This window comes from Nitrosospira sp. CT (assembly GCF_059489795.1).
The window spans coordinates 1-115,343 of the sequence record NZ_JCAHZJ010000017.1 but is presented as its reverse complement, the minus strand read 5'-3'; the positions used below and the strand labels follow the sequence as shown (position 1 = coordinate 115,343).

The window sequence follows — 115,343 nt, the reverse complement described above, 5'->3', positions numbered from 1 at the left end:
AGGCGGTAAGTTTCCGTATCATCGTCGGGCCTACAATAAACGAGATTACCAGCGCGGTGAGCGCGGCCAGAACGGTACGCAATGTAATGTAACTGAACACATTGAACAGGCGGATGTCGCTGGCAAGCCATTGAGCAAGCTCTAGCAGCATGACAGGCATCCGTGTGAAATATTCCGGGATTTACCAGAATCTCCGAAGACGACCATGACGTCCATAACCTGATTCACGATCCGTAAACTCATAACCCGGATTCCAGACGCTTTACGACTCGCTCCATCTGCATGAAACGCGATCCTTTGATCAGCAGGGTGACGTCCGGCCCGGGCAGCGTTTCTATATCGGCCAACAGATCCTCCATTCTTCTGAAATGGCGGGCTCCGCTGCCGAATTTTTCCGCCGCGTACGCACTCAAATCTCCCAAAGCCATGAGTTCATCTATCCCCGCAATTCTCGCTTCGTCACCGATCTGTTCATGAAACTCTCTTCCTTTGTCGCCCAGTTCTCCCATATCCCCCAGCACCAGAACTTTTTTACCTTCCGCCCTTGCAAGCACCGCCAGGGCCGCCCGTACCGAGTCGGGATTGGCGTTGTAACAATCATCGATCAGCGTTGCGCCGCGTACACCGCATTTTCTTTGCATTCTTCCTTTCACTCCGCCAAATGCGCTCAATCCGGACGCGATCGCCTTCGGAGACACACCGACGGCCACGGCCGCAGCCGCAGCTGCCAGCGCATTTCGCACGTTATGTTCGCCCGGCACCTGCAGAGTCACCTCCTCGACCCCTTGAGGTAAAATCAGTGTTATTTGCGCGCCGGAAAAAGCCAGTTTGTAGCCTGCGCTCACTTTTGCCTTGCTCTTCAGACCAAAATCGATTATCTGCCTGCCACCCGCACATTCACGCCACAGCCCATTGTGCGGGTCATCTGCATTGATAACCGCTATTCCCTGCCGGCTGAGTCCTTCGAAGATCTCACCCTTTGCGCGGGCTACTGCTTCAACTGACCCAAGTCCCTGAATGTGCGCATCCCCGGCATTGGTGATGAGCGCCACCGAAGGCTTTGCAAGGCGGGTAAGGTATGAGATTTCGCCCGGATGGTTCATGCCCATCTCTATGACGGCATAGTGATGCCGCTCACGCAATCGCAAAAGCGTGAGCGGCATGCCTATATCGTTGTTGAGATTGCCCTGGGTTGCCAACACGGCATCCGGAGCGTCCGTCTCCACCCCCCCCGCTGGCTGCTCCACGGCGCGCCTTAAAATGGAGGCGATCATCTCCTTTACGGTCGTCTTGCCATTACTTCCCGTTACTGCGACCAGCGGTATGGTGAAGCGCTCGCGCCAGTACGCCGCCAGTTGTCCTAATGCCAGCCGTGTATTCTGCACCTGTATCAGGGGAATCCCGTATTCCTGATTCCCGGTCAGCCTGTCCTGCTGCACCAGGGCCGCCGTTGCGCCCCTGTCCCGTGCCTGGACGATAAAATCGTGACCATCGAAGTTGGGGCCAACCAAAGCAACAAACAGATCACCCCGCGCAAGTGCGCGGCTATCCGTGCTCACCCCTGTGAAATCGATCTTTCCCGCAGCCGGTCGATCATGCTGGGCTCCGGCAAAGGTTGCGGACAGAACCTGAGCCGCCTCCTGCAAACTCATCATATTCGCGCCTGCGTCTTCTCCGTCATCAATGCTCTTCTCGCGACCTCTGCATCGCTGAAAGGAAACTTTTTACCACCTGCCTCCTGCCAGGTTTCGTGCCCCTTACCTGCGATCAATATGACATCGCCCTTATGTGCGCCCTGTATCGCGCGATGAATCGCACCGGTCCGATCCTTCTCGATGCGATGATTGGCGGCAGCTCCAACGGCGATGTCCCGAATAATGGAATCCGGATCCTCGCTTCGTGGATTGTCACTGGTGATGATGGCTTCGTCAGCCAATCGGGTCGCCACTTCCCCCATCAGGGGACGCTTGCCTTGATCGCGCTCGCCCCCGCAGCCGAATACGCAGACAAGCCTTCCTGATCCCGTCTCCGGCTTGCCGCCAGGGAAACCGGCATCCACCGCTTCCCGCAGCGTGGTCAATACCTTTTCCATGGCGTCCGGGGTATGGGCGTAATCCACAACGATGAGGGGTTCATCTCCCTCCCCACCTATCTGCTGCATGCGCCCTGCTACAGGCCGGATTTTTTGCAAGGCTCGGACCGCTTCTGGGAAAGCAATACCGCTTGCAAGCAGGCTAGCGAGCACTCCTAATAAGTTGGAAGCGTTGAAGCTGCCCAGCACTTCCGTTTTAAATTTCAGACATTCCGCTTCAAATTCAATGTCGAATTCCAGTCCCGCCATGCTTGCCCTGAGATTGCGACCCCATACCCTCCTGAATGAGCCAGGATTGGGGGGTGCGATTGCTGTATCGGTAAACCCATAGCCGATCATGCCGATTCCAGTTCCTTCCAGATCGTGCAGAAGCTGCATGCCAAAAACATCGTCGAGGTTCAGCACGGCATACTTGAGCCCGCTCCAATGAAATAATCGCGCCTTGGCAGCTGCGTACACTTCCATGGTGCCGTGATAATCGAGGTGATCGCGCGAAAGATTGGTAAGCATGGCAACTGCAAACGTTGCTCCGTTTATCCGTCCTTGCACAATCCCATGCGACGAGACTTCCATTGCCACGCATTCCGCGCCCCGCCGCAAAAAATTAGCTATTTTAGCTTGCAATAACACTGAATCGGGGGTGGTATTTGCAGAAAATTCCATTTCTCCGGGAAAACCGGCTCCCAGCGTCCCGATGACCGCGGCTTTACGATCCAGTGCAGCCATCGCCTGGACAATCCAGTGGCTGCAGGAGGTTTTGCCGTTCGTTCCCGTCACTCCGATCAGCCATAGCTTTTGTGAGGGATGGTCATACAAATAGTCTGCGATGAATCCCGCCCTGGATTTCAAATCCGAGACGGGCAGATTAGGTGTTTTCCATTGCGGATCCCACGCAAAGCTGTCGCATTCCCACACTACTGCGCGGGCACCCCGCTCTATCGCTTGCGGAATGAATTTACGTCCATCCGTCTTTTCTCCGGGATAGGCCAGAAAAGTATCCCCCGGCTTCACGGTGCGGCTGTCAACCGCAAGATGCTCCCTCCTGGCCCCGAGCCGGTCAAGCGCATGGAAATCAAAGCCGGCTTCGGAGCCGCCGGGACATTCCGATATCTTCCTCCCCGACCTGGGACTCATACATCACCCTTGTTGTCCTTAGGCGGAGCGGCTGTCAGGGACGTCGTAGTGCCGCCCGGCGCATCGTGCGGCACATTCTGCATGTGCAGGATGCCGTGCATCACCCGGCTGAAAACCGGCGCCGCCACCGTCCCTCCGTAATATTGTCCAGCTGACGGCTCGTCCAGCATCACTGCAATGACATATCTCGGATTCGAGACGGGCGCATAACCGACAAAGGTCGAAAGATAGCGGTTTTTTGCATAGCCTCTGCCTTCCAGCTTGTGCGCGGTTCCAGTCTTCCCCGCCACCCGATACCCGTTGACCTGCGCCCGCGTAGCGGTACCGCCTGGTTGCACCACCATCTCGAGCATACGGCTCACGGCCAGCGCTGTGTCGCGTGAAATCGCGCGCTTGCTGACGGGAGCCGCGTCGAGCTTCAGCAGCGATACCGGTTTTATTTCACCTTCCGCAGCAAAAATCATATAAGCGCGAGCAAGCTGCATCAGGCTCACCGCAATGCCGTGACCATACGACATGGTCGCCTGCTCGATAGGACGCCAGGTTTTATAAGGCCGCAGCTTGCCGCTCACCTCACCCGGAAAGCCGGAGCCAGGCAACTCTCCGAATCCTGCTCCATTCAGCATTTCCCACAGTGCCTGCGGCGGAAGCGACAGCGCGATCTTTGCTGAACCGACGTTGCTGGATTTCTGGATCACCTGGGTGACAGTCAAGGCCTCTGTCCTGTGCGCATCGCGTATGGTCGCCTTACCTATGGAGAATGAACCCGGCGCGGTTTGAAATACAGTGTCGGGGGTGATTCTCCCTGCTTCCAGCGCTGCCGCCACCGTAAACGGCTTGAGTGTGGAACCCGGCTCGAACATATCGGTGACAGCCCTGTTACGCGACTGCGCACTATTCCTGTTGGAGCGGTTGTTCGGGTTGTAGGTCGGGAGATTCACCAGGGCCAGGACTTCGCCAGTCTTCACATCGAGCACCACCAGGCCGCCGGCCTTGGCCTTGTGAGTTTCCACCGCCTGCTTCAATTCACGGTAGGCGAGGTATTGTATTTTGCTGTCTATCGACAGCGCCATGTTCTGTCCCGGCTTCGGTGCGCGGATGCTTTCGACGTCCTCGATGATATGGCCTTTGCGGTCCTTGATGACTCGACGGCTTCCCGGTTTTCCGGCAAGCTCATCCTGCCAGGCCAGCTCAATACCCTCCTGCCCCCTGTCGTCCAGATCGGTGAACCCGAGGACGTGCGAAGTCAGGTCTCCCGCAGGGTAGTAGCGCCGGTACTCGCGCTTGAGAAATATGCCGGGGATTTTCAGTTCGACGATGCCGGCCGCCACGGGTGGCGACAAATGCCGCTTCAGGTATACGAAATCACGCCTGGACGCTGCTCGGGAACCCTGGGAAACTCCTGTCAGACCATCCAGGCGCTTGTTAAGCTCATCCTCATCCATATCCATCAGAGCCGCGAGCCTGCTTAACTGCTGGGGAGTGGCAACCATATCCTGCGGGCTCAGCCATACGGATTCCACGGGAGTGCTTATCGCCAGGGGCTTGCCGTAACGATCGGTGATCATTCCCCGGTTTGCGTTCATTTCAAGCACACGGCCATAACGCGATTCGCCCTTCTGCTGCAAAAACCCGTTGTGCATTCCTTGCAGATAAGCAGCGCGTCCTGCCAGGCCAGCGAATCCAAGCAACAATAAACCCACCAGGAGGCGTGAGCGCTTCGCGGGCAGGATAACAAGCGGCTTTTGATTGGCTTTCATGATTTCGATGCTTCCTTGGAGTCGGTCGAATCGACAGGTTCCCCCACGGGATGACTCAGGGGTATGGTCTGGATAAGCTTGGGGTCCGGCAGGCGCATCTGCAGCTGCTCCGTGGCAATTTTTTCAATACGGGCATGCGTCGCCCAGGTGCTTTGCTCAAGCTGCAACTGCCCCCATTCCTCCGCCAGCTGCCGCGCCAGCTGCTGCTCCTTTTCCAGTTCCACAAACAGCTTGCGCGCCTTGTGCTGTGAAGTCACAACACCCAGCGCGCAAGCGACGAGAATTAAGGTCAACAAAATATTTATTCTGATCACATCGACCTCTCATCAACCAAAAACGCGCAACGAGATTCCCCTAAGTGGTGTTTATCCGCTCCGCCACGCGCATTATCGCGCTGCGGGCACGAGGATTGCATTCGATCTCCGCCACGCCGGGCCGCACCGCCTTCCCGACCCTCTGCAGATTTGCTCTGCTGAAACGCCGCACCTCGTCGGCGCGCAGCGGCAAGTGCTTCGGCAGTTTGTCGGGATTCGCTCCTTCACGTATGAAACGCTTCACTATTCTATCTTCCAGCGAGTGAAAACTGATGATGACCAGCCGGCCACCCGTCTTCAGCATCTCGACACACTGCGGTAAGGCAAGCGACAGCCTCTCAAGCTCCTGATTGAGGTAAATCCGGATGGCCTGAAAGGTACGCGTCGCCGGATTCTGTTTTGGCTCACGCGAGCGCGCGGGTATGGCCGCTGCCACGATCGCGGCAAGTTGACCGGTAGTGACGAGAGGTTGTCGCGCTCTAGCCTTAACAATCGCTCTTGCAATCTGCTTAGCAAACCGCTCTTCGCCATATTCTTTTATCACCTCTTCCAACTGGACTTCCGACGCCGAAGCCAACCACTGACCTGCTGTCTGCCCCTCTGTTGTATCCATGCGCATATCGAGCGGTCCCTCCATGCTGAAACTGAAGCCGCGTGCGGCGTCCTCGAGTTGGGGTGACGACACGCCCAGATCCAGTAATACCCCATCGACCTGACCGACATTCAACTGCCGCAGCACCTCCTGCAACCTGGAATAACTGCTGTGAACCATGCAGAAGCGTTCGTCTCCAAAATTCCGCCCAACCGCACAAGCGGCCGGATCCCTATCGAACGCGATCAGTCTTCCGCTCTTCCCCAAGCGCTCCAGTATCAGCCGACTGTGTCCGCCCCGACCAAATGTCCCATCCACATATATCCCATCCGGCTTGAGTGCCAGCGCTTCCACCGCCTCCTGTAGCAGAACAGTGGTGTGCTTCCCTACCTCAGCCACAAAATTACAGTGAAAAACCTTCGAGTTCTTCGGGAATGCCGTCTCTGAACACGAGCGCGTTCTCCATCTGCAGGTTCCATTTTTCGCTGTCCCACAGCTCGAATTTCGCACCTTGTCCCACCAGAACCACCTCTTTGTTCAAGCCCGCAAATGCCCGCAGAGAGGGAGGCACAAGAATGCGACCGGCACCATCCATCTCCACATCGCAGGCATTGCCAACGAGAAGCCGCTGCAAACTGCGGATTTGTGGATTAAAGCTGGAAAGACTGTTGAGCTTTTGCTCTATGGGCTCCCATACGGGCTGAGGATAAATCAACAAACACTTGGATGGGTCGGCAGTGACAATCAGATGACCGGCGCAAAGGGATATGAGCGTCTCCCGGTATCTTGTAGGCACGGCGAGTCTACCCTTGTTATCCAGACTGACAGGTGTCCCACCGCGAAACATTGCTCCCTTTCTTTACTTTACGGAGGAAAACTGCAGAAAATCGTCTCCCACTTCTACCCACTTTTACCCACTGTAGTTAAAAAAAAAGCCAAAGTCAAGGAAGAGAATGAGGGATTATAAAAGGTAGGGGAGTATGGGAATTTTCGGCCTCGACTATAGGAAAAGATAAATGTTCCGGTTGCAAGCTGCCGATGGGAGAGGACTGCATTCGGGCCGGTAACACCTCCGAACGACTTTTATACACGCTTGCTTTTGTTGCGTGGCCGTCTATAAATACATTGTCTGTCTCGCGTCCACACCTGCATGGAGGAATGATGAGCATGACGAAGATGCCAGGCTTTACCGCCGAATTTGCCGTCAAGCATCAATTTGCAACTCGGGTTTCTACTGTAATTTCCACACTGTAGCTCGATTACAGTCAACAGAAGAGGAGTCCGAAATGAAGCTTAAACGGGTTGGACACTGCTCAGTCATGGGCGGGGTATCAGAGGGCTGACAGCTTTGCTGAATTACGCTCATTTCCGCAATGCCGATATGACTCCTGGGACGCCTGCTATCAACCCGAGAACACGCCGCAATTGATCCACGTTGCCAATCCTGATCACGAACTGCAGGGTCGCATTCAGGTCGCGGCTATGGGCGCGGGTAGCGACGACATCAATTTTTTCGCGCGACAGAACGCTCGAAATGTCGTTCAGCAATCCTTGACGATCCTGCGCCCGAATCTCCACCTCCACGGCGTAACTCGCATCTTTGGATAAATCCCATTGCGTACTGACGAGGCGCGCCACGCTTTCTCCTGACAAGCGAGAGACATTGGCGCAACCCGCCCTGTGGATGGTAATTCCCCGCCCGCGGGTGACAAAACCGATGATGGGATCAGGGGGTACAGGCTTGCAGCACTTTGCCAGTACGGTAAGCAGCTTATCGACCCCGACGACGAGTACGTCTCCCTGGAGTTCCGAGGTGAGGGTCTGTTTTTTGATGACTGGCGTTTCGGGAACGGACAGGCCAGGTTCGGTCTCTCCGTTCAAGAATGCCGATAGCTGGCGCGCGTTGATATCCCCCCTTGCAATGGCTGCAAGAAAGGAATCAAGTCTGGCAAATTTGAACTCGACTGCCAGCTTATCCAAGCTCATCGCAGTCATGCCGTGGCGCTGCAGTTCCTTTTCCACCAAAGCCCGGGCTTGTGTGAGGGAAGCAGTACGCATTTCACTGCTGAACCACTGCCTGACTTTCGTCCGGGCGCGCTGGCTCCTGATATAACCCAGGGCAGGGTTGAGCCAGTCGCGGCTGGGCCCTCCCTGCTTGATCGAAATGATCTCCACCCTTTGCGCATTTTGCAGCGGGTAATCGAGGGGCACCATGATGCCATCCACCTTGGCACCCCGGCAACGGTGCCCCAGCTCGCTATGCACATGGTATGCAAAATCCACGGGAGTGGCTCCCTTGGGCAGTGCGATCACCTTCCCTTGCGGCGTCAGTACATAGACCGAATCTTCAAACAGTGCAACCTTGAAATGCTCAGCCAGTTCTCCCGCGTCCTCCACATCATTTTTCCACTCCAGTATCTGCCTCAACCAGGCGATCTTTTCCTCATACCGCGCGTCTCGCTTTGCACCTTCCTTGTAGCGCCAATGCGCAGCGACCCCCATCTCCGAATGACGGTGCATCTCATGGGTCCGGATCTGAACCTCGACCACTTTGTCTTCCGGACCGATTACCGCAGTATGCAGTGATCGGTAATCATTGCCTTTCGGCTTGGCAATATAGTCATCGAACTCCTTGGGGATCGGCACCCACAGATTGTGCACCAACCCCAATGCCGCGTAGCAATCCCTGACTTCGTCCACGAGAATGCGAACGGCACGGGTATCCTGGATTTCCTTGAAGTCCACCCCCTTGCGATTCATTTTTCTGTAAATACTGTAAATGTGCTTGGGACGTCCTGTGACTTGAGCCTTGATCCCGGCCTGATGCAGTTCGTTTTGCAACTTGTCAACCACCAGCGCGATATACTGCTCCCTGCTGCGGCGGGTCTCCTCCAGTAACGTGGCGATTTTTTTATAGCGTTCGGGTTCAGTGATCCGAAACGACAAATCCTCCAGCTCCCACTTCACTTGCCACAGCCCCAGTCGATTGGCGAGAGGCGCGAAAATGTTCAGGGTGACCTCAGCGGCCTCCCATCTTCCGGCAATATTGCTGGCAACGACGTAACGCATCGTCTGCAACCGGTCGGCCAGGGCGATGATCACGACCCGGATGTCCTCCGCCATCGCGAGCAGCATCTTCCTCAATACTTCAATCTGCGCGCTGCCGTTCCCGATATTGTCCGTGCTGCTTGCTGGTCGCAACACCTGGATTCGGCTGACGCGCCTCACACCTTCCACGAGATGAACGACCGTCGGACCAAAAGCGGTTGCCAATTCTTCTTCATACCCCTCCAGATACCCCGGAACTGCATGAAGCACTCCTGCTGCCAGCGTATCGCTGTCCACCCGCAACCCGGCGAGAATCGCCGCGACTCCATCTACATGCGAAGAGAGCAATTCACCGTTAGGCAGGCTTTTATCCATATAGAGCGGCTCGCAAAAAGCCTGCGCGCCCCGGAGCAGATCGATTTCTGCCGGGGAGAAGATTGAACCCGGGGACTGGAGCCGTAAAGGTTCGTTCCCTTTTCCAGAAATGAGGGAGAAAGCGTTCATGGAACGGGTGTGGTGAGTATGGGAGCAGCCTTTTTCAACCGGGTCCTCGTGTCCTTTCATAACTGCTTTATCTTTATTTCCGGTTAAAACGTTGTTGAATCGTGCCAATAACGCATCCGCCGCACGCGCCATCGCTCCACGGCAAGGTCATTACCGGCAAAGCGCAGCAATATGGCGCCATCGGTGTCGCTGCGCAACAATCTGCTTCCCGCCGATCGATACCGCTCCGCGACTTCCTCCTTCGGATGGCCAAAACGGTTGCGGTAACCTACGGTAAATACTACCAGCCACGGGTTCACCTTGCGCACGAACTCCTCGGTGGAAGAAGTTTTGCTTCCATGATGAGGAGCGATCAATACCGTTGAGGAGAGCGCCTCCCCATAACGTTTGAGCAATTGATATTCGGATTTTTTCTCGATATCCGCCGGCAGAAGCACGCTGCCATGCCGGGTGGTAATTTTCAACACGCAACTCAAGGCATTGCTCTTGAGGCGGAAGTCATTGTAGCTCTCTTCCATCGGATGAAGCATGTCGAAGCGAACGCCATCCCATTCCCATGACTGTCCCGCCTTGCACCGACGTCTGTTGAGAGCGGCCTGTTGCATGGGATGATCGTCGCGCAACGATGAGACGAGCCATTCCACGGGTACCGCTTGCAGCACGGACAGCCCTCCGCCGCTGTGATCCGAATCGGCGTGTGTGACGATCATTGCATCAAGATGCCTTATCCCTTCCCCGCGGAGAAAAGGAACGATGGTGCGGCTCCCGCTATCGGCCTCGGACGTGAAGGCCGGGCCAGTATCATAGAGCAGTGCGTGCTTTTCCGTCCGCGCCAGTACCGCCAGTCCTTGACCGACATCCAGCACGGTCAGCCACAGCTCTCCCTGCTCCGGTCTTGGGAGAGGCAGCAGAAACATCGGCAACAGGGCGATGAGACCGAGCCAGCGAGCAGGGAAACCGGTACCGAGGCCGAGCCGCCAACCCCACTTCCCAGGCAGCAGCGTCCAGAAAATGCCTGCCGCCCCCACGGCTACTGCCCAGAAAGGAGGAGCTTGCTGACTCCAGACGGCCTGAGGTGCATCGCTCAGCCATTGCATCACGATCATGCAACCGTCCAGCGCTGTATGCGCCGGTATCAACAGAAAATCGAGGGGCGGCAAGGTTGCCAGCAGAGTTAGCGGCACCACGACAAGACTCACCAGTGGAATCGCCACCGCATTGGCGATTGGGGAAACCAGCGATATCTGCTGAAACATCGCCAATAAAAGAGGTATCAAGCCCAGGGTTATAGCCCACTGCACCGTTGCCCAACTACTCAGCCAGTGCGGTCTGCCGACGCGGCCGACAGATACCAGCATGATGACCGCCATGGCGCCAAAAGATAACCAGAAGCCGGGTGAAAGCACTGCCCACGGATCGAGAGCTACGACTGCAAGCAATGCCCATGTCAGGATGGTAGTCATTGCAATGGAACGGCCGAGCCATAGGGTAACGGCCACCGCGGCAAGCATATAGAGCGTGCGTTGTGCCGGGATCGCAAAACCGGCCAGCAGCGTATAACCGAACGCTGCCACCAGCCCGGCTATGACTGCGGCTTTCCTGGCTGGCAGCCGCAGCGTGAAATGATAGCTTCTGCACCACAGCCAGTATGCCATCGTAAATACAAGGCCAGACAGCATGGTGATATGAAGACCAGATATGCTGACGAGATGGTTTATTCCGGTCCGCGTGAATATCTGCCACTGCTCATGCGGAATCGCCCGCTGATCCCCTATCGCCAGCGCAACCAGGATACCGGCATGAGCATGGCCGGGCAGCGTGGCAATGAAATTATCGCGGATATCCTGACGCAAACGCTCGACATGATAAGCGGGACGCCCCACCACTTGCTCCAGGCGTCTATTTTCGTCATCCTTGCGCACATAGCCTGTGGCTCGAATGTTGCGCTCCAGCGCCCACTGTTCGAAGTCGGAAGCATGCGGATTGGCGGTTCCATGGGGGCGCTTGAGCCGTACAGTAAGCCGCCAGCGTTCCCCAACATTGAGAGAAGGTGTTGAAGGCCTTGGCGTAAAGCCACTTCCACGCTCTTTATACCAGGAAAGAGAAATGCGCGCTGGCACGATTGCGCTTTCCGTCAAGACCTGCTCCACATCGAAAGTAAAGCGAACACTGTTCTCGCCGGTTTGCGGCAACTCTGCGACTACGCCAATTATCTGTATATCCTTCCCTTCCCATTCGTGCGGAAACACGTCGCTCAAGCGCCATTGCGCAAAAGCAGCCGCCCAGAAAAAACCGGCTCCCAGGAAAAGGCAAACCCCAAACATCTTGCTGATGCGAGCAAAAACAGGAGGGCGGCAGCGAAATAGCAGAATCCCGCACACCATGCCGGGGAAAAGAACCCATGCACCTGCAAGCGCCGGCAGCACCGGCTGCTGTTGCAGCAACACTACTCCGGCCACAAATGCCAGAATACAAATTCGCATCAGCGATTTCCTGCCATTAGTAGAACATACGGACGACTGCTATCCGGGATAAAAATCGTCGGAGAAGTCTGAGAAAACAGACAAGGCCAGTGGCAGCGTCCCCTTCACAAATGCCTTTTCATCGCACGCAGAATTTCATATGCCCGTAGCTTAGGCTGACCAACTGGTGTATGTTTGTATCAAGGAACCCTGTCGCTGGGCGAACCGGAGGATTTATCGAAGTTCCTTGGCTCCTGTCCCTGTATATATTTCATGCCACCCCTGTGTTTCGAAAATTTTTCAAAAAATACCTGCCTTCCCATGAAACCATCCGGCACAACCGGTTTGTTGCACTTTTTGGAGAGCGACTGCAGCATCACAATCTCTGGCATCTGCATCGGAGGTCAGTCGCTGGCGGCTTTGCCGTCGGATTGTTCACCGGCCTTATCCCCGGGAGCAATCCTGTGCAATTCTTTTTTGCCGCATTATTCGCCGTTGCCTTCAAGGTCAACCTTCCCGTAGCAGTCATAACGACGCTTTATTCGAATCCCTTTACCATTCTGCCGATCTATGTGGCTGCCTACGAAATCGGCGCTTTTGTAACGGGAGGCACGTCGAACGGCATGCCCGAGGTGGGATTGCACCTCATGGATAAAAGTATCAGCGAGTGGGGGCCTGCCCTGATCGACTGGGTCGTATCACTCGGCAAGCCTTTGCTGGTCGGGATGTTGCTGCTGGCTCTGTTACTTTCTTCAACGGGCTATTTTGCAGTGCGCGCCGGGTGGCGTTTGTTCGCGATTTATGAATGGCGCAAGCGCGCAAAACGACGCAGACAGAAGAATGAGCAGAGTATGGGTGGAATGGATGAAGATAGCGGATAGAGCAAAGCCGCTACGGCCATTCAGCTGATACCGGAATGGAGCTGATAGGGCTCATGGAAGCTGGAGAGGGACAACCTGCACGGGCGCCACTCCCTGCGCCTCAGCTAGTCAGGATACCATCCTCCAGGTGCAGGGTTCGCCCGGCTTTTTTGGCGAGATCGGGATCATGTGTGACAATGACAAGGCTCGCGCCGGCATCATGATTGAGTTCGAGCATCAGATCGAACACTTCTCCCGCGGTGCGCCGGTCGAGATTGCCCGTAGGCTCATCCGCAAGCACGCACGCTGGCCGGGTCACCAGTGCACGCGCCACGGCGGCCCGCTGGCGCTCGCCTCCCGAAAGCTCTCCAGGAGTGTGTGTCAGCCGATGTCCCAGACCGACCTGCTTCAGAACCCCGCGAGCGCTGTCGTAGGCTTTGGCCTTGGCCGTCCGACGGATCAAAAGCGGCATGGCCACGTTTTCCAACGCGGTAAACTCAGGCAGCAGATGATGAAACTGATAAACGAAACCGAGTGACCGGTTACGCAACTCGCATCTCTCTGCTTCACCGATGCCAGCAATTTCCTGTCCCATGATGCGAATTTCGCCCCCCGTAGGAACATCGAGGCCCCCAAGCAGGTGCAGCAACGTGCTCTTTCCCGAGCCTGATGCGCCGACGATAGCGACGGTATCTCCCTTCCCCACCTGCAGGTCTATTCCCATCAGGACCGGCACTTCAATCTGGCCTTGATAATAGCTCTTTCGCAGACTGCGGCAGGAAATGATATTGTCACTCATACCGCAGCGCCTCGGCAGGATTGATCTTCGATGCGCGATAGCTCGGATAGAGCGTTGCCAGCAGCGTCAGCACGAAGGAAACGACAGCGACGGCGATCACGTCATCGAGTTGCAGGTCGGAGGGGATTTCGCTGATATAGTAGACTTCCCTGGACAGGAACTGCACGCTGAACAGGCGTTCTATCATTGCAATGACTGCCTCTACGTTGTAGGCAAGCAACACGCCGCCGATCACGCCCAATGTGGTACCAACCACTCCGATCCAGGTTCCCTGCACGATAAAGATTTTCATGATACTGCGTGGACTTGCACCCAGCGTGCGCAATATCGCAATATCCGATTGCTTGTCCGTCACGGCCATCACCAGCGTGGAGACGATATTAAACGCAGCGACTGCAATGATCAGCGCGAGAATGAGTGCCAGCATGCGTTTCTCGATTTGTATGGCACGAAAATAATTGGCGTGCTGGCGCGTCCAGTCGGTGATATAGACGTCGGTGGAAATCAGCGGCACGAGCTCCTGCGCGACTTGTGGCGCCTTGAAAAGATCATGCAACTTGAGGCGAACGCCTGACACCTGATTTTCCATGCGATACAGCTTTTGTGCATCTGCCAGATGGATGAGCACCAGCCCGGAGTCGTATTCGAAATGTCCCGCCTCGAATACACCGGTAATGGTGAACTGTTTGAGGCGCGGAATGATTCCCGCGGGCGTCACCTGTCCCTGCGGCGAAATCAATACGACCTTGTCACCCGTAAAAACCCCCAGCGCGCGGGCCAGCTCGCGGCCGATGACCATGCCAAACTCTCCCGGTGCGAGGTTTTCCAGTCTGCCGTCTATCATCATCCGTCCGAGATCCGCCACATGATCTTCCATTTCAGGCAGGATGCCTCGCACGGCCACGCCGCTCACGGACTGATCGAACGAAATCATTCCCTGGGCGCCGATGTAGGGTGCAGCAGCCTCCACCTCGGGATGCCTCTGCGCTTCTTCCGCAACTCTCCGCCAATCCGTCAGCGTGCCGTCCACCCCGCTCACCTGGATATGAGACGCGACACCAAGGATGCGCGAGCGGACTTCTTTCTGAAATCCGTTCATAACCGACATAACGGTAATGAGCGCTGTCATCCCAAGCGTAATACCGAGCAAGGAAATGAGAGAAATGAACGAGATGAAGTGATTGCGGCGCTTGGCGCGGGTGTAACGCAAACCGATGAAGAGTTCGTACGAGGACACGGATCGATATAGCCTGATTACGACGTAACTGCGAAGTTTGCCACATTCTGCTCAGGGTTAACAGGAGAGCTTGAGTGTAGGGGCCAGAGACCGCGTGCGAACGCCCCCTACATGCCACAGCACTAGTGCCCTGAGCCAAGTCTGGCCGCCGTCGAAACTGCCCTGCCTGCTAAAACTCCCCTCTCAGGCCAGCGACGAGCGCCCTGCCCGGCAATGGCGCGAAGTTCTTCAGGAAAGAGGTGTGCACGCGCATTTCTTCATCAAGCAGGTTTCTGCCCTGGAGGAAGATTCGAATGCCGTTGGAGCGCGTCTTCTTGATGCGGTAACTTACCTCCATGTTCACCATCGTATACCCGGGCGTGCTTGTCTCCAGTGCCGCCAGATCATTCTGGCGCATCACGCGGGTTGCACTTATATTCGATGTCCAGGGGCCGGTTCTGTGATTGAATTCCAGGCCGAAGCGTAACGGCGTGATGCGCGGCACGTTGCCTCCGTTATTGAGTTTTCCCCGTACGTAATCTGCGAACAGGCGCAGGTCGATTTCGTTCGGCTTCAACGTGAGAACGGTTTCTGCTTCGGCGCCGTAAAATCGGGCCCCACCTTGTGCAAAGTTCTGTACCAGAAACTCGCCCGCGGGGTCCAGTGTTCCTTCCTGATCCACCCGATCAGCTACACCGTCTCCATTCGTGTCTGCACTTCGGACGAAAATATAATTGCCGATCCAGTTATGGAATATATTGATCTTCCACGTCACCATACCACTGGTCTTGCGCAATGCCAGATCGACATTGTTTGTGGTCTCGCTTCTCAATCCATTACTTCCGCTCTGGAAGGTGGCGGTTCCATGGTGCGCGCCATGAATATACAGTTCCTCTGTCGAGGGCGCCCGCTGACCACGAACCCCGGTCAGCGACAATCCGTAGCCATCCAGGAATTTCCATAAAACCCCGGCGGAGACATTGTAGAGACCAAAGGAACGTGAGGGATGGCTATCTTTGGGATTCTGGGCGGCGTACTCGCCACGACCGCCAAGTTCCAGGCGCCATCTATTCCAATTGCGTTCTTCCACCAGGAACACGCCTATCGAATGCGAATTGGTAACGGGTACCACGGTCTCCTCGCCCAAGGCAGAAAAATGTCGATCACGAAACTGCACGCCGAATACGCCTTTCCAGTTTGCCACAGCAGAATGCGAGAGTTCGGCGCGGCTCTCCAGTCCCTGGTTCTTGAAACGGGTCGCAACCTCACCAGTGCTTTCGATTTCGCTGTGCTTATAGTCGTTGTAACCCATGCGCACCTTGAGCTTCTCGAAACCGGCCATGGGTTTGTCCAACTCCCCCGCCAGATCATAGCGCGTCTGTTTGAGATCGATCTTCGAGCCTTCCGGTCCGGGGATACCATATTCGTTGTCCATTCGGGAGATCGAGCCGCCTACAAAGCCTCTTTCCCCGACATACGAGCCACCCCCTGACAAGCCGCCGGAATTGATGGCGCTGTTCTCGACAATTCCTTTCCGGCCGCCGGGATCACTCTCATTTGCGCGCCCCGGAATATGGTAATCGTCGGTTTTGCGCTTGAACCCTCCCACGCTCCATGACGCCTGCCCGATACTTCCGCTTGCATTGAAGGCACCGGCGCGCTCCTCGGTAGCGGTATTCCCACGCGCTTCGATATTGCCTTTTATCGACTTGAACAGTTGTTTTGGAATACGACCGTTCACGACGTTGACCACGCCACCCGACGCACCGCTGCCGTAGAGCAGGGTTGATGGGCCCCGCAGGATTTCTATCTGCGATGCATTGAGAGATTCGGCAGTAACAGCGTGGTCCGGACTGATTGAAGAGATATCGAGCGTACCGATGCCGTTCTCCAGCACTCTGACGCGTGGCCCATCTAGGCCGCGAATAATGGGACGCCCGGCGCCCGGTCCGAAAAAACTCGATGTCACACCCAGTTCATGGGAAAGGGTATCCCCCAGGCTGGCTTCGCGTTTCCTCCGCAAATCATCCCCCTTCAATATAGAAACGGGCTGGGCTATATCCAGCTCAGTGCGGTCCTCAAAAGGGGTTGCGGTAACAACTACGGGATTGAGTACCTCAATTTTTTCCGCTTTTTGAGCTTGGACGGAGGCTGCATCGAGCGCGAGCAGCGTTGCCATCGCCAATGCAGCGTATGACCTCGGTCCTCCATGTGCACGGAGAACAGGTCCGCACACAAAATCACAATTTGTACAACTCATGTTGATTGCTTAAATCTGGCAGGGAAACGGGTAATCAGAGTGACGCGACTTTACCGCCGCAAAGGGGCGGCAGATATGGTCGGATGCTGATCACCCTGGATAAATATCGATTTACTGGATTACTGGATATCTGCCCGATCGATCGTACACACCTGACGATCTCGATCAGAATCTCCTTGCGGAATACCGCCCAGTGGCCCTCAGTGATCTTGTGTACCCTATGTGCGTCAAGCTTGCGCGGGGGGACCGCGCGTGGAGTAAGGGGTATAAGAATTGAAGAAAAGAGGCTGTGATTTTCGATAAAGACGCGCCTGACGTCTTGTCTGACTCGAAAATACAATTACAAGGATAGAGAAAATAATGCTGAAACCTGTCAGCGCAAGGCAGTCGAGACAAAGCCGGTCATTGTCAGCCTCGCCCTCCGCCTCGTCAGCCCCAGGAGGAATTACACTTTCGATTGCGGCACTCTCCATCGTTTCCAGCTCTGAAACGATGAGGCTGGAGGTGATTTCCCCGACGTGAGTCAACGCATGCACCGCCTGAAGGACGGGCACCCATGCCAGCGTGAGCGCGAGCACCAGAACCAAAAATAACTGCTTACGCAACATTATCAACCAACCGCTATTCATCCGGCGCCTTTACTGCACCCAGAAACGATTTATCGATCAGGTACATTCGGCACACAAGCCTTTAACAGTCAGCTCAACTTCCCGCGAGCGGTAACCTGCCGGCAGCTCAAATTCATGCGCAGTCTCGAAGTCATCGAGACAGACTACCTTTGTGCAACGCAAGCATTCAAAGTGAGCATGTGGCTGGGAATATTCATGAATGTTGGCACGAAAACGCCAGACTCTATCCGCACTCACCAGCCGATGCACAAAACCTTTCTCATTCAGCCACTCCAGCACACGATAGAGCGTGACCCGATCAAAGCGGTGTTCTCCCTTCAATCGCTCTTCAATTTCGTGATGCGTGACAGCCCGGCGTTCCGACAGTAGCATGGCAAGGATATGAATCCGTCCGGGGGTGATACGCTCCCCGCAGTGACGGATCATCTCTTCGGCTTTTTTCTGAAGATTAATCAATGGATTTGTGTATTTGCAACAGAGTTGCATTTACTATAGCTGAAAAGGCAAGCATTTGCAATCTCGTGCGGCGAGGCCGGCATATATCGTCACATTGCCTTATGCATTGGGGGCAGGACAGTTGTAACAAAAGCGATGGACCAGGACGCATCCTTTTTTTACTGCTTGCGAGCATGCTTGCCCACATCGTTTCTGGATGTGCATTTGCTTCTGCATACACGACGTACAGGGGAACGCCCTCCAATTATCGAGTGCTACTGAAGGGACTCAAGCCGGGCGACCACCTGCAACTCGCGCCAGGGGATTATAAGGAGGGGTTACCAGTCCACCATCTTCATGGAACGCCGGATGCGCGCGTCACGATTAGCGGGTCCAACGAAAAAAACCGACCGATCTTCCTGGCGCGACCGGACTACAGCACCATCAGCATCCTCAATTCCGGTTATATTGTCATTCGCGATCTGGACATCGAGGGCAATTTCTTTTATCAGAATCCGCACGAATCATTGTTCCAGGGTGAAGGTAACATTGCTCTGTACAATAACGGTTTGTAAATCATTTGGGTGATGCGGTTCGCATCCAGCCTCACAATGACACGCCTCGATCGGTCAGTGTTTTCCACAACACGGTCTTAGCGAAAGGAGCGGGCATCAGGCTGATCCATCGCGGATTAAGCTCAGGGTATCCCCAATTTGTTGATTCAAATATTTTTTTCGCAGAATCGCCCATAAACAGCGCATTCACGGGAAGCAATCTGGTTGGCTGCCAATACTAGAAATTAAACCGGAAGGGCCTTAATGAATATAGTCCGGATCACTTTGTGCTTGTGCTCGATCGCATCGTTGATTAGCCGATATGGGAACTGAAGTGTTGAATTCTCCAACGGAAAGGCGCTCAGGTTCCTTTCACATCAGCCGCAGCCAATTGGTTTTGTACGCGCTTATCTACTTGTTTTTCGTGGTTTACGGGAGCTTGGTACCGCTGGAGTTTCGATACCGACCGCTGGCTGAGGCGTGGGCTACATTCCGCGACATCAGTAGTATGAGTCTTTCCTTCAGCTCACGCACAGACTGGCTAGTTAATATCGCTCTGTTTATTCCTCTTGCATTTTTACTGACTGGCGCATTAGGGATGCATACACACAGGGTGATTACAGCCACGGTGGTTGTGTGTGGTGTGCTTGCCATTTGCCTGGGATTAAGCGTCGCGATTGAGTTTACCCAATTGTTCTTTCCACGCACATCCTCACTGAACGATATCGTCGCGCAAACCATCGGAGCAGGGCTGGGCATAGCAGCATGGATAGCATTCGGGCCACGGCTGTTAGCCTGGTTTATCAGCTGGCGCAGTGCTCACGCCCCGCTGGACATATGGAAACGATTACTTTATTCGTACCTATTCATATTGTTCGGCTACAGTCTGTTGCCCTTGGATCTTACTATCAGCCCGATTGAGATTTTGCACAAGTGGCGTGAAGGGCGGGTGATATTACTTCCTTTTTCTTTTGCTTTTGCAGATCCCGTGGAAGCAATATTCGCCTTGGTCGTGGATACAATAGTATGGATGCCTGCCGCATTCTTGTGGTACCTCGCGTTTCCGCAGAGTTGGATGCGCACCTGGTTGTCATTGGTCGGAACCGCAGCAGTGCTCGAGTTTCTGCAGCTTTTCGTATATAGCCGGGTAAGCGATATGACCGATATATTAACCGCAGCAATCGGCGCGGCGATAGGGATTTCGCTAACGGGACGAGTGTCCAGGATCGGCGTAAGGAAAGAAATGCAGCCTCTATTCCATCCTTCATGGATGTGGCTTTTGTTAGCGTTGGTGTGGTTATTTGTGCTAGCCGCGATATTTCTCTACCCGTTTGATTTTCGGTGGGATCAGGAGTTCCTAGCGGAGCGTTTGCAAGGCGCTCGCAAAGTACCCTTCGAAGTATATTACTTTGGTACAGAATACCGCGCAGCGACCGAATTGATGCATAAGACAGGATTCTTCTTGCCTTTGGGCGCGCTATTGGCATTGGCAGTAATGCCGATCCAGGATTACGTGTGGAGACGATATGCAGGTGCGGCGGTGATAGCCGCGATCGGTCTCGCGGCATTCGGTATTGAAGCAGGACAGTTGTTCATACCCGGCAAGAATGTGGACGTAACAGATTGGGTACTTGAGGTATTGGGAGGTAGTATTGGTTTCGCCATAATTCGATATGTGTACCCGCTTCTGTCTCATACTGACCGTAAGACTATAGCGTCGCCACCGCGCGTGCTGAACGCGATGAACGCGAATCTAGCACCCCGCCGCAAGCAGCAGGATATCAGCACACTCTTTACAATCCGCTGGCTTTCAGCCAGCCTTCGCCCCAAGGGGTGGGGAATTGAACCTGCAGAGATTAATAGCACCGGAGGGGATAGCGCTCGACAGCAATCGTGGCGAGCGCTCGTCGTACTGGGGACGGGGATTGGAATATTGGCAGTGGCCGTTTGGCTCGTTACGCGCTCGAATCTGATGCCTTATAACGTCCGCGAACTGATTGACGAACGCCATCCCTTTCTGTCATCAATATTGCTTGCCGGTTCAATTTACTGGATGATGGGTTTTCCGGTGTTGATTGTACGATTGTTAGCCCGAGGTGAGCTTTATCTGCTCAGCTTGCCGCTCCTTGCTCTAATACATGGACTGGTCGCGTGGCTACTCCTTCGGTTTGCGGTACCAATCGAGAGTATTCATGACATTGTCGGGTCTCCGGTTCTGGATTGGCCTTGGGAATGGGAAATGCTCGGCCGCTTTCTGGCACTATTCAGCTGCTGGACAGTAGCAGCCACTGTTGGCGGAATAATCGCCGCATGGCGCGTCTTGCCGGGTAATAGATGTTCATTGTTAGGATGGACAATTGGCGCCTGCCTACTTATTCCGTTTTCATACTACTTCGTGGTAGAGGCAGCTGCCACCGACAACCTGGTCGAGCTGATAGCCGGCAATGGCAGTGTCGGGTCGTTTCTCCTGATCACTCTGGCCGTCGCATTAATAAATTTCGCTGGAACGAAAGCTGCTTTGGCGTTGATGCAGACTTCCACCCATTGGATGGGAGCGATGACATGGATGCTTGTGTCAGGAATTCTCTCATACCTTGCCCTTTATCTCGGCTTGGAGCAGGTTATCATCAAGTACGGGCGGGTTTTTTCCGCAATGCAGTTTCTGCTTAGCAGTGACCGTGCACAGCTTGCGGGTCCAGGTGAGTTGTTGCTCCGATACGCCGTGGTGTATGTAGGCATAGTCGTAGCAATGGCGTTTGTGCAGAACCCGATATGGCAATGGCTTACCCAGCTATTGTCTCGAGCGAGGAGGATCAGTGGAATCACTCCTGCGGACAACCGCTCAGCTTGAACTCCCTGCCCCGCCCCCATTCCGGAGCGAACTGCTCACGTCTGGCAAAGTTGAGGAGCGTAGATTCTTAATGAGCCGCAGTGGCGAGATGGGCCTGTGCATCGCTATCATTTTGAAGCGAGGATTGCACGGAGATGAAGTTACAATCAAGCGACTGCGTGTTGAGATCGACCCGCAACCCGTTACCCGGTGAGGATGGGATAAAATTCAGGCTTTCAAGCACTTGCTGTGCAGGAATATTGCGCCCCGTGGGTTTGAAATTAACCCACAAACTCTGTGGCTTTTGCGTACGCGGCTTGTTCACCAGATAATTGAAGAAAGCCTGCTCGATGAATCTCCCTTGCACCCGGCAGGATAGCATGAAGTCTTCGACGCGTATCTCGCTCTCCTCGACCCGGACGATGCAAAATCCAACGACACCATAAGAACCGTAGTTATCCGTGCAACGCAATACATATTTTTCTATTTCCTGGTTCGCCAGAATAGGCAGGATCTCGCTCCTCTGATACTTGCGCCCCGAGAAATTCAGTTGATTCGTGCGCTGCACGAGTTCGGACACACGCTCCAGATCGTCCTCCGTATAAAGATCGACGAAGAGCTTTATTTCGCATGCTGCCAGGAATCCGAGATAATCTGAACCAAACTGGGTCGCACTTTTCCTGCGCACGAATTCTTCGCGATAAAACTGGCTGCGCTTCCTCGCATCCTCATTGGTGGACCCCTGATAGCGCGGATTCGAGAAAAGATCGGCGATTTTCTCTGCGTTCACGCAGGTGACACCCTTCAAGGCCCGTGATACTTCTTCCAGTTCGAATGGATTGTCGTCGATGAAAGCAAAGGTATCGAGTCCTATATTGAGTTGCTCCGCTATTGCCTTGATATTTTCGCTCTTGGGAAGCCAGTTGATCTGGGGATACAGAAAGTAATCCGCTATGCTTAACTCTTTCAGCCGCCGCCACGCACTAGGTTCGTCATTCTTGCTTGCGATACTGAGCAGGATTCCCCGTTCGTTGAAGAAGCGCAGCAACTCGGGCACCTTTGACCGCAAACCAACCTCTTCATTCTCCAGCAATATCCCATCCCACATGGTATTGTCGAGATCCCACACTACGCACTTGATTTTTGGTTGACTGGAACTCTCTACTTTTACCGTTTCAGAGCGAACAACAAAATCAGCAGTGAGAAACACGAGGCGTGCAGAGCCTTCCCCATCGGGGATAATGGCGATGTCAAACGGAAGTCCGCATTCCGTAATTCTCGAGAATTGCTCGCGCTGGAACTCATGCCGCGAATAGCCGGTCGGCAATATCACCGAAGCCCGGAACGGAGGAGGAAGCTGGCCCGAAGAAAGCTTGCTCACTCCGCTTGCAACTGACATGCTCAATTGAATCCGTACCGAAATATCCGCTGGGTTGTAGACTTCCAGCAGGAAGAGATCCGGCTGCTGCCTGGAATTTGGATCATTCTTTCGATGCAGCCAGCGGCCGAAGCGTTCGAGAAGCGCTTGCTCCAGGTAGGACCAGCGAGCGTCACCTGTGACTCGGTGGACAAAGGCACCAACAGCGTTGAGCAGCGGTGCCGACAAACCGACTATGCGTTCAGTCCACAGGGTTATAGCGGACGGCAGCAGCAAAGTATTGCCTCGAGCCTCGATTTTGCCCCATTTCTTGAATGAAATCTCCGCGCCATAGCCACGCGCTGATGGAAAACGAGGATTGCGATACATCCCGTATGTCAGGCGGCGGCACCGCGTATCGGGCCGGCTTTGATAAAGATCGCAACTCGTAAAACAACTCGGAGCTGCGCATTCCACACAATGCTCACCCCACATAAGCAGCGACATTTTTTCGATATCGCGAACCGCTTTGTAAGACGATTGAGGAGCCAGCTCGCGATCCTCGTGCAACTGCTTTTCGTATTTATCGAATTCGAACATGACGCAGGTTTACCAAATCATCCGGTACGTCGCCGAGGAATGCGAAATCATTTCCGGCGGCAAATGAATGATTTTCCCAAGGGCGCGTATGCCATGTAAGGAATGAAGGATATGTCCCTTTCCTTCTGCAAAAAATCCGAAAGGGCTTTCTGCTCGCCCTGTTCCGGATCGGCTTTATAGTTATAAAAGTCGTCGAAACAGACGATGGAGCCATTTACAAGGTACGACTGGATAAAATCGAGTACCTCGACCGTGGAATCATAAAGATCGCAATCGATATAAACGATTGCAGCTTTGCGTCCCCTGAGCCGCTGATGCGCAGCGTCATTTAGGCTCTCGCTGTAAAAACCTTCAACCAGCTCGTACTCGCAAGAGTGAACTCCCCGTGATTTTAGAATCGACTCGAATTCGGGACGACTGCAGGTAAACTGCCCTTTATACCAGATGTTATCGGCATGAGCTCCCGTATCAGGCAAACCCTGAAAGGAGTCAAAACCCCATAATTTCATGTCGTGCCTGCGATAACGATGCTTCATCCTGTGCGCGTACCCGAATGTCTTTCCTTTCCATAACCCAAATTCGAGGTAATCACCGTGAACTTCATTGATCTTGATGAATTCAAATGCCTGGCTCAACATTCCAAGCTCGGTCATACGGTTGTCAGATCGGTGATCCAGCACTTCCATTATGCGAGCGAACCACTCCATGTCTATAATTTTTTTTACAACGTTTCTTATCATAATCTGAATAACTTCGATTTATAACGCCAACTTCAGATCACCGAATAGGGCATGCTCGACACGAGTCCTACCCACTTTGCTCGGAAGAAGGCCCGTTTCGTTGGAGATGAATATTCTTCTGTCATTATGAGCAAGGCTGATATTCGCGATATTTTTTATAAACGCTTGAGTATATGAAAGGACATGTCCGGTTACAAAAACTTACCTTCCTGATCGTATCAGTCGTTTTAGGGACGCCTTGATACCTAGTCGTTCCAACCTATCACCTGTAAATTTACTGAGACTGTCGACTGCTCTTTGCATCTGGAGCAGGCACATGTTGTGCAGGGTGTCCCGGACAAAAAAAACATTGGCACACTGAACACTGCCAGTGGCAAACAGCTTTTTATGCTCTGACTGCCCCTCGGTGAAATCAAAAAAGCGGAAAATTTTTTCTTCGAACAGATACTCCAGGGCAAACCATTGCAGAACAGTGCCTACAGAAAAATTCATATAATCTGGATCATATCCGAGATATGCGTAGAGTACGATTCCATTTGATATCGGGCAGTAAAGATATGAGACGGCCCTATCCTGATGGAAAAGAAGGAACGCGCGAACGCGATCCTGTTGAGCCAGCCGTTCCATTTCCTTGCAGAATTCTTCGGAATCAGGCAGCCCCGCATCAAGCAATCTTTCCTGGTAGGTTGTCCTGGATACAGTGCGGGCCAGCCGAAAGAATTCGGTCATTTCGCCAGGAGACCTGTAGACTCTCCAAGAGAGGCTGCCACCGCAATGCTCTGTGTACTTCCGTATTTTGCGGCTGATAGTCGAGCGTGTCTTGGAGGAAAACTTCCCTTTGTATTCCGCGAACGACTGCTGCATATCGATGTAATAGCGGGGATACTGGGCAGGTACATAACACAAATAGGTCCCCTGCCGCCGTAACACGGGTTGCGATCGAGCAATGCGCAGCGACCGTAGCAGGAAGCCTTGGCTTCCTACTTGTAAAGGATCAGCGGGCGCTGTCGGCTCAGCTACAGGAGGTGCTTCATCGTCAAGTCCCACTTCCCGCACTTGCAACCATAACCTTGGGGCTAGCAAGGTCTTGTCACCGAGTTGGATCTTTATCGGCACCTGTTGACAGTGCCATATCTGATTCAACGAAGCCTCCTGAGCAAACCCTGTTCGAGGATTCTGAATCCTGTTTTCCAAACTGGGGAAGTAAGTGGAGCGGGTTGCAGGGGAACAGACACAGGCATCAGGCCATGAAAACCACGTACGCGAAAACAATCCCGATGCCGGTCAAGGAAAGAGCAAAGTTTATGAAAACGCTCTATTACAATTTCGTCCGGACGGTCCATCGCCGGGTTGAGCAATTCGAAATTGTGCGACAGGATAACAAAAGCTTTCCGTCCGGACTCCAGCGACTGCCAGAGAAGGCCCTCCATCTCCTGATATGAACATGCAGTCAACTGGGCATGCCGCAATCCGCCCAAGCCCCCGTCAAAAACGGTCATCGGATATTCGTACACCCCTTCGCATTCGATAGGCTCCACCAGCGGCATTTCAGGACTAACATCGCTATCCTGTCCGAGCATGCTCGCGTTGTAACTGCTATCGAACGTAATGTGGTTTGCATTCAATGCGCGCAATGTATCCCGGTTGAAGCCAAAACCTCCCGCACGAAACGCGTTTACACGCGGCGCTCCTGCTGACTCGATCAACTGCACTCCTGCCTGTATCAGGATTGTTTGTTCTTCCAGTGAAAAATAGCGCAGATACTGTCTTTTGCGGCTCACATTGTCGAGCAATGGCTGGTTTGATTCATCTACCCATTCGGTATGGAGATGCAGCTGTATCTCATGACCTTCTTCCCGAATGAGGCCAAGAATTTCCACCAGCGGTTCAGTGCCAAACCGCGTCGAGAACAGGGGTTCAACAAAAAATACCCCGGTCAATCCGTAGTCCCGCAACTGGCGCAACTGGTACGGCAGGCCATAATCCCCTTTACGGGTAGGACCATAGATATATCTCCGGAACGCTCCCGGGAATTTGGCGTCGAGGTCCTCCCAGCCATTGCACCATACCTCGACGTCAACAGTAAGGAATACATCCAGCATCGGACCACTCGCGGAATTTAACAGCTATCGAATATCGAACAAGCAGACCAGGATGAGCCATCGGGCGAGAGAATAGGAACGCTTGCCTGTCACAGGGTTTCTCCTTCTGCCCCGATCTGCCCGCAAATCTCGGTTCCGCCAACCTGCTCACGCAAAATGAACCAGCCTCAGCCCTTCCCTGGAAGCGTGCACTTGCTCAGCATTAAGCACGTGGCGCAGAAACGATTCAAACATCAACAACGACCATAGGGAAGCGCTATAGTCGCGCCGCCCCGACTGGTGCTGGTCCAACATTTCTCTTAGAAATGCACGACTGAAGAACCCCGTATCCGCCAGAACGGGTCCGAGCAGCGCATCATTTATCCGCTGGCGCAGGGGGCCGCGAAACCAGCTTGCGAGCGGAACCGAGAATCCCATCTTGTCGCGATAAAGAATGTCGTCTGACAGGTAGGGTTCCAGAGCTTTCTTGAATACATATTTGCCTTCATGCCCGCGCAGTTTGATGGATGCGGGAAGCCCCGATATCCATTCGACCAGCTCGTGATCCAGCAGAGGCACGCGTACTTCCAGGGAATGCGCCATGCTTGCACGATCTACCTTGGTAAGAATATCCCCCACCAGGTATGTTTTCATATCCAGGTATTGAACACGGGAAAGAGGATCTGCCACCGGACATTTATCCGCATGCCTGCGCAGGATCTCCACTGCTCCATACCCCTGAAGCTCACGCTTGAAGGATTCGCTGAACAACCGGCGCCTCATGCCGTCTTTCATGATCGAAACACTGTGAAAATAGCCTTCCACGGAATCTCTCGCGAGAGCTTCAAGGGTGGATTTTGCACGCAAAACTTTCGGCGCCCAATCCGCTTTGGGATACAGGTTCCCGAGCAGGCCGAACAGGGGTTTGCGAAGCCCCAACGGCAGAGCGGATCGCATTCTCTCCTCATAGAGGTGCCAGCGGTAACGACGATAGCCCGCAAGATTTTCATCACCCCCATCCCCTGATAAAACAACAGTGACCCGCTTCCTGGCCAGTTGACAAACCCGGTAGGTAGGCATGGCCGAACTATCCGCGAAGGGCTCGTCATACAGTGAAGCCAACCGGTCTATCAGGTCAAAATCGTCCTGGTCAACCTGACCTACCTGATGATGCGTATGATAGTGGTCCGCCACCTTTTGCGCATATTGAGATTCGTTGAAAGCAGGATCGCCAAAAGAAATGGAGCAGGTATTGACGGGATCATTCATGAGACCCGCCATCATTGCCACCACCGCGCTCGAATCCACGCCCCCGGACAGAAAAGCCCCCAAGGGCACTTCGGTCATCAGATGTACGCTCACCGACTCACGCAGCCGAGCAATCAGCTCTTCCCGAGCTTCCTCCAGACTCAGGGGAGGATGCATCGTAAACGGAACATCCCAGTAGGATTGAGGCTGAGATACGGTTCTTGCCCGGCTGATCTTCAGAGTGTGCGCTGGTGGAAGCTTATATGCTTGCTTGAATATGGTTTTTGGTTCCGGCACATACCCATAGGCAAAATAATCTTCAATGGCATGAACGTCCATATCCCGGATAAAGCCAGGATGGGCAAGAATTCCCTTGAGTTCTGATGCAAAAACGAAGGTGCCATCATCAAGCAGGCTGTAGTAGAGCGGCTTGATGCCAAGCCGGTCTCGCGCGAGAAACAGGGTCTCCTGATTCCGGTCCCACAAGGCGAAGGCGAACATGCCGCGGAAGCGATTCACGCAGCGTTCACCCCACTCTTCCCAGGCATGAACAATGACCTCGGTATCACAATGTGTCCGGAAGGTGTGACCCCGGCTGGAAAGTTCTTTGGCAAGCATCTCGAAGTTATAGATTTCGCCGTTGAAAACCACCACCACGCTACCATCTTCATTGAAAAGCGGCTGCTGGCCACTGGAAACATCCATAATCGAAAGACGGCGATGCCCAAAACCCAGCCCCGGTTCGATGTGAACTTCTCCTTCATCCGGACCGCGGTGTACCTGAACCTGATTCATTCCCAGAAGCAGTTGCCGGTCGATTGGCCTTTTGCCGCGAGTATCGAACAGACCCACAATTCCGCACATGTTATTTTTCCTTCCGCCTGTTATGCCCGACGTAACACTTTGTCATAGACTTCAAGATATCCGGACATCATGGCTTCTATACTGAACCTTGTCTCGACCTGCCTTCGGGCGGCGCGGCCGTGTTCTCCCAACAGCTCCGGATTTCTGTAATATTCCTGCATGGCTCCTGCCAGCGCAGTTGCCGATCCTGGCGGGACCAGCATTCCTGTCATGCCTTCCTCAACCAGTTCCGCATTTCCTCCCACCCGGCTCGCGACGACAGGCAAACCTGTCGACATAGCTTCGAGAATGGTATTGGAAATGCCCTCTCCGAGCGAAGGAAGCACAAACAGATCCATGCTGCGCATGAGCTCAGGGATATCGTCCCGTTCACCAGGAAACCAGGCAAGTCCTTCGACTCCCGCTTCACGTACCTTTTCAATACACCGCTGCCGGGTACTTCCCGCCCCGACAATCAATAACCGAAGCCTTTCGTGAGCAGCTGGCATTTCCTTCAGCAAAAGTAAAAATGCTTCTATCAGGCCGAGGTAATTCTTCACCTCTGCCATGCGTCCAACGCTGCCAATGACAAATGTATCTTCCCTGAAAAATCCCGCGACCGCTCCCTGAACCATATTGTTCTCCCAGCGTGTGCTTTTACGCGGATAAAAGCGTCGGCTGTCTACGCCATTGTAAATTTGATTGATGCGATGCGGCGCTGCCCGTACCGTATCGACAAGCCAGCTTTCGAGATCCCTGCTGACAGTAATGAAGTGGTCTACAAACGGACGAATGGCTTTTCTCAACAAATTATATTTGCAGTTTTTGCCATGCAGATCGAACATATCCCGCCCATGTTCGCCATGCACCCTTGCCCGTGCTCCCGCAAGGGCTGCAATCACCTGGCCTTCCATGGCGGCCAGATTACGCGTATGTACGATATCGGGCTTCAAGCGCCTGAGTGCCCTGAAAAGATCGATATAAAGCTTGAAATCGTGTCCATCGCGCTTGTTTAACGCGATAACCTCCACGTCCTCGCTGACAATCCTGCTCCTGAAGTCCGAATACCCCTTCAGGCAAACTATGGCATGCCGGTAGCGATCCGCCGGAATATGATTGATGAGATTGACCACGCCATTTTCCAGTCCTCCCACCCCCAGATGATAAATCACGTGAACAATGAGAGGGGGCTGCTTGACGTGTTCCGCCGGATTCAGGCGTAGCCGGTTGCTAGCGATTTGCTGCATTTCGAAGCGCACCCGTTATTGCGGGCGCAGTATCCGTAATAAAATCCTGGAGCACTGAGGCCGCTTCATCGACGCTATCTTCGTATCGTGTTGCCACGATGATCTCAACCGCATCGTCACCTCTCCCCAGCAGCTTGTTTCTAGCCAGCATAAGCTTGGCCCAATACGGATTTGCGGTTTCCTCACCCCCTATCCAATACCACCTCCATGCAAGCAGTGATATTGAAGGAGAGTGCAATCGGTTCTGTTTGACGATTTCTTCCTGCGAATCAAGGGAAATCGTACGCATATCTTCACCGGCGTCATGCCATTTTGATCCCTTTTCTGGCACAAGAACATTTTCGGAATTGATCAATTCAATACCCTGCTTCTGGTCACGGTAATAACTGATGTAAAGATCCACCGATCGTCCGTTATTCCGGTAATTTCCCAGGAACTGCGCAGTCGAACCCGTATATATTGGTTTCCAGTCTGAAAGGAGTTCGGGACTAGCTTGCCATTTGCCGGAGGCATCTAAGACATGGATTTCCACTTCTTCCGTACCGTAGGAAACCTTCCTTTCCAGCCACTCCGCGTATATCGGCCAGATGACGGCTATGGATAAAACCGCGCCCGCGGTGATTGTTGTCCTTAAAGTGGAATCGCCCTCTGGATTGCGGTTATTTCCCGTCGAGACCTGCGCTGTGAAGCGGGCGCTATCAAACCTGTTCTCATCTTCACGCCAGAAAGATCCGATCCAGAATAGTATCAACATCACAAAGCCAAAGAATATCCATCCGTAAATCAGGTGGTCGATGCCCACAGCGAGCTGCATATCGCTTAGGTGGCCGGTCATTACAATCAGATAGGCGCGGATACCGTTGGCAAGAATCGGCACGATCAGAGACAGGGCAATAAATATCAACCGACGGGTGAGGCTCCGATAGGTCAGGTATGCGTAGAGGGTTCCCAGCGTAAAGGATGCAATCAGGTAGCGCAGACCGCTGCAGGCTTCAACCACGGACCAGTTGCCGCTGGGAATGGTAAAAAAACTGCCTTCGCGATAGACAGGAATTCCTGTCACCTGAAGCGCTGTTACGGTAAAGTCCGCAGTAAAGTTTATCAGCGGCGGTATGAATGCGTCGCCAAAAGGTACGGCGAGCAGGAGGTAGGCTAATGGAAAGGCCAGTGCCCATGCTATCTGATTTCCCAGGATTGCCCAGACTGCGGCGGAAATCATCGCTATCACCATGAATTGCGTAAATACCTGGACACTCGCCAGTGTTCCCAGAAGCCAGCTGAAACCGAGAATCGCAAGCACGAAAAGAACTTTGGGGTTGGGGCGAGCAAAAAGGGTGCCGAGATGCTTGCGCTGCCCCCAGATCAGGTAAGCGCTGAACGGAAAGATCAGAAACCCATGAGCAAACGTATCCGATCTGCTCCAAATGGAAATCATGGACCAGGTGGTTTCATGATAAGCAATGAGAATCGCCACAATGACACCGAGCGCAAGCAGAGCGCCTGCTTTCGACCCCTCATGCTCCAGTGTCAATGAGGGTCCGGGGGCGACATCTTGGCGGACTGGGGTATTCATATGCATCGTTCCACTCGAAATTCTCTCGGGCAATAGTAGTACAAGGAATTCTGCCTAAACTGCCTGAGGTTGTGACAGGAGTCTGTCGATACGTCCCAAGCCGTTTTTCCAGCTGTAGTCTTCCAGCACGCGCATCCTGGCAGCTCGACAAATTCCAGGATGCGCGCTGTTCTGGAGAAAGGAGATAACTCGACGGGCAAAGTCTTGTTCATCAAGAGCAACCACCAGTTCCTCCTCCCTTCGTGCGTGAATGCCTTCCGCAGCTGACGGAGAGGCTATCACGATTTTCTCCATGGCCATTGCCTCCAGGATCTTGTTTTGTATTCCACGCGCAATGCGCAATGGCGCGACCACCAGCGAGGCGTGCGCCAAATAGGGCCGCACATCGGGCACAGATCCTGTTACCCTGATGCCGGGAAATGCTGCGAGAGCCGCTACGGCACTGGACGGACGCGTCCCGACGATATAGAACTCGACTTCCGGCAGTTTCGCACGGATCGCCGGAAAAACAGATCGTGCAAACCAGGCGACTGCGTCAATATTGGCCCGATAATCCATTGCGCCAGTAAAAACAAGAATGTGCTTCCCCTGAGGATAAGGATTGAGATAGATATTTTGCGGCGAGAAATAATTGGCATCGACGCCATTATTGAAATGGGTCACTTTTGCCGCAGCTTCGGGTAGCAATTGATGGAACAGGCCCGCTTCTGTCTCGGAGACGAAAGTGGCGCTGTCGAACGTGCGTGCGACCTCTTTTTCATAGCCCAGCAGCAGTCGGGATTCTCTTCGGTACATCCAGTTCATCGGCCAGCCTGCTGACCTCGAATATTGCATCCACTTGTCCGAATCGATATCGACAAAATCGATAATCCGGCGGATATGGCTAACACGGCTTACATATTGCGCCATTCCGGAAGAAAAGATCAGGATATTCTCAATGGGTCTCGTGTCAAGGACGCGATTTACCCATGCTTGCAACCTCGAATTCCAATAGTAGGGAAGAGTAAGGGGTTTCCTGCAAAGCAGTCCTGAGAGGCTTCGCACCCTGGCCATCCCTGGATGAAGATTGACGAAACAGGTTTCCCCGCAGAGGTTTCTTACTTTCTCGATATATTTCCGGTCTCCTTCATCATCGATAAAGGTACCGAGATGGACGCGATGGTGTTGTGCCAGGTGTTCCAGCAGATGATAGGACCGGATCTTGTCTCCCTTATTCGGGGGATAAGGAATTCGATGAACCAGATAAAGCAATTCCCGCATGAATCTAGCCCAGATTTCTTACGATGTGCGGACCAATGAGGTTTGCCAGCCCCAGTGGCAGTTTCTGCCAGGCTTTGATGAAGAGCTGATACTTGGGATTGAGGGGATTATGATCCGGTACTTCCTTTGCCTGATAGAGTTGATACTCATAGTGCAAGGGCTGCGGTTCAAATCCCCAGTTCTTCTTGAAATCGAAAGAGCCTGATCCGCGTTTGCTGCGGCCGAAATCAAAAACCTTGTACCCCTTTTCGCACGCTCGGCGCATCAGTTCCCAATACATGAAATCATTTCCCGCCACCTCGCGCGCTTCCCCGGTACCGCCTCCATAGTAGGGCAAGACTTCGTCCCGAAAATAAAAGCTCATCACCGCGGAGATGGTGCGGTTATCCTTTACGATTATCATCAGTTCGCAATCTTCCGCAAACACTTCTTTGAGCAGACGGAAATACTTCCTCGAAAAAACCGGGGTACCAAGGCGATGCACGCTGGTCGAATAAGCTGAAAAAAAGCGTTCTATATCCTGATCAACGACACTTTCCAGTTCTGCCTTGATACCTTTTCGCACCATTGCCCGCTGCTTGCGTGGAATGGCGCTCATGTTCTGTTCAACTTCGGACGCTATCTCCTTGCGAAAGGTGACATAAAGGTCCTTTCCATGCCAGTCAGGGTGATGTGGTTTCAGATTCCTGTATTCGAGATAGTCTACCTGCAACTCCTGGGCCAGCTTCTGGGCGGACTGGTCAAGCGCATACCGGGCAGCTTGCGAATTGGCAGCAATTCCCCCATATACGCAGAAGGGCAGAGAGCTCAGTGAATGACCAAACAAGCGGCTATTGATCTCCACCAGGGGAAGCACTCCCTGAATTTCCCCTCCGGATTCGGCGTAAAGGAACCAGGTTTTATGACCAAAAGCGCGTTCAATGACAGTTTGCCAACCTGCCCGGTGAAAGAAGGTCGCTTCCCGACAGCACGATACGAAATCATCCCATCGCTTAACTTTCCCCCCGGAAAGCAGGTTTACCGACAAAGCGTCAGTTGGGTGCGGAGACTCAAAATTCACATTTGCAACTGAATACGCTGGGGAACTCATGCATCTTCCAGAAAAATTCTATCCATCCGATCCCATCTGAAGTCGCGAACTAACGCTCTGAGCCGGTCTTCCATCCGATGGAGGTTGTGATAGTGGCGAAAGCGCGTTTTCATGCTAATCCCCTTCTGGCGTGGTTGCTGATGGTCTATTTCCCATGGATGGAAATAGAAGATTGCAGGACGCTCCTCGAAACGATTCAACCTCTGCAGAAACCAGCGGGAGACAGGGTAAGGCCATAACCGGAAGTAGCCTCCGCCACCCGCTGGGAGATTTCTCTGGAACACTCGTATCGTTGTAATCGGGATTTCCAGCAGCATGTTGCTGCGGGGGTAATAGGCGAACCGCGGAGCATCGGGAACTCCATAGTGATCATGGCGGATCGGATAGATGCTGGAACTGTAACGGTAGCCCGCATCTCCGAGCAGATCCAGAGCCCATTCATTCTGACGTCCTATGGAGAAACTCGGCGCCCGATAACCGAGTACGGGTTGCCCGGCAATATCTTCCAGGAGTGCCTTGCTGCGGACGATATCCTCTCTGAATTCGTCAGCGTCCAGCTCCCAAACCCGCTGATGACCCCACCCGTGACTCGCAACCTCATGGCCCTCTGCAACCAGCCGCCTCACCATAGCGGGATAACGCTCCGCAATCCAGCCCAGGGTAAAGAACGTTGCTTTTACCCCTCTCTCGTCCAGCAATGAAAGAATGCGATCGATATTATTTTCTACACGGCAGGAGATGGAATTCCATGAATCTCTCGGAATATGAGCTGCAAAGGCGGAAACCTGGAAATAATCCTCCACGTCGATCGTCATTGCATTTCGAATGAGGTCAGGATTCATTTGAAAAATCTCGTATAACTCGAATAGCAATAACTGTGCCGAACGCGCCGCATCCTCGTAATCTCGCCCTCATGCTCATCGGCATTTCTTGATCGACTATGTTGGATCGTGCATAGGGGGCGCATAGGGCAGATGTGCCTCTAGCGGAGCCGCTTGTTCACGTCAGCCAGCGAGAGTACCTGTTTGAGCAGGCCCATCAGGGAAACAACAGTTTCCTCCAGCTTGGCAACCCGGTTGCTCATCTCCTCGAGGTCGGTAACGAACTGCTCTTCCTTCAAGGAGGAAGTTTTATCTCCCGAGAATGGTTCGGTCTCGACTTCAACCGCATCAAACTCCTGCTGGATATCCCGGATCACCTCGTTCACTTCAGATACTCCGAAATGCTGCAGCTTTTCGAGATAGCCCATCAACAGGAGGCGATCGCACAACGCATTGATCCTCCTTGGAATACCCCCGGTATAGTGATATATGGCGTCAAAAGCATCCTCATCAAACCCGGGATTTCCGCTCCAGCCCACAGTCTTCAATCTGTGCTCAATATAGGATTTCGTTTCCGCCAGGTCCATGGGGCCAAGGTGATAGGTTGCAGTGATTCTTTGCCGTAACTGCCGCATATCATTACCAAGGAGGGTTTTCCTGAACTCTGGCTGCCCGAGAAGAAATGTTTGCAACAGAGACTTGTTATCTCCCTGAAAATTGGAAAGCATCCTCAGTTCTTCCACAGTATGGGGGGAGAGATTTTGCGCCTCGTCCACCACTAAAAGCGCGCGCTTACCCTGCTGCTCGCACTGTCGAAAGAATTTTTCGAGTGCGATGAGCACAGGTGTCTTCCCCGGGTTCCCCTGCGTCAACGGCAACCCAAACGCCGCCGCGACCATCCTCAATGTGTCATCAGAATCCAGGCTGGTATTGACAATTTGAGCAGCAACGATCTTTTCCGGCTCCAGTTGTCGAAACAGATTACGGACCAGCGTGGTTTTCCCCGCGCCCACTTCTCCCGTAACGACAATGAATCCCTCCGCTTGCGCCAACCCATATTCAAGGTAGGCCATTGCGCGGTTATGTCCTTTGCTGCCGAAAAAGAAATTTGGATCCGGACTCAGCTGAAATGGCTTGGCTTTGAAGCCATAGAATGATGTATACACTTCTTATTCTATTCTGCTAGAAACTCATGTTCACAGAGGCTATTACTGCATTCTCACGATAATGTCCTGCCTGATTGGAATCTCTCTCATTGCGCCGGTATTCAATCGCGCCATTCAAATTGGGCAATATCTGTGGAAATTGTCTCGACACCCCCACTCGGACAAGTCGGAGGTCGTCTTCTCTACCCGTACCAAGAAAACTGAATCGCGTGTATGCGAAACTGAGATTAGCTCTTGTAAGCTGGGAAAACCTGTAACTCCATAGCGCATTTCCTCCAGTTTGGCGCGTGTGCCTCAGTAAGGCTGCATTTGCTGCTCCGATCAAGTCGGTGTCTACATCATCTGGTGAGTAGGCCTGACGTGTCATATCGAACCCCGTCAACACAAGTGTATTTCTGACCCCATTCAAGGCAACAGACGCCTGCAGCCGTTTCTGCAGAAAGAGCCGGTTTGTAAAAAAATTGGTAGGACTTAGAAAAGAACCAGAGAAATTGGGACCTAGTAAGATGTCGGTATTTTGTTGAATAGTTTCCGGAGGAAGATTGGGAAATTGCGCTCCAATCAGCTGGTTTAGCGAGTCCGTAATGCCCGTGCCACCAAGCATGGACTGCTGGTTGAAGGTAGTAATATCTTGGGTATAGCTGAAATTCCATGTTGTGAGGCGGGTCCGATGGCGGGCTTGGGCAAAATAAGTATCTCCGAAGAATCTTTTTCCGGCGTTCGCCACTATGTTTGTTCTTTCGCTTGGCATCCATTCAAAACCTGCCGTCCAGGTAGGGCTGGAAGGACTTCCCCGGATTGATAGAAAACTGTTCCTTTCGTAACCACCTGTCGCTGTCAGCCCGAACCTTGGGGTAAACATGTAACGAAGACTGCCGATAGAACGCTCCAGTTCTACTGTTCGACCCGTTTGGTCGAAATGAATCATGGTGTTACTGTAGCTCAAACCCCAGTGAAACTTGCCGAAATCGGTGCCGCTATTCACGCGAGCAGAAAAGCTGTCGGCCTGGCTGTTTCGAAGCAAGTTTGCGTTTGAACTGACTATGTTGTGGGCATAGCGTAATTCAGTTGAAGCAAAATTCTTGAAACGGTGGCGGATGTAGGGACTGACATTAAATGTTCTGACATCAGCCCTGTTGCCTGTGACATTCACATTATCGATTGCCTGAGGACCGGACAACGAGATATTCTGCTGGGAGATTGCGGCCATCCCATCCACGAAAAAAAAATCTTCCATCAGCTCGGCAGTTCCCCTGGCATTCAACTGATGCCTGATCCTCGTCAGATTGGAGTGTTCCGCATAGATGAGGTTGTTCATCGTATAATTTGTATTCAGCTTGAATCGCGGCCCTATGCCGGTCAGTAAAATACCTGGATTAATTTGAGTGATAAAATCACTCCCCCCCGAGCCCAATCTCAGATTATCAGTATAGGTTTCTCTCAAGCTCATACGGGGAACAACAGTCCATTCCGCCGCACAGGAAGATGGCAGAAAAGAAGAAAATAGCAGCAGAGCCAAGGCCGTCGAGAGAGCGAACTGGAATAATGAGTCCCCCGAACGCTTAATCTCAGGCACTTTCATGGTAATAGTAGCCGTAGTATTCGCCGCCAGAGAATATTCTAGTCTTGTTGTAGATCAGGTTCACGACGTCACACGACTCAATTTGTCGCAGTGTTTCTCTGACGGCCTGCTGAGAGGTGGTTTCCGCCTCGACTACCAGGACAATCTGCCCCATCTGGGTTGCCAGTACACGCGCCTCGCTTGTCAGCAATAAGGGCGGGGAATCAAAAATAACGACACGATCAGCATAACGCTCTGCAAGCTCCTTCAATAACTCACCCATATTCCGACTCGCGAGAAGTTCTGTGGAGTGTGAATGCCGCCTTCCTGCGGTAAGGAGCGTGAGTTTCTCGATATCAGTCTTGATCAGGACATCCGACAGGCTAAGATCTTCATCCACGAGAATATCCAGCAAGCCCCTTTCTGTTCCTACACCCAGGATTTTTGGGATCGAGGGCCGCGCAACGTCCGCGTCAACCAGCAAAACTGTGCGGTCCATTTCCATCGCAATGCTCATTGCGAGGTTGACAGTGCAAAAACTTTTTCCTTCGCCAGCAAGTGCGCTGGTAACCATGATGAGATTGCCATTCTTGATCATGCCCGGCCCTTTATTGAAGGCATTGGTCAGCAACGGCCGCTTGATCACGCGAAACTGCTCCGCTATTTGGGTTCTTCCCTGATCGGGGGTGACGATACCATACTGACGCATTTTGACCAGGTCAAGGTTTACCCGATTTTGTGTGATAAACGTATTTGGTGGAACTTTTTGTTCAACCTCTTTTGTCTCGGTAACACCGCTACTGAGCTTCTGATCAGGATTTACCGAAACCGATGGAGGTACTTGTGCGCTCGCCAGTACCCCTTTTTCCAATTTGCCTACAGCCTTTTCAATTATGCTCACATGCTCTCCCGTTCTGTTCCGAGATCCCCTGCGCTCTGGTTTTATAGAATTACTGCACCTAACCGGGGAATTGTGACAGGAATGGTGGTTAAAGAGATATTAATTAAATGATTCTGCCACACTGCTGAATTCTGGAATTGATTCAGTCGCCGGCCTGAAGTATTAATGAAAAAAATTGGGCTGGAGCCATACAAACTTCATCAAAATAGATTTTAAGGCAACAATCAGAGATATGAGGACCTTGCGCCGGAACAGGTTTCCGTCATCAAAACTTCCAGCACCGACTCGATGGCTTTCAGAGTACGAATCACGCCATCTTCAGCATAAGAGCCCCGTACAAGCCTAACAGGGAGAGCAGGGATAACCCGAACGCATAGAGACGCTTTCTGCGCTTTACCTTTTCCGCATCTGTCCAGATCATCGGAATTGAACCCAGTATCGGCTTGCCCGAAATTTCCCGCAGACTGATCTGGCTGTGGAAGGTGGGCCGAACCTGACTGATAACGAAGGCTATACCAATCCCTGCGAGCAAAGAGCCGAGGAAAACAATGGAAAAAAATTTCCCACGGTCCGGGCCAACGGGTCTATCAGAAACTGTCGGGGGATCAATGACACGGAATGACACCAGATCTGTGGTGGAACCCAGATCTCCCGAGATTTTGGCCGATTCCCGCCGCTCAAGAAGTTTCTCGTAATTCGCCTTGTTTACCTGGTAATCGCGGTTGAGCTGGGCAAGCTCGGCTTCAACCTGTGGCACAGCGTTGCTCAAGGACTTCAGGCGCTCGTAGCGGGCAGTGTACTCTTCTACCCGAGCGTTCATGGATGCTACGTCGGCTTCCGCATCCGCCAGCGCTACATTGAGTTGCTGCAGCATCGGGCTATAGTTTCTGCCCGGATCCGAGCTATTCCTCGTCAGCTTAGACTCTTCGATCTTGCGCTCCTCAAGCTGGGCAATGAGGCGTTTCGCTGCAATAATATCCGGGTGCAACTCTGTATAGTTCATTCTGAGCGCATCAAGGTTCTTGCTCAACGCTTGGATTCGAGAATCGAGTTCCACATTAACTATCGATGAGGCTGCCCCCTCCTCCCCCTGATCCACGAGGAGAACCGGTTCATCACCCGTGATCTGACGTTTGATCGCGTCCCTCGCCTGCTGCGCCTCGCGCAGTTCCAGCTTGGTTTTATTGAGATCTTCTATCGCCTGGGACAGTTGTGAATAATAATCGTTGCCTTGTTGCGGCATCATTCCGATGTTCTTCTGTTTGAATGCCTTGAGATTATTTTCCCCTGTAATCAACTTCTCCTCATAAGATTTAATCTGCTCATCAATGAAGCGAATAGCCGATGAAGAATCCTGGGTCTTGTTTCCAAGCCCTCCTTCAACAAAAAGCGTCAGTAAAGATTGGACAATGTCTTTGGCAAGTTTAGGGTTCTGATTACTGTAGGCAATAGTAAAAAGATTATCTCGCCCCGTGGTCCCCAGCTTGATCTTATCCATGAGCTCCTTCACGAGCCTGTCCTGATCCTTGCTGTCTTTTGTCTTGATATCGAGATCCACCATGCGAATGACTCTTTCCACGTTCGGGCGACTGATCAGAGTACGGCTCATGATGGAAACTTGCTGCTGCAGATCAGGCGACACTGTCATGCCCTGCAACAGGGGCTTCAACACATTTTGCGTGTCGACATAGATTCTGGCGGAAGCCTGGTAATCATCGGGGAGTTTATAGACAATGATCCAACCGGCGACTGCGACGGTCCAGGCTACAGCCACAGCGATCCAGCGATACTTCCATACCCCTTTCAGATAAACCAGCAGCTGGGTTGTCAACTCCTCCATATTGTCAAACGGTCCTTAGAAATGCGGTCAATGATGGGGAGGGTGAACGCACTCCCGTTGTCTTGGAATAGTTTCTAACCAGGATTCTCGTTATCCCGGGTATTACGTCTCGCTGCTTCATGGAGTGGTGAAAAATAGATGGAGAGCTTATCGAATAGGGCGGATGTCTTGTCTCATGGTAGCCGAGGGAGGAATAGAAGTCCGGGTGGAATAAGACGCTATTTCTATCCCTGTTCCTGGAATGATTTTTTTCATTTCAACTTATCCGGTAATGAAAACCTTATACCTTATCGGAATGCCGTTACAGGAGGATTAAGTCGTCACAGTGGAATTTCACAGATCAGAAATAACTTTCCGGTATGACAAGTACATCTCCCTGCTTCATGGGTACGTTGGCCGTCACATCCCCATCCCGGATCAGATCGTCCAACCGCACGCTGAACTGATGCTGCTTCCCGTCCACGTTACGTACTATCCTGGCGCGATTACCTGCGGCAAAGTCAGTAATACCACCTACCGCAATCAGGACATCCATCAGCGTCATTTCCTCCCGATAGGGCAATGCCTGAGGCTCGGCTGCTTCCCCTATCACCCGGATCTGCTCGGAGTATGGGCCTATAAATTCTGTCACCACAACGGTGACGACCGGCTGCTGGATGTACTTCGACAATGCCTCCTCGATATCTCGCGCAAGCTGCGTCGAGGTCTTTCCGCTTGCCGGCAGATCCTCTACCAGGGGGGTGGTAATCTTGCCATCGGGTCGAACGGGCACTGCCATGGAAACTTCAGGGTTACGCCAGACAATGATATCGACATTATCTCCCGGACCGATCAGGTAATCGTGTGCAATGGGTTTCTCATCTGGATTCAGGGATGGATATGTTTTGCAACCCCCAAGGGAAAAAAGGGGAAGTACAACAGCAAAACAAGAGAACCATGTCACGGTACGGATACGAAGGGCGTTCACTGAATTTCCTTTTTTGTTGATTAGAAAATGCCTGAGTCGGAGAGGATTATTGACCTTAATGTAAAATAAAGATGCTATAAGTCAATACACCTGTCAAGACAGTATTCATGTGCCCGCAAACAGCAATATAACTCTGCATCGTACCGTATTTCAGCAAGGCCGGGGTTTGGAAGAATACCCGCAATATCGGTGGCCGACGACCCAAGCTTCTCGATTCAGCCGTTGCAACATTCCTCCGGTTCATCCATACGCTCGAACATGTCGCGCATTCTATCAACTTGAGGAGCGGGAGCGAATTGGACTTTAGTACACCCTTACGGCACAGTATGTTAAGTTCCGTACAAAACGCAAATTATTTTTTCGGGATCGACGCATCTTCGATAAAAAGCGACAGAGGGCGCTCCTGCTGATGCAACGCCCAGCGTACGTGTTCGCGTATCAGAGACGAAGCGTCATCCAGGCGCGCCCGCAATGCCTGAATGACAGGCTGGGAGAATGGCGCATTCCCCAGGCCGACAGCCAGGTTACGCAGCCATTGCTCATGTCCGATGCGCCGAATCGGACTTCCGGCAAGCCGTGCCTCAAACTCCTCTCTGCTCCACTCGAACAATTCGATCAGAGACGCGCTATCCAGGCCGTTTCGCACGGAAAAATCATCTTCATTGGTAATTGCCGCAAATTTATTCCAGGGGCAGACGAGCTGGCAATCATCGCAACCATATACCCGATTACCGATCAAAGGCCGCAAGGGTTCGGGAATACTGCCCTTATGTTCGATAGTAAGATAAGAAATGCAACGTCGCGCATCCACTCGATAGGGCGCCATGATCGCTTGCGTCGGGCAGATATCGATGCACCTCGTGCAACTCCCGCAGTAATTGCCTATGGGGTTGTCCAGGGGCAGTGGCAGATCCGTAAACAATTCGCCCAGAAAGAACAGGGATCCCGCGTCACGGGAAAGCAGCAGAGTATGCTTTCCGCGCCAGCCAAGGCCCGATTTTTGCGCCCATTCAACTTCCATTACCGGCGCGCTGTCGCTGAATACACGGTAATTCAGGTGTCCTGTTTCCGCTTCGATTTTTTCCGCAAGTTTTTGCAAGCGTCCGCGCAGTACCTTATGGTAATCCCGACCCAGAGCATAGCGCGATATGAACGCGCTAGTGCCATCCTGGATGACCTGCCAGCTGTCCTTTGCGACCGGTGTATAATTCATGCGCACGGAGATCACTCGCAGCGTCCCGGGAACGAGTTCGGCAGGACGAGTACGCCGGGTGCCGTGCCGTGCCATATAATCCATCTCCCCGTGACAACCCTGGTCCAGCCATTCGAACAGGCCTGTCTCCGCCTGCCTCATGTCCGCACTTGCATCGGCAATGGAAACCTTCTGAAAACCGAGCTTCTTCCCCCATTCCTTGATGAATCTGGCGAGTTGCGGAAGATCGACAGTAGAGTCAGGAAGATCTTGCAAAGGTTCCGGGGATAGTTCGGTGGATGAGTCTTTACGCATATTCATATCCTGCCGGGCTCTGATATTCACATCATACCGGCTCTGCCGCCATTCATCACCTTGATAGCCCTTCACCAGACCTGCCATCTCGCCGATGAAACCGCTACCCTGGCACTCGGAACTGCAATAGCTCCGGCATTGCGCCCGGGCCTTGTTGTATTCCTGCAAGGCGAACTGGGAGCAGGCAAAACTACATTTATGCGCGGCATATTACGCGGGCTTGGTTATCTTGGAAAAGTGAAAAGTCCCACCTATAATTTGATTGAACTTTATAAAATTTCTAGGTTATACTTGTATCATTTTGATTTCTATCGTTTCAATAACCCCAATGAATGGGAAGAAGCGGGCTTTCGGGATTACTTCAATGCAGACTCGATCTGTCTCGTGGAATGGCCGGAAAAGGCAGACGGACTATTGCCCCAAGCCGATTTGAAATTTATATTCAAGGTTACAGAAGGGGGGCGTGATGTTGAAATTCAGGCGGACACGGAGGCCGGCAAACTGTGCGTGAAACGATGGCAAATCTCATCGAGGAACAATACGCTGCGTTGAAGGGGTGGCGCCCACAGCCTGCTCCTTCAGTCTCACAACCCTTGAACTCAATCCGTTTCTCCTCTATTCGAAACCGCCTGGCAGCTGGGGCATGCCTGTCAATCACGGCGCTCCTGTTATCGTCATCTGCCAGCTCTGTCTGTGCTGAAGAAAAGATACGCATCAGTTCCGCCCGTATCTGGCCATCCGAGGAATACACCCGTCTTACGCTTGAATCCGCTTCCGCCATTCGCTACACCCTCACTACGGTAAAAGATCCGGATCGCGTCGTCGTTGACCTTGAGGATGTCTCACTGACACCGGAACTGAAAAAGCTGATAGACAAGATAGATCCCGCGGACCCCCACATTCACGCCGTGCGCTTCGGCCGCTTCAAACCAGACATATTGCGGCTGGTACTTGACCTGAAAACCGAAGTCGAACCGCAGGCATTTGTCATTCAACCCGTTGGAACCTACGGACATCGACTTGTCCTGGACATCTACCCTGCTATCCCCCCTGATCCGCTGATGGCCTTTCTGAACAACAAGGACAAAGCAGGATACATACTGCGGGACGAGCCAAACATTGGCAGCAATGTCAGTTCAAGGACCGAAATCGAGACTGCACGGAGCAGTGAAGCGGCAAGAAAAAACACGCCGGAAATGATCCGTCTCGCCACTGTCGTTATTGATCCCGGGCATGGTGGGGAGGATCCGGGCGCAATAAGCCGACGCGGTACCAGGGAGAAGAACATCACTCTGGCCATCGCCAGGAAGCTGAAAGAAAAGATAGACAGGGAGCCGAATATGCGGGCGGCCCTCACCCGTGATGGAGATTATTATATTTCACTGTCGCAGCGGCTGGTAAAAGCCCGCAAACTGAATGCGGATTTATTCGTATCGGTGCACGCGGATGCTTTTAACAAACCGCATGCCCGTGGCTCGTCGGTGTTTGCTCTTTCAGAACGGGGCGCCACTTCGGCGGCTGCGGGATGGCTGGCAAAAAAAGAAAACGAGGCAGACCTGGTCGGCGGCGTCAACCTCAATATCCAAGACCCCATTCTCAAGCAGACTTTGCTGGATCTGTCCCAGACAGCAACGATCAATGACAGTCTCAAACTCGGCAAAGCAGTCCTCTCCAAGATAGGCAACATCAACCATCTGCACAAGGCGGAAGTCGAACAGGCAGGCTTTGCCGTCCTCAAGTCTCCCGACATTCCCTCGATCCTGGTCGAGACGGCATTCATCAGCAACCCGGATGAGGAAAGGAAGCTGAGAGACCATGGCTATCAGGACAAGCTCGCCTCCGCTATACTCGCGGGTATCAAACGCTACTTCGCCGACAATCCTCCCCTCTCGCGTTCGACACTGGTTTCCCTCGATTAGGCTCCGCTTTTTCTTTCCGGAGGGGCTTTCTGCAGCCTCTCCTGCCGCTGCCTGCGCCGCTTCTTGCTTCTGGCTCATGATCACGATTTGATTGTCCAGAATGTGGGTCAGGTGATGCAGTGTTCCGCAGTCCGAACTATTCTGCCAGGAGTTAAAGCTGAATGATTGAAAATAATGGAAAATAAAACGGCAATTCCAGAAGCAGCAGATCATTTAGCAGATCATTTGGGAACGTCTTCTATGGTTCCCAAATGAAACCCGAGTTGCCCGCGACGCCGTTCCTCGAAATAACGGTTCAGCGGTTCGCGTATCACGCGGAATGCGAGTGTGTCCCAGGGAATTTCCGCCTCCTGAAAAAGTTTGACGTCGAGACTCTCGACTCCTGGTTTGAAGTCAAGATCCAGGAGTCGCGCCCGAAACAGCACGTGCACCTGGTTGATATGCGGCAAGCTATAAATCGAATATAGTTCGCCCATCTCCACCCGCGCGTTTGCCTCTTCCCGAGTCTCACGCTCGGCTCCCTGAACCAGCGACTCGGAATTTTCCATGAAGCCGCCGGGCAATGTCCATAAGCCGTGCCGCGGTTCAATCGCGCGCCGGCAGAGCAGTATCTTATCCTCCCATTCCGGAATACAACCCACCACAATCTTCGGGTTCTCGTAGTGAATAATACTGCAAGTGGAACAAACATGACGCGGCAGCGTGTCGCCTTCAGGGATACGCAATTGCACAGGCATGCCACAGTTACTGCAGTATTTCATCAACGCTGATTTTAGCTAACCTGTTCAGGAAAACGTTATTTTCAAAGGACAATTTTGCATCTGAACGGGGTAAAGATGCAATCCATTGCAGAATATATCTGCTTCCTTCCGCACCTGCCCGCATTATCCTTACATTAATCCCTCGCATCTTTTCTGAATGGGACGCTATCCTCCAGAGCTTGGATGTAGCGATCAATGTCCCGCGTTTCCCGCTCCAGGTAACTTCCTATTGCAGCAGCAAATTCAGGATGAGCCAGCCAATGGGCCGACCAGGTTCGCACCGGCAGGAATCCGCGGGCAAGCTTATGCTCGCCCTGCGCGCCGCCCTCAAATAAAGAGAGGCCATTTATGATGCAGTACTGGATGGCTTGATAATAGCAGGTTTCGAAATGCAGTCCCGGCACGAATTCCCTCGCGCCCCAGTAACGTCCATACAACGTGTGCGAGTTATGGATATTGAAAGCAACGCCGATCGGCTGTCTGTTTTGCAGCGCCAGAATCAACAGGATGTTTTCCGGCATGCTTTTGCCGAGCCGGATGAAGAATTCCAGATTCAGGTAGGGTCTGGAGTGGTGCTCGCGGTATGTATTGTTGTAGCAATCGATAAAGAAGTTCCAGCGCTCCTCGTCCACATCATTTCCTGACAGCCATTCGAAGTGGATACCCAGGTCCTGTACCTTGCGCCGTTCCTGCCGGATCTTCTTGCGTTTGCTGTAACTCATTCCTTCCAGAAAATCCTCGAAATTTTCATAACCTCCTCCCGGCCGGTTCTTCCAGTGAAACTGGACGCCGCATCGCAACATCATCCCTGCTCTCTCCATTTCCCGCGCCTCATGCTCCAGGGGAAACAGGCAATGTAACGACGACATGCCTGCGCCGGCGTTTCCGTTTCGCGCCATCGCAAGAGCGGCTGAAACGAGCAATGCGCGCTGTTCGGAAGTCTGAGCAAGCAACCGCTTTCCGCTGACGGGACTAAACGGTATGGCACTCAGGAGCTTGGGGTAATAATCATATCCGGCGCGTTCATAAGCGTTTGCCCACGCCCAGTCGAACACATACTCTCCATAGGAGTGGTTCTTGAGATACAGTGGCATCGCACCCTGCAAAATGCCTCCCTCCCAGAGAGTAATAAACCGGGGTAACCATCCCGTTCTTTTTGAAGCGCATCCAGCTTCATGCAACGCTGAAAAAAATTCATGCCGCAGGAACGGGTCATCGCCCGCCAGTGCATTCCATGCGGGAATAGATATATGCTCGAGAGAATCCGTTACTTTTATTTCCAATTTGCCAATTCCGGGCCGCTTTTCCCGGGTGGGACACGTGCCCGGAGCTCGTTCTGGTATCATGTAAGCATAAAGACAGAACAGCTCAATTGACCGTCCAAATGAAGCTCGCCATTGCTCAGATCAATTGTACAGTCGGCGACCTTAGCGGCAATACCCGAAAGATCCTCGATTATGCCAATCAGGCAAAAAATGCGGGAGCCAGACTGGTCGTAACCCCCGAACTCGCCTTGTCCGGATATCCCCCCGAGGACCTGTTATTGCGCGACGGCTTCCGGCATGCATGCCAGAAGGCGCTTACAGAGTTGGCTGGCAGGATAAGCGATGTCACCGTTGTAGTCGGACATCCCCATCTCGCCGCGGATAAACTGTACAACGCTGCGTCGGTAATATGCAACGGTAAAATCATCGCTACGTACCTGAAGAATCTTTTGCCCAACGATACCGTGTTCGATGAGCGACGTTACTTCGAACCCGGCTCGCACCCCTGCGTGTTCGAGCTGGATGGAATCAGATTCGGCATCAGCATTTGCCAGGACATCTGGCAGGAAGGTCCGGCTACACGTGCAAGAGAAGCTGGTGCGGAAGCGCTGCTGGTGCTGAATGCTTCCCCTTATCACATGAACAAACAGGCATTGCGCTACGATCTGGTTCGGAAACGCATCGATGAAACGGGACTCTCGATTGTATATGCCAATCTTATCGGGGGCCAGGATGAACTGATATTCGATGGTGCATCTTTCGCCATGAACGCCAGAGGCGACGTGACTCATCAGTTCGATGCGCTCGTGGAAACACTCGGGGTGCTCGAATTGAAGGGAGCCGCGCCCGTAACAACAGAAATCGCACCGCTTGAAAGTCTGGAAGCGAACGTTTATAAAGCGCTTTGTCTCGGAGTAAAGGACTACATAGGAAAAAACCGTATTCCTGGCGTATTGCTGGGACTATCAGGCGGCGTGGATTCGGCACTCACCATGACGATTGCAGTGGACGCACTGGGTGTGGACAAAGTAAAAGCAGTGATGATGCCCTCACAGTTCACCACCGACATAAGCTTGCTGGACGCCCGCGCTATGGTGCAAACATTGGGAGTGGGCTATACCGAGCTTCCCATCGAACCGGTATTTGGAGAATTCAAGGATACGCTTGCCAGAGAGTTTGCCGCATTGCCCCAGTCTGGTGTCCCGGACCTTACCGAGGAAAATCTGCAAGCCCGGATACGCGGAACTTTGCTGATGGCACTATCCAATAAATCCGGCTCCATCGTACTCGTCACGGGCAATAAATCCGAAACGGCGGTGGGCTACTCCACTCTATACGGAGATATGGCAGGTGGCTTTGCCGTCTTGAAAGATGTCACCAAAACGATGGTATACAGGTTATGCCAGTACCGTAACAGGTCTGGAAAAGTGATTCCGGACCGCGTTCTCAACCGCGCCCCTTCAGCGGAATTGCGTCCAGATCAGACTGACCAAGATAGCCTTCCGCCTTATGCAGTTCTGGATGCTATTCTGGAAGAATACGTGGAACATGATACAGCGCTTGAGGAAATTCTACGCATGGGCTATGACGAAAGGGATGTACGTCGCGTCATACATCTGATCCGGCTGAATGAATACAAGCGGCGGCAGTCTCCGCCTGGCATTCGCGTGACCTCCCGCGGATTCGGCAAGGACTGGCGTTATCCCATAACAGCGCGATATCAGGACCAGTTTTAGGAACGGTCTGGAAGAAGTGCGCAAAAGACATGTCAGCGGATTAAAATGGCGGTATGCGGCGGACACGGAAGCCGCGAAGAAAAGGCCTCTTATGGCTTTATGATCAACATGATGAATAAAAGGAATGCTTCATGAAAAAAATCGAGGCTATCATCAAACCTTTCAAACTGGACGAGGTATGCGAAGCGCTCAATGAAATCGGGATAAGCGGACTGACAGTTACCGAAGTGAAAGGATTTGGAAGGCAAAAAGGCCATACCGAGCTATACCGGGGTGCAGAATATGTAGTGGATTTTCTGCCCAAAATAAAGATCGAAATTGTAGTGCTCGCGAAACAGGTTGACAGCGTTATTGAGACCATTATCAGTAGCGCGCGCACCGGAAAAATCGGCGATGGCAAGATTTTTGTCACTGATATCGAACAAGTCGTAAGAATACGCACGGGCGAAACGGACGAAACCGCCGTCTAGACTCTCTGCTCATGATGGTTCGCTTGAAGATCGAGAGTGGCCCGCTGGTGCAGCGAACCGGGATGACAAACGACTGATTCTATACTCAGCAAGAGAGAAATCGGCGGTCACATAGCTGAAACCAGCATAAGCCAGTCCCATTCATCCAGAGGATTGAATCTGCCCTTGCACTCTCCCTGATTCCTGCCCCCGCCCGCTCCTGCTCCTTCCATTGCGTCCCGGTATACTTCGCCCTCGCCCCTGTCACGTGGAACTTCACGTGGGAAGCAGTATCTTACCGACCATGAAATTGCGCCACATAATGTTTTTTTTGCCGGCACTATTCACGGTGAATGTCCATGCCGAAGGTCTGCCTGACCTTGGCGATGTATCTCAAGTATCCATATCTCCAAGAGAAGAACGGGAGCTCGGGCTGAAAATAATGTCCGAGATCCGTTCGGACCCCAGCTACCTGAACGACGCGGAAATTGACGGCTACCTCACCCATCTCGGTAGTCGTCTGATTTCAGGCTCCCGTGAGGCGCGTCCCGAGCAGGAGTTCGAGTTTTTTGCCCTCCAGGATCCGGCTCTCAATGCATTTGCATTACCGGGAGGTTTCATGGGATTCAATAGCGGCCTGATTCTCGCAGCGCAGTCGGAGTCCGAGTTGGCAGGAGTGATGGCACACGAAATCGCGCATGTCACGCAAAAGCACCTGGCACGCATGATCGCCGGGCAGAAGTACAGCATGCTGACTTCTCTTGCCTCGATGGCGCTCGCTATCCTGGCTTCTCGCGCCAATCCCCAGGCGGGTCAGGCTATTCTCGTGGCCTCGCAGGCAGGCCAGATTCAGAAACAATTGAACTTCACCCGGGAGCATGAAAAAGAGGCGGACAGAATCGGCCTGAATATATTGACGGGGGCAGGACTTGATCCACGAGGTATGGCCGATTTTTTCGAGCGCATGCAGAGGGCAACCCGCTTTCTTGAAAACAGCGCTCCTTCATATCTGCGTACTCATCCCGTTACATTCGAACGCATCGCTGACATCGAAGGCCGTACGCATGGCTTGCCCTACCGGCAGGTACCAGACAGCCTGGATTTCCAATTGGTGAGGGCCAAGTTGCGAGCCTCCATAGAAAAACCCGCCGACGCAGTGAAGTATTTCGAATCGATTTTACGTGAAAAACGATACACCAATGAGATGGTGGAACGGTACGGACTCGTAACAGCCCTGCTGCGGAGCAGGGAGTACGAGCGCGCGGACAAGGAACTGGTGCGTCTGTATGACAGCTTACAGCCCGAGGGCACGGGGGAGACCCTCCAGGATCATCAACTCGGGACTTCCATTCGGATTCAGCGCAGAATGACTCCCTCCAGTCCCATGATAGAAACCCTGGCGGCCCGTGTCAAACTCGCAGCCGGGCAGACTGCCGAAGCGTTGGATATCTATCAAGCCGCACTATCGATATTCCCGCAGCATCGCGCATTAACCTACGATTACGCCGAGGCGCTGCTGAGCAAAGTCAGTGCGCAGGATGCGCTCGACTTCATCAACCGGCAATTGCAGTTCGACCCGAATGACGTGCGCCTCTATAGATTGCAGGCGCAAAGCCATGAAGCGCTGGGGAACATCCTGCTGCAACATCAGGCACTGGCGGAAGTTTATTCACGCCAGGGTAATTACCCTGCAGCAATCGAGCAGTTGCAGATCGCGCTTAAAACAGATGATGGCGACTTCTACCAGATGTCGAGCGTGGAAGCACGTCTCAGGGAATTGCGTGAACTGGCTGCCAACGAGTCCAAAAAAAAATAGAACCCGTCAGGTTCGATTTTACTGGCCGGAAATAGATATCCACCCGTCCTTGTCTACCGCTGTCTCCCTTTATAGAGGATACTCTGGCAGTTTAGAGGACGCTCGTGCAGAAGGGAATTCGCGGATAGCCAAACTCCCGCTCCCTTGATAAAATCGAATTCTTCCCATGCATAATCCATGGATCATCATCAAACTCAGGAACAACCATGACAAGACATTTTGGCCCAACTAAAAACATTGGCACCTTCTATCCACCGCAACGCATCCTGATGGGACCGGGACCTTCCGACACACATCCCCGGGTTCTCGCGGCAATGGCTCGTCCCACGCTGGGCCATCTTGACCCCGTATTCACGGACATGATGGAAGAGTTGAAAAGCTTGCTGCGATATGCCTTTCAGACTTCCAATCTCCTGACCTTCCCGGTTTCAGGCCCGGGCTCGGTCGGCATGGAAATGTGCTTCGTCAATATGGTGAGCCCTGGCGACAAGGTGATTGTATGCCGCAACGGAGTGTTTGGGGGACGCATGATCGAGAACGTTCAGCGTTGCGGAGGCACCGCTGTGGTGGTGGAAGACAAGTGGGGTGCCCCGGTTGATCCACAGAAGGTGGAAGATGCCTTGAAGCAGAATCCGGACGCCAAGGTTGTCGCTTTCGTTCACGCGGAGACCTCCACCGGGGCCCTGTCGGATGCCAGAACACTTTGCGAAATCGCCCATCGCCATAATTGCCTCACTATCGTCGACACGGTCACCTCCCTTGGCGGCTCTCCGCTAAAGGTGGACGAATGGAAGATTGATGCCATCTACTCGGGTAGCCAGAAATGTCTGTCATGCCCCCCCGGCCTGTCGCCCATCAGCTTCTCGGAACGGGTGGTTGATCTCGTCAAAAGCCGCAAAACCAAGGTGCAAAGCTGGTTCATGGACCTGAACCTCCTGTTCGGCTACTGGGGAAGCACGCGCACTTACCACCATACCGCCCCTACCAATGCGCTCTATGCCTTGCACGAATCACTGCTGATGTTGTATGAGGAAGGGCTGGAGCATTCCTGGGCCCGTCACCAGCGTAACCATGAAGCACTCAAGGCAGGGTTTGAAACACTCGGGATGGAATATCTCGTGGAGGAAAACTCTCGTCTGCCGCAGCTTAATTCGGTCCACGTGCCCTCCGGAATCGATGAGAAAGAGGTGCGCCGCAGATTGCTCGTTGACTACAGTCTCGAAATCGGCGCGGGCCTCGGGGATTTTGCAGGCAAGATCTGGCGTTTCGGCCTCATGGGCTATTCAAGCCGGATGGAAAACGTCATGCTGTGCCTGGGTGCTTTGGAAGCGGTATTGTCCGATATGGGTATGAAAATCGAACACGGAGCAGCGGAAGCAGCAGCACATCAGGCTTATGCCGCTCATCCGTTGCCAGTGGAAAGTAAAAAGACCGCCAAGGCAGCGTGATTGCAGGATAGGTGGAGGAAGTGCGGCCCCATCCCGGATTGAGGATGGGACCGCGCCAGATTTCCATCAATGCTACTACAATTTACTCCATTTCCAGATCAGTCCCCCACCTAGTCACCGTCTTCGCTCACACCATCACCGTGCTCTCCGCACTACCTTCGTTGCTCGCTCATAGCTTCTCGTGATCATTCGATCTGAAAATGGGGTGAACTACAGTCCCAATCTTTGCCAAACGGTTGTCGTTAGTCCTGCTGAGTTCAACGTGTAGAAATGCAATCCGGGCGCACCAGCATTCAGTAGTCGATAGCACAGATCGGTAACGACATCCAGGCCGAAGGCGCGTATGGAAGCAGAATCATCTCCATAACCTTCCAGCCGCTTTCTGATCCACCGTGGTATTTCCGCCCCACAGGTATCCGAGAATCTGGCAAGCTGGGAAAATCTATTGATCGGCATGATGCCGGGAACCACCGGAATATTGATGCCCATCGCCTCGCACGAATCGACAAAGTCAAAATAGGCGTCCGCATTGTAGAAATACTGGGTAATGGCCGAGTCTGCGCCGGCCTCGATCTTGCGCTTGAAGTTCTTCAAGTCTTCCTGAGCATTTCTGGCTTGCGGATGGTACTCCGGGTAGGATGCTACATCGATATGAAAGGCGTTACCGTACTCGCGGCGAATAAAGGCTACCAGTTCGTTGGCATAGCGAAATTCTCCTCCTTGCGCCATTCCCGAAGGCAGATCACCCCGAAGCGCAATCAGATGGCGAATACCGCTGCTGCGGTATTGCTCCAGCATGGCGCGGATATTTTCCCGGGTTGCACCAATACAGGAAAGATGGGGTGCCGCGACCAGGCCTTCTGCCTGAATTTCGAGCACGGTTTCCAGGGTACGATCGCGTGTCGATCCTCCCGCACCGAAGGTTACCGAGAAGAATTTCGGTTTGAGTTGCGCAAGTTGCCTGCGCGTAGCGCGCAGTTTCTCTATTCCTTCCACAGTCTGCGGCGGAAAAAATTCGAAGCTGAATGTGGGAACAAATTTTTTCTGTGATTCCATGGCGAAGCGGAAAAGTGCGGGAAGGGTAAAAAGGCGGTGGTCTAACCACCTTTTTCCTTCACCGCGCTAAAATCCAAACCTGAAAAAAATCAATAACGGTACATTGCCGGCTTGTACGGTCCGTCAATGTCCATATTCAGGTAGCTCGCCTGTTCTTCCGTCAGTCTCGTAAGTTTGACGCCCAGCTTTTTGAGATGTAATCGCGCTACTTTTTCATCCAGATGCTTGGGTAACACGTAGACGTTTTTCTGATAGCTGGCACCATTCTGCCAAAGCTCCATTTGTGCCAGAACTTGATTGGTGAATGAAGTCGACATGACAAAAGAAGGGTGTCCTGTTGCACAGCCAAGATTCACCAGCCGTCCCTTTGCCAGCACAATGATGCGGCGGCCAGTAGGAAAAATGACGTGATCGACCTGCGGCTTGATATTCTCCCATGGGTACTTCTGAACCGAGGCAATATCGATTTCAGAATCGAAGTGGCCAATATTACATATGATTGCCTGGTCTTTCATTCGCACCATATGATCATGGGTGATAACTCGCAGATTGCCGGTGGCAGTCACGAAAATGTCCGCCTGATCGCAGGCTTCATCTAGGGTGACGACGCGATAGCCTTCCATTGCCGCTTGCAGTGCGCAAATGGGGTCAATTTCCGTTATCCACACGGTGGCTCCAAGACCGCGCAGGGACTGAGCACAACCTTTGCCGACATCACCGTAACCACACACTATGGCAATCTTTCCGGCAATCATGACATCGGTCGCCCGTTTGATCCCGTCAACAAGAGACTCGCGGCACCCGTACAGATTGTCGAATTTTGATTTGGTGACGGAATCATTCACGTTGAATGCCGGAAACGGCAACTCACCTTTCTTTTGCATTTCATACAGACGATGGACGCCGGTAGTGGTTTCCTCCGTCACCCCTCTGATATTGGCGCGCCGGGTGGAGTACCAGTTCGGGCTGACGCTCAGGCGCTTGCGAATGGCGGCAAACAAGGCCTGCTCTTCTTCGTTGGCAGGACTGGCGATGACAGACGGATCTTCCTCCGCCCTGCTGCCAAGGAGAATGAGCAAGGTGGCGTCGCCGCCATCATCCAGAATCATATTGGGACTGCCATTACCCTCTGAGGTATCCCCTTGCCATTCAAAAATACGGTGGGTATATTCCCAATACTCCTCCAGAGATTCGCCCTTATGGGCAAATACGGGAATGCCTTCCGCTGCAATGGCGGCGGCGGCATGGTCCTGAGTCGAGAAAATGTTGCACGAAGCCCATCGTACTTGAGCGCCTAGCTTGGTAAGCGTTTCGATCAATACCGCAGTCTGAATGGTCATGTGCAGGGAACCGGCAATGCGTGCCCCTGCAAGAGGCTTGGCACCGGCATGCTCTTCCCGTAGCGCCATCAGACCCGGCATCTCCGTCTCGGCAATGGCGATTTCCTTGCGCCCCCATTCCGCCAGGGACATATCGGCAACTTTATAGTCGGTGAAGCCCGCGGACGCGGAAGCAGTACTGAGCACAGCGTTCATAAGATTTTCTCCTGAAAATGAACGAGCGCCGTTGTAGCGATCCTTCCTTGCCGAGCCTCGCGGGACAATGCCCGTTGCAGCGCTCCTCGGTCTGGAAGGGTGGGTGATGTGATCTTAAGCCTGAAGACTGACCGGTTCGGTTTCCGCGGGTTCAATTCCCGCTTCCTCGCGCAATTGTGCAGCCTTATCCGTGGATTCCCAGCTGAATTCCGGTTCATCCCGGCCAAAATGGCCATAAGCAGCAGTCTTCTCGTAGATGGGACGCAGCAGATCGAGGCCGTGGATGATGCCACGCGGGCGCAGATCGAAGTGCCGCTCGATCAGTTTGACGATTTTATCGTCGGGAATTTTTCCGGTTCCATAAGTGTCGACCATCAGCGAAACGGGGCGCGCAACTCCGATCGCATAAGCCATCTGTACTTCGCATCTGCTGGCAATGCCGGCTGCGACAAGATTCTTTGCCACATATCGTCCGGCATAAGCAGCGGAACGGTCCACTTTGGACGGATCCTTGCCGGAGAAGGCGCCACCGCCATGGTGCGCGGTCCCCCCATAGCTGTCCACGATAATCTTCCGACCGGTCAGTCCGCAATCTCCCATCGGTCCGCCCACCACGAAACGTCCTGTCGGGTTGATAAGGTACCGGGTTTCTCCATTCAACATTTTTTTCGGAAGCACGGGCTTGATGACTTCCTCAATAATGGCTTCACTCAAATCCGTGTGACTGATATCCGGGTGATGCTGTGTGGAAATGACAACGGTCTCGATTCGCTGCGGGGTGCCATTCAGGTAGCGTACTGAAACCTGTGACTTTGCATCCGGACGCAGCCACGGGAGGCGTCCATCTTTTCGGAGTTCCGCCTGGCGCTCCATCAGACGGTGGGCATAGTAGATCGGCATGGGCATCAATTGCGGCGTCTCGTCGCAGGCGTAGCCGAACATGAGACCCTGGTCACCCGCCCCCTGGTCCATTTCCTCTTCCTTGGTGCGGTTGACTCCGCGCGCGATATCGGGGGATTGTTTGTTGAAAGCAGTCAGCACCGCGCAGGTATTGTAGTCAAAGCCGATATCGGAACTGTTGTAACCGATACGCTTGACTGCTGCGCGCGCGACTTGCATGTAGTCTACATTGGCCTGTGTAGTGATTTCGCCCGACATGACGATCAGGCCGGTACTGCATAAAGTTTCGCAGGCTACCCGCGCATTAGGATCCTGAGCCAGGATGGCATCGAGGATGGCATCGGAAATTTGATCGGCCACCTTATCGGGATGACCTTCAGACACGGATTCGGAGGTAAAAAGATATTCGCTCATTTTGTCCAGCCGCTTAATCGTAAAAGGTCTGTAGAATACCAAATTACGCGCTTATTAAGAAGATGGATAATACAATACGGCTTGGCATGCCGATGTTTCCATACCTCGTGCTGTAATTCCTGTTCTTGCAACTCTTGATGAATGAAACTCAAGTTCACCAAAATGCATGGCCTCGGCAACGATTTCGTTGTCATTGACGCGATGAATCAGCAGATTTCGCTCTCACCGGAACAATTGCGGCGACTTGCTGACCGCCACCTGGGAATAGGCTGCGACCAGATTCTGCTGATCGAAAAGGCAGAAGGCGATGCTGATTTCCGCTACCGCATTTTTAATGCCGACGGGGGAGAAGTGGAACAATGCGGCAATGGGGCGCGCTGCTTCGTTCGCTACGTGCATGATCATGGTATGACAGGCAAGAAGGAAGTACGGATTGAAACGCTAAGCGGGGTGGTTATTCCAAAGCTTGAAGCGAACGGGGAAGTAACGGTCAACATGGGTGTGCCGAAATTCGATCCCGGTGAGATTCCTTTTATCGCCGACCAGCGAGCGCCCACTTACCCACTCCGCCTGGATGACAAGGAGGTGGAAATCAGTGTTGTGTCGATGGGCAATCCTCACGCCGTCCAGGTAGTATCGGACCTGGATGACGCGCCGGTCTTGACGGAGGGTCCGCTTATCGAAAAGCATTCACGTTTTCCTCAGCGAGTAAATGCCGGATATATGCAAGTTATCGATCCTCATCATATCCGGCTGAGAGTCTACGAGCGGGGCGCGGGTGAAACCCTGGCTTGCGGCACGGGGGCCTGTGCGGCGGCGGTTGCGGGAATTCAACGAGGACTCCTTGAATCGCCCGTCAGGGTGAGTTTTTCCACTGGAAATCTGTTCATACGGTGGGAAGGGGAAAATCAACCCGTCTGGATGACCGGTCCTGCTATCACCGTTTTTGATGGAGAAATCGAGTTGCAGTTTTAAAAAACAGAAAAGACATGAAATCAAGTTTCGAAGAGATAGCAGAGTATCTGCGTGCGCATCCGGAGTTCTTTGAAGCATATGCCAGCATGCTGGCAGACATTCAGGTGCCTAATCCCCATGACGGGAGGGCGATTTCCTTGAGCGAGCGTCAAATCCTGGCATTGCGGGGTAAAAACCAGATTTTGCGGGATAAGCTGGAGGAATTGATCCTGTTCGGCAAGGAGAATGACGCTATCGCGGAAAAAATGCACCAATTGGCAGTCTCGCTCCTCACCTTCAGACGTTTGCCTGATCTTCTGGATGGGCTCGCTTTTGCGCTGCGTGAAAACTTTTCGGTGCCTCACAGCGCGCTTCGTATCTGGAATATCGGTGTTGACGAACCCCTGCCACCGGAATTTGTACCCGTCAGCAGCGAGATCCATGCGATGGCGGAAAATTTGCTGCACCCTTATTGCGGACCCCATGTTCCGGATGAGATCAGAAGCTGGTTCGGCGAACAGGCCGAGCATTTGCGTTCATTTGCAATGGCAGCATTGCATGGGGATCAAACCATCGGATTACTGGTAATGGGCAGTGAAGAACCGCAACGGTTCTATCCGGAAATGGGAACAGTTTACCTCGCGCGACTCGGTGAACTTGCCAGCGCGTCATTGAGACGTTTTCGCACCGCCTGAGAAATGGGAAAGAGGCGACACCCGGAATCGTTAACCGGTCCGAATGGTTCCGGCAAGATGTCCGTAAAGGGACAGACCGAACTTGCCTCCGCTTATCTCGCTTATCTCGCCGGGACCCGGCGACTGTCGCCCCTCACCTGCGAAAGTTATGCCCACGATCTCGATATACTGGTGAATCTCTCGCGGGGAATCGCACTGCAGCATTTGCAAATCCACCATATCCGGCGTTTTCTAGCTCAGTTGCATGCAAACGGATTTTCCGGCAGGAGCCTGGCGAGAATGCTGTCCGCATGGCGCGGATTCTATAATTACCTGGCCCGGCATCATGGTTATGCATGTAATCCCTGCGCTGGGGTAGGGGCGCCGAAGTCACCCAAGGTCCTGCCTCGCACCCTGTCACCTGATGAGGCCTTGAAGCTGCTGGAGTTCGACACCCCCGATCTGATTACCTTACGCGATAAAGCCATGTTCGAGCTCTGCTATTCTTCGGGATTGCGGCTCGCGGAGCTCGTGAACCTGAAGCCCGAGGATTTAAGTCTGGGGGACGGGATTGTGCGCGTTACCGGCAAAGGGAATAAAACCCGCGATGTGCCAGTAGGAAGCAAAGCCGTGCAAGTAGTGGGAGAATGGATAAAACAACGAAATGCGCTCGCCAGGCCGGGGGCAACGGCGCTATTCCTGTCCCGGCACGGAAGGAACATCAGCCGCCGGTCGATTGATCAGCGCCTGAAAATTCAGGCAGTAAAGCAAGGAATCAGCGGGCGCATCCACCCGCACGTGCTGCGGCATTCATTTGCATCACATGTGCTGCAATCCAGCGGCGACCTGAGAGCGGTGCAGGAGATGCTGGGGCATGCCAGCATCAGCACCACGCAGATATATACCCATCTCGACTTCCAGCATCTATCGAAGGTCTATGATGCAACACACCCGCGCGCACGAAAGAAGAATGAGACTTGAACCGCAGGGATGAGCCGGACTACGGATTGGCGCAAACACTGTTTGCATTCTTCTCGTGAATCGGCGTTATAATCTTCGCTCTCCAATTACCGGGCTAGACATGGCAGAATACCACGGCACAACCATACTTTCCGCCCGGCGCGGGAACCACGTCGCGCTGGGCGGTGACGGCCAGGTGACGCTGGGAGCGGTGATAGCAAAAGCCAGCGCGCGCAAGGTGCGGCGGCTGTACCATGACAGGCTCCTGGCCGGATTTGCCGGAGGGACGGCGGATGCCTTTACTTTGTTCGAACGTTTTGAAGGCAAGCTGGAAAAACATCAGGGACACCTCATGCGCTCGGCGGTGGAACTGGCAAAAGACTGGCGCACTGACCGGATTCTGCGCAGACTCGAGGCCATGCTCGTCGTCGCCGATCCGGCCGCTACCCTCATTATTACCGGGGCGGGAGATGTAATAGAACCCGAGTTCGGCCTGGCGGCAATCGGCAGCGGTGGTTCCTATGCGCATTCAGCGGCCCGCGCGCTTCTGGAAAACACCGATCTTACACCGCCGGAAATCGTCAAGAAGGCACTTACCATAGCCGGGGATCTGTGCATCTACACCAATCAGAACCACGTAATCGAGGTTCTGGAGTAGCAGCCGGAGAAAATGAATCCGGACAAGACAGGACTGCGCCTCTATTCCGGTATAACTTATGCTTTGTATTGTTCGTACTGTGGCTTTGATTTCTCTCACCTTTTGCCTTTATCACTGACCTGACCATGTCTCAACTGACTCCCCGGGAAATCGTTCACGAGCTTGACAAGCACATCATAGGTCAGGATGCCGCCAAGCATTCGGTTGCCATCGCGCTCAGGAATCGTTGGCGCAGGCAGCAAGTGCAGGATCCGCTACGCCAGGAGATTACGCCCAAGAATATTTTAATGATCGGTCCGACGGGTGTTGGCAAGACGGAAATAGCGCGTCGACTCGCGAAACTTGCAGATGCGCCGTTCATCAAGGTCGAGGCGACCAAATTTACCGAGGTAGGGTATGTTGGACGTGACGTGGATTCGATCATCCGTGATCTCGTGGAAGCCGCAGTCAAGCAGTCGCGGGAGCGTGAAACGCAAAAGATGCACGCACGCGCGGAAGACCATGCTGAGGAACGCATACTCGATGTGCTATTGCCCGCTGCCAGAGAAACGGGCCTGCAGACGGAATCCATCGAGGCGGAAAGCGCTACCCGCCAGAAATTTCGAAAGAAGCTGCGCGAGGGAGAGCTCAACGATAAGGAGATCGAAATCGAGCTGGCGACCCCGCATACCCACATGGAAATCTTTGCTCCCCCCGGAATGGAAGAGCTGACGACGCAGATTCAAGGCATGTTCCAGAATCTGGGTGCAGAAAGAAAAAGAACGCGAAAGCTGAAAATCCGCGAAGCGATGAAGCTCCTTGTCGATGAGGAAGCCTCGAAGCTGGTTAATGATGAGGAATTGAAGCTGCGCGCAGTACAGAATGTCGAGCAGAACGGTATCGTGTTCCTGGATGAAATCGACAAGATCACGAGCCGTTCCGAGACTTCGGGAGCGGATGTGTCGCGCCAGGGGGTTCAGCGGGACCTGCTGCCTCTGGTGGAGGGGACCACGATTTCCACCAAATATGGCATGATCAAGACCGATCATATTCTGTTTATCGCCAGCGGGGCATTTCACCTCGCCAAGCCTTCCGATCTGATTCCCGAGATGCAGGGCCGGTTTCCAATTCGGGTTGAGCTCACCAGCCTCAGCGCCGACGATTTTGTACAAATCCTCACCAATACGGATGCCTGCTTGACACGTCAATATGAGGCGCTGCTTGAAACTGAAGGGGTGAGGCTGGAATTTACTCCTGATGCGGTCAAGCGTCTGGCGGAGATCGCTTTTGCAGTCAACGAAAAAACAGAGAATATTGGAGCACGGCGTCTTTATACCGCCATGGAAAAACTGCTAGAGGATGTTTCGTTCAATGCCGAGAAACACCATGGAGACGCAGTTGTCATTGATGCTGCCTATGTGGATAAACGACTCAGCGACCTGGCGCAAAGCGAGGATCTGGCCCGCTACGTGCTTTAAGAAGTCACTGAAAACTTCCCATTCTTCAGACAATCTATCATCCCCGTAAGAAAGAAAGATTATCTCTTTGCGATACAGATACCGCACTTCCGATAGAAGCTGCGGTTACACTGATTGCCCTGCCGCATAACCCGATGACCAGGCCCACTGGAAGTTGAAGCCGCCCAGTTGGCCCGTGACATCGACGACTTCCCCTACGAAATAAAGTCCGGATACTTTTTTCGATTCCATCGTTCTGGAAGAAAGCTCGGCAGTATCGATGCCTCCCAGTGTTACTTCCGCCTTTTTGTAGCCTGCGGTGCCGTTCGGGAAAACCTGCCAGGCATGCAATTGAGAGGCCAGTTGCTTCAAGCTCTTGTTGCCATACTCGTTTACAGGCGTTTCCGGAAGCGTACTCCTCATTGCGCTCAGCCACGCTTCTGCAAACCGTCGAGGCAGATGCTGCGCCAACAGATTGGACAGCAGCGCGCCGCTGTGCCTGCGATCGAGCAACCAACCAGGTGCATCCAGCTCAGGTAGCAGGTTGATATGGATCGGATCTCCCGGTCGCCAGTATGAGGAAATCTGGAGGATTGCAGGACCACTCAGACCCCGATGCGTGATCAGCAGATTTTCTCGAAAACGGGCGCCGTTACAGCTCACTATTGTGTCGAGTGCAATGCCCGAGAGTCCTGAAAAAACGGACAACTGTTCCGGCGCAAAGGTCAGCGGTACCAAGGCGGGACGTAGCGGCGTAACGTTTATGCCGAACTGCTCTGCGATGCGATAGCCGAAAGGACTGGCGCCGATTTGCGGAATGGAAAGACCTCCGGTCGCGACTACCAGGGCATCTGTCATCACCTTGCCACAGCTGGTTTCCAATACGAATCCAGTATCGCCGAAACCCCGGTCTATGCGGCTTACCCCGCAGGACATTTGAAAGATGACTCCAGCGGCCTCACATTCATTGCGCAGCATGTCAATGATTTGCCGCGAAGCCTCATCGCAGAATAGCTGTCCCAGCTTTTTTTCGTGATAACGGATGCGATGCTTTTCCACTAGTTCTATGAAGTGGCAAGGAGTGAAGCGTGCCAGCGCAGATCGGCAAAAATGCGGATTCTGCGACAGAAAATTTTCCGGGGCAGTGTAACGATTCGTGAAATTACACCGGCCTCCTCCCGAGATGCGGATTTTTTCCGCCAGCTTGGTGGCATGATCCAGCAGCAGCACACTCCGTCCACGCTTTCCCGCTTCCATTGCGCACATCATGCCGGCTGCGCCAGCACCTATTACGACGACGTCTTTCTTCAATTGCGATGCTTACGGGGAAATGAGCCTTATGGGTTTACTGGCATTCTGTTGCAGCCTTGCGCCATACGCTGGCCAGCCAGGGTTGCTGCTCGTGTGGAAGACCTGCTGGGCGATAGTAATGGGCAAGCTCGACGAAACCTGCGCCGGACATATAGCGCCTCCAGCCGTCAATATCGTGATATACGCAATAACGCCCGTGATTCCAGCCCTCCTCGTTATTCCCGCGGGGATTGGAGCTGAACAGCACGCCGCCCGGTTTCAGCGTTGACCGCAGTTCTTTCAGCACTCGCGGCAGTTCACTCCTCGGAACATGAAACAGGGAGGCATTCGCGAATATGCCATCAAAGTATTCCTCAGGCAGATCGAGCCGGAGGAAGTCCTGCTGCCATATCTCACAGCCACTATAGTCGCGTGCCATTTGGACAAACCGCGTTGCCCCTTCCAGCCCGATCGCCACATGACCGAGATCGGCAAAAGACTTCAGGTCACGTCCGGGGCCACAGCCCAGATCCAGTATCTTGAAGGGCGGAGGACTTTCGATGTGTCGCAGCAATGCAGCGACATTTTGGCTGACATCGTGGTCTTTGGTACCCTCCCAGAACGCTTCGGCTCTTTCGTTGTAACTGTTCAGCGTAAGATGGGAGAGTTTTCCAAGATCCGATGAATCTGTTTTCACGGCAGCTTACACAAATAGGGTAAAAATTAGGCGGACATTCTGTCCTGTCTGGTGTGAGCCGAACGAAAAGCACTTACTTTCTGGCAACACCCAGCAATGCGCCGCGAGCCTGAAGATCAGTCATGATTTTCAACCCGCCCTGCATCACGACTTCGGGTGAGGGGTGCCTGCTTTCAGTCGTGATGATTTCAAGAGCGGCATGCCCCGTGTGCTCTTCCAGCGCAAGCAGATCTATCAGACGCGCAGTAAAGGCGTTGATTTCTGAAAATTGAATCTCGTCATCCGCGTCACGAAACAGCAACAGGTAAGTTTTTGCCTGGGCGATGCGAGTGCGTGGACGGATGTGATGGACTGGCCAGTGATAGCAAAGGTTGGCAAGCACCGGATTCAAAAGAGGTCGTCCCTCAAGCAGGTTACCGGCGATATCGATCGTCTTCCAATCAGGCATGCCCGTTGATGTGGACAATGCCAGTTCCATCCATTCGTAGTGCGCGAACTCCAGGAGGAACTCCGGGTAGTTTTGAGGGATGGTGCCTTCATTCGCCAGAAATTCAATAAACTCACCGGCTATCTGATGAAAAAGGGGAGAACGGCTACGGTGCGCAATGAGAAAGGCACGCACCAGCCTCGACCATCGACGCGACCCCAGCACATCTCGGGTCACCGGGAAGCATCTGAGGAGAAAGCCGTCGAGATTCTCGTAAACCAGTCTGCTGTATATGCGCATTCGCCGCGCGTCGATTCCAGATGGAACAGGCTTTGCCCCGGGATTGCGAAGGTGCGCAGTAAAGGCGTACTGGAAGCGCTGAAATTCAGGAAGCTGAACAGACATCGCCTGAATGCGCATGCCGCGCCTGGATCAGTGCGATGCGTTGCACTTCCTGCATCAACTGGTCGAGCGGAGGAATATTGAAGTCACGCTCGAGCAAAGTCGGCGCAACACCATGCATGCCGTAGGTTTGATCCAGCAGCGACCATACCGGATCGATTACATCGGCGCCGTGAGTGTCGATGATCAGATTCTCCGCCTCCTTATGATGCCCGGCCATGTGCATATACACGATGCGACCGGAAGGCAGGGCACGGATGAAGTCCACGGGATCGTAGTCGTGGTTAATGCTGTTGACGTAAACGTTATTGACATCGAGATGAAGATCACAGTCCGCCTCCAGCAACACAGCCTGGATAAAGTCCAATTCACTCATATCGGTGATAGGCGAAGCGACATAAAACGATGCGTTTTCCAATGCGATACGCCGCTCGAGAATATCCTGTGCACGGCGAACACGTTCAGCGACATATTTTACCGCTTCCTCCGTAAAAGGGATCGGGAGCAGATCGTACAGGTGACCGTCGTCAGAGCAGTAGGAAAGATGTTCCGTATAAAGAAGTACCCGGTGCTGATCGAGGAATTGGCGAATCTTTTGCAACAACACTTCATCCAGGGGAGCAGGACCGCCGATTGAAAGGGAAAGGCCATGGCAGACAAAAGGATAGCGCTCGGTAAAAAAATGCAGATCCCGTGCCGCGCCTCCGCCAAGGTCGATCCAGTTCTCGGGAGCGATCTCGAAAAAATCGATGGCGTCGGGGACACCACTTTTCAGCGCAGGAATGAGCTCCCGCCGGAAGCCCAGCCCCACGCGGGCGAGGCGTGGGAACTGTTGCATGTCCAGTTATTTCTTCATCTGCCCATGAGGTGCTGCTGTTCCGCCACCGGACCTGCTTTTTGCAAAGCTGTCCGCTTCCGCTGGGTCGACGGCTCCATCCTTATTTGCGTCAATCTTGTCGAAGATGCCTTCGTGATGCTTGATAAATTCTTCCTTGGTCACTTTATTGTCTTTATTTTTGTCCGCCAGCGACATGCCGCAATTTCCCTCTGCCGCTTTTGCGCCCGCCCCATATTTGCTGGGATCCACCCTGTCGGCGTAAGCCACTACATAACGCTTGTTTAACGACTGCATGACGAAAGGATTGCTTGCCTTGCTGTCCGCCTCACTGTCGCCCGCGAAAACAATGGGAGAGGCACCAAGGCCGGTAACAAGGACCGATCCTATGACTGCGGAAATCCTGGATTTTTTGTCTTGCACAGTTAGTTCTCCTTGAATCTGGAAAAAATATTATGTCACAGTTTGACAGGAACGGGAGCCGATTCCGCTGATTCCGCAGCGATCGGGAACAGGAAATTCTCTCGGAGAGGCTTGCAGCAAAATAACGTATTTATTTCTTGCGGGGGTATTCAAGGACTAAAAATTCTGCAAGAATTCGTGCTGCCCCATGTGTCCCCCTATATGTTCCACAGGGAGTTGAACGTGAAGAGGCTAAGGTTTTGTCATGAACAGGAGGATGAGAGCCTGGTTCTTAAGCTAAACTGTGGGATTTCCGTTCCTGGCGAAACCTTGACAAGTTTCTGCCAACCGTATTGCTCTCAGAGCGCATCAACTGAACCGGAGATGAGTTATCTGTATAATGGGTTGTTTTTAAATAGCAGTTGCATTGTTACACGTCACCCAGCAATGGAAAGGAAATACTGACTATGCCGCAAGAAATGTATAAACAAGCCACTCCCTACATACCCTCGAAGGGAGAAAGCTACATGAGTTCCAAGCAGCTTATGCATTTCCGCAATATTCTGGAAGGCATCAAGTTTGAATTGGGACAGGATATCGATCGCACGGTTCACACTATGCAGGACGAAGCCACAATATTTGCTGATCCTAACGACCGCGCCAGCCAGGAGTCGGACATGGCGCTCGAATTAAGAAATCGTGACCGTGAACGCAAGCTGATCAAGAAGATAGATGAAACGATCTCAAAAATAGATACTGGAGATTACGGTTATTGCGAAAGCTGCGGTGTGGAAATCGGTTTAAAGCGCCTTGAAGCCCGCCCCACCGCCACACTCTGCATCGACTGCAAGACCTTGGATGAAATAAGGGAAAAGCAAGTCGCGAAATAAACATCTGCCTGCTTTTCACTTAGGTTCTGCAGGCAACAACGTACTTCATTGACTTCCCGGAATAAAAGCTCCATCGACAGGAGGCTTATTCCGGGAAGTCAGCTAACTGAGCTGACTTCAAAAAACGGAAGATACGGGAGACAGGAGATAGGGCAGGGATAAGAGGACGAGGAACTGCATCGAGAAAATGGCGCAGTTCTGCTCCTTATGGAAAATTCTTCTCTCTGTTCTGCCATCAGGTGGTCGCGTTGTCCGCCACATCGGCGGTAACCGCTTTCATGCTGAGACGCAACCTTCCCTTGTCGTCAGCTTCCAGGACCTTCACCCGAACCACTTGTCCTTCCTTGAGGTGGTCACCAACATTGTTTACGCGCTCATTGGCGATTTGCGAGATATGCAGCAGGCCGTCCTTGCCCGGAAGTACGCTGACAATGGCGCCAAAATCCAGAAGCTTCAGCACTGTTCCGTCGTATACCCGCCCCACTTCAACCTCGGCCGTGATGTCTTCGATGCGCTTTCTCGCCAGCTCGCCACCCTCGGCGGTGACACATGCGATCATAACATTGCCATCGTCCGTAATATCGATGGTGGTGCCCGTCTCTTCAGTAAGCGCACGGATCACTGCGCCCCCTTTTCCTATGACGTCACGTATTTTCTCGGGGTTGATTCTAATCTTGATGATACGGGGAGCATGTTCCGAGATATCCTCGCGCCTGGCCGGCAACGCCTCCTTCATGATTGCGAGAATATGTATCCGCCCTTCCCTTGCCTGTACCAGGGCAGCATGCAGGATCTCTTTGGTGATCCCCTGAATCTTGATATCCATCTGCAGGGCGGTAATGCCATTTTCGGTACCCGCCACCTTGAAATCCATGTCGCCCAGGTGATCTTCATCACCCAGAATATCACTGAGCACGGCAAACCGGTTGCCTTCCTTGATGAGCCCCATGGCAATACCGGCCACATGCCCCTTCAGGGGTACGCCGGCATCCATCAATGCCAGGCAGCCGCCGCAAACGGATGCCATGGAACTGGAGCCATTGGATTCGGTAATTTCAGAAACCACACGAAGCGAATAGCCGAACTCTTCCGGGGAAGGCAGAGTTGCAACCAGGGCCCGTTTTGCCAGCCGTCCGTGCCCGATTTCACGTCGCTTGGGTGTTCCAACCCGTCCCGTCTCTCCGGTGGCATAGGGAGGCATGTTATAGTGAAGCATGAAACGCTCGGAGTAATCTCCCTGGAGAGCATCGATTTTCTGCTCATCGCGACCGGTCCCTAGCGTTGCAACTACCAGGGCCTGGGTTTCTCCGCGGGTAAATAATGCCGAACCATGGGTCCGCGGCAGAAGGCCAGTACGGATCGTTATTGGCCTGACGGTGCGAGTATCGCGCCCATCGATGCGCGGTTCGCCGTCCAGAATCTGCGAGCGCACGATTCTCGATTCCAGCGCAAAACAAGCTTCCTTCACCGCCTGGGCATCAGGGCCTTCCTCGTTCTCGACGCCGAGTTCGGTAAAGACTTTTGTCCAGATGCTGTCTATGGTCTCGGACCTTACCTGCTTCTGCTTCTGACGGAAAGCGGCACGCAGATCATTCTCCGCCAGTTCCGCAATTTTAATGGCCAGTGCAGGGTCTCTTGCAGGCGGTTCCCAATCCCATGCGGTCACGCCCGCCTCATCCGCCAGTTCATTGATCGCGTCGATGACAATCTGCATTTGCTGATGACCATAAACAATGGCGCCCAGCATGACATCCTCCGACAACTCCATCGCATCGGATTCCACCATCAGCACAGCCTGCCGTGTGCCAGCCACGACCAGATTCAGTTGTGTCTGCTTCAGGGCGCTGGTATCGGGATTCAATATATATTCGCCATTGATGTAGCCAATCCGCGCGGCGCCAATAGGCCCGTTGAACGGGATGCCTGAGAGCACCAGCGCGGCAGATGCGCCCAGCATAGCGGGAATATCGGCATCTACTTCGTTATCGGAAGACAGGACGGTGGCTACCACCTGCACTTCGTTGTAGAAATTTTCAGGAAAAAGGGGACGGATCGGGCGATCGATCAGACGGGAGGTAAGAATTTCCTTTTCGGAGGGGCGGCCTTCACGTTTGAAAAAACTGCCGGGTATCCGGCCAGCCGCATAGCTCCTTTCCTGATAGTCTACCGTCAGAGGAAAGAAATCCTGCCCCTGCTTGGCGCTTTTTGCACCTACCACGGTAACCAGGACGACGGTATCGCCCATGCTGACCATAATGGCGGCATGTGCCTGCCTTGCTATTTCTCCGGTTTCGAATGTTAGTTGATGAGATCCGTACGTAACACTTTTCTTGATTTTCAATTAACTGCCCTTTTCGATTAAATCATCCCGGCTTCGCTTCCAGGCACCATAGCTGTGGTCGCGCAACCGATACAAGCGGAATCCATTCTGGTGCTCAAGGAAGCAATAGGTTATTCCGCTGCTATCTCAATCGGGGATTTACTTTTATTTACGCAGGCCGAGCCGTTCTATCAGCGCCCGGTAGCTTTCCACACTGTTCTGCTTCAAATAATCGAGCAGCTTGCGCCGACGGCTTACCATCCGCAGCAAACCGCGGCGAGAGTGATGATCCTTGACATGCGCTTTGAAATGACCGGCCAGATCGTTGATACGGGCGGTCAGTAACGCGACCTGCACTTCGGGAGAACCCGTATCTCCCGCAGCCCGTTGATAATCGCGCACCACCTGTGCTTTTTGATCGGTTGTGACTGCCATGCTATTCTCCATTACGCCTGATGCGAAAGGGCGACATTTTACTCTTTAACAGGGTGAATTCTCAAGACATTATTGGATTTCCAGGGCACCGGCAGGCATTGCACATCCACTGCGGGAAGTTTGCACGCTGATCACACACCTCCAGAACGATCAGAGCCAACGCCTTGCTGCCTCGCGATACATCTGCCAGGCGAGGATGCAGGCGAACGAATGGTACGCATTTCCGCATCGGCATAACGTACCACCGTCGACAAGGTAGAGCGCGCGGCACGCGCGTCCGATGCCAGCCGCAGCAGTGTGCCGAGGGTCAGCGAGCGCTTCAGTAACAGCCCCAGCAGACGAACCAGGTGAGGGCTTCCATCCGGCCGTACTGCCTCAAGCAGAACACCGGGGGGCGAGAAGTCGAGGGGATCTGAAATAGCGCGTACCGCCATGAATGGCAAGCCGGCATTCGTGGCAACTTCGGCAACTGCGCCGCTTTCCATATCTACTGCCTTCGCGCCGGTGGATTCGGCCAGGTCGCGTTTTGCAGAAGTGGAGGTAAGCACCTTGCTGCTGGCAGCCAGGATTCCGCCTGTCACATTCAGGTGATCGGGCAGGCATCGCTGCAAGCGAGCGCGCCAATCCAAATCAACCGGCAGGAGACAGTCGCCCGTATGGATCGACTCAGGCAGCATCAGCCCTCCAGAATTCAGGCCGGAATGCAATGCGCCCGCAAAGCCGAAGCTCATCAGCGCAGTGGCCCCTGCTGTCCTCAGTCCGGTTGCGGCTGCGCCGGCTGCCTCTGCCCCCACTCCACAAAGCCAGATAGCAGCGCCATTCCCGAGATCTGTCCTTTGATTGAAGAAGAGGCGCAATGGCGTTATGCAACGCGCCTCCACCCGCATGGCGATAATGATGCCGACCCCCGTCACGCAGGGGGCTTCCGGTTCAATGCATGAAATCGGGTCAATGCCCATACCGGGAAATATTTCGTATACCCGTAGTACTTGAGGTAGAAAACCCGCGGGAAGCCGGGAGCGGTGAACCAGGGCTCATGCCAAAGCCCGTCGCTGCCCTGTTCCCGCAACAGATAGGCAATTCCCCGGTGAACCTCATGACTGCGCCATTCGCCGACTCCCATCAGTGCGAGCAGTGCCCATGCGGTATGAAAAGAAGTACTGGTATGAAACTGGCCTGCCTGCTGGGGGGAAAGGTAGCTGTCGTTACTTTCCCCCCATCCGCCATCCTCCCGCTGCACGGATTTGAGCCAGTGCACCGCACGCCGGATGGCAGGATGGCCGGTATCTATCCCGGCCAGACGGAAGGCCTCCAGCACGGACCACGTTCCATAGATGTAATTGCTGCCCCAGCGGCCGAACCAGGCGCCACTGGCCTCCTGTTCATCGAAGAGGTATGCCAGGCTCCGTTCCAGCGCCTGTTTATGCCTGGACTGGCCGTACAAGGCGAGAAAACCTGCACAACGGGCGGAAACATCACTGGTCGGAGGATCAAGGAGCGCTCCATGATCGGCAAACGGAATCTCGTTGAGATAGTAATACGTATTGTTGCTGTCGAAAGCCGCAAACCCGCCATTGCTGGACTGCATCCCTGCCAGCCAGTCGGCCGCCCGGCTGATGCTTTCCTGATAAGCCTCGGGGTCGGCCTGGTACAGCGCCCAGGCCACCGCAGCCGTGTCGTCGAGATCGGGATAGTGAGGATTCGTGTACTGGAAAGCCCAGCCACCTCCCGGCAATTCGGGATGATCTTCCTGCCAGTCCGCCGGAGCATCGAGCACCTGGCAGGGAACCAGCCAGTCGAGCGCTTTCCGGATGGGCTTCTGATCGACCTCCGTATCCTCCTGAAAGGCGAGACAGGTCAGGACGGTATCCCATACCGGAGAAACGCAGGGTTGGCACCAGGTACGCTCGCCCTCATCCACCAGCAGCAGGTGCAGCGCCTTGCGGCATTGCACCCGTGCGGGATGATCATACGCGTATCCAAGCAATGCCAGAGCTTCGCTGGCATTCACCATGGCAGGAAAGATCGCCCCCAGACCTGAATCGCCGTTCAGCCTTTCCACGATCCAGCTTTCCGCCCGCCGCAGTGCTAATCTGCGCACCCCTTTGGGTATGAATGGTTCGAGCAGGGAGAGAGTGCGCTCGATCAGCAGAAACATGCGATTGAGCGCAGTACGTACCGGAAAATAATTCCGCTCCTCCTCCGGGGGTACCGTGAACAATTCACGGATGGCGACTTTGCGCGGATTCGCCGCGCGCGCCCTCAGGCTGCAAAGGATAGACAGCGGAACCATTACTGTCCGCGACCAGTACGCGACCTTGCTGGTATGGAATGGGAACCACTTGGGGAACAGTATGATTTCCACCGGCACAAATGGCACCCCCCGCCAGGGAAGCTGGTCATACATGGCAAGCAGCAGGCGTGTAAATACGTTTGCTCTCGCTGCGCCGCCATGCTTCAGAATTGCTGCACGCGCACGCACCATGTGGGGCGCGTCGGGGGAGTCACCCGCAATCTTCAGGGCATAATAGGCCTTGACCGAACAGCTCAAGTCGAACTCACCGCCGTAGTAGAGGGGCCAGCCTCCGTGCGCGGCATCCTGTTTTTCACGAATAAAGCGGGCAATCCTGATCTCCAGGTCCAGGTCCACTTCATCCATGAAGTGCATCATCAGTATATACTCGGCGGGAATCGTGCAATCGGCCTCCAATGGAAAGCACCAGTGACCATCTTCCTTCTGCTGGGCCAGCAGTGCATCGCGTGCCGCTTTCAGCCCCGCTTTCAGCGTTTTTTCGTCCATCGCGGGAGTATTGTTTGAGCTCGAGGATTGAGCTTGCAACGAAGCTCTCGCCATACCTCCGAATTTTTTCATGTACTTTTACCTAGCGCCTCTTTAAAGTTTCAGGAAGAACACATTGCAGGTGTGAATGTAATTATAAAAACCATTAAAAGCATGATTTTACTCGATTCGGCCCTGAAATCGCCACATCGTCGAGATTCACGCAAGAATGTTTATTGCAGATGCAGCGTCCGCTGGACGAATATGGAAGCAGCAGTTGAGATTTGATTAAAATCTCATCTCACAACGGCTCGGACGTCGCCTCGTTCTGTACGGAACCCTCATCTGAGAATTCGTCCAGGCTCTCCGGCGGCGGGTCGCCATCATAGATCAAATGCTTGCGCTGCTGTAAAAAACCTTCGCGAACAAAAAGATAAGGATCCAGTGCGGCCTGGTCCCGAATACGCATGGGGCCGGACAACCGCGCCCGCCTGTCGATGATACTTAAAACCGTGATTGGAGCTACAACTGCACTGCTGGCGACAGTACCCGCATAAAACAAAAGGTTGCTGAAAACGCTCACCGGAATGCCGGGCGCATCGCGATAACTGCTGGGGCCGATCAGAGGGACAAAAAGGTAGGAGCCGGCATCAACACCCCACACACCGAGTGTCTGACCGAAATCTTCATCATGCTGTGGCAACCCCATGGGGCCTGCCATGTCGAAGAGCCCACCCAGACCGATGGTCGAGTTGACCGCAAAACGAAGGGTGTCCTGGAATCCCTGCCGTACTTTACCTTGCAGGAAATCATTCAGAATAACATTGGGATATGCAAGGTTATCGTAGAAATTGCCGATCGAGCGCTGCAGGGGGTCGGGCACATGCTTTATATAAGCATCCGCAACCGGCGCCAGAACGGCGCGGTCCACCTTGTCGGTAAAATTGTAAAACTGTCGATTGGCTCTTTCATTCGGATCGATCGTATCGATGTCCGCATCGTTCTTATGCAGCGTCGCGCAACCGGTAAACAGTGAGATGCATGCCAACAACAGGAAGGAAGTTCGCATATTTGCCACCATCCGTAAAGGGAAGGCTATGTCCCTGTTAATCTGTCCGTCAGAATCAGAATCCGCATGGAAGGGGAATGCCCACAAACCGCTACAGGTGCGAAGTATACAATTATTGCCGGACTAACGCACAAATTGAGCCTTTGCCCCTTTGGCCGGCGCGCGCAGCAATGCGGGCAGTATCACCAGCGTACAGATAAGCGTAAAAGCCAGCCCCACGGTAAGCATTATTCCCATACTCGCAGTGCCCCTGTGCGACGAGAACATCAGGCTTGCGAAATCCACCAGCGCAGTCAGCGCGCTGTAAAAAATCGCCCGCGCAGTGCTGGTATGGATCAGCATCTCGCTTACCAGTTCATTGTTCAGGCTGCGGTGCACCATATGCAGACTGCTATCGATCCCTAGGCCAAGCAAAAGCGGGAGAGCAATGATATTGGCAAAGTTGAACGGAACATCCAACAGGACTGTGAACGCAGCGGTGAACAGGCTGGACAGCAACAGCGGGAGCAGGACCAGCAGCATGTACTTTACACTGCGCAACAACACCAGCAGGGCGACGATAATTCCAACGAGCGCAAGCAAAAACGCCTGTACGAATGCGTGCACTACCGCCTCGCCTGCTTCAAGGGTCACCACGGGCGCTCCCGTCACTTCGGGCGCCACTTTCTGCACGCTTCGCACGAAGCGCCGCAATGCATCATTGTCGTTCAGATCTTCTGATGGATAAATTGCCAGGCGATATTCGCCTGACTGGGCATGCCAGCGGCTGCTCAACGATGCCGGCAGATCCTGCTCGCCAAACAGCTGGGCTTCCGTCGCCGTACGCAGGTTCTCCAGCGCCGCAGGCAACGTAACCAGCAGATCTCCCTCCAGGGACCGCAATAAGGCGACCTGGTCGGCAGAACTGGCTGTATCAAGCTGTTCAAACAGAGAACTCAGGGATGACCTGAGCTTGCGTGCGGCCGGAACTGCCGCATGCTCCGGGCGGGCGGCAATAAAACTATCCAGTGCGGCGGCCAATGCGTCGAGCGCCTCGCGCTGTTTCTGAATGGAACTGTCCACGCGGCGATCCTGCCCCACCCCCTCGATTGGTCCCACGGTCAACGCCATTTCCTCGATGAGTTGCAGCTTTTCTTCCTGATCCGCCGGCACGAAGTCGAGGAGACTGACCACCTTATCCACTTCAGGAAGCTCGCTCAACGCGAGCGTCAGGCGCCCTGCTTCCTGCCGATCTTTTGCGAGGACAATGGAATGCCAGGGTGAAAGATCGGGGTGCGCAAGGAGTTCACGAAAAGCCTGTATCGCTTTGCCTTTCTGATCCTGCAGATTCAGGAGATTGTAGTCAAACCGTACCTGAGGCAGCAAAAAAAGGGCGCCAACTGAAGCGGCAAACGTGAGGGCATAGGTTACCCGGTGCCATTTGAGGGACAACTCCAGCGCTTTGCCAACCGAAGCTTTCGGAGGGGTATCTGGCACGGCTTGCTGTCGTTTCGGGAGGTAGCGCAGCAGGGCTGGTGCAATTGTAAGGGTTACCAGAAGGCTGATAATCATGCCGGTGCCGGAGATGAGGCCCAGTTCCGCCACGCCGCTGTAATCCGTAGGGATGAACGCGTAGAAGCCGATTGCGTTAGTGATGGTGCAAGCGGTAAGGGCAGCACCTGCATCCCCGCCCGACACATGCAGGGCCTCGGTAGATGGGTTGCCGCTTTCCAGAACTTCGCGATAACGCAGCAGAAAGTGGATTGCAAAGTCGGCGCCCAGACCAATGTATAACACGGCAAACGCAATTGAGATCAGGTTGACATGACCCACCACGGCTGTAGCAAATGTCGCGGTAAGAACCAGACCCATGGCGAGACAGACCAGGACATTGATGATCAGTCCAGTCGCTCGCATCGCAAAATAAAGAACCACGACAACCAGGATGAAGGTGATTATTCCTGCATATTGCATGCCGAGCAGCGAACTGCTCAGCTCGTCATGCGATAACGCCACCTCCCCGGTAATACGCAGGCGGACTGCTCCGTTCTCCGTAATTCCGGCATCGTCTGCCGCAGCGGATAGCGCCTTGATGGCCTGCTCTCCGGGAAACATCTGATCATAATTGAGCTTCGGCTTGGCTATGATCAGTTCCTGGTATTTGCTTTTTTGCGATTCGCCGCTGAAGAGGGCTTGCCACGACAACGCACGCGGCGCTCCTTCCAGTCTCGCTCCCACCGTGTCGCTCACTGCGCCCAGCACCGGGCTGAGCTCCATGGCGCGGCCCTTCTGCAATTCCTCTATCGCGCCCGTCAGCACATCGACGAAAGCCGCGAGCGTAGGATTTCTGGCAATATGGGCCATTAACGGCTGTGCTGCAGCGACGCGATCGGTTACCTGCTGCAGTTCCGGAACGCTTTCATAGAGCAGGCCATTGCGTGTGAAGAAGTCGCCTGCTGTCGGTGGATAGACATCCTCGAAATTGAGAGTGTCTTTTTTCAAGCGCGCGGCAAGACGTTCAGTTGCCTGATGGACCTGCTCAGGCGTCGGTGCTTCCAGCACTACCAGAAGCGTGTCGACATCCTGCGGAAATGTCTTGTTGTAGTGGGTTATATTGACACGAAACGGCAGATCCTTGGAGAGCATGTCGGTTGTGTCGGTATTCATGCCGAGATTGCGCCAGACGTAGACGCTGCATCCTGCGGAAATCAGCAGTGCTGTAAAAAGAACCCAGGCGCTATGACGATAGCAAACAGTGGCCCAAGCTGCAAAAATACGGTAGATGCGGCTTTCCGAGTCGTTGTTTGTTGTGGTCATGCTAGGGAAGCAATGTCGGAGAATCGATCCGTGCTCAGAGGATGGTTTCGGGGGTTAGCAACGAGGTAAAAAAGAATCCCGGGTCGTCGGCGAGACAGAATGCAAAAAGAGAAACCTGAAGTAGGGGTTTTTCCTCGGGTTCATCAAGATGCCGTCATACCCATGAAAGCGGGTATCCGGTTTTTCAACGCAATAATATAGAAATCGATGAATTTCCGCTTTCACGGAAATGACGATCAAGGTTTTGCCGAAGGTTTCTGCCCCTTATTACAAAACCGGTCCCTTTTGCCCATGCAGTTCTCTGGATGTCACCGATTTATTCCGGATGAGTTGACTTAAGATTTGTCGTGAGATTTGCAGTATTCAGTCTTTTCCTGCCTGCTCGATCTTCTGCTTGAGCATGTCGACGAGCTTTGGAAAACCATCGCGCTGAAGAATCGCCCTATACTCGACACGTTTCAGTGCCAGATCGCTGACGCCGTCGGCCAGAATATTCACGATACGCCACCCGTCCTTTCCTTGCCGCAGCATGTAGTCAAAGCGTACTGGTTCGCCGCCGGATTGAATCAATTTGCTGCGTATCATTACCTGCTCCCGGGGCATGGATTGACGCTCGATAAACTCAAACCGCTCGCCGTCGTATTCCTTGAACTGACTTGCGTAAGTAGCTATGCTCAGCTTGCGAAAAGTGTCTGTAAAGGTACGCTGCTGTTCAGCACTCAATTGCGTCCAGTTCGCTCCCAGCGAGGTACGTGCAATGAAATCAAGATCATGTGTCTGATTGATGATGGGGCCCAGCAATTCGTAGCGCCCCCCGTAGCCGAGTTCCGGCCCCTCACGCATCGCCTTGATGAGTGCTGCCTGCAACTGTTCGACGACTTGCTCCGGGGTTCCCGGCTCCGGGGTTTGGCTCCAGGAGGAAGATGCCGCCAGAAGCATCAGTGTAATTATTTGAAGTTGCAGCAGTGACTTCAGTGCGCTCAGGATCTTCATGTTGATAATCTTATAGCAGTTTGTTCATGCACGTGACTGACAGGGGATTGCATCCGGCAACATTCGTTGTGATATCCGACCATGCGGGTCTTGCGTCGAGGGGACTGATAGTTTCCAATGTTTCGAAATCCGACAGTCCCATCGTGACGTTTCTATAATCACATCCACATCCCGAACCGCTTAGCGGTTTTGCCGAGTATTTGATAAGACCGGACGGATCCAGCCATGATCCGATCGGACCCGCTCCCGGTAAAGTTATCTCGGTCAAACCCAGGGCGCATTGACTTTTACGGTTACTGATCAACTCAGTGTCGCCGTTTCGGCAACAGGCAACGTTATCGCTCTATCTTGACCGGAATTCCTGCAAGCGTCGCCGGGGTTTTCAGTTCCTCTCGTGCCCATTTCGGTGCAGGCTCCGCCACCATCGGTCCCGCTGTTTTCGGCCCCCTGATGGATGTGACAAGCGCTTTCAGCGGATGCTGCAGCATATCTTCCACGGCCGTAGCTTCATAACCGCAATGCGCCATGCATTGGGCGCACTTCGGATTGCTGCTATTGCCGTATTTATCCCACGGAGTATCATCCAGCAACTCCTGGAAGCTGGATGCATACCCTTCATCCGGAAGCAGATAGCAAGGCTTTTGCCAACCGAAAATGTTGCGTGTCGGATTTCCCCAGGGAGTGCATTGATAGTTCTGGTTGCCCGCGAGAAAATCGAGATAAAGTGACGAGTGATTCAGCTTCCATTTACGGGTCTTGCCTATCTTGAAAATACCCCTGAAAAGATTCTTGGTATCCTTCCCCTTAATGAAGATATCCTGTCTGGGAGCACGCTCATAACTGAATCCGGGCGCGATCGTCGCACCCTCGACCCCCAGGTCCATGGCATAGTCGAGAAACTCCGCAACATCTTCCGGCGTTTCGCCCTGAAACAAAGTGCAATTGACGGTAACCCTGAATCCCTTTGCAACCGCCAGTTTTATAGCCTCGACCGCGCGGTCGAACACTCCGTCCTGACAGACAGAGGCGTCATGCCTTTCCTTCAGGCCATCCAGATGAATGGAAAAAGTCAAATAAGGAGATGGGGTATAGTCGTCAATCTTCTTTTTCAACAAAAGCGCATTGGTGCACAGATAAACATATTTCCTGCGCGCAATGATGCCTCTGACGATCTCCGGCATTTCCTTATGTATCAACGGCTCCCCACCCGGGATGGAAACCATGGGCGCCCCGCACTCATCGACCGCTTCCATGCATTCATCATATGACATCCGCTTGTCCAGGATGTGGTCGGGATAATCGATCTTACCGCAACCGGCACAGGCCAGATTACACCGGAACAGGGGCTCCAGCATCAAGACCATAGGATATTTTTTTACTCCTCTCAACTTTTGCTTTAGCAGATACGTGCCGACAGCTATCTGTTGACGTAAAGGAACTCCCATGTGTAAATCCTCCAAAAAACTTCCGTAAACTTATTAATGTCAGGTTGGGATCACCCTGATTTCTTCCTGTTGTTTTGCAGATGCTGAAGTTGCACTCGGACACTTCAATCCTGGTTCGTTTTTGCGAAATCTCGAAAAAAATAATCTGGGTTCGTCACTCGGAATATGACAATCAGGCGATAAGCCTCGCTGAAACTACCTGTACTTTTCCCTTCTCCTGCTTTCATCCTGTCTTTCGATCTGACAGTTACTTGTCATTCTTCCTGACCGGACTGCTGTAACGCTTTATCCTGTAAGCATGTTAACACGTATATTTCCCAAACTAAACTCACAACTCATCCAGGGTTAAACTGCACAGAGAACCATAATTTGCGGCCCCTTTTACTGAGCGGAAAGGAGCCGCAACTCCAGCAAAATTGCTCAACAGTTGGTCAGCCAGGCTCGTCAGAAGTCGCGGTCCAATGCAATTATCATTTAATCGAAGATGGAAAAAAAGGGCGCCGAAGCGCCCCTTTTTCTGCCGAACAACAATTAGAAGTTGTGGCGAAGACCGATCGTGAAGGTCGAACGGTTAGCACCGCCATTCACATAGTTAGGTGCTGTATATCCAACAGTTCCAATAAGAGGGGCGCCCGCGCCAGTAGCAATAAGGTTATTGGCTGCCGGCCCATTAGGGTTATCAAGATAAACGTGCTGATAACCCCCAAAAATGCTCGTCCGCTTGCTCAGGTTGTGAATTGCGCCCACAGTGAAACTGTCAGCCTTGCGCGCAGCCGCGGCATTCACGCCACCAGCATGGGCCTTGGTCATACCGCCCTGCGCCACAAGAGTAGTATTGCCCCATCTGTATTGCGCGCTGGCAAACCAGAGATTGCCGTCTCCGCCCCAGTTCATGGCGGAGTTGCACTGACCGGAAACCAGGCCGGAATCGAGCGGGTTTGCGGTCAGGGAGGCGGCGGTGCTACATGTGGCAGCCCCAAGCGCATTGTTGACGTCTTCATACTGGCCGCTCAGTTTGAAGTTTTCCCAGGCCCAGGAAGCACCGACACGCCATATTTCTTCAGTTCTCAGGCCGAGGCTTTTCTGGATGCCGCTGGCATTATCCCGGGAGTAGCCGCCGAAGATATCGATACCCATGCCCATGAAGTCCGCGTGATATTTTGCCGCAGCTTGGCCATCGAACTCGCCGTTACGTCCACCAGTATTGCCATTGCTGCCCAGACCGCCGGGAAGGAAACCGGAAATGATGCTGCCACTCTGAAGTGGGTTGAGTGAATTGGCATCACCGGGCATCAAGATACCTGAGAAGGTGAATCCTTCGATGCTTGCGGAGTCATAACGAATGGCGCTGTTGACGAAAGTATTCGCACCGGAACCCATGCCATTAGCTGCACCGGACATGGTTCCACCGGCGCCATTCGCTTGCAGGGTGGTGTAGGCGAACGGATCGATTGTCATACCGCCGGCGAAGTCCTTGAAGGGGGACTGGAGACGGCCAAACCTGATATCACCCCAATGGCTGTGGGAGAGGCCTACCCACTGCTCACGAGGCGTGGTGGCGGAACCGGAGCCGGTATTAAGCCCGAATTCCAGGCGAGCATTTGCTTTCAGGCCATTGCCCAGATCTTCTGTAACCTGCAGACCCCAGCGGGAAGAGCGGGAATTGTCCTGGAGTGCCCCCTGGCTGGGCTGGCTGGCAAAATCAACGAGACTGTATTCGGCTTGTGCCCGACCAAAAAGCGTAACGTTTGTCCCCTGAGCGGATGCAACCACCGGGGCCGCGAGTGCACCGGCAACGGCCAGCGCAATCAGTTTCTTTTTCATGTGGAAAATCTCCTTTAAAGTTGAAACGGTGGGGCCTCGCACCGACCCTATTTCGGTGGGAGTTTATTCCCGCTGCCTGGACCTCCCGAAAATGAGAGGGTTGAGAGATTGTGCCTAACGTAACAACGCCTAGCAAGGAAATAAAGAGAGTTTGGGAACTGGACAAGGATATGTGTTGCTTTTTTGCAACAAAGCATGGGAACCTTCGGAATCCTGCGGGTCGGATGCAACCCGGACGACTGATGAATTGCTCTATCCGAACAACCTCGCCAGCTCGGCTCCAGGATCATGAGCACGCATGAAGGCTTCGCCTACGAGGAAGATGCCTACTCCGTGCCCGCGCATCAGCGCAACATCGTCAGGTGTAAGCACCCCGCTTTCGGTGATGGTCATGCGGTCTGGCGGAATGCGGTCAAGCAGATGCAGGGTCGTATCCAGGCGGGTTTCAAACGTATGCAGGTTGCGGTTATTGATACCGATCAGGGGAGACGCCAGCTCCAGCGCCAGTTCGAGTTCCGCACCATCATGAACCTCGACCAGCACGGCCATCCCGAGCGTATGAGCCAGCGATTCCAGCTTGCGCATTTCCGCTATCGCTTCTTCCTTCTGCCGGTGGCCCCCGGCCGAAATGAAAGGATCGCGGAAGGCGGCGACAATGATGAGGATGCAATCCGCCCCCATGAGCCGTGCTTCGGCGACCTGATATTCGTCCAGCATAAAATCCTTGCGCAGGGTCGGCAGATCGCAGGCGCTTCTGGCCTGCTTCAAATATTCCGCGCTGCCACGGAAATATTGCTGGTCTGTCAGAATCGACAGACAGGCCGCGCCATGCTGGCCATAGCTTACGGCGATAGCCGCGGGGTCGAACTGCTCGCGCAACACGCCCTTGCTGGGACTGGCCTTCTTTATTTCCGCAATGACGGCCGGCAATCCCAGGACAAGCTTCTTGCGAAGCGCGCCAACGAAATCCCTTGGCGGCGGTAACGCCTCCGCCTGGCGAAGAAGCACGGCAAGAGAACCTTGCGCTTTCAATGCCGCAATCTCCTGTCGCTTTGTCGCCAGAATCTCCTGAAGAATATTAGCCATGATCAAACAAGAGAAACCTCACCGCGGTTCTGCCGGTTTGAGAATTCCACCAGCTCCTGCAATTTTTCCCTCGCAGCACCGCTTTCTATAACGGCATGCGCTTTTTTTACACCTTGCGCAAGCGACTCTGCGACACCTGCCACATAAATCGTCGCACCTGCATTCAGCAATACGATATCCCGCGGCGGCCCCGGCTGATTATTCAATACCGCTCTCAGCATCTCCGCAGACTGAGCGGTGTCATGCGCTTGTATTGTTTCAATGGGAGCCGCTTTCATGCCGAAATCTTCCGGCCTGACGGTATATTCCAGGATCTCGCCGTGCCTGAGTTCACCTACCAGCGTCTCGCCAGCTATCGTGATCTCATCCAGCCCACCCTGGTTGCTAGCGCTGCCATGAACCACCATCACATGACGGCTGCCCAGGCGATGCAAAACGCGTGTGATGATGCCTACGAGATCGGGATGGAATACGCCCAGCAGTTGATTTTTTGCTCCGGCGGGATTGGTCAGCGGCCCGAGAATATTAAACAGGGTACGCACCCCCAGTTCGCGCCGTACGGAGGCGGCATGTTTCATGGCATTGTGGAAATTGGGCGCAAACATGAAACCGAGACCGATTTCATTTATGTTCTCCGCTATTTGCGCCGGTGTCTGGTCGAGATTGACCCCCAGTGCTTCGAGCACATCGGCACTTCCCGATTTGCTGGAAACAGAGCGTCCGCCATGTTTCGCCACCCGTGCGCCGGCAGCCGCGGCGACGAACGCAGCGGTGGTGGAAATGTTGAAAGTATGGGCACTATCCCCTCCTGTTCCGCATGTATCGACGAGGCGGTCATCCTGCACTTCCACGTGGGCGGCAAATTCGCGCATTACCTGTGCCGCAGCAGTGATCTCGCCCACGGTTTCCTTCTTCACACGCAACCCGGTGATAATCGCTGAAATCAGCGTGGGGGAGAGTTCTCCGCGCATGATCTGTCGCATGAGCGACAGCATTTCATCATGAAAAATTTCACGGTGCTCGATGAGGCGTGTCAATGCTTCCTGCGGACTCACAGTGGCCTGCTACTAACTGATACCGCCCCCGCAACTCTTTCAACCCTTTCACTGGGATTCATGCCACTTCCTTCAGTTTTCACTGGTTCAGAAAATTCCCGAGCAATGTGTGCCCATGCTCGGTCAGAATGGATTCCGGATGAAACTGCACACCTTCGATGGGCAGGGTCTTGTGACGCACACCCATGATTTCCCCATCTTCGGTCCAGGCAGTGATTTCCAGGCAGTCGGGGAGAGTTTCCCGTTCAATGACAAGAGAGTGGTAACGGATTGCGGTGAACGGGTTGGGCAAACCACGAAACACTCCTGCCCCATCATGAAAGATAAGGGAGGTCTTGCCGTGCATCGGCCGTGCCGAATGAATTATTTTTCCGCCGAAGGCCTGCCCTATGCTCTGATGACCGAGACAGACACCCAGCAAGGGAATCTGCTCATTGTAGCGCTCGATCAGGGGAATGGATATTCCAGCCTTGCTCGGCGTGCACGGGCCTGGGGAGATCACGATGCGCTCAGGCTTTAACTGCGCAACTTCCTGAGGGGTGATTTCATCATTGCGAAACACTTTCACTTCCTCGCCCAGTTCGCCAAAATACTGGACCAGGTTATAAGTGAAGGAATCGTAATTATCGATCATCAACAGCATAGTAAGAAATCCACCCGATGAAGTCCACCCTGAAAGATATACGCACGCCGCTCATATCTTATTTTACGCTGAAGCTGACGGATACAACCAGGATAGCGAAGAGACCGATATTATCCCTTCTCCAAATCCGAGGGGCAAGGTCAACAGAAAAAGGTTTGATACGCCACAAACAGACAATAGCGCTTTCCCTTGATGCAGTATTTACCAGTCGAACAGGGCTGCTGGGCAGGCGCGGCCTGAACCGCAATCCATCCGGCTGCCCGCGAGCCCCGACACCTGCGCCTCGTCCATCTCGCCCTTGAATCTTCCGCCCAGCGTCACGCTGCCCGCAGGCAATACCGCATCCCGGGCTTCGCCAGCCGCCTTGCCATCTATATACAGCGTAGCGCATCAGAAATCGTGAAACCGACGTGATGCCACCGCTCGACAGCAAAAGACTGCTCGGAAATCACGCTCGCGCCCCCTGATTGCGCCCTGATCAGGCCGTCATCCAGGGAGATGTCACGTTACCGGACTGATAAATGGTGCCACTGAGGGAGGCAGGCTTGACCATACGCTGAAGCTGTAACCCCCTGCTGCCTTACCCCGGGAAGAATCAGGTTTTGTGCGCCATCGAACCTTGGAGCGCCATTCGAAAATGATGCCACTACATGCTGCGCAGAGGATTGTGCGTGCAGGTTGCTGGCGCCGCTATCCTGAGGGCTTCCCTGCGATTCGGCAAAATGATAGATCGCGCTGCTGGCATCGTACGTCCCTTTGGGGTCGGCTGCCGATGTCGCATTTTCATTACCGTAGTAAAGGAAAATTTCGGTTTGGGCCGAGAGTCGGGGTACTTTCACCCAGATGAGCGCCAACTCGTTTGCGACATCCCATTTTTCAAAATGGAACTTGAGCTCGGTCTTGTCATCTCCCGCGACCAGCCGCACATCACCGCCATTATCGCTTGCCGAGAAAAAGTCGAAGTTGCCTGTATGCAGGCGGATTAATACGGGTACGTCCGTTACCTCGCTTGATGGGCCTGTCAGCGTGATTTTCTTGCGGCTTGTCCAGTCCTCATTCCACCACGCATAACTGGAAAAAGACCACGTCGACAACACAAAGGCGAGCAGAAACGGCAGGAAACGCATGCAAATTAACCCCAATAAACACGGGGGGATTATCCCTGCCTCTGATTACAGCCATTGGTAATGAACCGTGATCCGAACGGATCATGTGACTGCGATGGAACTGCATGTGGGAAAAGAATGTGGGGCCATGATCCATGGTTTAACAAATCTCTCATCAAAATGAAAAGGAAGGCAGCTAACGTTTGCGCAACTCACCCCGCGGCTGAGTCCGTCCCCGGAACAAAGGAGAAATGGCATGATCCGCCGAACATCCTTCCATTCTGTGCTGACAATCTTATTTTTCTTCCTTGTCTTACTGGTTATTGCACCCGCCCTGGCCAACGGAAAAAATGGCGGCACGGAAAGAACCCGCTTCTATGACGCCTCTCCTGATAATTTCAGCGGCAATATTCAACTCGGCCCTCGTCCTTTTTTCCTTGTCGAGGATATGGAGCCCGGCGAACTCAAGAACAAGCTCGCGCGTTGCAGTACCGGCCCGTTCAGAAAAACATACTTCTCCATCGGCCATCGGGGCGCTCCATTGCAGTTTCCCGAACATACGGCGGAATCCTATAGGGCAGCCGCTCGCATGGGTGCCGGCATTCTGGAGTGCGATGTAACGTTTACCAGGGACAAGGAACTGGTGTGCCGCCATTCGCAATGCGGTCTGCACACCACCACAAATATTCTGGAAACACCCCTGGCTGAAAAATGCAGGCGGCCTTTTATGCCTGCCCAGCTCGATGCTTCCGGAAACCTGATTCAGGAAGCTTCCGCCCAGTGCTGCACGAGCGACATCACCCTGGAAGAATTCAAGAGCCTGAAAGGGAAGATGGACGCCTTCAATCCACAGGCAAGAAATGCTAGGGAATATCTGCAGGGTACTCCTGGATGGCGCACCGACTTGTACGCCGGCCTCACCAGCGGAACCCTGCTCAGCCACCGGGAAAGTATCGAACTCTTCAACAAGCTGGGCGTAAAAATGGCCCCCGAACTCAAGAGCGCGGAGGTAGCGATGCCTTATGACAGCGAGGGGGACGAAGTCGGCGACTACACGCAGGAAGTTTATGCACAGCAGATGATCGACGAGTACAAGGCTGCGGATATCAAACCTCGCGATGTCTACCCTCAATCCTTCGATATCCGCGATATCCGCTACTGGATCGCCAATGAACCGGATTTCGGGAGGCAGGCAGTTTATCTCGACGATGCCAACACTGTAGCGGATCTCCCCAATGCCGGGCAGTTGGCCGCTTATAAGGCCGAGGGCATCAATATTGTGGCTCCTCCCATATTCGCCCTACTGAATGTCGATGGGAGCGGCAATATCATTCCGTCCAACTATGCCATACAGGCTAAGGCCGCAGGACTCGACATTATCACCTGGACCCTGGAGCGCTCCGGGTTGTTGGCAGACGGTGATAACGGCTTTTATTACCAGACTTTCGATTCCGCCATAAGGCGCGAGGGGGACGTGATGAAAGTACTGGACGTCCTGAACCGGGATGTAGGTATTCTGGGCATCTTCAGCGATTGGCCCGCCACGGTGACCTATTACGCCAACTGCATGCGCCTGAAGTAGAAGTTCTGTGGCAACAACCTGCGCAGCCAAACTCCCTCACTCGAGCCCGCCAGGACCGCCCGCTCTCCCTATGTGCGCAACGTCGATGAATGTTAGCCCCATTCATCTCATCAGTGATTTCATCAGTTAATCCTGTTCGCCTGACCCTCCTTCATCGGTCGGCTATGTCGGATTCATTTTCTTCGTTTTGCTGGCACACTCCCTACGAATTGAATAAGGCACAGCCTCCTTTCATGCATCGCCTCTCGCTGTAAACAAGAATCCCTTTCGAGGCAGCCCCGGTTCCGCTCCTGATCTGCAGAACTGGCCGCGCAACCAAGCCGTCCAGGTACGTTCGGCTCAGTTTTTTGACTGAATATGCCAATACAAATTCTGTAACACAAGACCGTAATAATGGGTTCGCTGCTGAAGCTCATCCAGGCACAGTGACTCGTATCAATTCCCAGCATGGGAATAAAGCCGGCTGAACCCATTTAAACAAGGAGACATGATGAGTAGCACCCTCCACGCTGATAGAAAGAACAATCCCGATCGCACCAGCAGCAACGAGTCCGGCAATGCATCACTGCATGATCTGATCGAAGCCGGCAGGCTTTCCCGCCGGGCCTTCCTCCAACGTTCGCTGGGCCTTACGGCTGTCGCATTCGGCGGCCCCCTGCTCGATGGGCTGGTGCAGTTTGCTTACGCAGCACCGGCGCCTGTGAACGGCATCGGTTTCGATTCAGTGCCTGCCAATCTATATCTTTCACCCGGGGATGACGCCGTTACCGTTCCCGCCGGCTATACCGCACGCGTCCTGATCGCCTGGGGAGACTCTCTTACCCAGGCGCCGCACTGGAATCCGGGGAGCGCAATGACCGAGACGATACAGTTGCATACCTTCGGCGCCCATGTGGACGGGATGCATCTGTTTCCCTTCCCTCCCATGGGATCATCCGGATCACCCGGCGTCGCCAGTATCCGCGGCCTGCTGGTGACGAATCATGAGTATGTCGATCCTCCTCTGGTCAATAACATCACTCCGGCATCCAGCTACGCGACCACCTCGATCACTCTCGAGATGGTGCGCGCACAGCAGGCCGCGCACGGCATCAGCGTGGTCGAGGTATGGAAAAAGAACGGCATGTGGGAGGTCAAGCGTACTTCCGCCTTCAACCGCCGCATTACCGGCAACTCCCTCTGCAAGCTCAGCGGACCCGCCGCTGGGCATGATCTGATGAAAACGGCCGCCGACCCCGGCGGCATGAATGTTCTCGGCACACTCAACAACTGCGCCAACGGCCATACCCCCTGGGGCACTTATCTCACGTGCGAGGAAAACTGGAACGGCTATTTCTCCAATGAGACGGGAGATGTGGCCGGCGCAAACGATCCGGAGCAGAAGCGTCGGATTCTAAATGGGCAAGCGCGCTATGGTATCGGCAAGGGCGGGGCCGGTTACCGCTGGCACGAAACGGATGCGCGTTTCCGTGCCGACCTTAACCCGAATGAGCCGCATCGCTTCGGCTGGGTTGTGGAAATCGATCCATGGGATCCAAGGAGCACGCCGATGAAGCGCACTGCGCTGGGACGTTTCAAGCACGAAAATGCCAGTTGCGTCGTGGATCCCGATAATACGGTCGTCATATATATGGGTGATGATGAGCGCAACGAGTACCTTTACAAGTTTGTCTGCGCCAACAAATATAATCCCCGCAACCGCGCGGCCAATCGCGATCTATTGGATTCCGGCACGCTTTTCGTGGCAAGGTTCAATGCGGATGGCAGCGGGAAGTGGCTCCCACTGATCTGGAACCAGAATGGGCTGACGCCGGAAAATGGCTTTGCCGATCAAGCCGAAGTATTGATCAAGGCACGCCAGGCGGCGGATCGCGCAGGCGCCACAATGATGGATCGTCCGGAATGGATAGCAGCGCACCCCGCCTCACGTGAAGTCTATATGACGCTTACCAACAACAACCGCCGTGGAAGCAACCCGCCGTCCAGCAACAGCATCGACGGAAGTAGGCCCGCCGGCAGTGCGCGTCCTCCCGTAGATGCCGCAAACCCCAGGCTGGACAACCGTTACGGTCACATCATCCGCTGGCGCGAAAACATGGGCAAAGTCGACGCCATGGATTTCGAATGGGACATTTTCGTTGAATGCGGTGACAAACTGGACCCACAGCCGCACCATCGAGGCAATATAAACGGTGACGATTATGGCGCTCCGGACGGCCTCTGGTTCGACCAGGACGGCCGCCTGTGGATACAGACCGATCAGGCAGGTGATGCCACCGGCGACTGGGCCAACATCGGGGGCAATGTCATGCTATGCGCGGATCCTTCCACGGGCGAGACGCGCAGATTCCTCACTGCCCCGAAGTACTGCGAGGTTACCGGGGTTACAAGCTCCCCGGACGGCAAAACCCTGTTCGTCGGCATCCAGCACCCCGGGGAGGATTGGGAAACACATTTTACCCAGAACTCGACCTGGCCCGACAGCGGTCAAAACGGTCCCACTACGGCCGGCGGTTCCCCTTCCAAGCCACGCTCCGCTGTGGTGGTCATCACTAAAGATGATGGCGGCGTGATTGGCACCTGACTTGCCGTTAACTGGAGCAGCAGCTCAAAAATCTTTGATTGGCCTCCATGGAAAGCCTTTCCCTGCAGAACATGGGCGCTTATTCGAACAACCTATGAAGAAGGATACGCAAATCTGCTCCCGGATGCTTCCGCCGCACGTCCGCGCCCAGCCGCATCTGCGGCCTCGCGAAGCGAGCGCTTGTAAGCTGATCGATGCCGCCTTCGTCCATGAGAAATCATTTGCTTGCCCCCTTGGCAAAGGTGCGGTACCGAACATATCTTTTACCTGAGGATTGTCAGAATGCGTCTCGACGTACAAGCGGTCCGCAGGCTTTATCAGAGATTCCTTTTCTGAAATCACAGTCCTCTCTGGTTGACATGTTTTTCCATCTCGAAAGAAATACTGAATATGAAAAAACGAAGATACATTGATCTGTACGGTTACACCCAGGATGAGTTTGATCACTGGCTGGAAAAAGGTATTAACAAAAAGCTTCGTTCTGCCGGAAAATCCCGGTCGGAATTAGACATGCACACTGTCTTTGCGGCTTATCACGACGAAACTCGCAAACTTCCCCGCCGCAGGCTCCGCGAAATGCGGACTGCCACCTGATCTCCGGCTTCCCAGACCGCCCGCTACCGGTTTCTGGGCGGCTTTCAAGATATTCAGAGTCAATACCCTGTCCTCTCATGAAGGTCGTGGCGCGAAGACCGCGCCACTTTCCAGGTTACGGGGAATGTTATTCCACCGGGACTGCGCATCATAAAAATATAAGCATGCAGCTTTGTTCAGACAGAACGGGCAGAATGGTCTTTAGCTCCCTCTGAACCTTTGATCCCGGGTACAGGGCTCCGATGAATCCTTATTCCAGGCATTGGGCACTATTGGGAAAACAGGAATAAATCCCGCTGGCATCCCGATGCCTGAGTGGCGGAATAGCGGAAAGAAACTTTTTTCGCTACTCACTCCTGTTTCACGCAGCCCTACTTTCCTCACTCCTTCTTCTCAAGCCCTGATCCGAATCAGCGACACCAGTGTCGGCCTCCCTTACATCAGATGCTTATCCCGCAAATTATTTCATGTAAATCCGAAAGTTATTTTATGGCACGGTTTATGCTCCCATAGCTGATGCCACCACACTTGTGTGGTGGAAACCACAACATAGAAATAAGTAAAAAAGAGGGAAACATGAATAGACTTATCACAGGCGCGCTCACTGGCGCTGTATTGATGACAGTTCCATTAGCGGCTTCTGCACTCGTCATAGACATAAATACGTATCTCACCGGCAGTTCCGGCGGCAGCAATGTCACGGTTGCCACGCTGACACTGACCCAGAACGGCAACAGCGTGGATTTCAGATTCGAGAATTCTATAGGGAACCTTGGGACAATCGCGAATAACGCGTTTATTTCCGGCCTTTTGTTCTCCTATGATGGCTCGCCTCTGCTTGAGAGCAGCTCATTTTGGAATTTCGCGGGTACTCAACAGGCACCGGAGAAGATCAATATAAATCCGAAGGGGGTAGATGCGGGTTACGCTTTTTACCTGGACCTGGACTACCCCACCAGCAAAAAGAATCCAGCGCTCCGGTTTACCGACGGCGAATACAGCACGTGGACAGTCAGCGCGGCAGACGGGGTATCGGCTGTCCTGGTAAGTGATTTTACTACCCTGGTCACTGCTAATGGCAATGGCAATAACAAACCTGCCTCGCTCGCCCTGGTTCATATCCAGGGAGTAGAGGGAGCAGGAAAAGATTCCTTGAAGTATGTTGGCAGTGAAGCTGTCCCTCCGCAGGAGGACCCGGGAACAGTTCCGGAACCAGCGACGCTAGCATTGTTGGGCCTGGGGATGGCCTCTCTTGCCTGGATGCGTAAACACAAAAAATAACTTCCCGTTTTTTTGTACGCCACAACCCGCGCAAGCGGGTTTGTATTTTGAAGAAACTGCTGGCCTGCGGATGTTGCATCGGGCTGATTCATGGGGCTGATTGCTGCCGCTGGATTCCTCCGCTTGAGCCAGACAGTAATCACCGTGATACTGTGAAAGTTGACTTGCAACCGGCTGCTCTTGAACCCGGCTTCTATACTTTTACCGTGAGTTGAGAAGCACCAGTGTTGAGAACGGATACCGAGGTGCCGGTGGAAGTACCTGCCACTGCATATTGGCTGCGCTCAGCACCCGCAATATCGAGATTATTGGCGAATACAAGCACCCTACATTCACTGTCCGCTGGGGGGCCACGAACGAGACAACCAGACCAACATCCCCTGCCGTGATGCCGTAACACCCTTGGAGAGCGCATTGATTCCGCTACCGGAAGCGGCGCGTGCAATTCCTGGGTTAGGTTACCCTGAGCACCTACACTTCACCCACTTTGATATCCGGCCGCGGTAGTGTGAGTAGATGACCACGAGCAACTGTAAAGAGTCTCACCTTTCGGCTTCGGAATCCATTCCGGATTCTTTCCTTATCAAAAAATCTCCACACCCCTATCCACGATTCCTTGGGAATCTCCTTGGTAGAACATGCAAAGATAGGATAGTCATTCATCTCGACCGCTGCTTCAGGAGCAGGTGTTTCGGATATTAAGTTTTATGGCAGGGCTTGTAAAAAAGCAAAATCTGTCTAGAAATAACTATAAGTTGCGAAACAGGAGAAAGGAAAGGCGAGATCATGGCCTCCGAAAACTTCAAGAGCAATTTAATCACAGGTTTGGCCGCTGGCCTTGCTGCCACGCTGCTCGCGCCAGTGCTACGTCCGTTCCTGGCCAACGCCTCCCGGTCACTTACCAAAGCGACAATCAAAGGCGGTGTCCTTTTGTACGAGAAGGGGCGGGAATCATTTGCAGAGCTGGGTGAAACAGTGGATGACCTGATGGCCGAGGTCAGGTCAGAGATGGAAACCGGCGGGGAGGGAAGCGCGGGGGTCGCCTCGGAAACTGAGGCTACTAATGCGCAAGGAAGGACCACGCCCTCCTAGATTCGGAATTGCGGAAATAGCAGTTCCGAAACTCTCGCCAAATAAAAACCTGTTGCAGAAAACGAGCGAGCCAAGGGGTTGCGGAGTTCCGGCCAGGACTCCGCAGGGAAGCAGTAGCGGACGTTGAGCAGCAGTTCGCCATTGCCGGTGACGCCGCCCTCGATAGCAGCAAGGGCAGGAGCCGAGGCTGCCATGATGGCTGTGATTGCGAGTGTCTTAAGTTTGAAATCCATCTTCATTGCGGATACTCCGTAGGTAATTAGTGTTGCACCAAAAAAATCCGGCTGACTGATCCATGAAGCCTTGCCTCATCTGATCACCGTCCTGGAGCAACCCGGCTACCTCCGCTTGCAGTGGAGACCCGCAGCTTTCCGTCTCCGCCTCGCAACGGGTTTGGCTTTGTTCCTGACCGGCTAGAACGCTTGTACCTGTTACCGGACGTGGGCAACTATATGTGATCGTCGTTAACCATCTGTGAAACACAATCGTTGTTTTCGTGGTACTTTCTGCCTATTCTTTTGGTCTGCATGGCGGAAACTCACCATTCGCGCGTACCGGATGTGACGGATATGGGCAGCAGGAATGCTGTTTCCCGCTTTTCATGGGTGCCAGGACACCCGTAGGAGTCACTGCGGATACAGTGAAGAATCGGGGGCGCGGACTCTAGGGTCGAGGAGATCGGCTCATGGGATTCAAAGCGTGATCTTCAGCGCCATCGCCTTGGCTACGGCATGAGCCCGGTTATTGACATCCAGCTTTTTCAGGATTTTCTGGATGTGATTTTTGACGGTAAGCGGGCTGATATGAAGTAGCTGGGCTATTTCATGATTGCTCTTTCCCGCCTGAACATGACGCAGAATTTCCGTCTCACGGTCCGTGATGAGTTTTCTGCTTCTTTCCCGCACGACACCCTGCTTGTGATGGCGTTCATGAAACAGCATACGCACCAGCACCATATGCATGCGGCATCAACAACTCGAGGAAATAAGCATGACGCTCGCTCAACGCCGCGGAAATCTGGGTAAAGGTAAAGAAGCAGGTGGTCCAGCCATTGGCGTCGAACATCCCGTGCGCCGCGATACGCTGCAGATTTTCATGTCTGAGATCGTGAGAAAAATGCTTGTAGGTGGGGGTATGCGAATTATTTGGGTAAACCAGAAGCGGCTGGTTTTTGCCCGCGCTCCACGCGGACATGGCGCGAAATACAATCCCGCCATCGGGACGGCAAAGTTCTGAAAACCGGATTTCGTCCATATCCGTGCGGCTGAATCTTTCGATATTCACAGCCTGACCATTGCCCTCATCAAACAGGCATATGAGCATGCCATGGGGCAGAGGGCCCTGCAGTTCACCCTGCGCCCACAAGAAAAACTGATGACGGCGGAATATATTGATCGATGAATCGATAATCCGGAACAGGTATTCCGCCTCCCGCTCTGTCAGCGTAAACTCTCCCCCCATCATTCCTTATGCCCTGATTATTCATATCGTTCTCGGTCTGCAACGATCTTCCCGATATTATTTTTTTCGATTCGCGCGATTGCGTATTTTCATGGCAGGATATGACTGAATCATTAAGATCAGGTGTCAGATTCATGAATCCGATGTAGGTAGAAAGGACCATACAGACGACAGGAGGAAATGCAGGGAGGCCTTCCCAAGGTTCCATGAAATATGCCCCTGCGAAGAGATAAGTGGGGACAGACTCCCCGGAAACTTCCAGCCCTGAAATTCAGAAGTTCTAATATTGAACGCTCTGCGGGGAGGAATCGGATTGTGGGGAGGAATCGGGTTGCGGGGACCTCGCATCCTCCTGATCCGATGGGCTCGGGGAGAGCGAGAAAGGCGAGGACGGTGATGGGACGCTTCTTTCCGGTTCGGGTTGCGGCTGGGAACCGGAAGCTTCTGTCTGCGGCCGAAGATCTCCTGGCCGCCACTCAGGTGAAGATTGGGGTGGAGCAGCTGGCAAGTCGACCGGTGCAGCTTGCGCTTGGGGCGGACTGGCGGAGTCTCCGGGTAAGTAGATGAACTTCCAGTCGCGATAATCCTTCGCTTCCACAAAATCCGCATAGCGTTCCGGAAAATTCGCGCGCTTGAGCGGGGGCTCTTTTGAAAGGCTGTACACGCCGATTATTCCGGCATTCGGTTGTGTGACCAGACCCCACTCGCTTGAGCCAGTCATGGGATCGAAAAATATTTTCCGGAGATGCCGTTTGATGGTGGGAAAACGCTTATCCAGAAGCAATTTTTCCAACGAGTCGGGATAACGCTTCGGCATACCGGGCGAATTTTCGTGATAAGAGCCGATCGCCTGCCTGAACTGTTCTCCGGCAAACATCAGTTCTTTTTCTTTTTCCCGCCGTACCTCGGTACGCCATACCTGCATGGCGCCCGCCAGCGCAACGCTGGTCAGCGCCACCACAAACAGGATCCAGATATAGGTAAAACCCTTTTGCCCTGCGCCTCCTACGCGTATATCGCGCCGTATTCCTTGCCGTCCAATCACACCGCTACCAGGCCGCGTAAGAGGTTCCATCCTTTGACTCTTCCTCCGCGCCGCTACGCACATCGTAGAGACCTTCGGCTGAATCAGGGGGAGGGAGGATGACCCAGGTTTCGGAACTTTCGGTCAAGGGATCAACCGGAATGGCGCGCAAGTACCGCTTCTCGACCAGCTCTGCCAGATCGCGGGGATAGTCCCCCGTATCGCCGTAGAACTTGTCGATGGCATCCCGCATGACATTCAGGTCCTGGCGCAATACTGCTTCCTTTGATCTTTCCACGGAGTTGAAATACCGCGGGGCGGCAATGGTGAGAAGAACGGCAATGATGGCCATGACAACCAGCAACTCGACCAGGGTAAAACCGGAGGGGTACGAGCTCTGTTGCATACTTCCGGAAGTAAATCCGGATTCAGTTTCGTGCATCCTGATCACCATTTATCGTAGGCAATGCCGTTCAAGCCGATCCGCGATGAACGGGAATACACGTCGAAAACATCATTCCCCTCCTGCGGGTTATCCGGTGAGCTCTCGTAGGAACGCTTGCCCCAAGTATCGGCATCAGGCAATGCAGGATCATCCGCCATCGGGTCTCTTGGCAGCCGCCGCAGGAAATATATCTTGCGCTTGGCGGGATGCTTGAGATCCGGCACGCCATTCACCAGATCTTCCAGCTTGCGCGGATACTCCGATTCATCGGCTTGCCGAGCAATCCTCCCTTCGTTCACTGCGCCCTTGTATGCGTCCAGCGCTTCGCGGATCTGACGTAATCCCACCCGCAGTTCCTGTTCTTTTTCACGCTTTACCGTGAGTTCATATAACGGTATCGCGGCGGAAGCGAGCACCGCTGTAATGGCTACGACGACGGTCAGTTCCACCAGGGTAAATCCTCGTCCGCCTGTTTTTTTTACCAGCGCCGTGCTCACACCAAAAATACGCTTCATGTCAACTCAACGAATGTCCACATTGACAGCCGGTGGCAAAGGCACCGGAACGGGAAGCGGCCCGCTTTCATCCTTGAAACTGACATTCCCGATACTGATCTGTGTCGTGACAGGCTTTTGCGCGAGGATCCTGAATCGCACATCCACGGCGCCGCCACCCTTGCTCAGTTTCAACACACGTGTTCCGGATTTATCACCTTCGTCCACCGGCTCAAGCGCCGCAGGGTCATAATTCAGCTCCAGTTCGCCAGGCGGGAGCGCATCTACGCCGGCGGCGGCCACGCTCACCGCAAATTCCTGTCCTGCGGAGACCTGCTCCGGCGCAGCCAGTGTCACAACCGGCGTCCCCTCGGCAGGAGGCGGCGGTGGCGGGCGGGGTTCCTCCCTGGGAGGCGCAGATGGCCACTGCCGGTTGGCATCAGCACCGGAGGTTGGAGAGGAAGAAGCCATCGCCAGCGCCCGCGGCGCCACCTTGCCGATCATCAGCGGCGAAGCCGCTATCGCGTTCTCCGTGCCGAAGTGCACTTCACTGGCTGCTTTTGCAGGGCGTGCAATATTGCGCACGATGCGCGGCGTGATCAGCAGTGCGATTTCAGTCTTGTTGCGCGTGACGCTCCGATTCGTAAACAGCTTCCCAACCCACGGCAGTTCAGCCAGACCTGGGACCTTGGACAGCGTGGCGCGCTCATCATCGCTGATCAATCCTGCCAGAACCTGCGTTTCGCCATCCCTCAATGCCAGCGTGGTCGACGCCGTGCGCGTACCCACCTGATAGGCAATGCCGTTATTTATCTCCACTTCTTTTACGATATTGCTGACTTCAAGGCTGACCTTCATCGACACCTCATCCTGCAGGGAGACCGTGGATTCCACGTCCAGCTTGAGCCCGACGTCCAGATAACTGACCGACGAAGCCACGCCAACGTTGGCGGCGGCAGTTGTCGTGACTACAGGCACCTTATCGCCAATGAGAATTTTTGCCTTTTCCCGGTTCTTGACACGAATGCGTGGATTGGCAAGTACATTGATAATCCCGTCCTGCCGCTTCAAATTGACAACCAGCGCCGGATTGGCGACGAATCCAATCAAATTGTCGAGATTGGAACCATTGCGGTTAATGCCTGCGCGGCTGATCTGGAAGGGCGGGAAGGGAGCGGCGCCGGCAGCGCTCGCTGCGGTAAGGTAATTCACGTTAAGCTGGTCCGGGTACTGCAGCCCCAGGTTGAGCAGTTTGTTGCGCCCGATTTCCAGCACCTCCACTTCCAGCATGACTTCGGGATCGGCAAGGTCGTTCAATGCAACCAAGCGCTCGACCAGCCGGATTGCCTCCGGCGTGTCTTTCATGACGAACAGGTTCAGCTTTTCGTCGACATGCATGTCCTTGGTTTTGACCAGTCCCTTGACCATCGCGACCATCTGCTTCACATCGGTATTCGTGACAAAGAAACTGCGCACCATCAATTCCTGGTATTCCTTCTGCTTGGCCGGAGTATTCGGATAGATCAGCACCGAATTTTCGTTGAGCACCTTGTGTGCGAGCTGGTTCGTCACCAGCAGGAGCTTGAATACATCCTCGATATTGGTCTCGCGCACGAAAATCGTCGTCTTGCTGTCCTGCTTGACGTCCTTGTCAAAGACCACGTTGATGCCGCCGGTGCGCGCCAGGATTTCGAATACCGATTTCAGTCCCGTGTCGCGAAACTCAAGCGTGATAGGTTTTTTGAACGCGGTTTTCAGGACAGGGCCCGCTTGCGCAGCCTGCACTTCCATCTCGGTGATACGCTGAATGAGCCTGCGCGCATCCCGCTGCATCGGATTTTCCTGCAGCACGGAGCGGACCTCGCTTGAAGCAACCGCATACTCCCCCCGCTCCAGCAATTCTTCCGCGCGTTTTATTGCCGCTGTATGGCGTCGATCCATATTGATCGCCTCCAGCCCGGCGAGTGCGCGTTCATGACGTGGATTTATTTCAAGCGCCCGGCGAAAACCCCGTTCAGCCGCTTCCAGATCACCTGTAGACCTGGCGGCTTCCCCCTCGAATACGAAACGCGCGGCTACCGCTTCCCGCTGACGCGCGAGCACCGCACGAATTTCAAGATTATCCGGATTTTCGCGCGCCGCCTGTTCGAGACTGGCAAGTCCGGTGTCGAGCTTGCCCTCGGCTAAGAGCCGCTTGCCCTCCACAAACGCATTGTTTGTCGCGCATCCTGCAATTCCGGCAAGAACCAGGGCAAGCAGAACGTGTTTGCCAGTTTTCATGGAATGTTTGCCGCCCCCGCGGTAGCAAGCATCTGTCTGGCGTTAAGGGGAAGATAGGTGAACGTGATGCCGTGGTCGCTCACCTCATCCAATCGATACTGGTTATTGATGCTCTCACCGGGTCTGACGATATAATTGCGTTCTCCCAGGGCGAGAAACACGCGTGTTTCATTCCCTTCGACAACCTTGCCCAGATACCTGAATTGCATCGGCGGCGGAGAGGGCCGGCTTGGCGGGGCCGGGCGAGGCGGTGGAACCCATGACCTCTGTCCGAAAATGTCACCAGCCTGGGCGCTGAATTTTCTGCGCTCCAGCCGCTCGAGATCCAGCTCACCGGCTTCATTTTCGGCAGCTTCATTTTCGGCGGCGTTTCTGCCTGCAGATGCTTCCTTTCGGAAATTCCGCGCTTCAGCAGATTCCGGAAGCGCTTCCGGACCTGCTTCGCCCTCTTCTCCGCTCACCCACTGGGCCGCGAGAAGCGTGGCCAGCAGCGCTCCAGCCAGCCATAACTTGCGCGCCTTCTCTGTCGGTTTCAATGCTTGCCTTCGCCCAGATAGAGATTGAATTTGATATTCGCTTCCAGCAGCTCCGCGTGTACCCCTTCGCGCCGGATGGCAACGTCAACCAGCGCCATTGCCGGTACCGCGTGCAAGGCATCGGCAATGAAACCCCGCAATTGGGAATAATTTCCGCGGACCGGGACCATCATTTCGTAGCGCGCCAGTTTCAGATCCTTCTCTCGTACCATGCGGTATTCAGTGCCGCTGATTTCCACACCCCGTTCTCCTGCAATCCGTACCAGTTCTCCAATCCAGAACGGGGATGAATCCAGCTTCGGAAAAAATGCGTAAAACGCCGGCAATGCCTGGTCGCCTTGCAGTCTTCGCCTGGGCCTTCCGCTCTCGGTGGAAGGCTCCATTCTTATCCTTGCTTCCAGCACCTCGGCTTTAGCCATGAGCACCTTCGATTCCTCCTGTCTCGGCAACACGGCTACCAGAAAAAATACGGCGGAGAATACAAGCAGCCCGAAGCCGAGTTTTCCCGCAGGACCAAGCCGCTCCGTTTGCCAGCGCACCCGCAGCCATACCGTTTTAATGGAGTTCAAGTCCATGACGCCGTCAGAAAAAAGACCACTGGCCGCTGGGGATCATCCCGTTTGACTTCATACTTGAGCAGATAAGCATCCTTGACAGCGGATTGGCGCTCCAGGGCACTGACAAAATCAAGCATGGCCGACGTATCCTTTGCTTCCCCCCCGATACGGACTGTGCGGCCAAAAATATCCGGTTGAAACGACAGCAAGGCCACCTCCTGGCTCGCCGCCTGCTCGACTGAATCAAAAAGTGATTCCCATGGCAAATCGATCTCGCTCATCACCGCATTGGCTTTTTTGAGTTCGTTTTTTATTTCGCGCCCGCCCTGTGCTGACCAGATGCGGGACGTGGTCTTGCGTTGCGCTCGCCGATCCATGCTGGCGATGCGCAGGTCCCAATAAGCCACCTCGTCCATGGCCGATCTGAATTGATGCAGCACTCCTGCCAAGGCGACAGCGCCCAGCAAGACGAGAAAGTAACCCGCACTCCGCGCCTCTCCCTCGGGAGGGAATCTCAGCTTCAACCTACGCATCAGGTGTTGCGGTCTGGGTCATGTTATTGAAAGGGTAAGGGGCCGGGGCAGGACGCGTTTTATCCCCCAGTGGAACAACTTGCCAGCCACTGCCTTCTGGCAAGGTCAAACCGGGATGCTCCGGCGCGAAAAGATACACTTGTCCGGAGGTGCCGGCGGGCGCGGAAAAAAGCAGCGCTTCACGCTCGAGCGCGACAAGGAGTTCCTCTTTCACATCATCCAGTATTCTCTGATTCAGGATTCGCAGCCATGCCCCCCCTTCCAGCAGCGCCAGGCAAAGCCGGCCGGTTTCGACCAGCGCGAACCATGCGCGTCCCTTGTCGAAACGGTCGTGCCAGTGGTCGAATACGCTCGTGAAATAGGGCTCCACGTATTTGAGCTTCATCCGCTGACTGGCAGCGAGTTCTTCCAGTCCTTGCAGAAAACCGTGCTCTATCGCTGCACAAACGGCCCCTGTTGCCGGATCCCAGGAACTTGTGGTGAGTTCCCACCCCCCCGTTCGCTCCCCATATATTTCCCGCATCTGGAAGGCTGCGTAAGCCCGCAACTCCACCGGAGTCTCGATCTTTGATTGGGGCGGTATCACGGCGTAGCGGACAAAGTGATTGGACAGGAGAATATGGATCTCAGCGCCCGTTCCGGTCGGAAGCATCCGTTTCAACTGGGCAAGCGCCGCTCCCCAGGCGGTTCCCTCGTCAGCGCGTTCACATGCTGCCACCTGTCTCTCGGACTGACCTGATTTTACGTGGCGCTGCAAGCGGACGAGCTCGACCCGGTGCGGAGACAAAAAAGCGCTGATCCGGTTACGCCGCAATAGTGACACGGTTTGCCTCCTGTAGACTCGTCTGCCCGCTCCTGACCATGGCCAAAGCGGCATCCCGCAGGAACAGAGTGCCTCCCCGCCGTGCGGCTTCCTTTATACGGCGTACAGGTTCTTTCGCTACGATGAGTTCGCGGATTTCATCATTCAATACCAGGATTTCCGCGATTGCGTTTCGCCCGCGATAGCCGCTTCCCCGGCAATGGCCGCATCCTTTGCCGCTGCGGAATCTGAACGTAGCGATCTGCTCAGGATCGATCCCGGATTCCGCAATCAGTTGCGCGTCGGGTTGTTCTTCCACTGCGCAATGCACGCAAAGCAGGCGCACCAGCCTTTGTGCGGCAATCCCATTCAAGGCAGAAACGAAACTGTAGGGATCCACCCCCATGTGAGTAAAACGGCCGATGACATCAAAAACGCTATTGGCATGCACGGTGGTAAATACGAGATGCCCGGTCAAAGCGGCCTGAATAGCAATCTGCGCCGTTTCCGGATCGCGGATTTCTCCTACCATGATCTTGTCGGGGTCGTGGCGCAGGATGGAGCGAAGGCCGCGCACGAAAGTCAGTCCTTTTTTCTCATTGACGGGTATCTGCAATACGCCAGGCAATTGATACTCGATCGGGTCCTCAATGGTAATGATCTTATCGTGACCCTGATTGACTTCCGAAATCGCCGCGTAAAGCGTTGTAGTCTTCCCGCTGCCGGTGGGGCCTGTCACCAGCAGCATTCCATAAGGTTCCGAGCTCAAGCGTCGCAGGGTGGATATGGCGACTCGATCGAATCCAAGATGATCGAGGGTCAAGCCCTTGACATGATCGGCCAATGCCTGGCGGTCGAGAATGCGCAGTACGGCATCCTCTCCGAAAGCACTGGGCATGATCGAAACACGAAAGTCGATCTCCCGCCCCTGAATGGAAATCTTGAAGCGACCATCCTGGGGAACCCGTCGCTCAGCTATATCCAGATCGGACATTACCTTGATACGGGAAATGACCTGTTCCGCCAGATCAGCCCCCTGCACCACCCCGATCATGGTCAGTACACCGTCAATGCGATATTTGATCGACAGGGCGCCGGGAACGACTTCCAGGTGAATATCGCTCGCCTGGGACTTATGGGCATCATATAGCGTCGAATGCACCAAACGGACCACCTGGCTGGTGCCTTCGTTGATTGTCTTCAGCGAGAGGTCTTCCTCGCCCGACTGCCTGGCGCCCCGCTCTGCCGCAGGCAGCACGCTGTCCATGGCACGCATGGTCTGCTCCTGCTGGCTGAAAAAGGCTGTCAGATCGGCGGGATGAACCAGGTGCCATATCGCGGGAATATCGATATATTCTTCCGCCCAGGCTCTCAGGCTGGAGGAAAAGGGATTGCTGACGGCAAGGATGTGCTTCCCCTGCTGGCGAAGCAATACGCACTCCTTTTTAGTGGCTTCACTGAAAGGCAATATTTCAAACGCTGGAGTTGATGCTCGCAACTTCTCCATCGTCAATACCGGCATCCTGAGCAGCCGGCCGAGTTCTGCGATCAACTGCTCCGGCTCGCATCCCAGTGTTTCCTCCAGGATGCCGATCACCGGAACAGCCCGGTTAGCGGCCTCGCTGCGCGCCGCCGCCAACCGGTGCGCATCCAGCAGGAGTATCGGAGACGGCGGCTCTGGCGCCTGCGCGCCTACCGGACGCTCATCCCGGGAATATTCTTCCTGGAGCGCAAGAGACAGGTGCCCTGTTTGCTCGGGATTCTCCCTGCGCTCGCTGATGAGTACGGAAGATGCATTCATAATGTATATCCCATCGCCCTTGTCGAACGATTCGGCAATGGATCAACGAAAGAAAAAACCGGAATTCGTCCCGCAGATTCTGATCTGCAGCAGAAGCAACGCATCTTCAGGGGTAACCGGAGGACGCCAATAGACTCAACCCACGCTTCCTGCCAACTGAAAGATGGGCATATACATGAGAATGATGATTCCACCGATGACTGCGCCGATCACGGCCATCAACACCGGTTCGATCAGCTTCGTCAGCCATTCGACCCACCGCGCAATTTCTTCATCATGAAAGTTGCCGATGCGCTCCATCATTTCACCCATGAGGCCGGTTCTCTCGCCGACCCGCAGCATCCGGTTTCCCACTGCAGTGGTCAATCCTTGCGCTTCCATCGCGCTTGAAATGGTTTTTCCTTCACGGATAAGAACCGCCGCCGCCTCGACCTTTGGCCGAAAGTGCGGCTGAAGCAGACCGGTAACCATTTCCAGGGCTTTTGCAACCGGAATGCCTCCGCGCAACAACATGCCCAATGTCCGGTAAAAGCGCGCAAGCTGGTAAACGCGCATGCGTTCCCCGATGGCCGGAATGCGCCATAACTGCTGTGCCGCATGCATCCTGAAAGAAGGACGTGCGATCCCGTACAGGATGATGCTGGAGACCGCCGCCACAAGAACTGCCAACTGCCCCCCCTGCTCATGCACGAAATGCCCCCATCGAATCAGTAGCACGGAAAGAAAGGGTAGATCCGCTCCGGTATCTTCGTAAATGGCGCTGAATTTCGGTACTACGAAAATCAGCAGGAAGATAGCAACCAGCAATCCGATTATCAGCAGGAGAACCGGGTAGATGGATGCACCGATCAGCTTCTTTCGAACCAGATCCATCTGCGTCTGATAGGCGATGAAACGGGTCAACGCTTCGGGCAAATCACCCGTACGTTCGCTCGCGCGTGCAGTAGCGATATAGAGCGGTGGGAAAGCCTGGGGAAAAGATTCGAGCGCCCGCGAAAGAGTCACGCCTTCGTAGAGCCGCGCCAGAATCCCTTCGATAATCTTGCGCGTGCCATTATCCTGCTCTTTATCAGCCAGTGTCTCGATACTTTCCACCAGACTGAGGCCGGCGACAAGCAGGGAAAGCAGTTCCTGGCTGAAATGCGCCAGCGGAAAGCGCGATTTCGGCTTGGGTATCCAAACTGTAAACCTGCGCCTGACATGCAGGACCATTCCCCCTTGCGCTGCGATCTGGAGACGAGCATCCTCCTCGCTATCGGCTTCGAGTTCCAGAAGTACTGTGCCCCGTCCGGCGAGCACAGCTTTTACCTCATACCGCATTGCAGCCTTCCAGCTCGCCTACCAGTTCGTAATGTCGGCTGCTTCACCCGTACCCCCGGGCTGACCGTCCTTGCCGTAGGAAAACAGGTCGTACTCTCCCTGTTCGCCCGGATACCTATAGACGTAGGCCCGTCCCCAGGGATCCGGGGGAGACGTTTTTTTCAGGTAGGGGCCCTGCCATTTCGGCTCGCTGGATGGACGCATTGTCAATGCCGCAAGGCCCTGCTCGGCAGTCGGGTAGTGTCCGGTGTCCAGACGATATTGATCCAGGGCTTTCTCCAGGGAATCAATCTGGGCCTGAGCCACTTTCACTTCGGATTTCCCTACCTGGGAAAAATACTTGGGCGCCACATAACCTGCCAGCAAGCCGATGATGACCATGACGACGAGCAACTCAAGCAATGTGAATCCGCGAGCCACTTTACGCCAGCGGGGCGCGCTTGACTCCCTCATTTCAGTATTTTGATTTTGATATCTGCTCATGGACTTCCACACCAAGTGTAAGTGTCTTACGTGACAAAACTATTACTAAAAACGAGCTAGGGGAGCTAAAAAAGTCCGATTGACTGGCGGCTAAAAACCGCGCGAATCATATTAACTTCCCTGTAATTTCGCAAGTAATAAAGAATAAAGGAAAACAACATCGGGGTCATCGCTCACATGCAGTGTTCTCGATGGTTTTTCATTCCAGTACAGTAGAGAGTATCCATGATCCCCGAGCCGATGATACTTCCGCTGGCGAACCGGCTGACTTCAAGTGCTCCTCCACTTCCATGCCATGCTATTCTTGAACACATCCAGGTAACTGAAAGCGGGAAGAAACAGGATGCTGGGAGCGATAATCCTGCTTGCGTCACAGGAAAAACTGTACTATCCTTCGGGCGGCGCCGTCAGGCGCTCCACCCGTTTTCATGTAATTGGCATCTATTGCGCTCATTTCCGCTTTATCCATGTCGATCCGAGTTCTGCTGGCTGTCAACCACCCGATCGTTCTTTGGGGATTGGAAAAATTCATAAATGAGTCTCCGCAAATACAGGTTGCCGGCAAGGCAACGAACGGCGCGGAAGCACTCCTTCTGGCTAGAGAGCAACAACCCCATATCCTTCTGCTCGATCCATCTCTAGGCAGGGAAAGCGGAGTGGACCTTATCCCTGGGCTGTTGGCCGAGGGGAATTTTCACGTCATTATCTTTACGGAGATTCGCGATCGCACCGCTGTTGATACAGCCGTGCTCAACGGAGCACGGGGAGTAGTCTATAAAGAGGAGCCTGCCGAAACCATTCTCAAAGCTATCGAGAAGGTTCACAAGGGTGAACTGTGGCTGGATCGAAGCACTACCGGTCGTATTTTTATCAGCTTATTGCGCCCCGGTAAAAACACCGCCTGTCTCATAACAGAAAAAATTACCACTCTTACCCCGAAGGAGCGGGCTATTGTGAACGCCTTTGCGGAGGAATCAGGTGCGTCAAACAAGAAGATCGCCCGAACCCTGTGCATCAGCGAACAGACCCTGAGAAATCACCTTACGTCCATCTTCAGCAAACTCGATATTACCAACCGTTTCGACCTCTTCATGTTTGCAAAACTTCATCGGCAGGAAATCGGCCCACCGATGAATCGCTTAAGTCAATCCATCCCTTCCACGAGCAGTTTGTAGCTGCCTTCATCCAGCAGCAGCCTGCACTGCTGTCCTTATTCTTTCCCCGGCTTTCTCCTCCCCCACCTCTCGCTACTCCTCCAAAAAACGCTTTGCGCAGCTCATCCGCCAGGTTCGATCTTGAATCTTTTCCAGTTGTTCTGTTGATTTGGAACCTGCGGGCAAATGTAGCTTCCGCCACCTGTTCAGGTTGCCGTCCCGGTACTAATGTACTGACTTCCTTGAACAAAATTGGTACATGTACCCTATTAAAAAAGTACACCCCTCCCATGGCTGCATCACTGCTATTTGCTCATAATCTGGCCGCCATAAACAGTGGTTATTGAGGACGAAATCGTCGTCTTGATGGGCGTCATGGCATATATCGAACCGTACGCTGTTCCACTTGATCCCATAGAACTTCTGACAGGTCTTACGCGAAAGACGCAGGAATTGTTCAGAGGCCCTTCTAAAGAAACTCAACAATCATAGTTTTGGACTGGCAAGGCCGCTTCGGCCCGGAACCTCATTCGTTCAAAAATTACAACTCTAGAGGAACCTTCAAAAAATGAAGTATCAACATAGCGATGCTATGGAGGATTTCTTTGCTTCCGATCTCCTCCGGCATTCCTCAATTACTTTTTCCTTCAAGCGTTTTTGCGGCGGACTGGCTCTTCCGTCTGTGCTCTGTCTGACTCTGCTTTCTTTACCCATGGAGGAAAGCGCTGCGGCCGAGCATCGGATTGAAATGGCGGCGGAGCAGCTTGAAGATGGTGTACTAGCGTATCGGATGGTTGAACACCAGGTAGACAAGGTAAATATTACTTCCCGCTACAGCAAGCAGGCGACAGTGCCCGGGCCCACGATCGTCCTGACTGAAGGTGACAAGGTCAGGCTGACCATACGCAACGGCATCAGCATGAGTCCAGACCAGCAGGTCAGCGTCCATGTGCACGGAGTTCACTACAATATCCTGAGCGACGGCTCGCTCAAGATTATCAACAAGATCGACAACGAAGGCGCCTATCCCGACCATGGCGGCCACTTCTATACCTATATCTGGGATGTTGCCCCTGGCACTGCCGGTACCTGGCCTTATCATGATCACAATTTCGAAACCCACAACGGCGCGGAAGACAGGGGACTTTATGGCGCTGTCATCGTCAATCCGGCATCGGGCACGGTAACGGCCAGTAACGGCAGCAGCATCTCAAGCATACCGGTTGCAGGCATCAGAAAAGATTATGTGCTCTATCTGAGCGACGATGCATTCTGGGGGATGGAAATTGACGGCGCCACCAGACAGCAGACCCCACTCGGCGCAAATCCCCTGCTCAGCGCAACCAGCGGCGACAACGTCAGGTTTCACCTGATCGCGATGGGCACCTATCTGAACCGATTCCAGCTGGAAGGCTATCAATGGGTGGATCCGGGAACGGCCAGGCTGATCGGTTCGAAAGACATCGGCCCTCTCGAAAATCACGCGTTCACGATCAAGGCATTGGGCAGTGCAAATTACATGAATGCAAACTTCTCGCGCAAATTGATGGGCATGAAAGGCAGCTTCATTGTCACCAATGCAGTTCCCCACTGAACTGATCGAACCGGTAAAGATTAAAAGGAAAAAAATTTAAATGAACAAAATTATTCTTGGGCTGAAAACAGCGTCGGTGAAGGCCGCAGCGCTTGCGCTGCTTGCAGCCTCGCTGCTGGCTTCGCAGACAGCACTGGCGGCGGTCCATGACATTTCATTGACTGCCGAGATATTACCCAATGGCCAGTACGGCTACAAAAGGGGAGATAAGGCCGTAATTCCCGGGCCCACGCTCTTCGTGAAACAAGGCGATACTGTCAATGTCACGGTTACCAACAACACTGATAAACCCGCCGGTTTCAAAGTGCCCGGTCTTTCAACCGCCACCGCCGCACAGGCAGCGCCGAATGGCGGAACGCTGAGCTACACATTCACCGCCACCAGAACCGGGGCCTATCCATATTACGGAGAGGGGCAGCAGCTTCTCGGGCTGTTTGGCGCTGTAGTTGTGGATAGCGCGGATGGCAAGGCGGAAAGCTTTGTGGATGGCGATGGCGCCGTCAAATCGGTTCGTACCACGGATCTCTCCAGGCAATTCGTCCTGTTCATGGTGGGATCGACTTTCTGGGCCACCGAGATATCCAAAACCGGGATGGAGACTCCCTTGTGGACCAATCCCACTCTTGGCGCTGTCGAGAACGAGATTGTCCGGTTTCACGTCCTGTCGATAGGGCCGGGGCATACTTTCCACCTGCATGCGCACCGCTGGCTTGAGCAAGGAACAACCAGCGTGATCGACACGAGACTAATGGCAGATGTGGCGGACAGCCATACCTTCACCATCAAGGCAGGTACCGGCGTCGGTGCCGGCGACTGGCAGTACCACTGCCATCTGTTCTCACATATGGAAGCCGGCATGCACGGCAGTTTCAAGGTTTACTCCACCAAGGGTCCGAACAAGGGAACAGGTAACAGTATTGCCGGCGCTTCTCCCTATGGGGCCATTTTCGGGAATACGAGCAACGATCCTGGCCTGGTTACTTTCGTAATCTCCGACGAACCTGGCATGTGGTTCAGGAGCGCACGCAGCGAAACCATCTTCAGCGTTACCGGCAGCACCCGCTCTCTGGAAGTGATTCCTCCCGGCAGCAGCGTCAACTTCATCATGGCGGACACCAACACGGTCCACACCATGACCAGCCTGCTATGGCCCAGTGCCGCGGGAAACCCGTCGAATGGACACCACTCCAATAACGGCAACGGTAAAAGCAGGGGACGCGGCACTGCCCATACCGAACACGCATCCATGCCGTTTGACCAGACCCGGGCATACAAGGGCGGCGGCATCGTCAAACTGACAACGCCTGGTCTGTATGTATTCACCTGCAAAGTGCATCCCTATATGTTTGGCGCGGTAATCGTCGATGACCCGGATACCGAGGGGCTTGACCTGGGCGACACCATCAACCTGGCGACAGGCATCGTGAATCTTCCCACCAGCAGCGATCTGGCTACCCGATTGCTGAGAACCTTCTTTATCGCTACAGCATCGAATAACTGGCAGAAATTTAATTCTCCCACGCCCTGGAAAATAACTTATCCCAGCGTTCCCGTCAGGATTACCGGTGGGGCTGTTGCCAACCTGTCGGAGGTCCTGACAGCCAGATACGGCAACGATGTGGCACTGACGCCCCAGTTTTCTCCCGCTGTACCCGGTGTGGGGGAGGTATGGGTCGACACCCAGTTCGAAAAAACTGCTGGCAAGACCAAGCCCGGCACCATCACCGTTGTGGATACGAGCAACTGGAAAGTATCGCGCAAGATCGCCCTGCCGCAGATCAATATGAACAACCCACACAACATGTGGACGAACAGGGATCAGTCGGTCGTTTATCAAACCCAATGGTTTGACAACAAATTAACTCTGATCAATCAGAAAACGGGGGCGCTGATCAAAAATATCCGCGTAGGTGAAGCTCCGGCTCACGTTATGACCCGTCCCGATAACGACGACATCACGGTGACCAATAACGGCGAAGACGGAATTTCCCTCATCCCGGCAGGAACGACGGAAGTCAGCCAGATGCTGCCTACGCAAAAATCCGGACAGCAGGCAACCAATCCGCACGGACACTGGATCAGCGCGGATGGCACCCAGGTGGTCACGCCCAACATCTTTACCGGTGATGTAGGTTTCTATGACCTCAACAGCGGGGCCATTCTGGAAAGAACTCCCACCGGGGAAAACGCTCCGGGCGCTCATCCCATTGCCATTGCCATGATGCCCGATTCCAGTAAATACTATGCCGCCAACCTCCTGCATCACAGTGTGAGCGTGCTCGACGGGAGTGGGACATTGAAGAAAACGATCAATCTGATCGCGGACTATAACCCTATTGACGGAACCATACAGGATCGTGACGGAGACGGACAGGCTACCGTGGGCATACTCCCCATCCAGTTGCCCGTCTCTCCTGATGGTCGTTCGGTAGTGGTCGCAAATATGGGTGAATCCATCATTGTCATCGACACGATGACTGACCGGGTCGTCAAAATGCTGCCCTGTGACGCGGGTTGCCATGGGGCGAATTTTGGCGCCAAGAAAGGCGGTGGATACTATGCCTATGTCACCAGCAAGTTCTCCAATGAGCTTATCGTGGTGGATACCGATCCCAACAATGATGGAAACCTGTCAGATGCAATGATAGCGGGACGGGTTTCCCTGGTGAGCGATTCCAGCGTTCCCGCTGATGACCAGATCAGCAGCCTGGCGGGTTATGGGGGCCAGGGAGTGCTTGCTATTCCAAATGTATACAATAGCTGGGTCAAGAACCTTCCCGGGGAATGGAAGGAACAGTTGACCGCAGCGCAACAGGACCCCTCTCTGCGCCAGGATTAACAATCCTGCCAAAGCTATAAAGCTATTAAATCGGCCATCCATTGTGATGGCCGTTTTTTTGCCCGAGGGGACTGGCCTACGCGCAACCTGACGGAACTGCTGTTGCCGACAGAGGGAGTGGGGGAAATAAGGCTGTTGAGCTACGCCCTGAGGCAGATTACCCGAAGCGAAAGAAATATCCTACAGGTCGCACTACCTTATATTCCCTATGTGCATGCCTGGAAGCATCTGGAAATCGATAGCCGCCATATCGTGAGGTTTAGGGTTTGCAAGCCTGCCGAACGATTATGGACGCTTGAACAGGGCATCAGGAGTGCCAAGACAACGTAGCGCGAAAGGGATCTCCCGCATTGCTGAAGCAAGAAAAATCGCATTTTTTGAAAACCCCGACGACCTGGTAAACCGCGCCTCCTTGAATACCGCTGAAATTCGTGCGCTTGCCAGTGCAGGTGCCTTGCGAACTCCTTGTCGGGTCATAGGCGCCACATTGTGGACAGTTACATCTCATATCACACAGCGGGACCTGATGCGGGATGCTCCGGCGAAGGAAACATTGCCAGTCATTCCGACCGCACCAGAGGGAGAGGAAATCATCGCCGATTACGCCAGCATCAGGCTTACCTTGCGTAGACACCCCCTTGCACTGCTGCGGGCCGAAGTTGGCAAGAATGAACCTGCGCTCGGCAAGCAGGGATTTTCATTAGGCCTCAATCAAGCCTCAATCTTGTGAAACTTTGCTGGGATCACCAGGGACTGAATATTTGCAAAAACATTTTTCATCAGGATTTGCTATAAATCATATGCTGCATTGCAAGTTGGAATATCTGGTTCAAATTACCCGGAGAAAAGTCCATGAATATTTTCAGACGTCATTCCTTGTTATTGAGTTGTGGCATTGGATTCGCCGTATTTTCGGGCGCCCTTGCAGCTCAGGGTTTCGATCAGTTGAAAGACATCACGGGAAGCGGTCTCGGCGGTGCAGCCTCATCATTGGGACTGTCATCCATAACGTCCGGGAGCACGGGCAATGCCGCGGGAATCATTGAGTACTGTATGAAAAACAATTATCTGAGTGGCGACAACGCTTCTTCGGTCAGGGATCAGTTGATGGGAAAGATTAGCGGCGGCGGAGATCAATCAGCCCAAAATAATCCCGACTATATCAATGGCGCGCAGGGTATCGTGAGCGGCAGTGCTGGCCAGAACGTGGATTTGAGCATGGCGGGCATGAAGGCTTCCGCAGTGAAAAAGGCGTGTGAGACGATACTTGAACAGGGCAAGTCCATGCTTTGAAGAATCTGTCCAGATTGCTTCAATCTCCCATAAAGGCTTTCGCCGCTTCACTCTCTAGTGTGTCCAGCAGCGCCTGCCGGGGAAGTTACCGCCAGCAGGCGCTGCAAGGGCGTGGAAAACGCCAAGTGATCGCAGCAAAATCGGTATCGCTCATTCCATGCTTGCGGCACAGTTCGGGTACCTGAACGCCGCTCTCCCTGAGAGATTTCCCAATATAATCAGACAGTGCTGATGCACGTGCCAACAAAATTCGTACTACCTCTCCTCTCGGTTCTCCTGTTTTCGCAAGACGGTTCTAGCTCGTATCCGACTTATGACATAAAATCATTTGCAAACCAGCTTGTAAGAAATTTCGGGAAAAATATAGTCCGATGGAAAGCACCTCAGGAGTGCACGAAGGCAACGTCAATGAGTTGCTATTGATTCAGCGCTCTGCACTGCTACCACTATCTCATTCGCATCGATCAGAGGCGACCCATTTTTATTTGAGGAATGACAATGGATCATATAAAGAATGAAGAGCAGTCTCTTGAAAATGCCGGTTCGCTTTTATCCAGCGAATCCATTCTCGGCGAACCTGAACCTTGGGAAAGCTGGGAAACCCAACTGTGCTTATGGAGCATAGGCATTGGCATCGCCGGGCTTGTCATCCTGGGTGTGCTGGTCGACTTGTTCCTGCTCCCCAAATAAGACGGATGCGAGCCGATCTCGAGGTTCGGTTGACGCACGACGGGAGCAGGTGGATCGCATATCACCCCGCCTTCGAAGCACGCGGAAACACGCTGCTCGAGCTGGACCAGGATGTGACGAGATGCCTGCTGGATCGGCAACTCTTCCAGCAGAATAATCAGGTCATGGTCTTCATGGCTTTTGACTACACCTGCATTCCAACCTGGATACGGCAATACGCTTATCACTACTTCAATCGCTACATCCGGCTGGATCTGAAATCACCTACGCAAGAAGCGCAATAACAAGGAATCAAGGGCAAACAAGGGGAATAAGCGAAATGAACAGAAAATGGTATTCCGGGATGGCAAGCACGGAAGACTGGTGGGCTGTGTGGCTGGGGCTGATCATGTTTCTTGCAAGCGTGAGTTCCCTCTGGGGATGGGATCTCACTGGCTGGATGGCGAAAACCAGCACCTGGGTTTGGGGAAAATTCTCGATTGAAACGGCATTGAAACCCAGCGGCAAGGTGGCGCTGCATCCCGCCATGTCGTTGCTGGTCACCTATCTGGTATTCACCACGCTGACCTGCATTGCCGCATGGGCAATGAAGCTCAATGTAAAGCGATTCTTCGCCGCATGGACCATGCTTTTCGCGCTGACCTGGGTTGTCTGGATCATCGGGCAGGAAGCCCATTTCAAGGTGCCGGTTCATGAGTTCGCCAAGCATGACCTGTCCTGGGGATTGTCCCTTGGCGGCGGTTTCTCCTACCTGCTCGCCCTCGTGATCGGGCTGATCATCGGAAATTTCTTCAAGGGAACAGCTGCTTTCCTGAGTGAAGCCGCGAAACCGGAATGGTTCATCAAGACCGCCATCGTGTTTCTCGGCATCAAGATCGGCGTCATGTCCATGGAGGCGGCGGGCTTTGTCCAGGAACTGGTCCTGACGGGCATCGCGGCCACTTTTGTGGCTTACATGCTGTTCTGGCCAATCGTCTACGCGCTCGCCCGCAAAGGGTTCAAGCTGTCACGCGAGGCTTCTGCCGTACTCTCTTCCGGTATTTCCATCTGCGGCGTCTCGGCCGCGATCGCCACTGCCGGCGCGATCCGCGCTCGCCCCGTCATTCCCGTCGTTGTCTCGATACTGGTGGTGATTTTTGCCATGTTCGAGCTCATCATCCTGCCAGGGTTTTACGCCGCCGTAGCCCCCAGCCAGCCCATCGTCAACGGGTCCGCCTTGGGGCTCACGGTCAAAACCGATGGCGCCGATGCAGCCGCCGGAGCAATCCTGGATGAACTGATGCGGGCAAATGCCCAGGCCAATGGCGTAGTATGGAAAGAAGGCTGGATCCTGATGGCATCGCTCACCACCAAAATCTGGATCGATGTGTTCATCGGCGTCTGGGCGTTTCTGCTGGCGCTGGTATGGGTATACAAGGTGGAGCGCAAGCCGGGGCAATCCAGAATCGGGCTCTCAGAAATCTGGCATCGTTTTCCCAAATTCGTTCTGGGCTACCTGATCGTCTGGTTTTCCTATATTGCGCTAGCCTCCAGCGGACCGGAAGTTGCCAAGACCTTGCATACGGCTGCCACGCCGGTAGAGGGCTCCATGCGTACCATGATGTTCATGCTGACTTTCCTCAGCATCGGCACCATAACCGATTTCAGCAAGCTCAAGGGAATGGGCAGGCTGGCGCTGCTTTATGCGATTGCCTTGTTCGGCATCATCGCTCCGATTGCTTATGGAGTGGCGTGGATATTTCATCGGGGGATGATGCCGCCGGTTCTATAAGGCGGTGTAACCCGCTCACGTAGGGGAAAACTGTGAGCAACTTCACCTTGAGTAGCTGAGCGGAATGAGCGACGACACTTGCGTCTAAAAGGGAATATCGTCATCCTCGAATTCGAACTCACCGGTGTATCTGTATACATCCTCTAGCGCTTTCGCTACCTGTTCGCGAGCCTTTGTATCCGCGTTTAACGCTCTCTCACCACTTGTTCCATAGGGTGCCCAGATCTGCAGCGACCTCTTCTTAACGTTCCAATAAAGACTAATGGAAGTGGGTGCGATAGGCTTCTCGTGAAGATGCTTGAGACGCCAAGAAACGAACCATCCGATTTGCTTCCGGAAATCGTCAATAAGCACCTCAAGCCGCTTTGAGTCCTCAACAATGTCCTTATAGAAGGACTCGTGCTCTTGCTCGAACCAGCGGCAATTAGCCTTATGTAGCTGGCCATATTCTGGCAGAATTTGCGAGAAAGTATCGGCGCGAAGAAATCGAATTCTGGAGAATGTCTCGCGCTTCCGAATAATATATCGAGCGATGTATTGTTCAGAGTCCACAGCCGTTGCTTCGATTTGTTCATCTTCAAACTTCAATCGAACCAACTCGGCATCGACTACTGAGAGTAGATTAAACTGATACACAGATGGCGTCTTCTTCCTCTGAGGTAGAGCTCCGAGTTCATATGCCTGAGCCTTCATTAGCGAAGTAATTGCCGAGAAAATATTTTTGTCATTCTGAGGGGTCCCAGAGATTTTGTTCATTTCTTGAAACGCAAACACTTCAACGGCGGGTGTTTGTAGAGCATTTGCGACGCCAAGCGATTTTAGCTGCTCGTGATACCGCTTTGCAGAACCCCCCACCGCTAGTTGGAATGATATAACTTTGTCATTGGCCCAGACGTGTAAGGGGTGCCAGTCGTAATTCGGATCTTTTAGATCAAGTTTGCGCGAAAGCAGCGTCCACGCATTAGTTTCACTCTTCTTGCAGCTAATAATAAGCGATGTGTAAACGTCAAGGTGTTTTACCTTGGAGACTTGGTAAGCAATAAGATCAATCTCTCGCACTGACTCTTCCGCGTCGTCCACGTAGTACCGGTTACTGATGACCGTCCAGCGGGCTGCCTTAAGTTGTTGCGCAATTTGATTTTCGAGGACAAAGCCCGTCTTGTCGATGTGTGCTAAGAATTTTCGGTGAGTCATATTTGCTATGACAGCTATGAACAAATGAGCCGCAACTTACATAGCTAGGCTGAAGTTGGTCATGCACGACGTAGTGTCGGACACTGTTTTCGAGGTCTGCATTGAGCAAGTTGAAATATGGCCTGCACTGTCGATCCGCGGAGGCCTCCTAAATGTTTCACAAACCCAAGTCCTTCCAAATCTCATCGACTCTTGCCTTCACTCCCTCATCCATCACAATCGGCTTGCCCCATTCCCGAGCTGTCTCACCCGGCCATTTATTGGTGGCATCCAGCCCCATTTTCCCGCCCAGCCCGGATACGGGGCTGGCGAAGTCGAGATAGTCGATGGGTGTGTTTTCCACGATCAGCGTATCCCTCGCCGGATCAACCCGCGTGGTGAGGGCCCAGATGACTTCCTTCCAGTCACGGATATTGACGTCATCATCGGTGACGATAATGAATTTGGTGTACATGAATTGCCGCAGGAAGCTCCACACGCCGAACATGACGCGCTTGGCGTGGCCGGCATATTGCTTCTTCATGCTCACCACCGCCATGCGGTAGGAGCAGCCTTCCGGCGGCAGGTAGAAATCGACGATCTCAGTGAACTGCTTCTGCAGCAGGGGAACGAACACTTCATTGAGCGCCACGCCGAGTATGGCGGGCTCATCCGGCGGTTTACCGGTGTAGGTGGAGTGGTAGATCGGATCGCGGCGCATGGTGATGCGCTCGATGGTGAATACCGGGAAGGTTTCCTGCTCGTTGTAGTAGCCGGTGTGATCGCCGAAAGGACCTTCCACTGCCGTCTCATCGGGATAGATGTATCCCTCCAGCACGATTTCCGCGCTGGCGGGGACTTGCAGGCCATGTGTCAGGCATTTGACGATTTCGGTTTTCGCGCCCCGCAGCAGTCCGGCGAACTGGTATTCGCTCAAACTATCCGGCACGGGTGTAACGGCGCCGAGTATGGTTGCAGGGTCCGCCCCCAGGGCTACTGCAATTGGATAGGGCTGTCCCGGATTGGCGAGAGTGAAATCGCGGAAATCCAGCGCGCCACCACGATGCGCCAGCCAGCGCATGATGACCTTGTTGGGGGCGATGACCTGCTGGCGGTAGATGCCGAGATTCTGGCGCGTCTTGTGCGGGCCTTTGGTAACGGTCAACCCCCAAGTGATCAATGGGCCCGCATCGCCCGGCCAGCAGGTCTGGATCGGCAGCTTGCCAAGGTCCACGTCTTTGCCTTCCCAGACGATTTCCTGGCAGGGCGCTCTTGAAAGCTCCTTCGGCGCCATATTGAGCACCTGTTTCAGTACGGGCAATTTCTCCCATGCGTCTTTCAGGCCTTTGGGGGGATCGGGTTCTTTCAGATAAGCGAGGAGCTTGCCCACCTCGCGCAGTGCCTCGACTGAATCCTGCCCCATGCCCATCGCGACGCGCTTTGGCGTGCCGAACAGGTTTGCGAGCACCGGAATGGCGTGCCCCTTGGGTTTTTCGAACAGCACTGCGGGACCACCCGCTTTCAGAAGACGGTCGCAGATTTCTGTCATTTCCAGATGGGGATCGATTTCGATCGCTACGCGTTTCAGCTCGCCCTGTCTTTCCAGTTGCGCAAGAAAATCGCGCAGGTCCTTGTACTTCATTTACGCCCTTTACGTTGCGGGTCCCGGGTCCCGGTGCCTCAATAAGCCGCTCTTACCAGGTAATCGCCAGATAATCCAGCGCGATACCGGCAAATATCGCTGCGCCCACCCAGTTGTTGTGAAGAAAAGCCTTGAAACAGCGCGCACGGTCGCGGTCGTGAATCAGGCCGTATTGATACAGGACCAGTCCCAGCGCTGTCGCAAGACCGATGTAATAAACGGTGCCGAGATTGTGGATCAGGCCGATGGCAACCATGCTCCCGAGGAAAACCGCGTGGCACAGCATCACACCGGCCACGTCGAAACGTCCGAACGTGATGGCGGAAGTCTTGATGCCGATCTTGAGATCATCCACCTTGTCCACCATGGCATACTCGGTATCGTAGGCGATCACCCACAAGAGGTTTGCTCCCATCAGGAGCCAGGCAAGGAATGGCACTTCCCCGGTTTGGGCGGCGAATGCCATCGGGATGCCGAAGCTGAAGGCGATGCCAAGATAAGCCTGCGGCATGGCAAAAAACCGCTTGGTGAAAGGGTAGCTTGCGGCGAGGAACAGGGCGACAAACGAAAGCTCGATGGTAAGCCGGTTCAGCGGCTGGATCAGCAGGAACGCCACGAAGCTCAAACCCCCGGCCAGCAGCAGTGCTTCCCTGGTACTCACCGCTCCAACTGCCAGGGGGCGGTGCCGGGTGCGCTCGACATGCCCATCGAAATTGCGATCAGCATAGTCGTTGACCACGCACCCGGCGGAGCGCATCAGCACCGTGCCCAGCACGAATATCAACAGGATATCCAGCCGTGGCACGCCTTCCGCCGCCAGCCACAAGCCCCATAGCGTCGGCCATAGCAGCAGCAGAATGCCGATAGGCTTGTCCAGCCGCATCAGCTTTTCGTAATGCACGAAACGTTGAGTGAGTGTCACGCGAACTCCAGGATGGAAGGAAGAAACACCTCAATAACCAATATAAATACACTTCCCGCACCAACGCCAGTTTAGCCCCGCCCTAAATTCGCTATGGCCTCATTGGCCAACTCATCGCCGCAGGTCACGTCCAGCGACTGGAACACAGCCTTGACACTGAGTTCCCCATAGCAGCGGCATTGAATAAGCTGGGTAAGCAAGGCGCGATTCTGCAGCCAGCGCGTGCGGAAAGAAAAGGGTGAATTATGCCGCATTATCCCCTGCGGCTGAATCCTCAGCCCCTTGGAGCCGAGGAAAAGTGATCTCTCTTTCAAATAAGCGGCCTTTTCGGGTTCATTACATTGAAATTCCCGCAGGATTGACTAAATTCAAAAGGCAGAGCACCAGATAGACGAGCGGGAAGTGTCCCAAAGGAAGAGCGTTGGATGATGGAAAAAGCCGCAAGATCGATGCCAACCACGAATAGCGAAACTTTCCTTTTTCCCACCTCGTTTGCGCAGCAAAGGCTGTGGTTTTTCGAGCAACTGTATCCTGGCAGCACGGTTTATCACCTGAGCACAGTGTTGCCGTTCGACGGCCTGCTGGATCGCAAGGCCCTGGAAGAGAGCCTGGGCGATCTGCTCGACCGCC

General features: G+C 53.8%; 101 protein-coding genes and 2 riboswitches (1 of these 103 running past the window's edge). Of the genes, 30 read left to right on the top strand and 71 right to left on the bottom strand.

The window, feature by feature from the left end:
- The 9 genes from mraY to AC52W5_RS02950 form a co-directional block, all read right to left on the bottom strand.
- On the bottom strand, nt 1–151 hold the 5' portion of the coding sequence (gene mraY / locus AC52W5_RS02990) for a phospho-N-acetylmuramoyl-pentapeptide-transferase (RefSeq protein WP_074975575.1). 935 nt of this gene lie to the left of the window's left edge; only the first 151 of its 1,086 coding nucleotides appear in the window; it begins with the start codon at nt 149–151; the stop codon falls past the left edge of the window.
- A gap of 88 nt (nt 152–239) precedes the next feature.
- On the bottom strand, nt 240–1,655 hold the full coding sequence (locus AC52W5_RS02985; RefSeq protein WP_495669920.1) for a UDP-N-acetylmuramoyl-tripeptide--D-alanyl-D-alanine ligase: 1,416 nt from the start codon (nt 1,653–1,655) through the stop codon (nt 240–242).
- On the bottom strand, nt 1,652–3,226 hold the full coding sequence (locus tag AC52W5_RS02980) for a UDP-N-acetylmuramoyl-L-alanyl-D-glutamate--2,6-diaminopimelate ligase (protein ID WP_495669919.1): 1,575 nt from the start codon (nt 3,224–3,226) through the stop codon (nt 1,652–1,654). The genes AC52W5_RS02985 and AC52W5_RS02980 overlap by 4 nt, the downstream gene beginning before the upstream one ends.
- Complete coding sequence (locus AC52W5_RS02975) at nt 3,223–4,986, bottom strand: peptidoglycan D,D-transpeptidase FtsI family protein (protein WP_495669918.1); 1,764 nt, start codon at nt 4,984–4,986, stop codon at nt 3,223–3,225. Before AC52W5_RS02975 ends, AC52W5_RS02980 begins: the two co-directional genes overlap by 4 nt.
- The gene (gene ftsL, locus AC52W5_RS02970) at nt 4,983–5,300 is read right to left on the bottom strand and encodes a cell division protein FtsL (RefSeq protein ID WP_107761313.1); all 318 of its coding nucleotides are present in this window, start codon (nt 5,298–5,300) and stop codon (nt 4,983–4,985) included. The genes AC52W5_RS02975 and ftsL overlap by 4 nt, the downstream gene beginning before the upstream one ends.
- Before the next feature lie 40 nt (nt 5,301–5,340).
- Nucleotides 5,341–6,291: a 16S rRNA (cytosine(1402)-N(4))-methyltransferase RsmH gene (gene rsmH / locus AC52W5_RS02965; protein WP_112892539.1), complete on the bottom strand. Its 951-nt coding sequence runs from the start codon at nt 6,289–6,291 to the stop codon at nt 5,341–5,343.
- Nucleotides 6,292–6,295: 4 nt separating this feature from the next.
- The gene (mraZ, locus tag AC52W5_RS02960) at nt 6,296–6,739 is read right to left on the bottom strand and encodes a division/cell wall cluster transcriptional repressor MraZ (protein WP_495669917.1); all 444 of its coding nucleotides are present in this window, start codon (nt 6,737–6,739) and stop codon (nt 6,296–6,298) included.
- 515 nt (nt 6,740–7,254) lie between these two features.
- A complete protein-coding gene (locus AC52W5_RS02955) occupies nt 7,255–9,504 on the bottom strand; it encodes a RelA/SpoT family protein (protein ID WP_495669916.1) in 2,250 nt (749 codons plus the stop codon).
- Between the two features lie 23 nt (nt 9,505–9,527).
- The gene (locus AC52W5_RS02950) at nt 9,528–11,927 is read right to left on the bottom strand and encodes a DNA internalization-related competence protein ComEC/Rec2 (RefSeq protein WP_495669915.1); all 2,400 of its coding nucleotides are present in this window, start codon (nt 11,925–11,927) and stop codon (nt 9,528–9,530) included.
- Between the two features lie 263 nt (nt 11,928–12,190).
- Here AC52W5_RS02950 and AC52W5_RS02945 point away from each other — a divergent pair, with 263 nt between their 5' ends.
- A complete protein-coding gene (locus tag AC52W5_RS02945; protein WP_074975573.1) occupies nt 12,191–12,787 on the top strand; it encodes a DUF2062 domain-containing protein in 597 nt (198 codons plus the stop codon).
- Between the two features lie 100 nt (nt 12,788–12,887).
- Here AC52W5_RS02945 and lolD read toward each other — a convergent pair whose 3' ends face one another.
- The 5 genes from lolD to AC52W5_RS02920 form a co-directional block, all read right to left on the bottom strand.
- A complete protein-coding gene (gene lolD, locus AC52W5_RS02940; RefSeq protein ID WP_495669914.1) occupies nt 12,888–13,565 on the bottom strand; it encodes a lipoprotein-releasing ABC transporter ATP-binding protein LolD in 678 nt (225 codons plus the stop codon).
- Nucleotides 13,558–14,802: a lipoprotein-releasing ABC transporter permease subunit gene (locus AC52W5_RS02935; RefSeq protein ID WP_074975538.1), complete on the bottom strand. Its 1,245-nt coding sequence runs from the start codon at nt 14,800–14,802 to the stop codon at nt 13,558–13,560. The genes lolD and AC52W5_RS02935 overlap by 8 nt, the downstream gene beginning before the upstream one ends.
- A gap of 169 nt (nt 14,803–14,971) precedes the next feature.
- Nucleotides 14,972–16,960: a TonB-dependent receptor gene (locus AC52W5_RS02930; protein ID WP_495669913.1), complete on the bottom strand. Its 1,989-nt coding sequence runs from the start codon at nt 16,958–16,960 to the stop codon at nt 14,972–14,974.
- Between the two features lie 308 nt (nt 16,961–17,268).
- Nucleotides 17,269–17,628 (bottom strand): hypothetical protein, encoded by a 360-nt coding sequence (locus tag AC52W5_RS02925; RefSeq protein WP_495669912.1) that lies wholly within the window; start codon nt 17,626–17,628, stop codon nt 17,269–17,271.
- A gap of 78 nt (nt 17,629–17,706) precedes the next feature.
- Entirely contained in the window at nt 17,707–18,126 is a 420-nt protein-coding gene (locus tag AC52W5_RS02920; RefSeq protein WP_495669911.1) for a Fur family transcriptional regulator, read from the bottom strand.
- A gap of 173 nt (nt 18,127–18,299) precedes the next feature.
- Here AC52W5_RS02920 and AC52W5_RS02915 point away from each other — a divergent pair, with 173 nt between their 5' ends.
- On the top strand, nt 18,300–18,680 hold the full coding sequence (locus tag AC52W5_RS02915) for a hypothetical protein (RefSeq protein WP_495669910.1): 381 nt from the start codon (nt 18,300–18,302) through the stop codon (nt 18,678–18,680).
- 301 nt (nt 18,681–18,981) lie between these two features.
- The gene (locus tag AC52W5_RS02910; RefSeq protein ID WP_495669909.1) at nt 18,982–21,510 is read left to right on the top strand and encodes a VanZ family protein; all 2,529 of its coding nucleotides are present in this window, start codon (nt 18,982–18,984) and stop codon (nt 21,508–21,510) included.
- Nucleotides 21,511–21,577: 67 nt separating this feature from the next.
- On the opposite strand, the gene AC52W5_RS02905 is transcribed toward AC52W5_RS02910, so the two are convergent.
- The 16 genes from AC52W5_RS02905 to queG all read right to left on the bottom strand — a co-directional run bounded on the left by AC52W5_RS02905 (nt 21,578) and on the right by queG (nt 42,291).
- Nucleotides 21,578–23,446, bottom strand: coding sequence for an HAD-IIIC family phosphatase (locus AC52W5_RS02905; RefSeq protein WP_495669908.1), 1,869 nt, complete (start codon nt 23,444–23,446; stop codon nt 21,578–21,580).
- A gap of 47 nt (nt 23,447–23,493) precedes the next feature.
- A complete protein-coding gene (locus AC52W5_RS02900; RefSeq protein ID WP_112892547.1) occupies nt 23,494–24,186 on the bottom strand; it encodes a TylF/MycF/NovP-related O-methyltransferase in 693 nt (230 codons plus the stop codon).
- Between the two features lie 201 nt (nt 24,187–24,387).
- Nucleotides 24,388–25,329 (bottom strand): GNAT family N-acetyltransferase, encoded by a 942-nt coding sequence (locus AC52W5_RS02895; protein WP_495669907.1) that lies wholly within the window; start codon nt 25,327–25,329, stop codon nt 24,388–24,390.
- Complete coding sequence (locus AC52W5_RS02890; protein WP_495669906.1) at nt 25,326–26,288, bottom strand: polysaccharide deacetylase family protein; 963 nt, start codon at nt 26,286–26,288, stop codon at nt 25,326–25,328. Before AC52W5_RS02890 ends, AC52W5_RS02895 begins: the two co-directional genes overlap by 4 nt.
- Before the next feature lie 147 nt (nt 26,289–26,435).
- Entirely contained in the window at nt 26,436–28,379 is a 1,944-nt protein-coding gene (locus AC52W5_RS02885) for an XrtA/PEP-CTERM system amidotransferase (protein WP_495669905.1), read from the bottom strand.
- A 20-nt stretch (nt 28,380–28,399) separates the two neighbouring features.
- Nucleotides 28,400–29,605: a TIGR03088 family PEP-CTERM/XrtA system glycosyltransferase gene (locus tag AC52W5_RS02880; RefSeq protein WP_495669904.1), complete on the bottom strand. Its 1,206-nt coding sequence runs from the start codon at nt 29,603–29,605 to the stop codon at nt 28,400–28,402.
- Nucleotides 29,589–31,178, bottom strand: a complete 1,590-nt coding sequence (gene xrtA, locus AC52W5_RS02875) for an exosortase A (RefSeq protein ID WP_495669903.1) — start codon at nt 31,176–31,178, stop codon at nt 29,589–29,591. The genes AC52W5_RS02880 and xrtA overlap by 17 nt, the downstream gene beginning before the upstream one ends.
- A gap of 54 nt (nt 31,179–31,232) precedes the next feature.
- Nucleotides 31,233–32,438, bottom strand: coding sequence for a TIGR03087 family PEP-CTERM/XrtA system glycosyltransferase (locus AC52W5_RS02870; RefSeq protein WP_495669902.1), 1,206 nt, complete (start codon nt 32,436–32,438; stop codon nt 31,233–31,235).
- A gap of 4 nt (nt 32,439–32,442) precedes the next feature.
- Nucleotides 32,443–33,528, bottom strand: coding sequence for a FemAB family XrtA/PEP-CTERM system-associated protein (locus AC52W5_RS02865; RefSeq protein WP_495669901.1), 1,086 nt, complete (start codon nt 33,526–33,528; stop codon nt 32,443–32,445).
- The gene (locus AC52W5_RS02860) at nt 33,525–34,370 is read right to left on the bottom strand and encodes an XrtA system polysaccharide deacetylase (RefSeq protein ID WP_495669900.1); all 846 of its coding nucleotides are present in this window, start codon (nt 34,368–34,370) and stop codon (nt 33,525–33,527) included. The genes AC52W5_RS02865 and AC52W5_RS02860 overlap by 4 nt, the downstream gene beginning before the upstream one ends.
- A gap of 140 nt (nt 34,371–34,510) precedes the next feature.
- Entirely contained in the window at nt 34,511–35,515 is a 1,005-nt protein-coding gene (locus AC52W5_RS02855) for an XrtA/PEP-CTERM system-associated ATPase (protein ID WP_495669899.1), read from the bottom strand.
- A 16-nt stretch (nt 35,516–35,531) separates the two neighbouring features.
- Nucleotides 35,532–37,097 carry a TIGR03016 family PEP-CTERM system-associated outer membrane protein gene (locus tag AC52W5_RS02850; RefSeq protein WP_495669898.1) on the bottom strand — a complete coding sequence of 522 codons (1,566 nt, stop codon included), beginning with the start codon at nt 37,095–37,097 and terminating at the stop codon, nt 35,532–35,534.
- Nucleotides 37,084–37,977, bottom strand: a complete 894-nt coding sequence (locus tag AC52W5_RS02845; RefSeq protein ID WP_495669897.1) for an XrtA-associated tyrosine autokinase — start codon at nt 37,975–37,977, stop codon at nt 37,084–37,086. Before AC52W5_RS02845 ends, AC52W5_RS02850 begins: the two co-directional genes overlap by 14 nt.
- Nucleotides 37,978–38,284: 307 nt before the next feature.
- Nucleotides 38,285–39,817 carry an XrtA system polysaccharide chain length determinant gene (locus AC52W5_RS02840; protein ID WP_495669896.1) on the bottom strand — a complete coding sequence of 511 codons (1,533 nt, stop codon included), beginning with the start codon at nt 39,815–39,817 and terminating at the stop codon, nt 38,285–38,287.
- A 340-nt stretch (nt 39,818–40,157) separates the two neighbouring features.
- Entirely contained in the window at nt 40,158–40,784 is a 627-nt protein-coding gene (locus AC52W5_RS02835) for an XrtA/PEP-CTERM system exopolysaccharide export protein (protein WP_495669895.1), read from the bottom strand.
- Nucleotides 40,785–41,136: 352 nt separating this feature from the next.
- Nucleotides 41,137–42,291 (bottom strand): tRNA epoxyqueuosine(34) reductase QueG, encoded by a 1,155-nt coding sequence (gene queG / locus AC52W5_RS02830; RefSeq protein ID WP_495669894.1) that lies wholly within the window; start codon nt 42,289–42,291, stop codon nt 41,137–41,139.
- Nucleotides 42,292–42,351: 60 nt separating this feature from the next.
- On the opposite strand from queG, the gene tsaE reads away from it, so the two are divergent.
- Both tsaE and AC52W5_RS02820 read left to right on the top strand, forming a co-directional pair.
- Nucleotides 42,352–42,843: a tRNA (adenosine(37)-N6)-threonylcarbamoyltransferase complex ATPase subunit type 1 TsaE gene (gene tsaE / locus AC52W5_RS02825; protein ID WP_495669893.1), complete on the top strand. Its 492-nt coding sequence runs from the start codon at nt 42,352–42,354 to the stop codon at nt 42,841–42,843.
- Nucleotides 42,807–44,210: an N-acetylmuramoyl-L-alanine amidase gene (locus AC52W5_RS02820; protein WP_495669892.1), complete on the top strand. Its 1,404-nt coding sequence runs from the start codon at nt 42,807–42,809 to the stop codon at nt 44,208–44,210. The genes tsaE and AC52W5_RS02820 overlap by 37 nt, the downstream gene beginning before the upstream one ends.
- 221 nt (nt 44,211–44,431) lie before the next feature.
- Here AC52W5_RS02820 and AC52W5_RS02815 read toward each other — a convergent pair whose 3' ends face one another.
- Together AC52W5_RS02815 and AC52W5_RS02810 are read right to left on the bottom strand one after the other, a co-directional pair.
- Nucleotides 44,432–44,971 (bottom strand): NUDIX hydrolase, encoded by a 540-nt coding sequence (locus AC52W5_RS02815; protein ID WP_113066401.1) that lies wholly within the window; start codon nt 44,969–44,971, stop codon nt 44,432–44,434.
- Nucleotides 44,972–45,105: 134 nt separating this feature from the next.
- On the bottom strand, nt 45,106–46,254 hold the full coding sequence (locus tag AC52W5_RS02810) for a GNAT family N-acetyltransferase (RefSeq protein WP_495669891.1): 1,149 nt from the start codon (nt 46,252–46,254) through the stop codon (nt 45,106–45,108).
- A 101-nt stretch (nt 46,255–46,355) separates the two neighbouring features.
- On the opposite strand from AC52W5_RS02810, the gene AC52W5_RS02805 reads away from it, so the two are divergent.
- From AC52W5_RS02805 to AC52W5_RS02790, 4 genes are all read left to right on the top strand, one after another.
- The gene (locus tag AC52W5_RS02805; RefSeq protein ID WP_495669890.1) at nt 46,356–47,972 is read left to right on the top strand and encodes an NAD+ synthase; all 1,617 of its coding nucleotides are present in this window, start codon (nt 46,356–46,358) and stop codon (nt 47,970–47,972) included.
- A gap of 131 nt (nt 47,973–48,103) precedes the next feature.
- Nucleotides 48,104–48,442, top strand: a complete 339-nt coding sequence (locus AC52W5_RS02800; RefSeq protein WP_011381824.1) for a P-II family nitrogen regulator — start codon at nt 48,104–48,106, stop codon at nt 48,440–48,442.
- A 283-nt stretch (nt 48,443–48,725) separates the two neighbouring features.
- Nucleotides 48,726–50,237: a M48 family metallopeptidase gene (locus AC52W5_RS02795; RefSeq protein WP_495669889.1), complete on the top strand. Its 1,512-nt coding sequence runs from the start codon at nt 48,726–48,728 to the stop codon at nt 50,235–50,237.
- A gap of 206 nt (nt 50,238–50,443) precedes the next feature.
- A complete protein-coding gene (locus AC52W5_RS02790) occupies nt 50,444–51,685 on the top strand; it encodes a pyridoxal-phosphate-dependent aminotransferase family protein (protein WP_495669888.1) in 1,242 nt (413 codons plus the stop codon).
- Between the two features lie 210 nt (nt 51,686–51,895).
- On the opposite strand, the gene metF is transcribed toward AC52W5_RS02790, so the two are convergent.
- The 3 genes from metF to metK form a co-directional block, all read right to left on the bottom strand.
- Nucleotides 51,896–52,741 (bottom strand): methylenetetrahydrofolate reductase [NAD(P)H], encoded by an 846-nt coding sequence (gene metF / locus AC52W5_RS02785; protein WP_495669887.1) that lies wholly within the window; start codon nt 52,739–52,741, stop codon nt 51,896–51,898.
- Between the two features lie 89 nt (nt 52,742–52,830).
- Nucleotides 52,831–54,276 (bottom strand): adenosylhomocysteinase, encoded by a 1,446-nt coding sequence (gene ahcY, locus AC52W5_RS02780; protein WP_495669886.1) that lies wholly within the window; start codon nt 54,274–54,276, stop codon nt 52,831–52,833.
- Nucleotides 54,277–54,292: 16 nt separating this feature from the next.
- A riboswitch (S-adenosyl-L-homocysteine riboswitch) is annotated at nt 54,293–54,370 on the bottom strand.
- A gap of 20 nt (nt 54,371–54,390) precedes the next feature.
- Nucleotides 54,391–55,590 (bottom strand): methionine adenosyltransferase, encoded by a 1,200-nt coding sequence (gene metK, locus AC52W5_RS02775; RefSeq protein ID WP_113066407.1) that lies wholly within the window; start codon nt 55,588–55,590, stop codon nt 54,391–54,393.
- Between the two features lie 141 nt (nt 55,591–55,731).
- Here metK and dapF point away from each other — a divergent pair, with 141 nt between their 5' ends.
- From dapF to hslU, 5 genes are all read left to right on the top strand, one after another.
- Nucleotides 55,732–56,565, top strand: a complete 834-nt coding sequence (dapF, locus tag AC52W5_RS02770) for a diaminopimelate epimerase (RefSeq protein WP_495669885.1) — start codon at nt 55,732–55,734, stop codon at nt 56,563–56,565.
- A gap of 14 nt (nt 56,566–56,579) precedes the next feature.
- Complete coding sequence (locus AC52W5_RS02765) at nt 56,580–57,239, top strand: DUF484 family protein (RefSeq protein ID WP_074975833.1); 660 nt, start codon at nt 56,580–56,582, stop codon at nt 57,237–57,239.
- Between the two features lie 3 nt (nt 57,240–57,242).
- On the top strand, nt 57,243–58,199 hold the full coding sequence (gene xerC / locus AC52W5_RS02760; RefSeq protein WP_495669884.1) for a tyrosine recombinase XerC: 957 nt from the start codon (nt 57,243–57,245) through the stop codon (nt 58,197–58,199).
- Nucleotides 58,200–58,299: 100 nt separating this feature from the next.
- Nucleotides 58,300–58,836: an ATP-dependent protease subunit HslV gene (hslV, locus tag AC52W5_RS02755; RefSeq protein WP_074975835.1), complete on the top strand. Its 537-nt coding sequence runs from the start codon at nt 58,300–58,302 to the stop codon at nt 58,834–58,836.
- Nucleotides 58,837–58,961: 125 nt separating this feature from the next.
- Nucleotides 58,962–60,293, top strand: a complete 1,332-nt coding sequence (gene hslU / locus AC52W5_RS02750) for an ATP-dependent protease ATPase subunit HslU (protein WP_074975836.1) — start codon at nt 58,962–58,964, stop codon at nt 60,291–60,293.
- 105 nt (nt 60,294–60,398) lie between these two features.
- Here the strand turns inward: hslU and AC52W5_RS02745 are convergent, their stop codons facing one another.
- From AC52W5_RS02745 to AC52W5_RS02725, 5 genes are all read right to left on the bottom strand, one after another.
- Entirely contained in the window at nt 60,399–61,583 is a 1,185-nt protein-coding gene (locus AC52W5_RS02745; RefSeq protein ID WP_495669883.1) for a BaiN/RdsA family NAD(P)/FAD-dependent oxidoreductase, read from the bottom strand.
- Between the two features lie 34 nt (nt 61,584–61,617).
- A complete protein-coding gene (locus AC52W5_RS02740; protein WP_495669882.1) occupies nt 61,618–62,259 on the bottom strand; it encodes a class I SAM-dependent methyltransferase in 642 nt (213 codons plus the stop codon).
- 73 nt (nt 62,260–62,332) lie between these two features.
- Complete coding sequence (locus AC52W5_RS02735) at nt 62,333–63,091, bottom strand: HvfC family RiPP maturation protein (RefSeq protein WP_074975844.1); 759 nt, start codon at nt 63,089–63,091, stop codon at nt 62,333–62,335.
- On the bottom strand, nt 63,072–63,926 hold the full coding sequence (locus tag AC52W5_RS02730) for an HvfB family MNIO-type RiPP peptide maturase (RefSeq protein WP_074975839.1): 855 nt from the start codon (nt 63,924–63,926) through the stop codon (nt 63,072–63,074). The genes AC52W5_RS02735 and AC52W5_RS02730 overlap by 20 nt, the downstream gene beginning before the upstream one ends.
- 6 nt (nt 63,927–63,932) lie before the next feature.
- Nucleotides 63,933–64,346: an EF-hand domain-containing protein gene (locus AC52W5_RS02725; protein WP_074975840.1), complete on the bottom strand. Its 414-nt coding sequence runs from the start codon at nt 64,344–64,346 to the stop codon at nt 63,933–63,935.
- Nucleotides 64,347–64,792: 446 nt separating this feature from the next.
- On the opposite strand from AC52W5_RS02725, the gene dksA reads away from it, so the two are divergent.
- Nucleotides 64,793–65,215 (top strand): RNA polymerase-binding protein DksA, encoded by a 423-nt coding sequence (gene dksA, locus AC52W5_RS02720; RefSeq protein ID WP_074975841.1) that lies wholly within the window; start codon nt 64,793–64,795, stop codon nt 65,213–65,215.
- Nucleotides 65,216–65,450: 235 nt separating this feature from the next.
- On the opposite strand, the gene pnp is transcribed toward dksA, so the two are convergent.
- The 13 genes from pnp to AC52W5_RS02655 form a co-directional block, all read right to left on the bottom strand.
- Nucleotides 65,451–67,556 (bottom strand): polyribonucleotide nucleotidyltransferase, encoded by a 2,106-nt coding sequence (pnp, locus tag AC52W5_RS02715; protein ID WP_074975173.1) that lies wholly within the window; start codon nt 67,554–67,556, stop codon nt 65,451–65,453.
- A gap of 144 nt (nt 67,557–67,700) precedes the next feature.
- Complete coding sequence (rpsO, locus tag AC52W5_RS02710) at nt 67,701–67,970, bottom strand: 30S ribosomal protein S15 (protein ID WP_074975172.1); 270 nt, start codon at nt 67,968–67,970, stop codon at nt 67,701–67,703.
- Nucleotides 67,971–68,101: 131 nt separating this feature from the next.
- Complete coding sequence (locus AC52W5_RS02705; protein WP_495669881.1) at nt 68,102–68,929, bottom strand: phosphorylase family protein; 828 nt, start codon at nt 68,927–68,929, stop codon at nt 68,102–68,104.
- Nucleotides 68,881–70,842: a squalene--hopene cyclase gene (shc, locus tag AC52W5_RS02700; protein ID WP_495669880.1), complete on the bottom strand. Its 1,962-nt coding sequence runs from the start codon at nt 70,840–70,842 to the stop codon at nt 68,881–68,883. The genes AC52W5_RS02705 and shc overlap by 49 nt, the downstream gene beginning before the upstream one ends.
- 208 nt (nt 70,843–71,050) lie before the next feature.
- Entirely contained in the window at nt 71,051–71,818 is a 768-nt protein-coding gene (locus AC52W5_RS02695; RefSeq protein WP_256210493.1) for an MlaA family lipoprotein, read from the bottom strand.
- A 123-nt stretch (nt 71,819–71,941) separates the two neighbouring features.
- Complete coding sequence (locus AC52W5_RS02690) at nt 71,942–74,614, bottom strand: MMPL family transporter (protein WP_495669879.1); 2,673 nt, start codon at nt 74,612–74,614, stop codon at nt 71,942–71,944.
- A gap of 363 nt (nt 74,615–74,977) precedes the next feature.
- The gene (locus AC52W5_RS02685; RefSeq protein WP_495669878.1) at nt 74,978–75,607 is read right to left on the bottom strand and encodes an HpnM family protein; all 630 of its coding nucleotides are present in this window, start codon (nt 75,605–75,607) and stop codon (nt 74,978–74,980) included.
- Between the two features lie 335 nt (nt 75,608–75,942).
- A complete protein-coding gene (gene hpnH / locus AC52W5_RS02680) occupies nt 75,943–77,052 on the bottom strand; it encodes an adenosyl-hopene transferase HpnH (RefSeq protein ID WP_074975167.1) in 1,110 nt (369 codons plus the stop codon).
- Nucleotides 77,053–77,583: 531 nt separating this feature from the next.
- Nucleotides 77,584–78,876 carry a porin gene (locus tag AC52W5_RS02675; RefSeq protein WP_495669877.1) on the bottom strand — a complete coding sequence of 431 codons (1,293 nt, stop codon included), beginning with the start codon at nt 78,874–78,876 and terminating at the stop codon, nt 77,584–77,586.
- Between the two features lie 252 nt (nt 78,877–79,128).
- On the bottom strand, nt 79,129–79,962 hold the full coding sequence (gene trpC / locus AC52W5_RS02670; RefSeq protein ID WP_495669876.1) for an indole-3-glycerol phosphate synthase TrpC: 834 nt from the start codon (nt 79,960–79,962) through the stop codon (nt 79,129–79,131).
- A 2-nt stretch (nt 79,963–79,964) separates the two neighbouring features.
- A complete protein-coding gene (gene trpD / locus AC52W5_RS02665) occupies nt 79,965–81,017 on the bottom strand; it encodes an anthranilate phosphoribosyltransferase (protein ID WP_495669875.1) in 1,053 nt (350 codons plus the stop codon).
- Nucleotides 81,018–81,096: 79 nt separating this feature from the next.
- The gene (locus AC52W5_RS02660) at nt 81,097–81,660 is read right to left on the bottom strand and encodes an anthranilate synthase component II (RefSeq protein ID WP_074975163.1); all 564 of its coding nucleotides are present in this window, start codon (nt 81,658–81,660) and stop codon (nt 81,097–81,099) included.
- Nucleotides 81,661–82,166: 506 nt separating this feature from the next.
- A complete protein-coding gene (locus AC52W5_RS02655; RefSeq protein ID WP_495669874.1) occupies nt 82,167–82,787 on the bottom strand; it encodes a DUF2341 domain-containing protein in 621 nt (206 codons plus the stop codon).
- A 235-nt stretch (nt 82,788–83,022) separates the two neighbouring features.
- Here AC52W5_RS02655 and AC52W5_RS02650 point away from each other — a divergent pair, with 235 nt between their 5' ends.
- The 5 genes from AC52W5_RS02650 (at nt 83,023) to AC52W5_RS02630 (ending at nt 89,899) form a co-directional block, all read left to right on the top strand.
- Nucleotides 83,023–84,348, top strand: a complete 1,326-nt coding sequence (locus tag AC52W5_RS02650; RefSeq protein ID WP_495669873.1) for a glycerophosphodiester phosphodiesterase family protein — start codon at nt 83,023–83,025, stop codon at nt 84,346–84,348.
- A 490-nt stretch (nt 84,349–84,838) separates the two neighbouring features.
- Nucleotides 84,839–86,932, top strand: a complete 2,094-nt coding sequence (locus AC52W5_RS02645) for a PhoX family protein (RefSeq protein WP_495669936.1) — start codon at nt 84,839–84,841, stop codon at nt 86,930–86,932.
- Between the two features lie 390 nt (nt 86,933–87,322).
- Nucleotides 87,323–87,526, top strand: a complete 204-nt coding sequence (locus AC52W5_RS02640) for a hypothetical protein (protein WP_074975159.1) — start codon at nt 87,323–87,325, stop codon at nt 87,524–87,526.
- Nucleotides 87,527–88,102: 576 nt separating this feature from the next.
- Nucleotides 88,103–88,807 carry a PEP-CTERM sorting domain-containing protein gene (locus tag AC52W5_RS02635; protein WP_495669872.1) on the top strand — a complete coding sequence of 235 codons (705 nt, stop codon included), beginning with the start codon at nt 88,103–88,105 and terminating at the stop codon, nt 88,805–88,807.
- A gap of 786 nt (nt 88,808–89,593) precedes the next feature.
- The gene (locus AC52W5_RS02630; RefSeq protein ID WP_074975157.1) at nt 89,594–89,899 is read left to right on the top strand and encodes a DUF5132 domain-containing protein; all 306 of its coding nucleotides are present in this window, start codon (nt 89,594–89,596) and stop codon (nt 89,897–89,899) included.
- On the opposite strand, the gene AC52W5_RS02625 is transcribed toward AC52W5_RS02630, so the two are convergent.
- The 14 genes from AC52W5_RS02625 to gspG form a co-directional block, all read right to left on the bottom strand.
- Entirely contained in the window at nt 89,896–90,138 is a 243-nt protein-coding gene (locus AC52W5_RS02625) for a hypothetical protein (RefSeq protein ID WP_074975156.1), read from the bottom strand. The genes AC52W5_RS02630 and AC52W5_RS02625 overlap by 4 nt on opposite strands.
- Nucleotides 90,139–90,224: 86 nt before the next feature.
- Nucleotides 90,225–90,307, bottom strand: a riboswitch (cyclic di-GMP riboswitch).
- Nucleotides 90,308–90,591: 284 nt separating this feature from the next.
- Nucleotides 90,592–90,840 carry a response regulator transcription factor gene (locus tag AC52W5_RS02620; RefSeq protein ID WP_256210491.1) on the bottom strand — a complete coding sequence of 83 codons (249 nt, stop codon included), beginning with the start codon at nt 90,838–90,840 and terminating at the stop codon, nt 90,592–90,594.
- The gene (gene epsA, locus AC52W5_RS02615) at nt 90,827–91,363 is read right to left on the bottom strand and encodes an XrtB/PEP-CTERM-associated transcriptional regulator EpsA (protein ID WP_495669871.1); all 537 of its coding nucleotides are present in this window, start codon (nt 91,361–91,363) and stop codon (nt 90,827–90,829) included. The genes AC52W5_RS02620 and epsA overlap by 14 nt, the downstream gene beginning before the upstream one ends.
- A gap of 277 nt (nt 91,364–91,640) precedes the next feature.
- Nucleotides 91,641–92,435, bottom strand: a complete 795-nt coding sequence (locus AC52W5_RS02610; protein WP_495669870.1) for a type II secretion system protein — start codon at nt 92,433–92,435, stop codon at nt 91,641–91,643.
- Nucleotides 92,410–92,790 (bottom strand): type II secretion system protein, encoded by a 381-nt coding sequence (locus tag AC52W5_RS02605; RefSeq protein ID WP_074975182.1) that lies wholly within the window; start codon nt 92,788–92,790, stop codon nt 92,410–92,412. The genes AC52W5_RS02610 and AC52W5_RS02605 overlap by 26 nt, the downstream gene beginning before the upstream one ends.
- A gap of 41 nt (nt 92,791–92,831) precedes the next feature.
- Nucleotides 92,832–93,344 (bottom strand): type II secretion system protein, encoded by a 513-nt coding sequence (locus tag AC52W5_RS02600; RefSeq protein ID WP_074975154.1) that lies wholly within the window; start codon nt 93,342–93,344, stop codon nt 92,832–92,834.
- Between the two features lie 6 nt (nt 93,345–93,350).
- Entirely contained in the window at nt 93,351–95,603 is a 2,253-nt protein-coding gene (locus tag AC52W5_RS02595) for a secretin GspD/PilQ domain-containing protein (protein WP_495669869.1), read from the bottom strand.
- Nucleotides 95,600–96,139, bottom strand: a complete 540-nt coding sequence (locus AC52W5_RS02590) for a secretion system X translation initiation factor (protein ID WP_074975152.1) — start codon at nt 96,137–96,139, stop codon at nt 95,600–95,602. Before AC52W5_RS02590 ends, AC52W5_RS02595 begins: the two co-directional genes overlap by 4 nt.
- Nucleotides 96,136–96,708, bottom strand: coding sequence for a hypothetical protein (locus AC52W5_RS02585; RefSeq protein ID WP_495669868.1), 573 nt, complete (start codon nt 96,706–96,708; stop codon nt 96,136–96,138). The genes AC52W5_RS02590 and AC52W5_RS02585 overlap by 4 nt, the downstream gene beginning before the upstream one ends.
- The gene (locus AC52W5_RS02580) at nt 96,705–97,229 is read right to left on the bottom strand and encodes a fimbrial assembly protein (RefSeq protein WP_495669867.1); all 525 of its coding nucleotides are present in this window, start codon (nt 97,227–97,229) and stop codon (nt 96,705–96,707) included. Before AC52W5_RS02580 ends, AC52W5_RS02585 begins: the two co-directional genes overlap by 4 nt.
- A complete protein-coding gene (locus AC52W5_RS02575) occupies nt 97,222–98,052 on the bottom strand; it encodes a hypothetical protein (protein ID WP_495669866.1) in 831 nt (276 codons plus the stop codon). The genes AC52W5_RS02580 and AC52W5_RS02575 overlap by 8 nt, the downstream gene beginning before the upstream one ends.
- Complete coding sequence (locus AC52W5_RS02570) at nt 98,033–99,832, bottom strand: GspE/PulE family protein (RefSeq protein WP_495669865.1); 1,800 nt, start codon at nt 99,830–99,832, stop codon at nt 98,033–98,035. Before AC52W5_RS02570 ends, AC52W5_RS02575 begins: the two co-directional genes overlap by 20 nt.
- A gap of 135 nt (nt 99,833–99,967) precedes the next feature.
- On the bottom strand, nt 99,968–101,152 hold the full coding sequence (locus AC52W5_RS02565; protein WP_495669864.1) for a type II secretion system F family protein: 1,185 nt from the start codon (nt 101,150–101,152) through the stop codon (nt 99,968–99,970).
- Nucleotides 101,153–101,170: 18 nt separating this feature from the next.
- The gene (gspG, locus tag AC52W5_RS02560) at nt 101,171–101,605 is read right to left on the bottom strand and encodes a type II secretion system major pseudopilin GspG (protein WP_495669863.1); all 435 of its coding nucleotides are present in this window, start codon (nt 101,603–101,605) and stop codon (nt 101,171–101,173) included.
- Nucleotides 101,606–102,102: 497 nt separating this feature from the next.
- Between gspG and AC52W5_RS02555 the strand changes: the two genes are divergently transcribed.
- The 9 genes from AC52W5_RS02555 (at nt 102,103) to AC52W5_RS02515 (ending at nt 110,976) form a co-directional block, all read left to right on the top strand.
- Nucleotides 102,103–102,810 carry a response regulator gene (locus AC52W5_RS02555; protein ID WP_495669862.1) on the top strand — a complete coding sequence of 236 codons (708 nt, stop codon included), beginning with the start codon at nt 102,103–102,105 and terminating at the stop codon, nt 102,808–102,810.
- Between the two features lie 547 nt (nt 102,811–103,357).
- Nucleotides 103,358–104,383: a multicopper oxidase domain-containing protein gene (locus tag AC52W5_RS02550; RefSeq protein WP_258192227.1), complete on the top strand. Its 1,026-nt coding sequence runs from the start codon at nt 103,358–103,360 to the stop codon at nt 104,381–104,383.
- 40 nt (nt 104,384–104,423) lie between these two features.
- Entirely contained in the window at nt 104,424–107,222 is a 2,799-nt protein-coding gene (locus AC52W5_RS02545) for a beta-propeller fold lactonase family protein (protein ID WP_495669861.1), read from the top strand.
- A 102-nt stretch (nt 107,223–107,324) separates the two neighbouring features.
- Nucleotides 107,325–107,552: a hypothetical protein gene (locus tag AC52W5_RS02540; RefSeq protein WP_256210487.1), complete on the top strand. Its 228-nt coding sequence runs from the start codon at nt 107,325–107,327 to the stop codon at nt 107,550–107,552.
- Nucleotides 107,536–107,952, top strand: coding sequence for a hypothetical protein (locus AC52W5_RS02535; RefSeq protein WP_495669860.1), 417 nt, complete (start codon nt 107,536–107,538; stop codon nt 107,950–107,952). The genes AC52W5_RS02540 and AC52W5_RS02535 overlap by 17 nt, the downstream gene beginning before the upstream one ends.
- 122 nt (nt 107,953–108,074) lie before the next feature.
- Complete coding sequence (locus AC52W5_RS02530; RefSeq protein ID WP_113066451.1) at nt 108,075–108,515, top strand: YjjA family protein; 441 nt, start codon at nt 108,075–108,077, stop codon at nt 108,513–108,515.
- 498 nt (nt 108,516–109,013) lie between these two features.
- Complete coding sequence (locus AC52W5_RS02525) at nt 109,014–109,205, top strand: hypothetical protein (RefSeq protein WP_107761384.1); 192 nt, start codon at nt 109,014–109,016, stop codon at nt 109,203–109,205.
- A 5-nt stretch (nt 109,206–109,210) separates the two neighbouring features.
- Entirely contained in the window at nt 109,211–109,489 is a 279-nt protein-coding gene (locus AC52W5_RS02520; RefSeq protein ID WP_495669859.1) for a DUF5395 domain-containing protein, read from the top strand.
- A gap of 35 nt (nt 109,490–109,524) precedes the next feature.
- Nucleotides 109,525–110,976 carry a putative sulfate exporter family transporter gene (locus AC52W5_RS02515; RefSeq protein WP_495669858.1) on the top strand — a complete coding sequence of 484 codons (1,452 nt, stop codon included), beginning with the start codon at nt 109,525–109,527 and terminating at the stop codon, nt 110,974–110,976.
- 84 nt (nt 110,977–111,060) lie between these two features.
- On the opposite strand, the gene AC52W5_RS02510 is transcribed toward AC52W5_RS02515, so the two are convergent.
- The 4 genes from AC52W5_RS02510 to AC52W5_RS02495 all read right to left on the bottom strand — a co-directional run bounded on the left by AC52W5_RS02510 (nt 111,061) and on the right by AC52W5_RS02495 (nt 114,967).
- Nucleotides 111,061–112,170 (bottom strand): hypothetical protein, encoded by a 1,110-nt coding sequence (locus AC52W5_RS02510; protein ID WP_495669857.1) that lies wholly within the window; start codon nt 112,168–112,170, stop codon nt 111,061–111,063.
- A 157-nt stretch (nt 112,171–112,327) separates the two neighbouring features.
- On the bottom strand, nt 112,328–113,791 hold the full coding sequence (ubiD, locus tag AC52W5_RS02505) for a 4-hydroxy-3-polyprenylbenzoate decarboxylase (RefSeq protein WP_495669856.1): 1,464 nt from the start codon (nt 113,789–113,791) through the stop codon (nt 112,328–112,330).
- A gap of 52 nt (nt 113,792–113,843) precedes the next feature.
- On the bottom strand, nt 113,844–114,713 hold the full coding sequence (ubiA, locus tag AC52W5_RS02500) for a 4-hydroxybenzoate octaprenyltransferase (RefSeq protein WP_495669855.1): 870 nt from the start codon (nt 114,711–114,713) through the stop codon (nt 113,844–113,846).
- Nucleotides 114,714–114,784: 71 nt separating this feature from the next.
- Nucleotides 114,785–114,967 carry a hypothetical protein gene (locus AC52W5_RS02495; RefSeq protein WP_495669854.1) on the bottom strand — a complete coding sequence of 61 codons (183 nt, stop codon included), beginning with the start codon at nt 114,965–114,967 and terminating at the stop codon, nt 114,785–114,787.
- 171 nt (nt 114,968–115,138) lie between these two features.
- Between AC52W5_RS02495 and AC52W5_RS02490 the strand changes: the two genes are divergently transcribed.
- A partial coding sequence (locus AC52W5_RS02490) for a condensation domain-containing protein (RefSeq protein WP_495669853.1) occupies nt 115,139–115,343 on the top strand: 205 nt, incomplete at its 3' end.

What these genes read in the sequence shown, in the direction of transcription:
- AC52W5_RS02655 (WP_495669874.1), bottom strand. Translation starts at nt 82,787, where the DNA reads ATGCGTTTCCTGCCGTTTCTGCTCGCCTTTGTGTTGTCGACGTGGTCT.
- AC52W5_RS02565 (WP_495669864.1), bottom strand. Translation starts at nt 101,152, where the DNA reads ATGCGGTATGAGGTAAAAGCTGTGCTCGCCGGACGGGGCACAGTACTT.
- AC52W5_RS02555 (WP_495669862.1), top strand. Translation starts at nt 102,103, where the DNA reads ATGTCGATCCGAGTTCTGCTGGCTGTCAACCACCCGATCGTTCTTTGG.
- AC52W5_RS02735 (WP_074975844.1), bottom strand. Translation starts at nt 63,091, where the DNA reads ATGTCTGTTCAGCTTCCTGAATTTCAGCGCTTCCAGTACGCCTTTACT.
- AC52W5_RS02705 (WP_495669881.1), bottom strand. Translation starts at nt 68,929, where the DNA reads ATGGGCATTGACCCGATTTCATGCATTGAACCGGAAGCCCCCTGCGTG.
- AC52W5_RS02650 (WP_495669873.1), top strand. Translation starts at nt 83,023, where the DNA reads ATGATCCGCCGAACATCCTTCCATTCTGTGCTGACAATCTTATTTTTC.
- hslV (WP_074975835.1), top strand. Translation starts at nt 58,300, where the DNA reads ATGGCAGAATACCACGGCACAACCATACTTTCCGCCCGGCGCGGGAAC.
- AC52W5_RS02885 (WP_495669905.1), bottom strand. Translation starts at nt 28,379, where the DNA reads ATGTGCGGAATTGTGGGTCTGTTCGATACTCGCGGCAAAAGGCCAATC.
- trpC (WP_495669876.1), bottom strand. Translation starts at nt 79,962, where the DNA reads ATGGCTAATATTCTTCAGGAGATTCTGGCGACAAAGCGACAGGAGATT.
- AC52W5_RS02930 (WP_495669913.1), bottom strand. Translation starts at nt 16,960, where the DNA reads ATGGCAACGCTGCTCGCGCTCGATGCAGCCTCCGTCCAAGCTCAAAAA.
- AC52W5_RS02625 (WP_074975156.1), bottom strand. Translation starts at nt 90,138, where the DNA reads ATGAAGATGGATTTCAAACTTAAGACACTCGCAATCACAGCCATCATG.
- AC52W5_RS02520 (WP_495669859.1), top strand. Translation starts at nt 109,211, where the DNA reads ATGCGAGCCGATCTCGAGGTTCGGTTGACGCACGACGGGAGCAGGTGG.
- AC52W5_RS02640 (WP_074975159.1), top strand. Translation starts at nt 87,323, where the DNA reads ATGAAAAAACGAAGATACATTGATCTGTACGGTTACACCCAGGATGAG.
- AC52W5_RS02495 (WP_495669854.1), bottom strand. Translation starts at nt 114,967, where the DNA reads ATGCGGCATAATTCACCCTTTTCTTTCCGCACGCGCTGGCTGCAGAAT.
- dapF (WP_495669885.1), top strand. Translation starts at nt 55,732, where the DNA reads ATGAAACTCAAGTTCACCAAAATGCATGGCCTCGGCAACGATTTCGTT.
- AC52W5_RS02915 (WP_495669910.1), top strand. Translation starts at nt 18,300, where the DNA reads ATGCTTGCCCACATCGTTTCTGGATGTGCATTTGCTTCTGCATACACG.
- ahcY (WP_495669886.1), bottom strand. Translation starts at nt 54,276, where the DNA reads ATGAACGCTGTGCTCAGTACTGCTTCCGCGTCCGCGGGCTTCACCGAC.
- AC52W5_RS02795 (WP_495669889.1), top strand. Translation starts at nt 48,726, where the DNA reads ATGAAATTGCGCCACATAATGTTTTTTTTGCCGGCACTATTCACGGTG.
- AC52W5_RS02545 (WP_495669861.1), top strand. Translation starts at nt 104,424, where the DNA reads ATGAACAAAATTATTCTTGGGCTGAAAACAGCGTCGGTGAAGGCCGCA.
- AC52W5_RS02975 (WP_495669918.1), bottom strand. Translation starts at nt 4,986, where the DNA reads ATGAAAGCCAATCAAAAGCCGCTTGTTATCCTGCCCGCGAAGCGCTCA.
- AC52W5_RS02635 (WP_495669872.1), top strand. Translation starts at nt 88,103, where the DNA reads ATGAATAGACTTATCACAGGCGCGCTCACTGGCGCTGTATTGATGACA.
- AC52W5_RS02530 (WP_113066451.1), top strand. Translation starts at nt 108,075, where the DNA reads ATGAATATTTTCAGACGTCATTCCTTGTTATTGAGTTGTGGCATTGGA.
- ubiD (WP_495669856.1), bottom strand. Translation starts at nt 113,791, where the DNA reads ATGAAGTACAAGGACCTGCGCGATTTTCTTGCGCAACTGGAAAGACAG.
- AC52W5_RS02955 (WP_495669916.1), bottom strand. Translation starts at nt 9,504, where the DNA reads ATGAAAGGACACGAGGACCCGGTTGAAAAAGGCTGCTCCCATACTCAC.
- AC52W5_RS02865 (WP_495669901.1), bottom strand. Translation starts at nt 33,528, where the DNA reads ATGAGTTCCCCAGCGTATTCAGTTGCAAATGTGAATTTTGAGTCTCCG.
- AC52W5_RS02685 (WP_495669878.1), bottom strand. Translation starts at nt 75,607, where the DNA reads ATGAAGATCCTGAGCGCACTGAAGTCACTGCTGCAACTTCAAATAATT.
- epsA (WP_495669871.1), bottom strand. Translation starts at nt 91,363, where the DNA reads ATGATGGGGGGAGAGTTTACGCTGACAGAGCGGGAGGCGGAATACCTG.
- AC52W5_RS02900 (WP_112892547.1), bottom strand. Translation starts at nt 24,186, where the DNA reads ATGATAAGAAACGTTGTAAAAAAAATTATAGACATGGAGTGGTTCGCT.
- AC52W5_RS02860 (WP_495669900.1), bottom strand. Translation starts at nt 34,370, where the DNA reads ATGAATCCTGACCTCATTCGAAATGCAATGACGATCGACGTGGAGGAT.
- AC52W5_RS02695 (WP_256210493.1), bottom strand. Translation starts at nt 71,818, where the DNA reads ATGCGAACTTCCTTCCTGTTGTTGGCATGCATCTCACTGTTTACCGGT.
- AC52W5_RS02815 (WP_113066401.1), bottom strand. Translation starts at nt 44,971, where the DNA reads ATGAAATACTGCAGTAACTGTGGCATGCCTGTGCAATTGCGTATCCCT.
- AC52W5_RS02730 (WP_074975839.1), bottom strand. Translation starts at nt 63,926, where the DNA reads ATGCAACAGTTCCCACGCCTCGCCCGCGTGGGGCTGGGCTTCCGGCGG.
- AC52W5_RS02525 (WP_107761384.1), top strand. Translation starts at nt 109,014, where the DNA reads ATGGATCATATAAAGAATGAAGAGCAGTCTCTTGAAAATGCCGGTTCG.
- AC52W5_RS02510 (WP_495669857.1), bottom strand. Translation starts at nt 112,170, where the DNA reads ATGACTCACCGAAAATTCTTAGCACACATCGACAAGACGGGCTTTGTC.
- rpsO (WP_074975172.1), bottom strand. Translation starts at nt 67,970, where the DNA reads ATGGCAGTCACAACCGATCAAAAAGCACAGGTGGTGCGCGATTATCAA.
- AC52W5_RS02675 (WP_495669877.1), bottom strand. Translation starts at nt 78,876, where the DNA reads ATGAAAAAGAAACTGATTGCGCTGGCCGTTGCCGGTGCACTCGCGGCC.
- hslU (WP_074975836.1), top strand. Translation starts at nt 58,962, where the DNA reads ATGTCTCAACTGACTCCCCGGGAAATCGTTCACGAGCTTGACAAGCAC.
- hpnH (WP_074975167.1), bottom strand. Translation starts at nt 77,052, where the DNA reads ATGGGAGTTCCTTTACGTCAACAGATAGCTGTCGGCACGTATCTGCTA.
- AC52W5_RS02870 (WP_495669902.1), bottom strand. Translation starts at nt 32,438, where the DNA reads ATGCGGGAATTGCTTTATCTGGTTCATCGAATTCCTTATCCCCCGAAT.
- gspG (WP_495669863.1), bottom strand. Translation starts at nt 101,605, where the DNA reads ATGAGGGAGTCAAGCGCGCCCCGCTGGCGTAAAGTGGCTCGCGGATTC.
- AC52W5_RS02570 (WP_495669865.1), bottom strand. Translation starts at nt 99,832, where the DNA reads ATGAATGCATCTTCCGTACTCATCAGCGAGCGCAGGGAGAATCCCGAG.
- AC52W5_RS02630 (WP_074975157.1), top strand. Translation starts at nt 89,594, where the DNA reads ATGGCCTCCGAAAACTTCAAGAGCAATTTAATCACAGGTTTGGCCGCT.
- AC52W5_RS02820 (WP_495669892.1), top strand. Translation starts at nt 42,807, where the DNA reads ATGGCAAATCTCATCGAGGAACAATACGCTGCGTTGAAGGGGTGGCGC.
- AC52W5_RS02515 (WP_495669858.1), top strand. Translation starts at nt 109,525, where the DNA reads ATGAACAGAAAATGGTATTCCGGGATGGCAAGCACGGAAGACTGGTGG.
- AC52W5_RS02580 (WP_495669867.1), bottom strand. Translation starts at nt 97,229, where the DNA reads ATGCGTAGGTTGAAGCTGAGATTCCCTCCCGAGGGAGAGGCGCGGAGT.
- AC52W5_RS02605 (WP_074975182.1), bottom strand. Translation starts at nt 92,790, where the DNA reads ATGCAACAGAGCTCGTACCCCTCCGGTTTTACCCTGGTCGAGTTGCTG.
- AC52W5_RS02610 (WP_495669870.1), bottom strand. Translation starts at nt 92,435, where the DNA reads ATGGAACCTCTTACGCGGCCTGGTAGCGGTGTGATTGGACGGCAAGGA.
- AC52W5_RS02880 (WP_495669904.1), bottom strand. Translation starts at nt 29,605, where the DNA reads ATGCAGCAAATCGCTAGCAACCGGCTACGCCTGAATCCGGCGGAACAC.
- xrtA (WP_495669903.1), bottom strand. Translation starts at nt 31,178, where the DNA reads ATGAATACCCCAGTCCGCCAAGATGTCGCCCCCGGACCCTCATTGACA.
- AC52W5_RS02950 (WP_495669915.1), bottom strand. Translation starts at nt 11,927, where the DNA reads ATGCGAATTTGTATTCTGGCATTTGTGGCCGGAGTAGTGTTGCTGCAA.
- AC52W5_RS02840 (WP_495669896.1), bottom strand. Translation starts at nt 39,817, where the DNA reads ATGGAGGAGTTGACAACCCAGCTGCTGGTTTATCTGAAAGGGGTATGG.
- AC52W5_RS02550 (WP_258192227.1), top strand. Translation starts at nt 103,358, where the DNA reads ATGAAGTATCAACATAGCGATGCTATGGAGGATTTCTTTGCTTCCGAT.
- AC52W5_RS02980 (WP_495669919.1), bottom strand. Translation starts at nt 3,226, where the DNA reads ATGAGTCCCAGGTCGGGGAGGAAGATATCGGAATGTCCCGGCGGCTCC.
- shc (WP_495669880.1), bottom strand. Translation starts at nt 70,842, where the DNA reads ATGAAAAAATTCGGAGGTATGGCGAGAGCTTCGTTGCAAGCTCAATCC.
- AC52W5_RS02800 (WP_011381824.1), top strand. Translation starts at nt 48,104, where the DNA reads ATGAAAAAAATCGAGGCTATCATCAAACCTTTCAAACTGGACGAGGTA.
- AC52W5_RS02805 (WP_495669890.1), top strand. Translation starts at nt 46,356, where the DNA reads ATGAAGCTCGCCATTGCTCAGATCAATTGTACAGTCGGCGACCTTAGC.
- AC52W5_RS02985 (WP_495669920.1), bottom strand. Translation starts at nt 1,655, where the DNA reads ATGATGAGTTTGCAGGAGGCGGCTCAGGTTCTGTCCGCAACCTTTGCC.
- queG (WP_495669894.1), bottom strand. Translation starts at nt 42,291, where the DNA reads ATGCGTAAAGACTCATCCACCGAACTATCCCCGGAACCTTTGCAAGAT.
- AC52W5_RS02790 (WP_495669888.1), top strand. Translation starts at nt 50,444, where the DNA reads ATGACAAGACATTTTGGCCCAACTAAAAACATTGGCACCTTCTATCCA.
- AC52W5_RS02620 (WP_256210491.1), bottom strand. Translation starts at nt 90,840, where the DNA reads ATGCTGTTTCATGAACGCCATCACAAGCAGGGTGTCGTGCGGGAAAGA.
- metK (WP_113066407.1), bottom strand. Translation starts at nt 55,590, where the DNA reads ATGAGCGAATATCTTTTTACCTCCGAATCCGTGTCTGAAGGTCATCCC.
- AC52W5_RS02595 (WP_495669869.1), bottom strand. Translation starts at nt 95,603, where the DNA reads ATGAAAACTGGCAAACACGTTCTGCTTGCCCTGGTTCTTGCCGGAATT.
- AC52W5_RS02645 (WP_495669936.1), top strand. Translation starts at nt 84,839, where the DNA reads ATGAGTAGCACCCTCCACGCTGATAGAAAGAACAATCCCGATCGCACC.
- lolD (WP_495669914.1), bottom strand. Translation starts at nt 13,565, where the DNA reads ATGAGTGACAATATCATTTCCTGCCGCAGTCTGCGAAAGAGCTATTAT.
- metF (WP_495669887.1), bottom strand. Translation starts at nt 52,741, where the DNA reads ATGGAATCACAGAAAAAATTTGTTCCCACATTCAGCTTCGAATTTTTT.
- AC52W5_RS02850 (WP_495669898.1), bottom strand. Translation starts at nt 37,097, where the DNA reads ATGAAAGTGCCTGAGATTAAGCGTTCGGGGGACTCATTATTCCAGTTC.
- AC52W5_RS02660 (WP_074975163.1), bottom strand. Translation starts at nt 81,660, where the DNA reads ATGCTGTTGATGATCGATAATTACGATTCCTTCACTTATAACCTGGTC.
- AC52W5_RS02690 (WP_495669879.1), bottom strand. Translation starts at nt 74,614, where the DNA reads ATGACCACAACAAACAACGACTCGGAAAGCCGCATCTACCGTATTTTT.
- AC52W5_RS02890 (WP_495669906.1), bottom strand. Translation starts at nt 26,288, where the DNA reads ATGCTGGATGTATTCCTTACTGTTGACGTCGAGGTATGGTGCAATGGC.
- xerC (WP_495669884.1), top strand. Translation starts at nt 57,243, where the DNA reads ATGGGAAAGAGGCGACACCCGGAATCGTTAACCGGTCCGAATGGTTCC.
- AC52W5_RS02910 (WP_495669909.1), top strand. Translation starts at nt 18,982, where the DNA reads ATGGGAACTGAAGTGTTGAATTCTCCAACGGAAAGGCGCTCAGGTTCC.
- AC52W5_RS02765 (WP_074975833.1), top strand. Translation starts at nt 56,580, where the DNA reads ATGAAATCAAGTTTCGAAGAGATAGCAGAGTATCTGCGTGCGCATCCG.
- AC52W5_RS02905 (WP_495669908.1), bottom strand. Translation starts at nt 23,446, where the DNA reads ATGTTCGAATTCGATAAATACGAAAAGCAGTTGCACGAGGATCGCGAG.
- AC52W5_RS02600 (WP_074975154.1), bottom strand. Translation starts at nt 93,344, where the DNA reads ATGAAGCGTATTTTTGGTGTGAGCACGGCGCTGGTAAAAAAAACAGGC.
- mraZ (WP_495669917.1), bottom strand. Translation starts at nt 6,739, where the DNA reads ATGTTTCGCGGTGGGACACCTGTCAGTCTGGATAACAAGGGTAGACTC.
- dksA (WP_074975841.1), top strand. Translation starts at nt 64,793, where the DNA reads ATGCCGCAAGAAATGTATAAACAAGCCACTCCCTACATACCCTCGAAG.